Source organism: Amycolatopsis sp. TRM77291 (assembly GCF_054166285.1).
Genome location: NZ_JBSZHF010000001.1, coordinates 2,955,109 through 3,068,377 on the forward strand (window position 1 = coordinate 2,955,109; position 113,269 = coordinate 3,068,377).

General features: G+C 69.6%; 109 protein-coding genes, 1 tRNA gene and 1 pseudogene (2 of these 111 running past the window's edge). 63 read left to right on the top strand and 48 right to left on the bottom strand.

The features are described from left to right. The 5 genes from ACXIZN_RS13960 to ACXIZN_RS13980 form a co-directional block, all read left to right on the top strand. Positions 1-342: the 3' portion of a PPOX class F420-dependent oxidoreductase gene (locus ACXIZN_RS13960; RefSeq protein WP_457954835.1), read on the top strand. It extends 96 nt beyond the left edge of the window; 342 of the gene's 438 nt are visible here — the last part of the coding sequence; the start codon falls outside the window, past its left edge; it ends in the stop codon at positions 340-342. A 524-nt stretch (positions 343-866) separates the two neighbouring features. Next, positions 867-2,975, top strand: a complete 2,109-nt coding sequence (locus tag ACXIZN_RS13965) for an alpha-galactosidase (RefSeq protein WP_457954837.1) — start codon at positions 867-869, stop codon at positions 2,973-2,975. 126 nt (positions 2,976-3,101) lie between these two features. Continuing rightward, positions 3,102-4,373, top strand: coding sequence for an extracellular solute-binding protein (locus tag ACXIZN_RS13970; RefSeq protein WP_457954838.1), 1,272 nt, complete (start codon positions 3,102-3,104; stop codon positions 4,371-4,373). 7 nt (positions 4,374-4,380) lie between these two features. Continuing rightward, on the top strand, positions 4,381-5,268 hold the full coding sequence (locus ACXIZN_RS13975) for a carbohydrate ABC transporter permease (protein ID WP_457954840.1): 888 nt from the start codon (positions 4,381-4,383) through the stop codon (positions 5,266-5,268). Next, the gene (locus ACXIZN_RS13980) at positions 5,265-6,086 is read left to right on the top strand and encodes a carbohydrate ABC transporter permease (protein WP_457954841.1); all 822 of its coding nucleotides are present in this window, start codon (positions 5,265-5,267) and stop codon (positions 6,084-6,086) included. Before ACXIZN_RS13975 ends, ACXIZN_RS13980 begins: the two co-directional genes overlap by 4 nt. Before the next feature lie 172 nt (positions 6,087-6,258). Here ACXIZN_RS13980 and ACXIZN_RS13985 read toward each other — a convergent pair whose 3' ends face one another. Continuing rightward, complete coding sequence (locus ACXIZN_RS13985; RefSeq protein WP_457954842.1) at positions 6,259-7,896, bottom strand: ABC-F family ATP-binding cassette domain-containing protein; 1,638 nt, start codon at positions 7,894-7,896, stop codon at positions 6,259-6,261. Between the two features lie 146 nt (positions 7,897-8,042). Between ACXIZN_RS13985 and ACXIZN_RS13990 the strand changes: the two genes are divergently transcribed. Both ACXIZN_RS13990 and ACXIZN_RS13995 read left to right on the top strand, forming a co-directional pair. Continuing rightward, positions 8,043-8,933 (top strand): PaaX family transcriptional regulator, encoded by an 891-nt coding sequence (locus ACXIZN_RS13990; RefSeq protein WP_126732119.1) that lies wholly within the window; start codon positions 8,043-8,045, stop codon positions 8,931-8,933. 34 nt (positions 8,934-8,967) lie between these two features. Further along, positions 8,968-9,747: an enoyl-CoA hydratase/isomerase family protein gene (locus tag ACXIZN_RS13995; protein ID WP_257487115.1), complete on the top strand. Its 780-nt coding sequence runs from the start codon at positions 8,968-8,970 to the stop codon at positions 9,745-9,747. A 4-nt stretch (positions 9,748-9,751) separates the two neighbouring features. Here ACXIZN_RS13995 and ACXIZN_RS14000 read toward each other — a convergent pair whose 3' ends face one another. Together ACXIZN_RS14000 and ACXIZN_RS14005 are read right to left on the bottom strand one after the other, a co-directional pair. After that, a complete protein-coding gene (locus ACXIZN_RS14000; RefSeq protein WP_457954844.1) occupies positions 9,752-10,657 on the bottom strand; it encodes a CU044_5270 family protein in 906 nt (301 codons plus the stop codon). Next, the gene (locus ACXIZN_RS14005; protein WP_457954845.1) at positions 10,650-11,252 is read right to left on the bottom strand and encodes an RNA polymerase sigma factor; all 603 of its coding nucleotides are present in this window, start codon (positions 11,250-11,252) and stop codon (positions 10,650-10,652) included. The genes ACXIZN_RS14000 and ACXIZN_RS14005 overlap by 8 nt, the downstream gene beginning before the upstream one ends. Positions 11,253-11,471: 219 nt before the next feature. Here ACXIZN_RS14005 and ACXIZN_RS14010 point away from each other — a divergent pair, with 219 nt between their 5' ends. The 4 genes from ACXIZN_RS14010 to ACXIZN_RS14025 all read left to right on the top strand — a co-directional run bounded on the left by ACXIZN_RS14010 (position 11,472) and on the right by ACXIZN_RS14025 (position 16,303). Beyond that, entirely contained in the window at positions 11,472-13,688 is a 2,217-nt protein-coding gene (locus ACXIZN_RS14010; protein WP_457954847.1) for a glycosyl hydrolase family 18 protein, read from the top strand. Positions 13,689-13,761: 73 nt separating this feature from the next. Beyond that, entirely contained in the window at positions 13,762-14,787 is a 1,026-nt protein-coding gene (locus tag ACXIZN_RS14015) for a lactonase family protein (protein WP_457954848.1), read from the top strand. Positions 14,788-14,920: 133 nt separating this feature from the next. Next, positions 14,921-16,090, top strand: coding sequence for an alginate lyase family protein (locus tag ACXIZN_RS14020; protein ID WP_457954850.1), 1,170 nt, complete (start codon positions 14,921-14,923; stop codon positions 16,088-16,090). A gap of 139 nt (positions 16,091-16,229) precedes the next feature. Further along, positions 16,230-16,303, top strand: a tRNA-Pro gene (locus ACXIZN_RS14025). Positions 16,304-16,476: 173 nt separating this feature from the next. Here the strand turns inward: ACXIZN_RS14025 and ACXIZN_RS14030 are convergent. Further along, entirely contained in the window at positions 16,477-16,902 is a 426-nt protein-coding gene (locus ACXIZN_RS14030) for a VOC family protein (protein ID WP_457954851.1), read from the bottom strand. A 176-nt stretch (positions 16,903-17,078) separates the two neighbouring features. Between ACXIZN_RS14030 and ACXIZN_RS14035 the strand changes: the two genes are divergently transcribed. Then, positions 17,079-18,056: a hypothetical protein gene (locus tag ACXIZN_RS14035; RefSeq protein WP_457954852.1), complete on the top strand. Its 978-nt coding sequence runs from the start codon at positions 17,079-17,081 to the stop codon at positions 18,054-18,056. Positions 18,057-18,104: 48 nt separating this feature from the next. On the opposite strand, the gene ACXIZN_RS14040 is transcribed toward ACXIZN_RS14035, so the two are convergent. Further along, entirely contained in the window at positions 18,105-18,908 is an 804-nt protein-coding gene (locus tag ACXIZN_RS14040) for a S1 family peptidase (protein WP_457954854.1), read from the bottom strand. A 152-nt stretch (positions 18,909-19,060) separates the two neighbouring features. Between ACXIZN_RS14040 and ACXIZN_RS14045 the strand changes: the two are divergent. Next, a pseudogene (locus ACXIZN_RS14045) lies at positions 19,061-19,198 on the top strand (Rho termination factor N-terminal domain-containing protein); the annotation flags it as partial. A gap of 43 nt (positions 19,199-19,241) precedes the next feature. Here the strand turns inward: ACXIZN_RS14045 and ACXIZN_RS14050 are convergent. The 4 genes from ACXIZN_RS14050 to ACXIZN_RS14065 form a co-directional block, all read right to left on the bottom strand. After that, positions 19,242-19,373 carry a hypothetical protein gene (locus ACXIZN_RS14050; protein ID WP_457954856.1) on the bottom strand — a complete coding sequence of 44 codons (132 nt, stop codon included), beginning with the start codon at positions 19,371-19,373 and terminating at the stop codon, positions 19,242-19,244. A 135-nt stretch (positions 19,374-19,508) separates the two neighbouring features. After that, a complete protein-coding gene (locus ACXIZN_RS14055) occupies positions 19,509-20,657 on the bottom strand; it encodes a family 43 glycosylhydrolase (protein WP_457954858.1) in 1,149 nt (382 codons plus the stop codon). Beyond that, complete coding sequence (locus ACXIZN_RS14060; RefSeq protein WP_457954859.1) at positions 20,654-21,457, bottom strand: endonuclease/exonuclease/phosphatase family protein; 804 nt, start codon at positions 21,455-21,457, stop codon at positions 20,654-20,656. The genes ACXIZN_RS14055 and ACXIZN_RS14060 overlap by 4 nt, the downstream gene beginning before the upstream one ends. A 95-nt stretch (positions 21,458-21,552) precedes the next feature. After that, positions 21,553-21,906, bottom strand: a complete 354-nt coding sequence (locus ACXIZN_RS14065) for a VOC family protein (RefSeq protein ID WP_457954861.1) — start codon at positions 21,904-21,906, stop codon at positions 21,553-21,555. Between the two features lie 96 nt (positions 21,907-22,002). On the opposite strand from ACXIZN_RS14065, the gene ACXIZN_RS14070 reads away from it, so the two are divergent. Genes ACXIZN_RS14070 through ACXIZN_RS14080 form a run of 3 tightly spaced genes read left to right on the top strand, consistent with a single transcriptional unit; the run spans position 22,003 to position 23,682 of the window. Further along, positions 22,003-22,395 (top strand): hypothetical protein, encoded by a 393-nt coding sequence (locus ACXIZN_RS14070; protein ID WP_457954863.1) that lies wholly within the window; start codon positions 22,003-22,005, stop codon positions 22,393-22,395. Positions 22,396-22,450: 55 nt separating this feature from the next. Next, positions 22,451-23,119, top strand: a complete 669-nt coding sequence (locus ACXIZN_RS14075) for a DsbA family protein (protein ID WP_457954865.1) — start codon at positions 22,451-22,453, stop codon at positions 23,117-23,119. Next, complete coding sequence (locus tag ACXIZN_RS14080; RefSeq protein ID WP_457954867.1) at positions 23,116-23,682, top strand: vitamin K epoxide reductase family protein; 567 nt, start codon at positions 23,116-23,118, stop codon at positions 23,680-23,682. The genes ACXIZN_RS14075 and ACXIZN_RS14080 overlap by 4 nt, the downstream gene beginning before the upstream one ends. Here the strand turns inward: ACXIZN_RS14080 and ACXIZN_RS14085 are convergent. Together ACXIZN_RS14085 and ACXIZN_RS14090 are read right to left on the bottom strand one after the other, a co-directional pair. Then, positions 23,661-24,893, bottom strand: coding sequence for an MFS transporter (locus tag ACXIZN_RS14085; RefSeq protein WP_457954868.1), 1,233 nt, complete (start codon positions 24,891-24,893; stop codon positions 23,661-23,663). The genes ACXIZN_RS14080 and ACXIZN_RS14085 overlap by 22 nt on opposite strands. Further along, on the bottom strand, positions 24,890-25,939 hold the full coding sequence (locus tag ACXIZN_RS14090) for a PLP-dependent cysteine synthase family protein (RefSeq protein ID WP_457954870.1): 1,050 nt from the start codon (positions 25,937-25,939) through the stop codon (positions 24,890-24,892). Before ACXIZN_RS14090 ends, ACXIZN_RS14085 begins: the two co-directional genes overlap by 4 nt. 538 nt (positions 25,940-26,477) lie before the next feature. Here ACXIZN_RS14090 and ACXIZN_RS14095 point away from each other — a divergent pair. The 4 genes from ACXIZN_RS14095 (at position 26,478) to ACXIZN_RS14110 (ending at position 30,228) form a co-directional block, all read left to right on the top strand. Then, positions 26,478-27,512 carry an NlpC/P60 family protein gene (locus tag ACXIZN_RS14095; RefSeq protein ID WP_457954872.1) on the top strand — a complete coding sequence of 345 codons (1,035 nt, stop codon included), beginning with the start codon at positions 26,478-26,480 and terminating at the stop codon, positions 27,510-27,512. Between the two features lie 37 nt (positions 27,513-27,549). Beyond that, positions 27,550-27,912: a BlaI/MecI/CopY family transcriptional regulator gene (locus tag ACXIZN_RS14100; protein WP_192744547.1), complete on the top strand. Its 363-nt coding sequence runs from the start codon at positions 27,550-27,552 to the stop codon at positions 27,910-27,912. Next, entirely contained in the window at positions 27,909-28,814 is a 906-nt protein-coding gene (locus ACXIZN_RS14105) for a M56 family metallopeptidase (RefSeq protein ID WP_457954873.1), read from the top strand. The genes ACXIZN_RS14100 and ACXIZN_RS14105 overlap by 4 nt, the downstream gene beginning before the upstream one ends. A gap of 319 nt (positions 28,815-29,133) precedes the next feature. Continuing rightward, complete coding sequence (locus ACXIZN_RS14110) at positions 29,134-30,228, top strand: S1 family peptidase (protein ID WP_457954874.1); 1,095 nt, start codon at positions 29,134-29,136, stop codon at positions 30,226-30,228. Here ACXIZN_RS14110 and ACXIZN_RS14115 read toward each other — a convergent pair. The 5 genes from ACXIZN_RS14115 to ACXIZN_RS14135 form a co-directional block, all read right to left on the bottom strand. Further along, positions 30,201-30,629 carry a hypothetical protein gene (locus ACXIZN_RS14115; protein ID WP_457954876.1) on the bottom strand — a complete coding sequence of 143 codons (429 nt, stop codon included), beginning with the start codon at positions 30,627-30,629 and terminating at the stop codon, positions 30,201-30,203. The genes ACXIZN_RS14110 and ACXIZN_RS14115 overlap by 28 nt on opposite strands. A 260-nt stretch (positions 30,630-30,889) precedes the next feature. Then, positions 30,890-31,996: a VanZ family protein gene (locus ACXIZN_RS14120; RefSeq protein ID WP_457954877.1), complete on the bottom strand. Its 1,107-nt coding sequence runs from the start codon at positions 31,994-31,996 to the stop codon at positions 30,890-30,892. Next, positions 31,989-32,294, bottom strand: coding sequence for a hypothetical protein (locus ACXIZN_RS14125; protein ID WP_457954878.1), 306 nt, complete (start codon positions 32,292-32,294; stop codon positions 31,989-31,991). Before ACXIZN_RS14125 ends, ACXIZN_RS14120 begins: the two co-directional genes overlap by 8 nt. A 95-nt stretch (positions 32,295-32,389) precedes the next feature. Continuing rightward, the gene (locus ACXIZN_RS14130; RefSeq protein WP_457954880.1) at positions 32,390-32,554 is read right to left on the bottom strand and encodes a hypothetical protein; all 165 of its coding nucleotides are present in this window, start codon (positions 32,552-32,554) and stop codon (positions 32,390-32,392) included. An 80-nt stretch (positions 32,555-32,634) separates the two neighbouring features. Beyond that, positions 32,635-33,561 (bottom strand): MurR/RpiR family transcriptional regulator, encoded by a 927-nt coding sequence (locus ACXIZN_RS14135; RefSeq protein ID WP_125678451.1) that lies wholly within the window; start codon positions 33,559-33,561, stop codon positions 32,635-32,637. 144 nt (positions 33,562-33,705) lie between these two features. On the opposite strand from ACXIZN_RS14135, the gene ACXIZN_RS14140 reads away from it, so the two are divergent. Genes ACXIZN_RS14140 through ACXIZN_RS14150 form a run of 3 tightly spaced genes read left to right on the top strand, consistent with a single transcriptional unit; the run spans position 33,706 to position 36,745 of the window. Further along, a complete protein-coding gene (locus ACXIZN_RS14140; RefSeq protein ID WP_457954882.1) occupies positions 33,706-35,097 on the top strand; it encodes an MFS transporter in 1,392 nt (463 codons plus the stop codon). Beyond that, positions 35,094-35,534 (top strand): GAF domain-containing protein, encoded by a 441-nt coding sequence (locus ACXIZN_RS14145; RefSeq protein WP_457954884.1) that lies wholly within the window; start codon positions 35,094-35,096, stop codon positions 35,532-35,534. Before ACXIZN_RS14140 ends, ACXIZN_RS14145 begins: the two co-directional genes overlap by 4 nt. Then, the gene (locus ACXIZN_RS14150; RefSeq protein WP_457954885.1) at positions 35,531-36,745 is read left to right on the top strand and encodes an amidohydrolase family protein; all 1,215 of its coding nucleotides are present in this window, start codon (positions 35,531-35,533) and stop codon (positions 36,743-36,745) included. The genes ACXIZN_RS14145 and ACXIZN_RS14150 overlap by 4 nt, the downstream gene beginning before the upstream one ends. 187 nt (positions 36,746-36,932) lie before the next feature. On the opposite strand, the gene ACXIZN_RS14155 is transcribed toward ACXIZN_RS14150, so the two are convergent. The 8 genes from ACXIZN_RS14155 to ACXIZN_RS14190 all read right to left on the bottom strand — a co-directional run bounded on the left by ACXIZN_RS14155 (position 36,933) and on the right by ACXIZN_RS14190 (position 45,173). Further along, the gene (locus ACXIZN_RS14155) at positions 36,933-37,934 is read right to left on the bottom strand and encodes a proline racemase family protein (protein WP_457954886.1); all 1,002 of its coding nucleotides are present in this window, start codon (positions 37,932-37,934) and stop codon (positions 36,933-36,935) included. Next, on the bottom strand, positions 37,935-38,846 hold the full coding sequence (locus ACXIZN_RS14160; protein ID WP_457954888.1) for a dihydrodipicolinate synthase family protein: 912 nt from the start codon (positions 38,844-38,846) through the stop codon (positions 37,935-37,937). After that, positions 38,843-40,204, bottom strand: coding sequence for an FAD/NAD(P)-dependent oxidoreductase (locus ACXIZN_RS14165; protein ID WP_457954889.1), 1,362 nt, complete (start codon positions 40,202-40,204; stop codon positions 38,843-38,845). Before ACXIZN_RS14165 ends, ACXIZN_RS14160 begins: the two co-directional genes overlap by 4 nt. After that, positions 40,201-40,509, bottom strand: a complete 309-nt coding sequence (locus ACXIZN_RS14170) for a (2Fe-2S)-binding protein (protein ID WP_457954890.1) — start codon at positions 40,507-40,509, stop codon at positions 40,201-40,203. Before ACXIZN_RS14170 ends, ACXIZN_RS14165 begins: the two co-directional genes overlap by 4 nt. Continuing rightward, positions 40,506-41,678, bottom strand: a complete 1,173-nt coding sequence (locus tag ACXIZN_RS14175; RefSeq protein WP_457954892.1) for an NAD(P)/FAD-dependent oxidoreductase — start codon at positions 41,676-41,678, stop codon at positions 40,506-40,508. Before ACXIZN_RS14175 ends, ACXIZN_RS14170 begins: the two co-directional genes overlap by 4 nt. A gap of 77 nt (positions 41,679-41,755) precedes the next feature. After that, a complete protein-coding gene (locus tag ACXIZN_RS14180; RefSeq protein ID WP_185927041.1) occupies positions 41,756-42,355 on the bottom strand; it encodes a helix-turn-helix domain-containing protein in 600 nt (199 codons plus the stop codon). Positions 42,356-42,612: 257 nt separating this feature from the next. Then, positions 42,613-43,641, bottom strand: coding sequence for an IS30 family transposase (locus ACXIZN_RS14185; RefSeq protein WP_457960516.1), 1,029 nt, complete (start codon positions 43,639-43,641; stop codon positions 42,613-42,615). A gap of 116 nt (positions 43,642-43,757) precedes the next feature. Continuing rightward, positions 43,758-45,173 (bottom strand): aminopeptidase P family protein, encoded by a 1,416-nt coding sequence (locus ACXIZN_RS14190; RefSeq protein ID WP_457954893.1) that lies wholly within the window; start codon positions 45,171-45,173, stop codon positions 43,758-43,760. Between the two features lie 90 nt (positions 45,174-45,263). On the opposite strand from ACXIZN_RS14190, the gene ACXIZN_RS14195 reads away from it, so the two are divergent. Next, positions 45,264-46,244, top strand: a complete 981-nt coding sequence (locus tag ACXIZN_RS14195; protein WP_457954894.1) for a LysR substrate-binding domain-containing protein — start codon at positions 45,264-45,266, stop codon at positions 46,242-46,244. A 56-nt stretch (positions 46,245-46,300) separates the two neighbouring features. Beyond that, positions 46,301-46,510 (top strand): hypothetical protein, encoded by a 210-nt coding sequence (locus tag ACXIZN_RS14200; RefSeq protein WP_457954895.1) that lies wholly within the window; start codon positions 46,301-46,303, stop codon positions 46,508-46,510. Here the strand turns inward: ACXIZN_RS14200 and ACXIZN_RS14205 are convergent, their stop codons facing one another. Continuing rightward, on the bottom strand, positions 46,511-47,065 hold the full coding sequence (locus ACXIZN_RS14205) for a carboxymuconolactone decarboxylase family protein (RefSeq protein ID WP_457954896.1): 555 nt from the start codon (positions 47,063-47,065) through the stop codon (positions 46,511-46,513). It abuts the gene before it with no gap. Between the two features lie 68 nt (positions 47,066-47,133). Between ACXIZN_RS14205 and ACXIZN_RS14210 the strand changes: the two genes are divergently transcribed. Then, a complete protein-coding gene (locus tag ACXIZN_RS14210) occupies positions 47,134-47,472 on the top strand; it encodes a winged helix-turn-helix transcriptional regulator (protein ID WP_457954898.1) in 339 nt (112 codons plus the stop codon). Positions 47,473-47,700: 228 nt separating this feature from the next. Beyond that, complete coding sequence (locus ACXIZN_RS14215) at positions 47,701-48,141, top strand: STAS domain-containing protein (RefSeq protein WP_457954900.1); 441 nt, start codon at positions 47,701-47,703, stop codon at positions 48,139-48,141. Positions 48,142-48,153: 12 nt separating this feature from the next. Here the strand turns inward: ACXIZN_RS14215 and ACXIZN_RS14220 are convergent, their stop codons facing one another. After that, complete coding sequence (locus ACXIZN_RS14220; protein ID WP_457954901.1) at positions 48,154-48,504, bottom strand: STAS domain-containing protein; 351 nt, start codon at positions 48,502-48,504, stop codon at positions 48,154-48,156. A 154-nt stretch (positions 48,505-48,658) separates the two neighbouring features. Between ACXIZN_RS14220 and ACXIZN_RS14225 the strand changes: the two genes are divergently transcribed. Next, positions 48,659-49,072 (top strand): ATP-binding protein, encoded by a 414-nt coding sequence (locus ACXIZN_RS14225; protein ID WP_457954903.1) that lies wholly within the window; start codon positions 48,659-48,661, stop codon positions 49,070-49,072. A 27-nt stretch (positions 49,073-49,099) separates the two neighbouring features. Here ACXIZN_RS14225 and ACXIZN_RS14230 read toward each other — a convergent pair whose 3' ends face one another. From ACXIZN_RS14230 to ACXIZN_RS14245, 4 genes are all read right to left on the bottom strand, one after another. Further along, positions 49,100-49,933, bottom strand: coding sequence for an ABC transporter ATP-binding protein (locus tag ACXIZN_RS14230; protein WP_457954904.1), 834 nt, complete (start codon positions 49,931-49,933; stop codon positions 49,100-49,102). A 39-nt stretch (positions 49,934-49,972) separates the two neighbouring features. Next, positions 49,973-50,548 (bottom strand): dihydrofolate reductase family protein, encoded by a 576-nt coding sequence (locus ACXIZN_RS14235; protein ID WP_457954905.1) that lies wholly within the window; start codon positions 50,546-50,548, stop codon positions 49,973-49,975. Between the two features lie 85 nt (positions 50,549-50,633). Then, positions 50,634-51,305 (bottom strand): response regulator, encoded by a 672-nt coding sequence (locus tag ACXIZN_RS14240; RefSeq protein ID WP_457954907.1) that lies wholly within the window; start codon positions 51,303-51,305, stop codon positions 50,634-50,636. Then, positions 51,306-52,490, bottom strand: coding sequence for a sensor histidine kinase (locus tag ACXIZN_RS14245; protein WP_457954909.1), 1,185 nt, complete (start codon positions 52,488-52,490; stop codon positions 51,306-51,308). It lies immediately after the preceding gene. Positions 52,491-52,647: 157 nt separating this feature from the next. On the opposite strand from ACXIZN_RS14245, the gene ACXIZN_RS14250 reads away from it, so the two are divergent. Both ACXIZN_RS14250 and ACXIZN_RS14255 read left to right on the top strand, forming a co-directional pair. Then, positions 52,648-52,881 carry a hypothetical protein gene (locus tag ACXIZN_RS14250; RefSeq protein WP_192744574.1) on the top strand — a complete coding sequence of 78 codons (234 nt, stop codon included), beginning with the start codon at positions 52,648-52,650 and terminating at the stop codon, positions 52,879-52,881. A gap of 88 nt (positions 52,882-52,969) precedes the next feature. After that, the gene (locus ACXIZN_RS14255) at positions 52,970-55,282 is read left to right on the top strand and encodes an ATP-binding protein (protein ID WP_457954911.1); all 2,313 of its coding nucleotides are present in this window, start codon (positions 52,970-52,972) and stop codon (positions 55,280-55,282) included. Between the two features lie 4 nt (positions 55,283-55,286). On the opposite strand, the gene ACXIZN_RS14260 is transcribed toward ACXIZN_RS14255, so the two are convergent. Together ACXIZN_RS14260 and ilvD are read right to left on the bottom strand one after the other, a co-directional pair. After that, complete coding sequence (locus ACXIZN_RS14260; RefSeq protein ID WP_457954913.1) at positions 55,287-56,408, bottom strand: PucR family transcriptional regulator; 1,122 nt, start codon at positions 56,406-56,408, stop codon at positions 55,287-55,289. A 193-nt stretch (positions 56,409-56,601) separates the two neighbouring features. Further along, positions 56,602-58,281 (bottom strand): dihydroxy-acid dehydratase, encoded by a 1,680-nt coding sequence (ilvD, locus tag ACXIZN_RS14265; protein ID WP_457954915.1) that lies wholly within the window; start codon positions 58,279-58,281, stop codon positions 56,602-56,604. Between the two features lie 149 nt (positions 58,282-58,430). On the opposite strand from ilvD, the gene ACXIZN_RS14270 reads away from it, so the two are divergent. Next, the gene (locus ACXIZN_RS14270; RefSeq protein WP_457954916.1) at positions 58,431-59,756 is read left to right on the top strand and encodes a cytochrome P450; all 1,326 of its coding nucleotides are present in this window, start codon (positions 58,431-58,433) and stop codon (positions 59,754-59,756) included. Between the two features lie 56 nt (positions 59,757-59,812). Continuing rightward, complete coding sequence (locus ACXIZN_RS14275; RefSeq protein ID WP_457954918.1) at positions 59,813-60,781, top strand: LLM class flavin-dependent oxidoreductase; 969 nt, start codon at positions 59,813-59,815, stop codon at positions 60,779-60,781. Here the strand turns inward: ACXIZN_RS14275 and ACXIZN_RS14280 are convergent. Further along, positions 60,709-61,353, bottom strand: coding sequence for a TetR family transcriptional regulator (locus ACXIZN_RS14280; protein ID WP_457954920.1), 645 nt, complete (start codon positions 61,351-61,353; stop codon positions 60,709-60,711). The two genes, ACXIZN_RS14275 and ACXIZN_RS14280, sit on opposite strands and share 73 nt — an antisense overlap. A 39-nt stretch (positions 61,354-61,392) precedes the next feature. Between ACXIZN_RS14280 and ACXIZN_RS14285 the strand changes: the two genes are divergently transcribed. The 9 genes from ACXIZN_RS14285 (at position 61,393) to ACXIZN_RS14325 (ending at position 69,974) form a co-directional block, all read left to right on the top strand. Continuing rightward, complete coding sequence (locus ACXIZN_RS14285; RefSeq protein WP_457954921.1) at positions 61,393-62,499, top strand: abortive phage infection protein; 1,107 nt, start codon at positions 61,393-61,395, stop codon at positions 62,497-62,499. A 52-nt stretch (positions 62,500-62,551) separates the two neighbouring features. After that, positions 62,552-63,034, top strand: coding sequence for a hypothetical protein (locus ACXIZN_RS14290; RefSeq protein WP_457954923.1), 483 nt, complete (start codon positions 62,552-62,554; stop codon positions 63,032-63,034). 80 nt (positions 63,035-63,114) lie between these two features. After that, the gene (locus ACXIZN_RS14295) at positions 63,115-64,095 is read left to right on the top strand and encodes an AraC-like ligand-binding domain-containing protein (RefSeq protein ID WP_457954925.1); all 981 of its coding nucleotides are present in this window, start codon (positions 63,115-63,117) and stop codon (positions 64,093-64,095) included. A gap of 40 nt (positions 64,096-64,135) precedes the next feature. Beyond that, positions 64,136-64,903: a MoaF C-terminal domain-containing protein gene (locus ACXIZN_RS14300; RefSeq protein WP_457954927.1), complete on the top strand. Its 768-nt coding sequence runs from the start codon at positions 64,136-64,138 to the stop codon at positions 64,901-64,903. A 9-nt stretch (positions 64,904-64,912) separates the two neighbouring features. After that, positions 64,913-65,305, top strand: a complete 393-nt coding sequence (locus tag ACXIZN_RS14305; protein WP_457954928.1) for a nuclear transport factor 2 family protein — start codon at positions 64,913-64,915, stop codon at positions 65,303-65,305. Continuing rightward, entirely contained in the window at positions 65,302-66,480 is a 1,179-nt protein-coding gene (locus ACXIZN_RS14310; protein WP_192744585.1) for an ABC transporter substrate-binding protein, read from the top strand. The genes ACXIZN_RS14305 and ACXIZN_RS14310 overlap by 4 nt, the downstream gene beginning before the upstream one ends. 251 nt (positions 66,481-66,731) lie before the next feature. Then, positions 66,732-67,592: an ABC transporter permease subunit gene (locus ACXIZN_RS14315; protein WP_457954929.1), complete on the top strand. Its 861-nt coding sequence runs from the start codon at positions 66,732-66,734 to the stop codon at positions 67,590-67,592. Next, entirely contained in the window at positions 67,579-69,282 is a 1,704-nt protein-coding gene (locus ACXIZN_RS14320) for a branched-chain amino acid ABC transporter ATP-binding protein/permease (protein ID WP_457954930.1), read from the top strand. The genes ACXIZN_RS14315 and ACXIZN_RS14320 overlap by 14 nt, the downstream gene beginning before the upstream one ends. Next, on the top strand, positions 69,279-69,974 hold the full coding sequence (locus tag ACXIZN_RS14325; protein WP_457954932.1) for an ABC transporter ATP-binding protein: 696 nt from the start codon (positions 69,279-69,281) through the stop codon (positions 69,972-69,974). The genes ACXIZN_RS14320 and ACXIZN_RS14325 overlap by 4 nt, the downstream gene beginning before the upstream one ends. A gap of 119 nt (positions 69,975-70,093) precedes the next feature. Here ACXIZN_RS14325 and ACXIZN_RS14330 read toward each other — a convergent pair whose 3' ends face one another. After that, entirely contained in the window at positions 70,094-70,891 is a 798-nt protein-coding gene (locus ACXIZN_RS14330) for an SDR family NAD(P)-dependent oxidoreductase (RefSeq protein WP_457954933.1), read from the bottom strand. Between the two features lie 14 nt (positions 70,892-70,905). Then, positions 70,906-71,625: an SDR family NAD(P)-dependent oxidoreductase gene (locus tag ACXIZN_RS14335; RefSeq protein ID WP_457954934.1), complete on the bottom strand. Its 720-nt coding sequence runs from the start codon at positions 71,623-71,625 to the stop codon at positions 70,906-70,908. 114 nt (positions 71,626-71,739) lie between these two features. Between ACXIZN_RS14335 and ACXIZN_RS14340 the strand changes: the two genes are divergently transcribed. Genes ACXIZN_RS14340 through ACXIZN_RS14355 form a run of 4 tightly spaced genes read left to right on the top strand, consistent with a single transcriptional unit; the run spans position 71,740 to position 76,674 of the window. Beyond that, positions 71,740-73,605, top strand: a complete 1,866-nt coding sequence (locus tag ACXIZN_RS14340) for a primary-amine oxidase (RefSeq protein ID WP_457954936.1) — start codon at positions 71,740-71,742, stop codon at positions 73,603-73,605. A gap of 10 nt (positions 73,606-73,615) precedes the next feature. Beyond that, positions 73,616-74,407 (top strand): molybdenum cofactor biosynthesis F family protein, encoded by a 792-nt coding sequence (locus ACXIZN_RS14345; RefSeq protein ID WP_457954938.1) that lies wholly within the window; start codon positions 73,616-73,618, stop codon positions 74,405-74,407. A 3-nt stretch (positions 74,408-74,410) separates the two neighbouring features. Then, on the top strand, positions 74,411-76,045 hold the full coding sequence (locus ACXIZN_RS14350; protein ID WP_457954939.1) for an amidohydrolase: 1,635 nt from the start codon (positions 74,411-74,413) through the stop codon (positions 76,043-76,045). A 41-nt stretch (positions 76,046-76,086) separates the two neighbouring features. Next, entirely contained in the window at positions 76,087-76,674 is a 588-nt protein-coding gene (locus ACXIZN_RS14355) for a TetR/AcrR family transcriptional regulator (protein WP_126732189.1), read from the top strand. Between the two features lie 612 nt (positions 76,675-77,286). On the opposite strand, the gene ACXIZN_RS14360 is transcribed toward ACXIZN_RS14355, so the two are convergent. Then, positions 77,287-78,222: an alpha/beta hydrolase gene (locus ACXIZN_RS14360; RefSeq protein ID WP_457954941.1), complete on the bottom strand. Its 936-nt coding sequence runs from the start codon at positions 78,220-78,222 to the stop codon at positions 77,287-77,289. After that, positions 78,219-79,205 carry a methyltransferase family protein gene (locus ACXIZN_RS14365; protein ID WP_457954943.1) on the bottom strand — a complete coding sequence of 329 codons (987 nt, stop codon included), beginning with the start codon at positions 79,203-79,205 and terminating at the stop codon, positions 78,219-78,221. The genes ACXIZN_RS14360 and ACXIZN_RS14365 overlap by 4 nt, the downstream gene beginning before the upstream one ends. 233 nt (positions 79,206-79,438) lie before the next feature. On the opposite strand from ACXIZN_RS14365, the gene ACXIZN_RS14370 reads away from it, so the two are divergent. The 5 genes from ACXIZN_RS14370 to ACXIZN_RS14390 all read left to right on the top strand — a co-directional run bounded on the left by ACXIZN_RS14370 (position 79,439) and on the right by ACXIZN_RS14390 (position 85,345). Further along, positions 79,439-81,181, top strand: coding sequence for a dipeptide ABC transporter ATP-binding protein (locus ACXIZN_RS14370; protein WP_457954945.1), 1,743 nt, complete (start codon positions 79,439-79,441; stop codon positions 81,179-81,181). Further along, positions 81,178-82,758, top strand: a complete 1,581-nt coding sequence (locus ACXIZN_RS14375; RefSeq protein WP_457954946.1) for an ABC transporter substrate-binding protein — start codon at positions 81,178-81,180, stop codon at positions 82,756-82,758. Before ACXIZN_RS14370 ends, ACXIZN_RS14375 begins: the two co-directional genes overlap by 4 nt. Next, on the top strand, positions 82,755-83,699 hold the full coding sequence (locus tag ACXIZN_RS14380) for an ABC transporter permease (RefSeq protein WP_457954947.1): 945 nt from the start codon (positions 82,755-82,757) through the stop codon (positions 83,697-83,699). Before ACXIZN_RS14375 ends, ACXIZN_RS14380 begins: the two co-directional genes overlap by 4 nt. Beyond that, positions 83,696-84,616 carry an ABC transporter permease gene (locus ACXIZN_RS14385; RefSeq protein ID WP_457954948.1) on the top strand — a complete coding sequence of 307 codons (921 nt, stop codon included), beginning with the start codon at positions 83,696-83,698 and terminating at the stop codon, positions 84,614-84,616. Before ACXIZN_RS14380 ends, ACXIZN_RS14385 begins: the two co-directional genes overlap by 4 nt. 75 nt (positions 84,617-84,691) lie before the next feature. Continuing rightward, on the top strand, positions 84,692-85,345 hold the full coding sequence (locus tag ACXIZN_RS14390; RefSeq protein WP_457960517.1) for an alpha/beta fold hydrolase: 654 nt from the start codon (positions 84,692-84,694) through the stop codon (positions 85,343-85,345). 86 nt (positions 85,346-85,431) lie between these two features. On the opposite strand, the gene ACXIZN_RS14395 is transcribed toward ACXIZN_RS14390, so the two are convergent. After that, positions 85,432-86,373 (bottom strand): aldo/keto reductase, encoded by a 942-nt coding sequence (locus ACXIZN_RS14395; RefSeq protein WP_457954950.1) that lies wholly within the window; start codon positions 86,371-86,373, stop codon positions 85,432-85,434. Between the two features lie 69 nt (positions 86,374-86,442). On the opposite strand from ACXIZN_RS14395, the gene ACXIZN_RS14400 reads away from it, so the two are divergent. After that, positions 86,443-87,159 carry an SDR family NAD(P)-dependent oxidoreductase gene (locus ACXIZN_RS14400; protein WP_457960518.1) on the top strand — a complete coding sequence of 239 codons (717 nt, stop codon included), beginning with the start codon at positions 86,443-86,445 and terminating at the stop codon, positions 87,157-87,159. On the opposite strand, the gene ACXIZN_RS14405 is transcribed toward ACXIZN_RS14400, so the two are convergent. Then, positions 87,076-88,455, bottom strand: coding sequence for an amidohydrolase (locus ACXIZN_RS14405; RefSeq protein WP_457954951.1), 1,380 nt, complete (start codon positions 88,453-88,455; stop codon positions 87,076-87,078). The genes ACXIZN_RS14400 and ACXIZN_RS14405 overlap by 84 nt on opposite strands. 50 nt (positions 88,456-88,505) lie before the next feature. Here ACXIZN_RS14405 and ACXIZN_RS14410 point away from each other — a divergent pair, with 50 nt between their 5' ends. From ACXIZN_RS14410 to ACXIZN_RS14420, 3 genes are read left to right on the top strand one after another with little or no spacing between them, the layout of a single operon-like run. Next, positions 88,506-89,609 (top strand): zinc-binding dehydrogenase, encoded by a 1,104-nt coding sequence (locus ACXIZN_RS14410; RefSeq protein WP_457954952.1) that lies wholly within the window; start codon positions 88,506-88,508, stop codon positions 89,607-89,609. A gap of 8 nt (positions 89,610-89,617) precedes the next feature. Beyond that, positions 89,618-90,574 (top strand): aldo/keto reductase, encoded by a 957-nt coding sequence (locus ACXIZN_RS14415; RefSeq protein ID WP_457954954.1) that lies wholly within the window; start codon positions 89,618-89,620, stop codon positions 90,572-90,574. Beyond that, entirely contained in the window at positions 90,571-91,494 is a 924-nt protein-coding gene (locus tag ACXIZN_RS14420; protein ID WP_457954956.1) for an alpha/beta hydrolase, read from the top strand. The genes ACXIZN_RS14415 and ACXIZN_RS14420 overlap by 4 nt, the downstream gene beginning before the upstream one ends. On the opposite strand, the gene ACXIZN_RS14425 is transcribed toward ACXIZN_RS14420, so the two are convergent. Further along, the gene (locus ACXIZN_RS14425) at positions 91,478-92,923 is read right to left on the bottom strand and encodes a GMC family oxidoreductase (RefSeq protein WP_457954958.1); all 1,446 of its coding nucleotides are present in this window, start codon (positions 92,921-92,923) and stop codon (positions 91,478-91,480) included. The genes ACXIZN_RS14420 and ACXIZN_RS14425 overlap by 17 nt on opposite strands. A gap of 138 nt (positions 92,924-93,061) precedes the next feature. On the opposite strand from ACXIZN_RS14425, the gene ACXIZN_RS14430 reads away from it, so the two are divergent. From ACXIZN_RS14430 to ACXIZN_RS14440, 3 genes are read left to right on the top strand one after another with little or no spacing between them, the layout of a single operon-like run. Beyond that, positions 93,062-94,495, top strand: a complete 1,434-nt coding sequence (locus ACXIZN_RS14430; protein ID WP_457954959.1) for an aldehyde dehydrogenase family protein — start codon at positions 93,062-93,064, stop codon at positions 94,493-94,495. Beyond that, positions 94,492-95,169, top strand: a complete 678-nt coding sequence (locus tag ACXIZN_RS14435; RefSeq protein ID WP_457954960.1) for a GntR family transcriptional regulator — start codon at positions 94,492-94,494, stop codon at positions 95,167-95,169. Before ACXIZN_RS14430 ends, ACXIZN_RS14435 begins: the two co-directional genes overlap by 4 nt. A gap of 33 nt (positions 95,170-95,202) precedes the next feature. Then, on the top strand, positions 95,203-96,081 hold the full coding sequence (locus ACXIZN_RS14440; protein ID WP_457954961.1) for a DUF2268 domain-containing protein: 879 nt from the start codon (positions 95,203-95,205) through the stop codon (positions 96,079-96,081). Here ACXIZN_RS14440 and ACXIZN_RS14445 read toward each other — a convergent pair. Further along, positions 96,078-97,622: a choice-of-anchor A family protein gene (locus tag ACXIZN_RS14445; protein WP_457954963.1), complete on the bottom strand. Its 1,545-nt coding sequence runs from the start codon at positions 97,620-97,622 to the stop codon at positions 96,078-96,080. The genes ACXIZN_RS14440 and ACXIZN_RS14445 overlap by 4 nt on opposite strands. A 221-nt stretch (positions 97,623-97,843) precedes the next feature. On the opposite strand from ACXIZN_RS14445, the gene ACXIZN_RS14450 reads away from it, so the two are divergent. From ACXIZN_RS14450 to ACXIZN_RS14475, 6 genes are all read left to right on the top strand, one after another. Then, positions 97,844-98,944: a sensor histidine kinase gene (locus tag ACXIZN_RS14450; protein ID WP_457954964.1), complete on the top strand. Its 1,101-nt coding sequence runs from the start codon at positions 97,844-97,846 to the stop codon at positions 98,942-98,944. After that, a complete protein-coding gene (locus tag ACXIZN_RS14455; RefSeq protein ID WP_457954965.1) occupies positions 98,941-100,011 on the top strand; it encodes a histidine kinase in 1,071 nt (356 codons plus the stop codon). The genes ACXIZN_RS14450 and ACXIZN_RS14455 overlap by 4 nt, the downstream gene beginning before the upstream one ends. Beyond that, entirely contained in the window at positions 99,990-100,646 is a 657-nt protein-coding gene (locus ACXIZN_RS14460; RefSeq protein ID WP_457954966.1) for a response regulator, read from the top strand. Before ACXIZN_RS14455 ends, ACXIZN_RS14460 begins: the two co-directional genes overlap by 22 nt. A gap of 100 nt (positions 100,647-100,746) precedes the next feature. Beyond that, positions 100,747-101,292 (top strand): hypothetical protein, encoded by a 546-nt coding sequence (locus ACXIZN_RS14465; RefSeq protein WP_457954967.1) that lies wholly within the window; start codon positions 100,747-100,749, stop codon positions 101,290-101,292. A gap of 143 nt (positions 101,293-101,435) precedes the next feature. Continuing rightward, positions 101,436-102,059, top strand: a complete 624-nt coding sequence (locus ACXIZN_RS14470; protein ID WP_457954969.1) for a hypothetical protein — start codon at positions 101,436-101,438, stop codon at positions 102,057-102,059. Between the two features lie 76 nt (positions 102,060-102,135). Beyond that, the gene (locus ACXIZN_RS14475; RefSeq protein ID WP_457954971.1) at positions 102,136-102,387 is read left to right on the top strand and encodes a hypothetical protein; all 252 of its coding nucleotides are present in this window, start codon (positions 102,136-102,138) and stop codon (positions 102,385-102,387) included. 13 nt (positions 102,388-102,400) lie between these two features. Here the strand turns inward: ACXIZN_RS14475 and ACXIZN_RS14480 are convergent, their stop codons facing one another. From ACXIZN_RS14480 to ACXIZN_RS14510, 7 genes are all read right to left on the bottom strand, one after another. Beyond that, positions 102,401-103,192: an ESX secretion-associated protein EspG gene (locus ACXIZN_RS14480; RefSeq protein ID WP_457954972.1), complete on the bottom strand. Its 792-nt coding sequence runs from the start codon at positions 103,190-103,192 to the stop codon at positions 102,401-102,403. A gap of 35 nt (positions 103,193-103,227) precedes the next feature. After that, the gene (locus ACXIZN_RS14485) at positions 103,228-104,475 is read right to left on the bottom strand and encodes a WXG100 family type VII secretion target (RefSeq protein ID WP_457954973.1); all 1,248 of its coding nucleotides are present in this window, start codon (positions 104,473-104,475) and stop codon (positions 103,228-103,230) included. Between the two features lies 1 nt (position 104,476). Next, positions 104,477-105,112: a DUF3558 domain-containing protein gene (locus ACXIZN_RS14490; RefSeq protein ID WP_457954975.1), complete on the bottom strand. Its 636-nt coding sequence runs from the start codon at positions 105,110-105,112 to the stop codon at positions 104,477-104,479. Beyond that, entirely contained in the window at positions 105,112-105,579 is a 468-nt protein-coding gene (locus ACXIZN_RS14495; protein ID WP_457954976.1) for a hypothetical protein, read from the bottom strand. Before ACXIZN_RS14495 ends, ACXIZN_RS14490 begins: the two co-directional genes overlap by 1 nt. Positions 105,580-105,982: 403 nt before the next feature. Then, positions 105,983-106,999, bottom strand: coding sequence for a 3-deoxy-7-phosphoheptulonate synthase (locus ACXIZN_RS14500; RefSeq protein WP_457954977.1), 1,017 nt, complete (start codon positions 106,997-106,999; stop codon positions 105,983-105,985). Then, positions 106,986-108,392 carry a DHA2 family efflux MFS transporter permease subunit gene (locus ACXIZN_RS14505; RefSeq protein WP_457954979.1) on the bottom strand — a complete coding sequence of 469 codons (1,407 nt, stop codon included), beginning with the start codon at positions 108,390-108,392 and terminating at the stop codon, positions 106,986-106,988. The genes ACXIZN_RS14500 and ACXIZN_RS14505 overlap by 14 nt, the downstream gene beginning before the upstream one ends. Then, positions 108,389-113,269, bottom strand: partial view of an amino acid adenylation domain-containing protein gene (locus tag ACXIZN_RS14510; RefSeq protein WP_457954981.1) — the 3' end only. It continues 5,073 nt past the right edge of the window; only the last 4,881 of its 9,954 coding nucleotides appear in the window; the start codon falls outside the window, past its right edge; its stop codon occupies positions 108,389-108,391. The genes ACXIZN_RS14505 and ACXIZN_RS14510 overlap by 4 nt, the downstream gene beginning before the upstream one ends.

The following is a 113,269-nucleotide window of genomic DNA, read 5'->3' on the forward strand; positions in this document are numbered from 1 at the left end:
CACGCGGTCCCGATCTGGTTCGCCCTCGACGGGGACGACATCCTGGTCAACCTCGGCGAGGACTCCGTCAAAGGCAAGGCGCTCAAGGAGAATCCGCGCGTCTCGGTGGTCGCCGACGACCCGGCTCCGCCTTACTCCTTCGTGAGTGTCGAGGGGGTCGCGGAGATCGTCTCGGATCCGGACGGCGTCCGCGCGGGTTCGGAGTCGATCGCGCGGCGGTACCTCGGTGAAGCGGGGCAGGAGGCCATCGACGGCTGGCTCGCCTACGCGACTTCTCCGGGGAAGGTGATCGTGCGGGTGCGGCCTGAGCGTTTCGTGGCGATCGCGAAGGTCGGCGGCTGAGGTCGCTTCGTTCTCGACACCGCGCTTGCCGGGCCGAGTCCGTGAAGGCCTCCTTCCCTACCCTGAAGGTAGGCAAGGAGGCCTTCACGGACTCGGTGATCACCAAGGACTTCACCGGGGTCGCGGCCGAAGTGAACGACCGCATCGCTTCGTCGAGCAGGTACACGTTCGCCTTCCCGACGTCGAAGTACATCCCCGTCANTCCGTGAAGGCCTCCTTCCCTACCCTGAAGGTAGGCAAGGAGGCCTTCACGGACTCGGTGATCACCACGTGCGCCCCACAGGTACCAGCAGTCACAGCGACAGCGCGTGAAGGACCCCTTCCCGCGGCTCAGCCGAAGAAACTCGCCCTTCACACTTTGCCCCAGTACATGAAGGCCCCCTTCTTTGCGCCTATGTACAGGAAGGGGGCCTTCGTGTACTCCGGCGGACTCTCGTGATCGGACGGCCAACTCAGGAAACACCGGTGTACCGCCGAGCGGGAGCAAGCTGGCCGCCGCCACCGTCCGGCGCCAGGATGGCCCCGTGGCCGAGATCGTTTTCGACGAGAACACCCGTTCCTGGCTCATCAGCACGGTATCCACGAGCTACGCGCTAAGGCTGACCGAGGACGACACGCCCTCCCACGCCTACTGGGGCCCCGCGCTCACCGCCGGCCAGCTCGCCGACGTCCTCCCCCGCACGAAGGAACGCTGGGACGCCTTCAACGACCCCAACGAGGGACTCGACGAACTCGCCGCCGACGGCGGCACCCGGTACTGGACCCCCGCCCTCCAGGTCCGGTTCGCCGACGGGACCCGGGCCCTCGAATGGCGCTATCTCGGCCACGACATCGACGGCGGACAGCTGCGCGTCCGCTTCCGCGATCGCCACTACCCCCTCCGGATCACGCTCGGCTACCGCGTCCCGGAGGGCACCGACGTCATCGAGCGCTGGACCGAACTCGGCCACGACGGCACGGACGGCCCGATCGAGGTCATCCGGGCCGATTCGGCGACCTGGGTCGTGCCGGACCGGCCGGGCTACCGGATCAGCCACGTCACCGGCCGGTGGGCAGCCGAGAGCCAGCTGCTCCGCGAACCTGTCCCCCACGGCGAAACGACGTTCGGGAGCAGGCGCGGCATCACGAGTCATCACGCCAATCCGTGGGTGATGCTCGACGACGGCGAGACGACCGAGCGGCACGGCGAGGTCTACAGCGCCGTACTCGCGTGGAGCGGTTCGTGGCGCATCACCACCACCCGCTCGTCCACCGGCCGCCTCACGGTGACCGGCGGGTTCGGCCAAGACGGCGTCGACCCCCGGCTCGCACCCGGCGACACGCTCACCACACCGGTTTTCGCCGGCTTGTACACCGACGGCGGATTCGGCGCCGCGAGCCGCGCCTGGCACGCGTACACGATCGGCCACGTCCTCCCGCATCCCGGCGAACTCCGGCCGGTGCTCTACAACTCCTGGGAGGCAACGGGTTTCGACGTCACCGAGGCCGGGCAACGCGCACTGGCGCACAAGGCCGCGGCGCTCGGCGTGGAGTTGTTCGTGGTGGACGACGGCTGGTTCGGTGCCCGCAACGGCGACCACGCTGGCCTGGGCGACTGGCAGGTCAACCGGGACAAGTTCCCCGGCGGTCTCGAACCCCTCGTCCGGGAAGTTCACGAGCTCGGCATGAAGTTCGGGCTCTGGGTCGAACCGGAGATGGTCAATCCGGACAGTGATCTCCACCGAGCCCACCCCGACTGGGTCCTCCACCATCCACATCGGACACGGTCGGAACTCCGGCGGCAGCTGGTGCTCAACTTCGCGCGCCCGGACGTCGCCGAATGGGCCTTCGGCACACTCGACTCCCTCGTCGGCACGAACGGGATCGACTTCCTGAAATGGGACATGAACCGCCCGTTCAGCGAAGCGGGCTGGCCCGCCGACAGCGATCCGGACCGGCTGTGGGTGGAGCACACCCACTCGGTCTACGCGATCATGGACCGCCTGCGTGCCCGCCATCCCGGGCTGCGGATCGAGGCGTGCAGCGGCGGTGGCGGCCGGATCGACCTCGGGATCATGGCCAGGACGGATCAGGCCTGGACTTCCGACAACACCGACGCGCTCGACCGGCTCGTCATACAGCACGGCTACGGCCAGGTGTACCCGGCGCGCGCGATGTCGGCGTGGGTCACCGACGATCCCAACTTCGTCACCCGGCGGTCCACACCGCTGCGCTTCCGGTTCCACGTCGCGATGGCGGGGGTGCTCGGCATCGGCGGCGACATCGTGAAGTGGTCCGAGGAGGATCTGGACCACGCACGCGAACAGATCGCGCTGTACAAGGAGATCCGGCCCATCGTGCAGCACGGCAGGCTCTACCGTCTCTTGCCACCTGCCACCGACGGCGTCTCCGCGCTGCAGTACGTGGCGGCCGACGGTGGACGCGCGGTGGTGTTCGTGTTCCGGCAAGCGGCACATTTCCACACTCACGAACGACCGGTCCGGCTCGATGGTCTCGACCCCTCCGCCCGCTACCGCGACGAGGAGACCGGAAAGGTGTGGCACGGGGCCTCGCTCCTGGCACACGGCCTGTTCCCCGGTTTGCCGGAGGGAGATTTCGCCAGCGTCGTGATCCGGTTGACGAGGTTACGATAGATCAGATGTATCGCCCATTTTCGGCGCCATCGAGCCTCCGAAGCCGCTTGACATCCCCCTAGACATCCGATCGAATGCCGTCGTATATGAGACGCCGTGCATCGCCGCGAGAAGGGTGACTGGGGCATGAGAAGGTCCTTCGCGTTGGGAGCCGCGCTACTCCTCGCCGCGAGCCTCACCGGATGCACCGTCGGCGGCGGGACGAACGCCTCCGGCGACGAGATCACCTTCCTCACATTCGAGACGCCGAACCTGCCACCGTCCTATTGGGACTCCGCGATCAAACGCGTCACCGACCGCACTCCCGGCCTGAGCGTGAAGAAGCTGGTCGCCCCGTCGACCGACCGGACGGGCTACGCCAAGCAGCTGTTGCAGTCCGGCCAGTTCCCCGACGTCGCGATCGCCGTCGACTCCGCCGGGTTCGCCGAATCGGGCAACCTCTACGCGTGGACGCCCGAGGAGCTCAAGGACTTCCAGTTCCCCGCGGCCAACCCGATCAAGGGCGGCCACCACCAGCTGCCCGCCAACACCCAGACCATCCCGCCGATCTACTACAACAAAAAGCTCTTCACCGACGCCGGGATCACGTCGGCACCGAAGACGTGGAACGAACTCCTCGCCGCGTCCGAGAAACTGAAGACGAAGGGCATCACTCCGTTCACCATCGGCGGCGGCAAGGAGGGGTTCCCGTCCGCGATGCTGCTGGACGGCCTGGTCAGCGTCGATGTCTACGGCACGACACCGGACTGGCTTTCCCAGCGGCGGGCCGACAAGGTCAAGTTCACCGATCCGGCGTTCCAGCGGGCGTTCGGCAAGTTCGCCGACCTGGTGGCCAAGGGCTACCTCGACAAGACCCAGATTTCGCGGGACTACTCGGCTACCGAGGCGGCCTTCCTCAACGGCGAGGGCGCGATGTATCCGATGGGCAACTGGTTCGCCGCCAGCGCCGACACCAAGAAGCCGCCGTTCGAGATCGGCGTCTTCAACTTCCCTTCCGAAGACGGAAAACTCGTCGTTCCCGCGTACACCGGTGGTGGCATCGTCGTCAACGCCAAGTCGCGGAACCTCGACGCGGCAAGGAAGTTCGCGCTCGCGTTCCAGCTCGACAAGGAGCAGATCGACGCCTCGGTCCGGGCCGACGGCCTGTTCCCCGCGATCAAGGGCTACACGCCGCCCTCCGACGTCGGCCCGGTCTTCAAGGCGGGCTACGACCTTTATCAGGAAGCCGTCGCGAAGAACGCGGTCGTGAACGCCTTCAGCTGGGAAACCGCGGACGACGGACTCCTGCCGGGGATGAAGGACAAGGTCTACCAGGCCGCGCAGGACGTCATCACCGGCCGCAAGACGGTGGCCGACGCGTGCGCGTTCCTGGACACCGAATGGGCGAAGGCGCGCTGACACCACGATGGGACGGAAACCGATCCTGCCGCGCGTATGGCATTTCGCCTCGTTCGGCGCGCCCGGCGTCGTCATCTACCTCTGCTTCGTCATGGCGCCGATCCTCATCAGCTTCGGCTACAGCCTGACGAACCACAATCCGTTCAACCCGCCCGCGGAATTCGTCGGGCTCGAGAACTACCGGCTGCTGTTCCAGGACGAACAGTTCCTCACCGCGCTCCGGGTCACCACGATCCTGACCGTGATCGTCGTGATCGTGCCGAACGTGCTCGGCCTCGGCGTCGCGTTGCTGCTCGACCGGAAAGGCCGGCTGTACAACGCTCTGCGGAGCGTGTTCTTCACGCCCGTGATCCTCAGCTCGGTCGTGGTCAGCATCATCTGGACGAAACTGCTCGACGACCGGGGCCCGGTCAACGACGCGCTCCGCGCCCTCGGCGTCGAGCATCCGCCGGGCTGGCTTTCGGATCCGGATCTCGCGCTCTACTCGGTCGCGTCGATCGTGTGCTGGCAGATGCTGGGCTTCTGCGTGGTCGTGTATCTCGCGGGCCTGCAGGGTGTCCCAGCCGAACTGCTGGAGGCCGCGGAGATCGACGGCGCCGGACCGGTGCGCCGGTTCCGCGCGGTGACGTGGCCGCTGCTCGCGCCGTCGTTGACGATCAACACCGTCGTGCTGCTGATCTCGGCGTTCAAGACCTACGACCACGTCAAGGTGGTCACCAACGGCGGGCCGGGTTCGGGGACGACGGCCACCATCGCGTTCGGTGTCCTCGCCACCGGACTCGACGCGAACCACGTCGGCTACGCGTCCGCGATGGCCGTGGTGATGCTGGTGATCGTGGCGGTGCTGACCACGATCGTGCTGCGGTTCCTGCGGCGGCGGGAGGTGGACCTGTGACCACGAAGTGGCTTCGGCCTGCCGCGGCGATCCTGGCGAGCGCACTCTTCGCCGTGCCGCTGTACTACGTGCTCGTCAACGTCTTCAAACCCGGCGATCGGATCGCCCAGGAGCCGGCGTCGGTCCCGCTGCCACCGACGCTGTCCAACATCCACGCCGTACTCACGCGGCCCGATGGCCTGTTCTGGGTGAGCCTGGCGAACAGCGTGCTCGTCACGCTGCTGTCGATCATCGTGCTGACCGTGCTCTCGGCCATGCTCGGGCATTACCTCGCGCGCTCCGGCCGGCGATGGACCAAGGTGCTCGCACTGATCCTGTTGGCCGGCCTGATGATCCCGCCCCAGGTGATCCTGATCCCGGTCACCGAGGTGCTGCGGCTGACCGGGCTGATGGCGACGATCCAGGGTCTGGTGCTGTTCAACGTCGGCTACTACGTGCCGTTCGGTGTCTTCGTGTTCACCGGGTTCATCCGCGGGGTGCCGGTGGAACTCGAGGAGGCCGCGCTGCTCGACGGCGCGAGCCGGACGCAGGTGTTCTGGCGGATCGTGTTCCCGCTGCTGCGCCCGGCAACGGCGAGTGTGCTGATCTTCCTGGGGGTGTGGATCTGGAACGACTTCATCGATCCGCTGATCATCCTCGGGCCCGGCCAGGGCACGACGGTCACCACCGGGATCTACCGCTCGATCGGGCAGTACCAGGCGGATCTCGGCAGCGTGTTCGCGCTGATGTTCCTGGCGACGCTGCCGGTGCTGATCTTCTACCTGGCGTTGCAGAAGCAGTTCGTGAAGGGCCTGACCGGCGGCGCCACCAAGGGCTGACGCGTTTAGTCCTCTAAATGCTCAGCTGCGCCCCAGCGCCGATGCCGCGAAAGCCACTTTCGGGACACTAGACGTCGCGAAAGTGGCTTCCGCGACAGCCGGACGTCATCCGGCCCGCAGCCCCGCCGCATTTAGTCCTCTGAATGCGCCGCGCATTCAGAGGACTAAATGCTCACAGCTCCGTGACCTTGCCGTCGGCGACTTCCAGCCGCCGCGTCGTCGCCACCGCGTCCAGCATCCGGCGGTCGTGCGTCACCAGCAGCAGCGTCCCCGGATACTCCGCCAGCGCCGACTCCAATTGCTCGATCGCGGGCAGGTCGAGGTGGTTCGTCGGCTCGTCGAGCACGAGCAGGTTCACCCCGCGCGCCTGCAGCAGCGCCAGCGCGGACCGCGTCCGCTCCCCCGGCGACAGCGTGGCCGCGGACCGGAGGACGTGCGCGGCCTTGAGCCCGTACTTCGCCAGCAGCGTCCGCACATCGGCGTCGGCCAGTTCCGGGACCTCGCGGGCGAAGGCCTCGACCAGGGGCAGGTCGCCGAGGAACAGCTTCCGCGCCTGGTCGACCTCACCGACCACGACACCGGAGCCGAGTGACGCGGCGCCTTCGTCGACCGGGACGCGTCCGAGCAGCGCGGCGAGCAGCGTCGACTTCCCGGCGCCGTTGGCCCCGGTGATCGCGACCTTGTCCGCCCAGTCGATCTGCAGGTCCACCGGGCCGAGGGTGAACTCGCCCCGTCGCACCACCGCGCCGCGCAGCGTCGCCACGACCGCGCCCGCCCTGGGCGCGGCGGCGATCTCCATCCGCAGCTCCCATTCCTTGCGCGGTTCCTCGACGACTTCGAGCCGCTCGATCATGCGGTCGGTCTGCCGGGCCTTCGACGCCTGCTTCTCCGTCGCCTCGCTCCGGAACTTGCGGCCGACCTTGTCGTTGTCGGTGGCCTTGCGCCGGGCGTTCTTGACGCCCTTCTCCATCCACGAACGCTGCATCGCACCACGGGCTTCGAGCGAAGCCTTGGTGTTCGCGAACTCCTCGTACTCCTCCCGGGCGTGCCGTCGCGCGACGGCACGTTCCTCCAGGTACGACTCGTAGCCGCCGCCGTAGGTCCGCACCTGCTGCTGCGCGTAGTCGAGTTCGACGACGCGGTCCACGGTGCGGGCGAGGAATTCGCGGTCGTGGCTGACCAACACGGTCCCGGCGCGCAGCCCGGTCACGAACCGTTCGAGCCGTTCGAGCCCGTCGAGGTCGAGGTCGTTGGTCGGCTCGTCGAGCAGGAAGATGTCGTACCGGCTCAGCAGGAGCGACGCCATGCCCGCGCGGGCCGCCTGCCCGCCCGACAACGACAGCATCGGCTGGTCGAGGTTCACGGTGAGCCCGAGGTCCGCGACGACTTCGCCCGCCCGGTCGTCCAGGTCGGCCCCGCCGAGCGCGAGCCAGCGGTCGAGCGCCAGACCGTACGCGTCGTCCGCGCCGGGTTCGCCCGCGGTGAGCGCTTCGGTTGCGGCGTCGAGCGCGGCCTGTGCGGCGGTCACGCCGGTGCGCCGCGAGAGGAACGCGCGGACGGACTCACCCTCACGGCGTTCCGGCTCCTGCGGGAGGTGACCGACGGTGGCCGTCGGCGGGTTCAGCCGGACGCTGCCCTCTTCCGGCGGGACGAGGCCGCCGAGGGTCTTCAGCAGGGTCGACTTGCCCGCGCCGTTGACCCCGACGAGACCGATCACTTCGCCGGGCGCGACGACCAGGTCGAGACCGGAGAACAGCACGCGGTCGCCGTGGCCGGCGGCGAGATTCTTGGCAACGAGTGTGGCGCTCATGAGATCGGTAAGTCTACGGGGGCCGATTGAACACCTCGTGGTCCCTCGGAAGAGTGGCAAGTATCCAAGCGATCACGGAACGTGGGTAACCTGGTTGTTCTTCTGGACCCGAACGAACCCCCGAGCATTGAGGTCGGTGACAGCAAATGGCGGACTCCGCCACCCCGGTCCCCGTCGTCCACCAGCAGAAAGGCGGTACCCGTAGGCCGACGTTGAGCAGGCGGCGGGAAGTAGGTCATGCCAGCGCGCGGTCGCTGCTGATGACGATCCTCGGCGAGTACGTCCTGCCGCGTGACCAAGCGATCTGGACCTCGACGCTGGTCGAGGCGCTGCGCGTGCTCGACATCGAGGAGAAGTCCGCACGGCAGGCACTGGCCCGTTCCTCCGCCGAGGGCTGGGTCGTCTCCGAACGCGTCGGACGAAGAGTGCGCTGGTCGCTCACTCCACCAGGCAGGCGCCTCTTGACCGAAGGCGCGGAACGGATCTACGCCTTCGGCAACGAGGAGAAGACCTGGGACGATCGCTGGCTGATGCTGATCGTGTCGGTCCCCGAAGCGAAACGGGATCTCCGGCACCGGCTGCGCACCCGCCTGACGTGGGCAGGCTTCGGTTCGCCGGTGGCGGGCGTCTGGGTCAGCCCGGATCTCAGCCGCCAGCGGGAGGCCCAGCAGATCGTGCAGGAACTCGGCCTCGACGCGCAGGCGATGTCGTTCACCGCCGCCTACGGTGACGTCGGCGACCAGGAGACGATGGTCGCGCGCTCCTGGGACCTGAGTGAGCTCAAGGACCGCTACGAGGACTTCATCGACCGCTTCACCGGCTTGCGTCCTTCCGGCGAACGCGGCGTCCTGCGCGCGCAGACCGAACTCGTCCACGAATGGCGCAGCTTCCCCTTCCTCGATCCGCGGCTTCCGCTAAAACTCCTCCCCGACGGTTGGAGCGGCGTGCGCGCGGCGGACCTGTTCCACCGCAAGCACGTGGAATGGCGACCAGAAGCACAGGCGCAATGGGACGAACTCGTGGCGACGTCGGGCTAGGGTCACGGAAAACGACCCATCGGAGGGAACCGCCTTGGCCGCCTCGATCCGCCTCGACCGTGAAGACGACCTCGCCGTCCTGACCATCGCCTCGCCGCCGCTGAACCTCTACACGGCGGAACTGCAGGCCGAACTGGGCGAGGCGATCGGCGAACTGGAGACCACGCCGCCGCGCGCGGCGCTGATCCGCGCCGAGGGGAAGATCGTCAGCGGCGGCGTGGACGTCTCCCTCTTCGACGCCCAGTCGAGCGCGGCCGAGGCGAAGGTGCTCTTCGACGAGATGCTGGCGATCCCCGACCGGATCGCCGCACTCCCGTTCCCCACCGTGTTCGCCGCCCACGGGCTGTGCCTGACGTGGGCGTTCGAGGTCGCGGTCGCCTGCGATCTCATCCTCGCGAGCGAGAAGGCCAAGTTCGGCCTGGTCGAACGGGTCGTCGGCCTGACCCCGACCATGGGCGGCACGCAGCGCCTCGCCGCCCGCGCGGGTGTCGGCCGCGCCAAGGAGTTCGTGATGACGGGCGCGACCTACGACGCCGCGACCCTCGAACGCTGGAACGTGGTCAACCGGGTGCTCCCCGTGGACGGCTTCGACGAGGCCGCGCGTGCCTTCGCGACCGACCTCGCCCAGGGGCCGACGAAGGCGCACGCGGCCACCAAGAAGGTCCTCGAACACTACGAGCACGGCGGCGTCGCCGAGGCGAACGAACACATCACGACGATCGCCGCCGGACTCTTCGACACCGAGGACCTGCGCGGCGCGGTGAAGTCGTTCCTCGCCGACGGTCCGGGCAAGGCGACGTTCACCGGCCGCTGAGCCGTCAGGGCCGCTGACCGACCGCGTCCACCACGCCGGACGCGGTCACCGCGGTCGAATTCGTGCCCAGGAACTGGAACGTGTCCGCGGTGAAGACAATCACGATCGGCTCCGCGTCCGGACCGTCGCTGGGCTTCAACGGCCACGTGATCCCGACTCCAGGCCTTCCCGCGGCGTCGTGGGCGGGCTCCATGACCCGGAGCCGGGGCACCTTCGCCGCGGCTTCGAACAGGGCGGCGCGAGTCGCGGGCGAAAGGTAGTACCCACTCGCCAGCTCCTGGATGTCCTTGCCCATCGCGTTGTAGTCGCCGTCCTCACCGGAGTGGTGGGCGTTGAGGTAGGCGAACATCGCGTCGGCGCCGGTGGGGAGGTCGCGGCGATCGCGGACGGTCGGCTCGCACGGCTCCGTGCGTCCCTTCAGCGGCTCGCCGCCCTTGTACACCTGCGCTTTCCCGTCCCGGCAGCCCGGGAGCGGCAGGAGCGATCCGTCCGCCATCTTGATCACGCCGTCCCGGGTGCCGTCGGCCGAGAACCATGATTCCCGCTCACCCTCGGGATCCTTGGTCTTGGTGTAGAGGAATTGGTCGGGCCTCGGCGGTGTGGCGGAAGACTTCAGCGCGGCCGCGGCGGCGTTCCGGAGCACCGTCACGGGATCCGCGGCGGCCGCGGGAGGCTGGAGACCGACCTGCTCGACCGGTGCCAGCGCGACGACGGCGGTGATGGCCGCGGCGAGCCCGAGCGTCCCCGCCCCGGCCCACGCCCAGCGTCGCCGTTTCCTCAGCGGCGCGACGTTTTCCCGTCCCGCCTCGGCGATCTCGGCCATCAATCTCGCGCGTGCCTTGGCGAGCGCTCCGGATTCCGCGAGCGGGACCGAGCCGGTCCGCTCGGCGATCGACTGCAGCTCATCCATGGGTGGAGATCTCCTTCGAAGTCGTGGTGTCCGGGCGCCCCAGCGCCTCTCGGACCTTCCGGCGAGCGCGATTGAGCCGCGAGCGGACGGTGCCGAGCGGAATGCCCAGCGCCGAAGCCACCTCCTCGTAGCTCAGGCCTTCTCCGGCGAACAACGTGAGCGCGTCCCGGTCGCCGTCGCCGAGTTCCGCCAGCGCGGAGTCCAGCAGTTTCCCCATCGCCTCGGCGGTCACCTGCTCCGCGACGCGCTCGGCATGCCCTTCCTCGTGAGACGGCGGGCCGAGGGCTTCCCGCAACTTCAGCTCCTTGGCCTCCTCACGACGCCGCTGCGCCACGAGGTTGGTGGCGATCCCGTAGAGCCAGGGCCGGGCGTCGCGGCGCTCGGTGTCGTACCCCGCGCGTTTGCGGAAGGCCACCAGGAACGCCTCCCCCAGCGCGTCCTCCGCGGCGGTGGGTCCGATGCGCCTGACCAGGTAACGGTGGATATGCGCGGCATGCCGGTCGAAGATCGCGGAGAACCACTCCGGCCCGGTCACCGATCTCGCGATCAACTCCGCGTCGTCGAGATCGTCCGGATCCGCCCTAGGTGAGCTCATGAACCGCCCTTCGTCGTTCGCCGGTGTCACCCGTTGTCCGCATCCGGGGCCTATCGGGTTCACGACCGACGAATCGGTCTAGACCTTTTATGCGCTCCGCGCTACATTCAAGTGTGGTCTAGACCACACGCGCCATTTTCGAGCAGGTCAGTCTCGCCGCCTCTTTTGGAGAGAACCGCCATGAGACGCACCAGAAGAAGACTACTCAGCGCACTCACCGTGACACTCCTCGCCGCCGGGCTCCTGGTAGCCGCGGGCACTCCGGCGCTGGCGGCGGGCCGCCTCCGCGCCGCCTTCACCTTGACCGGGACCACCGGCGAGTACACCGTCACGAACCCCAGCAGCGAAACCGTCGCCGACTGGTCCATCACCTTCACCGTCCCCGCCGGCGTGACCGCCACCAGCGGCTCCAACGGCACGGTTTCCCAGACGGGCAACCAGGTCACCCTCACCCCGGCGTACTACATCAAGTCCCTCGCCCCGGGCCGTTCGACCTATCCCTACAGCCCGTCGTTCCGGCTCAGCTCCGCGGTCAACCCGACCACCTGCCGGATCGACGATGCCAACTGCGACGGTTCCGGCGACGCCCCGCCGTCGACCCCGGCCAACCTGCGACTCGTGGCGAAGACGACCACGACCGCCGCGCTGGCCTGGAACGCCGCCGCGCCGGGTTCCCTGCCCGTCGTCGGCTACGACGTCTACCAGGGCACCGCGCTGGCGGCCTCGGTCACCGGCACCGAAGCGCGGATCACCGGGCTGACGCCGAACACGGCGTACAGCTTCACCGTCGTCGCCAAGGACCGGAAGGACGCCAAGTCCCCGCCCACCCCGGCACTCGCGGTGACCACCAACAACCCGAGCGACGACACCCAGGCGCCGACCGCGCCGTCGAATATCCGCTCGACCGCGGTCACCTCGGGCTCGATCTCCCTGGCGTGGAACGCATCCACGGACAACACCGGCGTCGTCTCCTACGACGTCTACCGCGGCGCGACCCTCGCCACCACGGTGACCGGGACGACCGCGACGGTGACCGGGCTCTCACCGTCCACTTCGTACTCTTTCACGGTCAAAGCCAGGGACGGGTACGACAACGTCTCCGCGGCGAGCGCCGCCGTCAGCGCTCGCACCGGCGACATCGTGAACGGATACGCCCGGGTCGGCTACTTCGTCCAGTGGGGCATCTACGGCCGCCAGTTCTTCGTCAAGAACCTGGTGACCAACGGATCCGCCGCCAAGCTGACCCATCTGCTGTACGCCTTCGGGAACATCGACCCGGTCAACCACACCTGCCTTTCGGGCGTCACCAAGGGCACCACGCCGAACCCGCAGGACCCGAACCAGGGTGACGGCGCGGGCGACGCGGAAGCCGACTACTCGCGGCCGATGTCGGCGGCACAGTCGGTCGACGGGGTCGGCGACACCGGCTGGGAGACGCTGCGCGGCAACTTCAACCAGCTGAAGAAGCTCAAGGCCAAGTACCCCAACTTGAAGATCCTCATCTCCTTGGGCGGCTGGACCTACTCGAAGTACTTCTCCGACGTCGCGGCCACGCCCGCGTCCCGGCAGAAGTTCGTCGCGTCGTGCATCGACACGTACCTCAAGGGGAACGTGAAGCCGTACGGCGGCGCCGGTGGCCCGGGTACCGCCGCGGGCATCTTCGACGGCATCGACATCGACTGGGAATGGCCGGGCAGCCCCGACGGGCATCCCGGTAACCACTGGAGCGCCAACGACAAGACGAACCTGACCGCCCTGCTGGCCGAGTTCCGCACGCAGATGGACGCCTACGGCGCGACCACCGGCAAACGGTACGAACTGCAGGCGTTCACGCCCGCCGACCCGGCGAAGGTGAAGGGCGGCTGGGAGATCCCGAAGATCTTCGACTACCTCGACGTCGCGAACGTGCAGGGTTACGACTTCCACGGCTCCGGCAGCGACAACTCGTGGGAGCCGAACCGCACCGGCCACCAGGGGAACCTCTACGCCGACGCGGACGATCCGTACAACTTCAAGTTCAGCGTCGAATCGGCGATCAACGCCTACACCGAGGCCGGGGCCAATCCACGGAAGCTCACCCTCGGGCTCGCCTTCTACGGGAGAGGTTGGCAAGGGGTCGCCGACGGCGGCAAGAAGGGCGAATGGCAGAGCGCGACGGGAGCCGCGCCAGGCCAATTCGCCGAGGAAGCAGGTACTCGTGGCTACGCGAATCTCCTGGCCAGTGTCCCCAACTGCGCCGTCCAGCACGACACCGCGGCCGTGGCCACGTCGTGCTACACGGGCAACGGAGGGCAATGGTGGACCTTCGACGACGCCTGGTCCATCCAGCAGAAGGTCGCCTGGCTCAAGACCAGAGGACTGCTCGGGGTCATGGCCTGGGAGATGTCCGGTGACACCGGGGCCCTCATGACCACAGTGGACAACTCGCTGAAGTGACGGCCGCCCTCGCGCGTGGCGAGCCACGCGCGAGGGCTTCACCTCCACCTCGGCTTGCTGCACAGTGTGTTCCGTGACTTCTGCGAACGACGACCGGACTCTGCTCGTCGCCGGCTCCTACACGGCGGCGAGCGACGGCAATGGCGAGGGCATCGGCACGTTCTGGCGCGACGCGCGGACCGGGGAGCTGACTCCCGCGGGTTCCCTCGCGCTGGACTCGCCGAGCTGGCTGACGCCACATCCCGCGCTGCCTGTGCTCTACGCCGTGAACGAGACGGCCGAAGGCGCGATCACCGCGGTGGCCGTCGCCGAAGACGGCACGCTGTCGGCGCTGAACTCGCTGCCGACCGGCGGCGCGGATCCGTGCCACCTGGCGGTCACTCCCGATGGCCGGTACCTGTTGTGCGCCAACTACAGCGGCGGCAGCCTGGCCGCTTTCGCGCTGGGCCCCGACGGCGTGCCCACCGTGCGGACCGCGCTGGTCCAGCACGAAGGCAGCGGCCCGGACACCGAACGGCAGGAGTCCGCGCACGTCCACATGGCCGTCGTCGACGAAAGCGGGACACTGGTCAGCGCGGTCGATTTGGGCACGGACGAGATCCGCAGCTACCGCCTCGGCGAGGAGGGCGAGCTGATCCCCGTGTCGGTGTCGGCGCTGCCCGCCGGGACCGGCCCTCGGCAACTGGTCCGGCGTCCCGGCACAAACCACGCGTACGTCGTCGGTGAACTGGCCGCCTCGCTGGTGACGGTGCGCGAAGAGCCGCCGGGCACGTTCGCCGTCGAGAACTCCGTTCCCGCGACCCGCGAACCCGGTGGCCCGAACCTCCCGGCGCAGCTCGTCCTGCACGAAGACCGGCTGTTCCTGTCGAACCGGGGTCCCGAGAGGGTCACGGAATTCAAGTTCGACGGCGTGCTCCCGCAGGCCGTCGCCGACCATCCGACCGGCGCGTGGCCGCGGCACTTCTCAATTGCCGGAGAGCATTGTTATGTAGCGTCGCAGAACACCGACGCGATCCAGGCCTACGAACGCGCGACCTGGCGCCTGGTCGGCAGTTATCCGATCGGAAGCCCGGCCTTCATCGGCCTTTGGCCGCACTGATCCGTTCAGCCCGCTGAACGGGCGGACCTTCTTTATTTTCGAGGTGAACAAAGGCCTTGACGCAACTGGTTCAGACCACGACACTGAAGCGCGCGCCGCCGGTGACCTGGTTCACACCCACTCGAGGAGTCCCATGTCCCTACCGAGGAAACTGCTCGCCCTGACCACGCTCGTGCCGTTGGCACTAGGCCTGTTCAGCGCCCCCAGACAGGCCGCGCCCGCCACCTTCACCCATCCCGGCGTGCTGGTCAGCCGCCCGCAACTGGACTTCGTCCGCACCAAGGTGCAGGCCGGCGCGCAACCGTGGAAACAGGCGTACGACGCGATGATGTCGAGTTCGTACGCCTCGCTGTCCCGGTCACCGAAACCCCGCGCCGTCGTCGAATGCGGTTCCTATTCGAATCCGAACATCGGCTGTACCGATGAGCGGCAAGACGCGATCGCCGCGTATTCGCTTTCCCTGGCCTGGTACATCACGCGCGACGCGAAATACGCGACCAAGGCGATCGAGATCATGGACGCCTGGTCCGCGGTACTGAAGGACCACACGAACAGCAACGCTCCCCTGCAGTCGGCGTGGTCGGCCTCCTCGTGGCCGCGCGCGGCGGAGATCATCAAGCACACCTACCCGGGCTGGCCGAATTCCGGCCGCTTCGGCACCATGCTCCGGAACGTGTACCTGCCCGAGGTGATCAACGGCAGTCACAGCAACGGCAACTGGGAACTCAGCATGACCGAGGCCGCGCTCGGCATCGCCGTCTTCCTCGACGACAAAGTGACCTATGACAAGGCCGTCGCGAAGTTCCGCACCCGCGTCCCCGCCTACCTCTACCTGACCAGCGACGGCGCGCTCCCGAAGACCGCGCCCGGCAGCGGTCTCGACACCCGCGACAAGATCGTCAAGTACTGGCAAGGCCAGACGACGTTCGTCAACGGCCTCTCCCAGGAGACCTGCCGGGACTTCACCCACACCGGCTACGGCCTGGCCGCCATCGCGAACTTCGCCGAGACCACCCGCATCCAGGGCCAGGACCTCTACCCCGAGATCGCCGACCGGCTCCGTGAGGGCCTCGGCTTCCACGCGAAGTACCAGATGGGCGCCGCCGTCCCGTCGTGGCTGTGCGGCGGCAGCCTGAAACTCGGCCTCGGCCCGATCACCGAGGTCGGCTACAACCACCTTCACACCCGCCTCGGGCACACCATGAGCAACACCGAGGCCCTCACCCTGCGCCAGCGCCCGGCGGGTACCAACAACCTGTTCGTCGCCTGGCAGACCCTCACCCACGCCGGCAACCCCCAGTGACCCCGTGGGGGCCGCCCGAATGCGGCAGGGCGGCCCTCACGGACCGTTTTCCCAGCTCAGACACACAGTGACCCCTGGTTGCAAGCCCCCGTCCGGGACCCGCTAAAGTACTCACATCGCACTCCACGGAGCGCGGGTCCGGGCTGTGGCGCAGTTTGGTAGCGCACTTGACTGGGGGTCAAGGGGTCGCAGGTTCGAATCCTGTCAGCCCGACGGACAGAAAGCCGCTTGATCTGGGTAAACGCCCAGGCCAAGCGGCTTTTTTTTCGTGGTACCGAACAAAATCCTTTCGGCGAGCACCAGTAGCCGGCCGGGGAACTCCCGGGCCGGGGCGGCTCCACCGCAGCGGGAAAAGCCGCCCGGACAGCGGATCCGCCGATCCCGGACTACAGGTCGAACTCCCCCGGCGCGAGGCTGCGCGCCAGGCAGAACTCGTTTCCTTCCGGGTCGGCTAGTACCACCCAAGACCGGCCGTCCCCCTGTCCCACATCTGTTTCGGACGCGCCGAGCGCGAGCAACCGTTCCAGTTCGGTCCGCTGGTCGGTGTCGATCGGACAGATCTCGAAGTGCACCCGGTTCTTGACGCTGCTCTTGGCCTCGGGAACGCGGACGAAGACGATGCTCGGCACAGCCGGCCCCCCACGCAACGCGGCCAACCGCCGCACGTCCGGCTCCTCGGGATCGGGGCCGATCTCGACCGCGGCACCGTTCTTGTCCTCGTAAACGACGTAGCCCAGAACTCCGCACCAGAAATCCGCCAGCCGCCGAGGATCCACACTGTCGATGGTCGCCCATTCGAACCGACTCGTCATGCACAACGCCTTTCCCCACTGAATATCCCGGGTTCACACTATCCATGACCTCGGTCCGGCAGGGAGACGAGCTATGCCCTCGCCCATCGGTTCAGCGGCCCTATTCCGTCGGAACCGCGAGCACGTCCGGTGAGTCCCAGTTGAGAACTGGACGTACAACCACTACAAGGGGATGAATGAAGACCCTGCTCAAGAAGGCGACGATCACCGCCGCGGCGAGCGTGGTGATGCTCGGCCTCACCACGGTGGGCACAGCGTCCGCCGAGGCGGCGGCCATCACCTGCGACTCGAAGTCCAGTGGCAAGGACGGCCCCTTCTATCATGGGGAATCGGCTTCCTACGCCTACGACAAGCGGTTCAGCAAGAGCCACCCTGTCCCCGCGCTGTCGACCAACATCCCCCAGGGCACGGCGACCTGGTCGAACTGGGACGGGTCCAACGACCTGATCCTGGTCACCTCGTACGAGTCGGGCCACCGCAGCGCGATCATCATCGGGATCGACGCCAAGACCGGCAAGCAGGTCGGGCAGGCGCTGCTCGCGTACTCGCACGTCGGCGGGATCGCCGTCTTCGAGAAGCAGGGCTGGGCCTTCGTGTCGGGCAAGGGTGACACGGTCCGCAAGTACTCGCTGGCGAAGCTGAAGAACGCGATCAAGAAGTCGCTGCCCATCGAGCAGGAGGGCAAGGCGCAGACCGTCTACGCCTCGTCCTTCCTTACCAGCCACGGCCCGAGCAATACGCTGTGGGCGGGCAAGTTCGAAGACTCCAAGCGCGGATTGATGCACTCGTACACCGTCGGCTCCGACGGCAAGCTGAGCTACCGGCCGGGCTCGTGGGAGGTGCCGACGAAGACGCAGGGCCTCATCGTCACCAAGGACGTGTTCATCTACAGCACTTCGCACGGCAGGAACAACCGCAGCAACATCTACGTGGTCAGACGCGGCGCCGGCGACAAGGACCTGGACACGGCCAAGAAGCACTGCTTCCGCGCGCCGAGCATGTCCGAGGGGCTGACGGTGTACGGCAGCAACGTCTACCTGGCGTACGAGTCCGGCGCGCATTACTACAGCAAGGCCGCCGACAAGCCGAGGAACATCATCTCGAACCTGCACAAGGCGTCACTGTCCTCTTTGGAGGCCCTCGCGCCCCGGTGAAACACCGGCAGCGGGAGAGGACGAGTCCTCGCCCGCTGCCGGGGAACGTCAGCGGTGTCCGTGGATGGTGCGGTGGATCCAGCCGTCGTAGGCGGGAACGCTGGTGTAGAGGCCGGGTCCGTTGGCGCAGGGCACGTCGTCGTCACCGGGGCCGGAGGTGACGCCGATCAGCTCCCACCGGCCCCACTTCCCGCGCTGGACCTGCGGTCCGCCGGAGTCCCCCATGCACGCCATCGCATCGGGCTTGCGGCTGATCGTGCAGAGCCGGGTCGAGTCCGCGTAACCGGGCGAGCATTCCGACACCGCTCCCCGCCGCGTGTCGAGCTGCTGGAGTCGTTCGGGAAACACCACTTTGGTGATATCGGCGGTGTCGACCGTGGTGCCGAAGCCCATCAGGCGGGTCGGCGTGCCGGGGCGGCCGGGACGGTCGGCGATGCGGATGGGTCGCTCGGAAACCGGGCGGTCCAGGCGCACCAGCGCGATGTCGTTCTTGTTCGGCGCGCCCGGCTGGTAACCGGGGTGGCGAACCCAGTGGTCGATCTTGCGGACCGTGCCGCCGGTCGTCCGCCGGTCGCTGCCGATCCGCACGGTCCCCTCCGGCCTCGCCGGGTTGTTGTCCGGGTCGACACAGTGCGCCGCGGTCACCACCCACTGCGGGTGGACCAGCACGGCCCCGCAGACGCCCTTCGCGTTGTTCATGTCGGGCACGATCTCCGGGATCGAGGCCATGAACTCGTACCGCTCGGTGGAGTCCTTCCCGTTCACCACCGCTCCGGCGCTGCCCGGCACCGCGAGTGCGCAGGCGGCACCTGCCAGTGCGACCGCGGCGGCGCGAATCAGGTTGCGGCGCATGGAACCCACTCTCGACATACATTTCCTTCGTTCGGGTACTTCGGATCGATGGGTTCCAGCATCCCGGCCGGCCTCGTCCCGGACCATCGGGGCAGCTTGCTGATTCGTCGTCACGGCTGCTCTACGCCCTGAGGTAGGGCTCGCCCTACCGGGCCGCAAAGGCACATCTGTATCAGCGCGCCCGCGAACTCGGGATCCGCGGGCGTTCACGCATGTCGAAGAGCGAACTGGTCAAGGCGCTCGAGAAGGCCAGTCGCCGGGAGACCGCTCGTGCCCGGCGAAGCCACTAGCAGGCCGGCTCATGCGGCCATCACCGCCCGAGCCGGCAGTCCGTCACTCCCGGCCGAGGACGATCGTCGGTTCGAGTTCGATCGCCATTTCGTCCAAGGCGTCGGCCTCGCCGCGCGGTTCGGGCACGGTCACCCGTTCGGTCGACGACTGGGGCTCTTCGATCGCTTGTGTCATGGTCCTCAACTCCGTTCGGGTCGCGGCCGGCCGGTGGAAGCCGGCAGGAGGCGATTACCCGCTCCTCCGGAGATCAATCCTCAGGTGGCGTCCAGGACGGGTCTCCGCGGCGACTCGGCCGCGGAGACCCCTTGGTCACCAGCTCACGCTGAACTCGGCCGTCGCCCCGCTCCCCGTTTTCGTCAGTTTCCCGATCCGGCTCCGCCGTTCCGGAGACGGATCCTCATGCGGAAGCAAGCTCGCGTCGGTGATGTAGTTCCACGAAGCCCACCACGAACCATCAGGCGCTTGGAACGCGTTGAACGCACCAGGGCCCCGCTTGTTGCCCGGCAGGTTCTTCTTGCGGAACTTGTCCGGCAGACCCGGCCGGAACCGCGGCTCGCCGTCAGGGTCCGGCTGGTAGGAGAAATACGCGCGCTGCCCGGCCATCGGGGCGCACCGATTGTCGGTCAGCGTGGTGCCGCAGTAGGCGACGCCGGTCGAGTAGCGGTTCGCGTACCAGTTGTTCCCCGAGTAGAAGAGGTACCAGTCACCGTCGATGCGGACGGCGTTGGGATTCTCGATCGTGAGGACGTCGTCGGACGGACTGTTGTGGTGCGTCCACTCGAGATTCGCGTTGTCGATGAGCTTCTTCGCGTCGCCTTCGGCTATCCGCCGCACGTGCCGGGGCCGGTCGAACTCCAGTTTCGCCGCCCCCAGGGCGGTGACGCGGTCCTGTGTCCACGCGCCGTTGCGCAGAGTCAGCCAGACCTCGCCCTGTCCCCTGCTCACGTCGGCGTCGATCGCCCACCCGCGATCCGGGCAGAACAGCGGATCGGCGTTGGCGACAAAACCTCCCGTCGGCCGTAGCGAGGTGGCGTAGCCGATGCAGTGCTTCGCCTGGCCGGCGGGCTCGGGGCCGGGGAGCGCCGCGCTGTAGAAGACGTAGTAGACGACGCGGCCGTCCTCTTGGTGTGCGAACAGGGCAGGTGTCCACAGTGGAGAGTCCGGCCTGGCCCAATAGCCCGCGGGGAACGTGACGCCGTCCCAGGCGTCGCCGTCGACGGCGCCTCGGCGCTGGAACGATCCGCCGCTGAACTCGACCTTCGTGTACGGCAGCTTCTTGCCGGGGACGCTCGCCCCGACCGCGACGTAGGTGTTCGTCTCCGGCACTCGCATCAGATCCGCCGCCGGGAACCGGAAGTCCAGTGACTCGTCGCGCGGTCCGGTCTCGGCCGTCGCGGCCGGGACGGCCGTCAGCAGGCTGACACCGCATACGAAGGCGATCAGGGCGCGCCGCATCATCGGGTCACCGTCAACCGGGCGCGCACCGGACGGTGGTCGCTTCCGTAGCCGCCGAGGGCGTCGACCTCGGACCCTGTCGAGTCCTTCTTCGCCCACACGTGGTCGATGGACCTGGTTCCGTGGCTCGGAGCGCTGTAGGAGCCGGCCACGCGCCGCAGCCCCGCCATCAGATCCGAACCCGGCTCGGCGTTGAAGTCCCCCATGACGATCGGTTCCGCCGCGCGGGACGAGAACCAGTCCGCGGTGTTGCGGACCTGCAGGTTGTGCAGTTCGCGGTTGAGGTCGAAGCGCTGCGCGGACGGGGTCAGGTGCACCACGCCAACGACCCACTCGAAGCCCGCGCCGCCCACCCGCACCCAGTTGACGTACTTCGGCGGCACCCAGCAACCGCAGTCACCTGGTTCGGCGGGGCCGGTACCGGGGGTGGACGGGTCCACTTTGGCCGCGGGTGAGATCTCGCCGGCACCGTGGCCGGTGATGGTCATGTTGCCGCGCACCAGGATGGCGTTGTGCTTGACCGCGCGCCGGTCCGACTCGTAGATGGCGACGTACCCCGTCGCGGCCGCGGCCTCCTTCACCACGGCCTCGCGGTCGGCGACCTCCTGCAGTCCGATGACGGCGGGGCGTTCGGTCTCGATGAGACGGACGAGGTCGGCCTTGAGGCCGCCCGCGTCGCCCACGTTGTAGGTGACGACCTTGATCGTGCGTTCGGTCGCCGCCTCGGCGGCGGGCACCGTGACGAGCGTGGCGAACGGCACCAGCAGCGCCAGCGCGAGGGCCTTGCGTCTCGAATGCTTCATGGGATTCCCTCCAGTGTCGATGACGGAGGGAATCGGACCATCGGCGGCCCGCCGCGGGCAACGCTCCGCGCGATCCCGTCATCTCCCGGAAAGAACTACTCCGGCGAAGGGTTCTCCCAGACGAAGGTGACCTTGTTACCCGCCGGATCCACGATCTCGGTCAGTTTGACGAAACCGAAGTCCTGGATCGGGCCGCATTCCACCCCCCGCTCCGCGAGACTGCCGACGGTCTCCTCGATGTCCTCGACGACGAGGACCACGGTGGTCTTACCCGCGGTCTCCGGATCGTGCGCCACCTGGAGCCCGGCGTTGCCGGTGATCCGCCATTCCGCGACGCCTTCCATCGGTTCGGTGTCGGGCCGCCGCCCGATCCACCGCTCGTACCAGGTGACCGCGGCGGCGTGGTCGGAGACCGGCAGGACCGCGTAGACATCCTTGAAGGTCGGCAAGATCAGTCGTCCTCTCCCTCGGGGATCGCCGCCCACTGTATGCCGGTTCGTCCGGGTTCGCCCTGGCTTTACAAGGTCACCTTTACCCTGCACCGCGTGACCGGCAGACGGACTGTGAGGATGACGGCGCGGCTTTTCGCCGTGTTGGCCGTGCTCACCGCTGTCGCCCTCTTGCAGGGCGCGCTGTGCAGTGACGGCGCCGCGGCGGCCGGCTCGCCCTGCGCTCCCCTGTTCGCCGCCGAAGCCGCGCACACCACGATCCCGGCCGACGAATGCGCGCAGGCGGGGTCCCGGCTGCGCCCGGCGGAGCAGCCCCTTCCGGGCAACCACCTCGACGACGTCGCGGGGATCGGCATGGCACTGCTGGCCGCGCTCGTCCTGCTCGTCCGGCATCATCGCCCCGGCGGGACGGGTGTACCGCCGTCCTCCCAGCCGAAGCGGTCGACGACCACTCCACCGCTCGTCCAGCTCTGCGTTTCCCGTACCTGATCCGGCACGCCCATGCCGCTTTCAGTTGCCGGAACCGAGCCAAGGACACAACAGAATGACCAAGAACACCAAGGTTTCCCTGACGGTCGTTGCCGTCGTCGTCGCGGTCGTGGCCGCGTTGCTCGTCGTCACCGATCTGGGTGAGGACGCCCCGGCGGCGCAGGTGGACGCACCCCCGGTGGTGCCCGCGTCGATCCTCGTCCGGCCGGACAGCCATCGGCTCTCCGACCCGGCGGGCAGCAAGGTGACCGTCGTGGAGTTCCTCGACCTCGAATGCGAAGCGTGCGGCGCCGCGTTTCCCGGCGTCGAGCGCCTCCGCGCCGAGTACGGCGACCGGGTCACCTTCGTGATGCGCTACTTCCCCATCCCGAGCCATCAGAACGCCGAGCTCGCCGCGCGGGCCGTGGAGGCGGCGGGTAAGCAGGGCAAACTCGAGCCGATGTACCGCCTGATGTTCGAAAAGCAGCCGGAGTGGGGCGACCAGCAGGTCTCCCACCGCGAAACCTTCCTCCGGTTCGCCCGCGAACTGGGCCTCGACCTGCAGGCCTTCGAGACCGCGCTCGACGACCCGGTCACGCTCGGCCGGGTGCTCGCCGACCGCACCGACGGCGCGAACATCGGCGTCGAGGGAACACCGACGTTCTTCGTCAACGGCGTCAAGTTCTCCGGGTCACCGTCCTATCAGGGCCTCAAGGCCGTCATCGACCGGGAGCTCGCGAAATGACCCCGTTCGCCGTCCGGGCTACGCCGTGGGTGCTGCTGGCCGGCGGCGCGATCGGGCTGCTGGCTTCGTTCGTGCTCACGGTCGAGAAGATCGCGCTGCTCAAGGACTTCTCCTACATCCCCACCTGCAGTGTCAACCCGGTGCTCAGTTGCGGGTCGATCATGAAGACGCCGCAGGCCGAGCTTCTCGGGTTCCCCAATCCGCTGCTGGGGATCGCCGGGTTCAGCGTGGTCGTCACCACGGGGGCCGCCCTGCTCGGCGGAGCACGGCTCCCTCGCTGGTATTGGCTGGGCCTCCAGACCGGCTCGGCGCTCGGTGTCGTTTTCGTGCACTGGCTGATGTTGCAGAGCCTGTACGTCATCGGCGCCCTGTGCCCGTACTGCATGGTCGTCTGGGCGGTCACCATCGCCGTCTTCTGGTACACGACTCTGCACAACCTCCACAAAGGACCGGAGGTGAAGGCGGCGATCCGGTACCACAGCGTGGTTCTCGTGGTCTGGTACGCCGCCATCACCGTCGCGGTCCTGCAGGCGTTCTGGAGTTACTGGACGAAGCTCGTCTGAAGGCGGCTCCGGTCCAGTGCACGTAATCCCCAGGCACAGACGGCGCCGATCACCGTCAGGGCCAGCCATGGGATCTCCGGGAAGCCCGCCCGGCGTGCGAGGTCGAAGACGCTGCCGGTGAAAAGATTGCCGAGGAGGATGCCCACGCCGACGATCGTGTTGTAGAAGCCGTAGTGCGTGGCGACCAGCCGGTCGCCCGAAAGCCGCACGACGGTGTCCATTTCGAACGGGAAGACGACGACCGTGCCGACGGCCAGCAACGCGGCGGACAGCAGCAGTCCGGCGCCGGCCGCGGCCGGTCCAGCCCGGGCGACCGCCAGCGGCGCGACGAAGGCCACGGCCATGAAGACCAGCCCCGCGGCGAGGCACGTGCCGGGCGGCCACCGGTCCTTGAACCAGGCCGTGATCTTGAGCTGCCCGGCAATCGCGAGACCGCCCGAGACCACGAACAGCCCGGCGATGAGCACGGTCGCCGACGTCTCCGAGCCGGTGATCCGGCGTGCCTCCATCGGAAGGGCGAGGTAGGTCTGGAAGGACAGCACGTACGAGCCGATCATGACCAGCGCGAAGAGCAGAAAGGACCGGTTCGCCGCGACGACCCGCCAGTCCGACCAGATCGACGACGTGCCCCGTTCGCTTTCGTACGCGGGCAGCGCACGTATCTGCACCACGGTCAGGACGCCGAAGACCGCGGCGGCGGCCAGGCAGGTCAGCCGGAAGTCGACGGCCGTCAGTGCCAGCCCGACCACGGGCCCGGCGAGGATCCCGCCCTGGTAGAACACGTTGAACACGGAGAAGGCCTCCAGCCGTCGCTCTCCCGCGTCCGCCGCCAGGTACGCGCGGACCGCCGGGTTGAACAACGCTCCGGCGAAACCGGTGGCCGCGGACGCGACGATCAGCGACGGCAACGACGACGTCACGCTCAACAGCGCGAATCCCGCCGTCCGCAGCACACATCCGGCGACGATGAGCGGTTTGTAGCCGAACCGGTCGGCCAGCGTGCCACCGACGAGGAACATGCCCTGCTGCGAGAAGTTGCGGATCCCCAGCACCAGGCCGACCGCCCAGCCCGCCAGCCCCAGCGGCCCCGCCAGGTAGCCGGCGAGATAAGGCATCAGCATGTAGAAGCCGACGTTGATGGTGAACTGGTTGACCATCAACACCTTGCTGGGCCGGTCGAAGGAGCGGAACCGCTCGGCGAACGCGGTCACAGCGTGGGGTCCACGACCGTGCGGCACCGGGTCCAGCGTTCCACCACGCGTTCGCCGGGATGCGCGATGACGTCGGGATCCCGTGACGGGACGACGTCGAGGAGCCCGTGTCCCGCGCAGTATTCGTCGTTGTAGACGGTGTCGAAGTAGCGCTGGGGACCGTCCGGGAAGATCGCCGCGATCCGGACGTCCGGATCGTGCGTGCGGGCCAGCCAGGCGGCCACGAGGGCGACCGCGCCGACACTCCAGCCACCGGTCGCGTACTGGGCGGCGGCGAGACGGCGGCAGGTCCACACCGCCTCGGCGGGGGCGACCCAGTGGACCTCCTCGAACGCGTCGTAGTCGACGTTGCGCGGATGGATGCTCGACCCGAGCCCGCGCATCAGCCGCGAGGTGGCGGGCTGCCCGAAGATCGTCGACCCGACGGTGTCCACGCCCACCAGGCGCAGCCGCGGGAAGTACCGCCGCAGCGCGCGGAAGGTCCCGGCCGAATGCCCGCCGGTGCCGACCGAGCACACGAGCACGTCGATCCGGCCCAGTTGCGCGGCCAGTTCGTCGGCCAAGGTCGTGTACGCGGCCACGTTGTCCGGGTTGTGGTACTGGTCGGGGCACCAGGAGCCGGGCTGCTCCGCCAGCACCCGCTGGACCCTGTCCCGGCGCGCCTGCTGCCAGCCGCCCACCGGATGCGGCTCGGTGACGAGGTCGACGCGGGTGCCGTGCGCGGTGAGCATCCGCCGGACGATGGGCTCCATCCCGGGATCGGTGACCAGGGTGACCGGATGACCGTGGACGATCCCGGCCAGCGCGAGCCCGAGCCCGAGCGTCCCGCTGGTCGACTCGACGATCATCGCGCCGTCTGCCAGTTCACCGCGGGCCTTGGCCGCTCCCACCATGTGCAAGGCGGGGCGGTCCTTCATACCGCCGGGGTTGAAACCCTCCAGTTTGGCCCAGAAACCCTTACCGGAGCCGGTGAGTCGTTCGTCGATCCAGAGCACGGGCGTGTTGCCGACGGCCGGCGCCGTGTGCCGGGGCAGGACTGCGTTCATCGAGGATTCGTCTTTCTGTGCTGTACGGACAGGACGGGACGGCGCGAGGCCGGTCACGTCCGCGAAACGCACAGCTCGACGAGTATCCGGGGCCCGCTCCGGATCACCGGGAGCAGCCGGGTGTCCTCTTGCACCACAGGCGAAAAGCCGGGTTCCGAGTGAGGCGGGACAGCTGGGACGGGCGGCGTTTCCTCGCTTCGGACCGCGACGGCGTCGAGCGGACGGGCATGCACGTGGCCCTCCCGCGGCGGGCACGACGAATCATGAGAGGCCGACGTCACGGCGAGGGCATCGCTGTGGCCGTCGTCCAGGCAGCCGGCGGCACCGGAACCCGCCACGACCAGCAACACCAAGGCCACGACGAGTCGACGAAGAGTAGCCGGAAAGACACTCACGGTTCCCACCGTAGCAAAGATCGACCACGTCTCCCATGAGCCCTAGTACTAGCGGTCTTAGTAGGACTTCACGGGGCACTTACAACAGTCCCCGTACTACTAAGCGCGATAGTTGCCCCTGTGCGACAGGAGATTCGGCACCCGTGACCCCACACCGGCGCTCACTCGCCGCCACCGCCGCCCTCATGTTCCTCGGCTTCGGAACGCTCCCCGGGAACGCGCAGCCCGCGCCGGACGGCCAGGATCCGATGCGGCGCTACCAGGAACTCGGCGCCCAGGCGGCCAAGGCCGACGAGGATCTGCGGGAATCCCAGGACCGATTGAAGACCCGCGAGGGCGAACGCGACCAGGCCACCGCCGCCGTCGGCCGCGCCGACGGCGAGCTCACGCAGGCGCGGTCGGCGATCGATCGCTTCCGGCCGCAGGTCGAGGCGATCGCGCGGTCCGCGATGAGCGGCGAGCGGCTCGGCAACGCCGTCCTGCTGCTCGACAGCGGCAGCAGGCAGGAGTTCCTCGACCGCTCCTCCGCGCTGTCGGTCCTGGCCGAGGAGAAGGCCAAGGCGTTGAACGGCCTGCGCGACGCGCTCGCGAAGGCGCAGACAGCGCGCACGACCGCGGAGGACGCCCGGGAGATGGCCCAGCTCGCCGCCAACGACGCGACCTTGGCGCTGGACCAGGTCCGCACGCGCAAGAAGGACCTCGACGACCAGATCGCCAAGGTGCGGCAGGCGCTCGGCCAGCTGCCCGCCGCCGACAAGGCGAAACTCGGCAAGGTCCAGGACAAGGGCTCGTACCTCGGCCCGCCCGGCGCCGCGAACGACGCGCTGCAGGCGGCGCTGTCCAAACGGGGCTCGCAATACGAATGGGGCGCCACCGGGCCGAGCGAATTCGACTGCTCGGGCCTGACGTCCTGGGCGTACAAGCAGGCGGGGATCTCACTTCCCCGCACCAGCCGCCAGCAGTACACCGTGGGCAAGGCCGTCCCGCTGGACGCGCTCGTCCCAGGGGATCTCGTCTTCTACGACGACGGCACCGGCAATCCCGGAGCCATCCACCACGTCGGCATGTACGTCGGCGGCGGCAAGATGGTCGACGCGCCCACCGAAGGCCAGCTGGTCGACGTCCGTTCGGTCAAGGGCGACGGGCATCTGATGGGCGCGCGGCGCGTCGTCGGCTGAGCCGGAGCGGCACAGTATCCTTCCCGGCGGAGGTGTCATGCAACGGCTGGGCGAGCTCGAAGCGTCGGTGATGGACGTGCTCTGGGACGCGGCGGAACCCTTGCGGGTGCGCCAGGTCCTCGAGGCGATCAACCGGGACCGCGACCTCGCCTACACCACGGTGATGACGGTGCTGGACAATCTGCACCGCAAGGAATGGGTCGAGCGCGAAATGGAGAATCGCGCGTACCGCTACCGCGCCGTGGCGACCCGCGAGGAGGCCACCGCGCAAAGTCTGCGGGAAATCCTCGACGCCTCCGACGACCGGGAATCGGTGCTGTTGCATTTCGCGCGCTCGGTCACCGAAGAGGAGTCGGACATCCTGCGGCGTGCCTTGCGACGGAAGCCCGGCAAGCGATGATCCTGGCGGCGGTGCTCCTGTTCGGCGTGGTGGTGATCGGCTGGTGCTCACCCCGGTTGCTGGGCAGGCTGACCGCCGGTGGGATCAGCCCCGGCACGGCGCTCGCGTGGTGGCTGCTGACCGCGCTCGGCGTCCTCGTCGGCACCCTCGGCGCCGTCCTTCTCCTCGTCCTGCCCGACCACGGGCCCGCCGGGGCCATCACCCGGATCCTCCACGAGTGCTGGGCGGCCGTCGGCCACAGTGGCCTGCCCGGTCTCGATCCGCTCGCCGGCACTTTCGCGGGCACCGCCGTCGCGATCGCCGCGGCCCGGCTCGCCGTGTCCACCGCCCGCCGCCGGAAACGCAGCACGCTGCTGCACCGGCGCCATCTCGACGTGCTCCGGTTGTCGGGCGCCCGGCCGGGGCCGACGCTGTGGCTGCCCGACGACCGGCCGATCGCCTACAGCCTCGGCGGCCGCGACGGCCTGATCGTCGCGAGCCACGGCCTGGCGGGCAGGCTCTCGCCCCGCGAACTCGACGCGGTGCTGGCCCACGAACGCGCACATCTGCGCGGCAGGCACCACTTTCTTTCCGGATGCGCCGAAACACTCGGCCGCGTACTGCGGTTCGTCCCGCTGATGCGCGAACTCCCCGGCGCGGTCCGGCTGCTCGTCGAACTGGCCGCCGACCGGGCGGCCGCGGCGGGGCACGGGCCGGAGACCGTGCGTTCGGCGTTGTTGTCGATCCACGCGGCCGGCGGCGACACCGCGCTCCGGTTGCGCTGGCTCGCCCGGCACGCGGGCGGCCCGGCGCGCTTCCCGGAACGGGTGCGGGCCGTCGTGGGCGGGGCGCTGGCGTTGTTCGCCGCGCCCGTGCTGACCGTCGGCCTGATGTTCACGGCGGGGGTCGTTTCCTGCTGGTGAAGGAAACGCGTTCGTCACCGATGCGGACGAACGGGTTCAGCACGGACACCATCAGGTGACAATCGTTTTCCGGTCCGGAAAGGGCCATTTCCCGAACGGGCGTACGCACGTCGCTGACCGTCGTTCGCCGGTCGGCGGATCGGGGACGGTAAATCGCGCAGTCTCCACTCACACGAGTGAGGAGCCGCCATTCCGCTGAGCCGGAAAGGCGAATTCCCAGCGCTACTCAAATGGCGGCATTCGGCCGGTGCCACCCTGTCGTAACGTCGATCACCGTACTCACCTCGCAGCGAATTCCGTGCACCCCATGGAGGTTTTCGTGATCCGACGTCCTCTGCGCACCCTGACCGTCCTGCTCGGCGCCGCCACAGCCGTCACCGCCTTCGCGGCACCGGCTTCGGCGGCGCCATCGGTGCTGACCGAAGCGGCGGGCCTGGCCACGGTGGCCGCCGTCCAGCACGAACTCGGCACCTCGCTCGGCGCCGCGTTCGCCGGCTCCTGGCTGGACACCACGACCGGCGAGCTGATCGTCGGCACCACCGACGCGGGCCGGTCTTCCCGGATCCGCGCCGCGGGCGCGATCCCGAAGGTACTCCGGCACAGCGCCGCCGAGCTGAAGCAGATCCAGTCCACTTTGGACAACAGATCCGCGGGCCTGCCCGGTTCGGTCGCCGGCTGGTACGTGGACGTGCCGTCGAACGACGTCGTGGTCAGCGTGGTGGGCGGCGATCCCGCCGGAGTGGCGTGGGCCGCCTCCGCCGGGGTCCCGGTCCGGGTGGAACACGTGAAGAGCGCGCCGCGTCCGTTGTGGAGCGTGGTCGGCGGGCAAGGCCTGTACTTCGACGGCGGTGCTTGTTCGGTCGGGTTCAACGCCTACGACGACGATGACCATTACGTGATCACCGCGGGCCATTGCACCGAACTCGGCGGCACCGTGCGCGGCACCGGCGGCACGATCGGCAAGGTCGCGAGGTCTTCCTTCCCCGGCAACGACTACGGGACGGTCAAGGTGACGCACTCCGACGTCTCGACCCCGCCCCGGGTCGACCGGTACGAGGACGGGTCCGACGTGCGGATCGAAGGTGCCGACGTGGTCGGCGTCGGCGGCCGGATCTGCCGGTCCGGGATCACCACCCACTGGCACTGCGGACGGGTCGAAGCGCTGGACCAGACGGTGAACTACGGCAACGGGAACATCGTGCGGGGCCTCACCCAGACCGACGCGTGCGCCGAACCCGGCGACTCCGGCGGCTCGTTCGTCAGCCGTCCCTCGTCGGGCTCCGGCACGAAACTCGTGCAGGCGCAGGGCATGACCTCGGGCGGATCCGGTGACTGCGACGAGGGCGGCACCACGTTCTTCCAGCCCGTCAAGGAGGTCCTCGACCGCTACGACCTGACGCTCGAAAAGGACTGATCCCCCATGGCGAGGGGCGGCCGGCCCACCGGCCGCCCCCCGATCAGGCAGGCGAGCTCGACGGCCTCGGCGGCCAGCGTCTCGATCTCCGCCCAGCGGCGGCGGATCCGCTCGTGATCGGCCACCAGCGTGCCGGAAACCATGCCCAGCAACAGGTTCGCGTCCGTTCCGACCTCCGCCAGCCGCAGGAAGGGACGGCGGTCGTCTTCGGTTCCCGCCCCGTGCTCCGCGGCCCATTCCCGGGCTCGCATCCCGGCGTCGTGGCAGGCGTCGACGAGGAGGGTCCGGATCTCCCCCGGCCGGTCCCCGGGGCTCGCGGGAGGTTTCCCCATCAGCGGGAAGATGCTCCAGGCCACCGACAGCAGGCAGTCGGCCACTTCGTCCATCGACTCCACGTCCACCGGGCGAGTCTTCCGGCCCGCGCGTCCTGCCGGGCGCAATGACGCGCAGGACCCGCAGGGTCGACCCGATCGGGTGGCGCTCCCAGGCCGGGTCTCGTGAGTGGCACGGGCGAAGCGCGCGTGGCCCAGGAGCGCACTCGCGTGATCAGAGACGTAACTCGCGTGCTTGGAGGCGTAACTCGCGTGATCAGAGGCCGAACAACGAGTTACGTCTCCGATCACGCGAGTTACGCGTCTGATCACGCGAGTTACGGCTCTGATCACGCGTCCTTGCCGCTCACGAGGCTCGGCTCGGTCTGGTCGTCGAGGACCCGCGCGTCGGCCATCCGCAGCCCGGCGATCAGGCCGGACAGTCCCTGGTGACCTTCGGGCCGGAAAGCGAGGATCCCGCTGGCGAAGAACAGCAGGTTCGCCAGGGGCTCGAACCCGCCGTTGGCCACCGACGCCAAGGTGAGCAGCGTGAAATAGCCTCCGGAACCGGCGAGGAACCGTATGGCCATCCGCCACAGGGCGGGCTTTCCGCCGTCCGGCCCGGCGGGGCGCAGCAGCACGACCCGCTGGCCGAAGCTGGCGCCGTTGCCCGCGACGGGAACGACGAACAACAGGAGCAGCGCAGGCAGGAAAGTACCGATCAACGCGGTCACCACGGTGTTGGGTTCGCCGGCGACCAGGGTCGTCACGATGCCGACGGTGGTCCCGAGCAGCACGACCGAAACAACGTCGACGGCCATCCCGAGCAGGCGGCGGCGCGCGGTGACCGGCCGCGGCGCCCCCGGCGGCGCGGACGGTTCGTTCCCCGGCAGCAACCGCAACAGCGGGGCGAGGCCGAAACCGACCGCGGCGCCGAGGGTGTTGGTGAGCAGATCGTCGACGTCGGCCAGCCGGTACGGGCACTCGAACAGGAACCAGACCCCGGTCAGCTGCGTGCACTCGATGAACAGCGAGACGGCGAAGCCGATCGCGACGGTGGCCGCGAAACCGCGCCGGAAGAGGTGCCGCACGAACATCCCCAGCGGCACGAACAAGGCGACGTTGAACACCGCCTGCTGGACGGCGGGATTGCGCAGGAACGCCCGAAGGCCCGCGCCGATCTGTTCGCGGCGGATGTCGGCGACGAACTGGAACGGGCGCAGTTGCAGATGACCGGCCGCGTGCCCGGCGCACGTCGTCGTCTCCGGGATGGGAAGCAACGTGTAGGTCCACAGCGACATGGCGTAGACCAGGAACCCGAACACCAGCAGGACCCGCCAGAGCCCGAGCTCCCCGCGCCGCCGGTAACTCGCGGCGATGTACGGGACGGCCAGGAGGCCCGCGAGCACGCAGCCCGCGAACACCGCGATGACCGCGGAGATGGTCGGATCAGTCACTCGCGGAAGTTAACAACGCGCGCTCCGGCGCACCCGTCACACCACCTGGGCGGGTGACGGAGTCGGCCGGGGCGAGCGTTCGCTGATGCGCGAGCGCGGCGATGGCGAAGGTCAGGTGGACGACGACCCAGTTGCGGTCTTCGCGATGGACCCGCTGCAGCAGGTCGAGAGAAGCGTCGCCCGGCGTACGGCCCTGACGGCAGGCGTCGATGAACGCCTGGGTCAGTTCGTCGACGTTCCTCCGGAACTCCGCGAAGGTGTCGGAGGGCTGGGCGTTGGTGCAGAAATCCACGGTCACGTCACAGAGCGTTCCATAGCGCGACACAAAGTTACGAATTGGCGGAGCCCTAATCACTCACGTGAGGTAGTCCTCGAGCGAATCTGTGCTCTGCGTCACGCCGAAGCGAGCCCGGCGGGCATCCGGCGTTCCCGTTCGGCCGCCTTCGGGCGGCGGGTGACCGGGAAGCGCTGATCGAGTTCGACCAGCAGCGGGGTCACCGCCATCAGCGCCAGCAGAGCGAGCCCGGCGTACGCGCCCACGGTCTCGATGATCGTCATTTCGGCCTCCTCGGTCCCCGTGCCGCCTCTTCCGGCGGCCTGGAACCAGGATCGCCTCCCGGCCGGGGGTGGCGGATCGGTCATCCGGCGGAGACGCCTCGACCGGTCGGCCTTTTCGGCACTGTCCGATCGGCCGATCCCGGGCGGCGGTGCAGCAGGTCGAACCGCGACCACATGGCCTCGGCCGCCTCGATGGACTCGCCGGTGCGGACGGGATCGACGGCGGCGAGCTGCGCGACGATCGCCTGCACCAGGCTCATTCCCGCGGTCAGCGACGGGAAGAACGTCACGCCTTCGGCGGGCACCATCAGCACCTGTTCGACCGCGGCCGCCAGCGCGGGACTGGCCGCGTCGGTGATCGCGAAGGCCCGCGCTCCCCTGGCCTTGGCCTCGTTCGCGGCGAGCACCGTGCTTTCGTACAGCCGCCAGAAGCTGATCGCGATGAGCACGTCTTCGGACGTCAGTTTCGCCGTGGCGTTGGCGAGCTCGGCGTCTCCGGCCGTGATCGCGTGGACGTCGTATCCGGCGAGCCGGGCGTTGTGCGCGAACGCGATCCCGACCGCGGCGTAGCTGCCGTCGGCGATCACGACCGTGCGGCGCGCCCCGGCGACGGCCTCCGCGACATTGCGGATCTCGTCCTCGGCGACGCGCCGGTTGAGCAGAGCGAGGCTGTCGAGGTCGCGGCGCAGTGACGCCGACCCGGGCGAGTCGACGTCCCGGTGTTCCTCGGCCACCTGCGGCGCGCTCAGCGACGACATGTACCGCGCCCGCAGCTCCTGTTGCAGTGCCGGCCATCCGGCGAACCCCAGCGCCTGCGCCGTCCGGGTGACGGTGGCGACGTTGACCCCGGCCAGCTGGGCGAGCTCGGCCGTCGAGCCGAACGACGCCCGCCGCGGTTGCGAGACCAGCACTTCGAGCACGGCGGCCGCCTTCGGCCGCAGGCCGCGCTCCGGTGTGCGATCCCGAAGCCACGCCTCGAAACCGTCGTCGGTTCCCGTCCCTGTCACGCGCACCCTCCCTCGACGACGTCACGGTAACGCATCGTGCCCGGCGAACCACTTGCAACAACCATTGCAGTTTTGCCGAAACGCAGTATACGTTGTCCGCACTCTCGTGACTCCTCGTCGCCCGAACCACGGAAGGCGTTCCCCATGACGCTTCTGGCACGACTGGACCGGCTCCCGCTGAGCCGTCCCCATTACAAACTCCTGCTGATCGGCGGGCTCGGTTACACCTTCGACGGGATGGATTCCGCCGTCGTCGCGTTCCTGCTGCCGAGCGCGAAAGCCGCCTGGGGCCTCGACAACGGCCAGCTCGGGCTGATCGGTTCGGCGACGCCGTTCGGCTTCCTCTTCGGCGCGATCGCCGCCGGGCTGCTGGGCGACCGCATCGGCCGCAAGAAGGTCATGATGTACGCGCTGGCCTTCTACGCGGTGTTCTCGGTGGTCGCCGCCTTCTCCCCCAACTACGAGGTCTTCCTGGGCGCGCGGGTGCTGGCCGGGGCAGGCGCGGGAGCCGAAAGCGCCATCATCGCGCCGTTCCTGTCGGAGTTCGTCCCCGCCAAACGGCGCGGCTGGTTCGTCGGCGCGCTGGCCGGATTCTTCTCGTTCGGGTTCGTCATGGCCGCGCTGATCGGCCGGTTCGTCGTCCCGACGGTGCCGGAGGGCTGGCGGGTCGCGCAACTGATCACCGCGCTTCCGATCGTCATGCTGCTGTGGTGGCGCCGCTCGCTGCCCGAATCACCGCGGTTCCTGGTCGCGAACGGACGTCATGCCGAAGCGGAGAAGATCGTCTCGAAGCTGGAGCGGGACGTCGAAAAGGCGACGGGGCAAGCACTTCCCGCTGTCGCGGCGGCCGACACCCAGCCCGCGACGGAAACTCCCAAGGTCAATCTCCTCAGCGCCCTGAAGTTCTTGTGGAGCCCGGCGATGGCACGCCGCACCGCGGTGATCTGGACCGTGTGGTTCGTGATCACGTTCTCCTACTACGGCTTCTTCTCCTGGATCCCGACGCTGCTCGTCGACCGCGGTATCACGGTGACCAAGAGCTTCGAGTTCTCCATCATCATCTACCTGGCGCAGATCCCCGGATACTTCTCCGCCGCGTGGCTGTCGGAGCGGCTCGACCGCAAGCACACCATCGCGCTGTACCTCGCCGGGTCCGCGGTGAGCGCGTTCTGGCTGAGCCAGATGGACGCGCCGTGGTCGATCACCCTCGCCGGGGCGGTGCTGTCGTTCTTCCTCAACGGCACCTACGCCGGTGTGTACTCCTACACCCCCGAGGTGTTCCCGACCTGGATCCGCGCCAGCGGGACCGGGCTGTCGAGCGCGTTCGGCCGGGTCGGCAGCATCCTCGCCCCGACGATCATCGGCCTGTCCGCGGCGAGCCTCGGCTTCGCCGGCGTCTTCGGCATGACCACCGCCGTCCTGGTGGCCGGGGTGGTGGTCGTGGTCGTGTTCGGCCTGTCCACCGCCGGCCGGTCCCTGGAAGAACTGACCGAACACGGCGCGCCCGTGAAAACCGCGAAGGAGATGACGAAGTGACCGTGTCGCTGTCCACTGTGGAGGACAAGACCCGAGCCACGATCGGCGTACGGCTGTTCACCGTCCTGGCCTGGGTGCCCGAACGGCGGGCGCTGCGGCGCGTGTACAGCAGCCACCCCGTCGAATACCCGATCGGCGGCGAGAAGACCGTCGAGGTGGCCGCCGGCTGGCTCGAGCGGTGCATCACCGGCCAGGAGCCCTACTTCGGCCCGGACCGCGCGGCGGTGCGGGAGATCTTCGCCGACCACGAACTCATCGACAGCCTCGGCTGCGGCGCGGTGATCAACGTGCCGGTGGTGGACGACGGCCGCACGCTCGGCGTCCTCAACCTCCTCGACGCGGAGGGCAACTACGACGACGAGTCCGTCGCGACCGCCCGATCCCTGGCATCGTTGGCCGTCCCGGCCCTGCGCGAGCTCCTGGAGGAGACCCGATGAACGGATCGCTGCTGCTGCGTAACGCCCGCCTGCTCGACCCCGTCAGCGGCGAGTACACCGAGGGAGACCTCCGGTGCGCCGACGGCCGGATCGTCGAGATCGGCGACGGGCTCACCGCGGACGACGCGCGGACCGAGGACCTGCGCGGCGCGTTCGTGCTGCCCGGACTCGTCGACGCCCACGTGCACGTCACCGCGTCGACCGCGGATCTCGGGTCGCTGCCCGTGTCGTCACCGTCCTACGTGGCCGCGCACAGCGCCCGCACCATGAGCCGGATGCTGGACCGGGGCTTCACGACGGTCCGTGACGCCTCCGGCGCCGACTACGGCCTCGCCGACGCCCAAGCCGAGGGCTTGTTCCGCGGTCCGCGCCTGTTGTTCTGCGGCCGCGCGCTGAGCCAGACCGGCGGGCACGGCGACAGCCGGACCCGGGGCGCCAACGCCAGCGACGACCACCCGTGCTGCGCAGGCCTCGGCCGGGTCGCCGACGGGGTCGACGCGGTCCGCGCCGCGGCGCGCGACGAACTGCGCAAGGGAGCGCACCACATCAAGGTGATGGCCTCCGGCGGCGTCGCCTCCCCCACCGACCGGATCGACTCGACGCAGTACTCCGCCGAGGAGTTGCGCGCCATCGTCGAGGAGGCGGAGTCGGCCAACCGTTACGTCGCCGCGCACGCTTACACCGCCCGGGCGGTGAACCGCGCGCTGGAGCTGGGCGTGCGGTCGATCGAGCACGGCAACCTGATCGACGACCTCAGCGTCGAACTGTTCCTCCGGCACGACGCGTACCTCGTGCCCACCCTGGTCACGTACTGGGCGCTGAAAGAGGAAGGGCGTGAGCACGGGCTGCCGGAATCCAGCTGGCGCAAGGTCGACGAGGTGCTCGGCGCGGGCATGACCGCCCTCGAGAAGGCCGCCAGGGGCGGCGTGAAGGTCGTGTACGGCAGCGATCTGCTCGGCGGGATGCACCGGCACCAGAACCACGAGTTCCGGCTGCGCGGCGAGGTCCAGTCCGCGCTGGAGGTGGTCCGCTCCGCGACGTCGACGGCGGCGGACCTGCTGAACCTGACCGGCGAGATCGGCACGCTGGCGCCGGGCGCGCACGCGGACCTGGTCGTCGTCGACCGGGATCCGCTGGAGGACATCGGTGTCCTTGCCGAGCCGGAGAAGTTCCGGTACGTCGTGCAGGGCGGGACCGTGGTCTCCCCCTGACGCGTTCGTCCTCTGCTTGCGGTACTTGCGCGTGCAAGTACCGCATTCAGAGGACGAAACGCAGGTCAGGAGAAGCACTGCGGTTCCCTTCCTGGATCGAAGCCGAGCCCGCGATTGCTCCCTGGTGGACAGTGCGCCGCCGTGTCGCGAAAGTGGCTTTCGCGGCACAGCCGTCACTGGGGAGCCGTCAGAGCACGAAGCCCGCGGGGAACGGGTCGTCCGGGTCGAGCAGATAGGTGGCGTTGCCGGTGATCCACGCGCGTCCGGAGAACTCCGGCACCACCGCGGGAACACCGCCGACGGTGGTCTCGGCGACGAGCTCGCCGGTGAAGGTGGTGCCGATGAACGAGCTGTTCTCGAACGTCGTGTGCAGCGGCAGCTCGCCTCGGGCGTGGAGCTGGGCCATCCGCGCCGAAGTGCCGGTGCCGCACGGCGACCGGTCGAACCAGCCGGGATGGATCGCCATCGCGTTCCGCGAGGACCGCGCGTCCGAACCCGGCGCGAGGAACTGGACGTGCTTGCAGCCGCCGATCAGCGGATCGGCGGGATGCTCCGGCGGCCGCTGGTCGTTGATGGCCGCCATGATGTCCAGCCCCGCGGCGAGGATCCGGTCCTTCTCCGCCCGGTCGAACGGGATGTCCACTTGGGACAGTCCGAGGATGGCGTAGAAATTTCCACCGTAGGCCAGGTCGTAACGCACCTCGCCCAGGCCGGGCACCTCGACGACGGCGTCTCGCTCGGCGAGGAACGACGCGACGTTGCGAAGCTTGACGCGGACCGCGCGGCCGTCCCGGACCTCGACCTCGGCGTGCACGAGTCCGGCCGGGGTGTCCAGCCGTACGACGGTCTTCGGTTCGGTCACTTCGACCATGCCGGTCTCCACCAGCACGGTCGCCACGCCGATCGTGCCGTGCCCGCACATCGGCAGGCAGCCGGACACCTCGATGTACACCACGCCCCAGTCGGCGTCCGGCCGGGCGGGCGGCTGCAGGATCGCGCCGCTCATCGCCGGATGGCCACGCGGCTCGTTCATCAGGAACTGCCGCAGGTGGTCCATGTTCTCCATGAAGTACCGGCGGCGTTCGGCCATCGTGCCGCCGGGGATGACGCCGACCCCGCCGGTCACCACCCGGGTCGGCATGCCCTCGGTATGCGAGTCGACAGCGGTGATCGACCGGATCGACCGCACCTACGCCACCCCCAGCGAGGCGAGCGCACGGCGCATGTCGGCGGTGACCTGCTCGCGTTGCTCGCCGGTCAGCGGTCCCCGCGGCGGACGGCACGGCCCGCCGTAGCGGCCGACGAGGTCCATCCCGAGTTTGATCGCCTGGACGAATTCGGTGCGCGAGTCCCATCGGAACGCGGCGACCAGCGGTTCGTAGAGCGCCCTGGTCTCGTCGAGCTTGCCGGCCCGCGCCAGGTCGAACAGGCGCACCGACTCGGCGGGGAACACGTTGGGGAATCCGGCGAACCAGCCGGTCGCGCCCATCAGCAGGCTTTCCAGCACGACGTCGTCCGCGCCGCTGATCACGTCCAGGCCGGGCGCCTGCTCGCGGATCTCCAGCACCCGCCGGACGTCGCCGGAGAACTCCTTGACCGCGACCACGTTGTCGATCTGCGCGATCTCGGCGAGCAGGGCCGGCGTGAGGTCGACCTTGGTGTCGATGGGGTTGTTGTAGACCATCACCGGCAGCCCGACCGAGGCCACCGCTTCGAAATGCGCGAGCACCTCGCCGCGGTTCGCGCGGTACATCGTGGGCGGCAGGCACAGCAGGCCGTCGGCACCGTCCTCGGCCGCGACCTCGGCCCAGTATCTGGCCTGATGCGAGCCGGGCCCGTGCACGCCGACGACGACGATCCCGTCGTCACCGACGGTTTCGATCGCGGTGCGGGCGACGCGACGGCGTTCCTCGTCGGTCAGCGACGAGTATTCGCCGAGCGAGCCGTTCGGGCCGACGCCCCGGCAGCCGTTGTCGACCAGCCACCGGCAGTGCGCGGCGTAGGCGTCGTAGTCCACGGCCAGCCCGGCGGGGGACGACGCGTCCGCCCGGTACGGGAGGGCGGTCGCGACGACGACGCCACCGAGGTCGGGGGTGCTCATCCAGGTTCTCCTTCGGTTCGGGCGGCGAGTTCGCCCAGCCGGATCGGCTGGACGATCGGGCGGTGATGCCGTTCGGTACCACCGCAGAGTTCGGACACCGTCGGACCGCAGACGCGGCCTTGGCACGGGCCGAGGCCGGCGCGGGTGCCGAGTTTCAGGGCGTGCGGGCCGGGACGGACCGCGTCCTCGGCCGCACGCGTCAGTTCGCCGTACGTGGTTTCCTCACAGCGGCAGACGATCGTGTCTTCGCGCAGCCAGCCTCTCCAGGACGCGCCGATGGGGTGGGCCGTGGCGAGGCGTTCGGCGAAGGCCAGCGCCCGGTCGCGGGCGCGGATCAGCCCCGGCGACGGCTCGACCCCCGCCGCGACGCAGCCGGCCACGGCTCCCTCGGCCGCGGCCGTGACCGCGCCACCGATCCCGGTGATCTCACCCGCGGCGAAGACACCGTCCACTGTGGTCCGTTGCGCGGCGTCGACCCGCACGAAACCCTCGTCCAGCGCGCAACCCGCGGCGACAGCCAGTTCCGGCTGCGGAACGAAACCGTGCCCGACGCAGACCGCGTCGACCTCGTGGGTCCGCTCGGTGCCCGGAACGACCGACCAGTCGGCGCGTACCTCCGCGGTCACGACCTCGCGGACGCGGTCCGCGCCGCGCGCCTCGATCACCGCCCGGCCCATCCGGTACGGGACCCGATGCCGGGCCAGCGTCCCGGCGTAGCGCGCCAATTCGGCGGCCTTTCCGGCGTGGGAGGCCAGGCGCCACGGGCGGGACGACCATCCTTTTCGGACGGTCGAGACCGGGTTCGCCTCCAGTACCGCGACCACCTCGGCCCCGACACCCAGCAACGATTCCGCGACCGGCAGGAGGAACGGCCCGGCCCCGGCGACGAGGACCCGCTCGCCGATCGCGACCCGCTCCCCCTTCGCCAGCGCCTGAGCCGCGCCCGCGGTGTACACGCCGGGCAGTTCCCAGCCGGGGAACGGCAGGGTGCGGTCGTGCGCGCCGGTCGCCAGGATCAGCGCGTCCGGGACCAGGGTCAGCCGCTCCCGTCCGGAACCATCGGACGGTCCCCGCAGGAGGTGCACCGCCTTCTCCGCGCGATCGAACGCCCAGACGGTGGAGCCGGGCCACCAGCGGCATCGTGGATGCGAAAGCACCCGGCGCCGCCGGTCGAACTCCGCCCATCCGTGCTGGACCCGTTCCGGACGCCGCGCCGCGTACGCCCCGGGAAGCATCCGGTGGTATTGGCCGCCGGGGGTGCCGGCCTGGTCAAGCACCGTGACCCGGGCACCGGCCCGCAGCGCGTGTTCGGCCGCCGCGAGCCCGGCGGGCCCGGCGCCGACGATCACCACGTTCACGCGGTCTCCTCCCGGGACTGGGTGCGGATCTCGTCCCCGTCCGCGGCCGGGCGGCGGCAGGCGCGGACGTCGGGCACGTCGTTCACCGTGAGCAGGCAGTCGAAGCACGCGCCGATACCGCAGAACACACCGCGCGGTGCCCCCGACCGGGTGGTGCGCCAGGAGGTCCGGCCCGCGGCGAGCAACACGCCGGCCACGCTCTGCCCGGCGATCCCGGTCAAGGGCTCGCCGTCGACGGTGATCCGGATCGGCCGGTCGGTGCGGCCCACCGGGTCGCGATCGCGCGGCAGCAGACATCCGCTCACGCCGCCACCTCCGCCAGTACGGCCGGACGGTCCGCAGTGAACTCTTCGACGGGCATCGACGACTCCGAACCGATGAGCAGTTCGCGCAGCAGGCGGGCGGTGCCGACGCTCAGCCCGATCCCGGCGCCCTCGTGCCCGGTGGCGTGCCAGAGATTCCCCAGCCGCGGATCCTCGCCGAGCACCGGGAGGTGATCGTCGACGTAGGGCCGGAAGCCGCCGTACGCGCGCATGATCGCGACGTCGGCGAGCGCCGGGAACAGGCGCAGCGCCTTGACCGCGATGGCGCTCAGCACGTCCGGGCGGATCGCGTCGTCGAACCCCACCCGGCGGCGGGACGAGCCGATCAGCACGGTGCCGCCCCAGGTCGACTCGACGACGGCGGAGGTCTGCAGGTCACCCGAATCGGCACCGACCGCGCCGACGTAATCGGCGTCGTACACCTTGTGCCGGACGACAGCGGGCATCGGCGTGGTCACCAGTACCTCGCCGCGGCGGGGCCGGACCGCGATCGCGGCGCCGAGAAGCGCCGACACCTGGCCCGCCCACGGGCCCGCGGCGTTCACGACGACGTCGGCCTCGATCACTTCACCGGGCACCCGGACGCCGGTGATCCGTCCGTTGTGGACGGTCGCGCCGACGGCTTCGGTGCCGGAGCGCAGCCGGGCGCCGTGACGCAGCGCGGAGCCCAGCAGGGCCAGCGCCGCGCCCGCGGGCTGGACCTGCGCGTCCTCCGGGTAGTGGAACGCGGTGGTCACCTCGCGGGTCAGCGCGGGCTCCGCGTCGGCGAGTTCCTTGGGGGACAACGGTTCCGCGCGAACACCGGTCTGCGACGCGGCGAAGGCGGTGAGAGCGCGGGCTCCGTCGTCCGTGGTGGCGACGACGATGCCGCCCTTGGGGTCGTATTCGATCGCCGCGGCGGCGCGGGCGTCTTCGTCGGCGATCTCGGCGACGACCTGTGGCCACAACGCGGTCGACAGCTTGGCGAGTTCGAGTTCGGCGCCGGGTCCCTTGTCGGAGACGAGGATGTTGCCCTCGCCGTGCGAAGTGGTTCCCCCGGCGGGACGTCCGCGGTCCACGACCACGACGTCGAAGCCCGCCACGCTCAGCTCACGGGCGCACGCGGCGCCGACGATACCCGCGCCCAGGACGACCACGCGCGTTCGGTTCATCGACCCTCCAGCGTTCGGTAAAGCGAACGATCGGAGCGTAGGTTCCGCCCCGGAGGGGTGTCAATACCCGGGGCCGGTCAGCCCTTCAGCACCGGATGCGGCCTGCCGTCGAGCCGTTCGTCGGCGCGGTACTGCAGCAGCAGGACCGAGTGCACCGGGCCGTCCGAAGCGGTGTAGCAGTGCGGCTCACGGGCGTCGAAGGCGACGTAATCCCCAGGCCCGACCTCGACGGTCTTCCCCGCCACCTCGACCAGCAGCGATCCGGTCTGCACGATGGTGTGCTCGACTCCGACGTGCCCCTGCGAACGCTGCGGCGCGTCCCCGCGGACCACCTGGTCGTACACCTCGAAGACGCCGTCACCGGCCTCGATGCGCCGCAGCGGCCGGAGATCCACTCCCTCGCCGCTGAGCACCTCGACGTCGGCGCCGCGCACCACGGTGAGCGCGCCGCCCGCCCGGTGGTCGAGCAGGTCGGAGATCGCCACCTCAAGCACCCTGGACAGGCTGAACACGGTCTCGATGGTCGGATTGCCGCCGCCGGACTCCAGCTGCGACAGCGTCGCCTTGCCGATACCCGAGCGCCGCGAGAGCTCCGACAGCGAGATGCCCCGCGCCGCCCTGGCCGCGCGCAGGTTGACCGCCAGCATGTCCCGGATCGAGGGCGTCTCGTCCTGCACCGCTTCTCCCCTGCCGTTCGTCGAACCGTACGACCTCGTTCGCTTTGCCGATCGAGTTCGCGGCCATCATGACACGCCTCCCGACGCCAGCGCACAGCCGCGGCGGATGGGGCGGAGCGATGGTGGACCGCGCGGAAACTCCATCACCAACCGGTGTGTCACCGGCGAGGCAGGTCACCCGCACCGCCGTTTCCTTCCAGCGAGGAGATTCCCGGGCACACCATTTGGTACTGACGTGGGCTGAAGGGGAGGCGGGTTCAACTGGTTGTTGCAAGTAGTGCTTTGTCGAGTGCTTGTGCTGGTGTGAGGAGGCCGAGTGTAGGGCGTGGTCGGGTGTTGAGGCGTAGGGCGATGGTGTCGCAGTGGGTTTGGGTGAGGTGGCGTAGGTCTGAGCCTTTGGGCCAGTAGTGGCGTAGCAGGCCGTTGGTGTTTTCGTTGCTGCCGCGTTCCCAGGGGCTGTGGGGGTGGCAGAAGTAGACCTGCAGGCCGGTGTCGAGGGTGAATTGGGCGTGCTGGGCCATTTCGTTGCCTTGGTCCCAGGTCAGCGATCGTTTCAGTTCGGTGGGCAGGGTAGCGATCATGCTGGTGAGCAGTTCCCGGACTTCGACGGCTTTGTGGGTGTCGGGCAGGGGGGCCAGCAGCACGAATCGGGAGTGGCGTTCGACCAGGGTGATGACCGCGCCCTGGCCGACTGCCCCGAGGAGCAGGTCGCCTTCCCAGTGTCCGGGCACGGCCCGGTCGGCGGCCTCGGCGGGGCGTTCGCTGATCGGGGTCATCCCGGCGATCCGGCCCTTGCGGCGGCTGGAGGTGCTGGTGCGTGACCGGCGCTGGTCACGGCCTGACCGCAGGTGCTCGGTGAGTTCGTTGCGTAGTTCACCACGAGTCTGGATGAACAGTGACTGGTAGATCGTCTCGTGACTCACCCGCATAGCCTGATCGTCGGGGAACAACCTCGGCAACATCAGGGAGATCAGCCGGGGTGACCAGTCCGCTTGCAGCAGACCGGTCACCACCGCCGCCAACCTACCGGCCAGCAGGTGGGTTTTCGGGCGCCGGCCGCGGTCGACGGCCAGGCGCTGGGCTCGGTCGGCCCGGTAGCGGCGAGGCCGGCCCGTGACCTTGGTGCCGGGCCGCGAGCACCGCGGTCCACCACCGCGGCGTACTTCTCGTGAAATCGTCGAGGGTGACTTACCCAGCACCTTCGCCACCGCCTCCTGGGTAAGACCTTGATCCAGACCGTTCTGGATCTTCTCCCGCTCCTCGCGCGTCAACCGGGCTCCTGGCATGACGACCTCCCTATCAGCCGCCACCACTTGCAACAACCAGTTGAAACCGCCGGACTTTCCCCGCATCACATGCGAGGAAAGTCCCCTTCACCGCGTGAGACCTGGGGAAGCGTCCTTCAGCTCCCGGCCGCCTGGACCCAGGCGGTGATCTCGTCGGCGGTCGAGGGGAAACCGCCGGAGAGCAGGTTGTACCCCGATCCGGTGACCACGACGTCGTCCTCGATCCGGACGCCGAGTCCGCGCAGCTCCGGCGGCACGGTGCGGTCGCCGGCGTGGAAGTACAGACCGGGTTCCACCGCCAGCGCCATCCCCTCGGCGAGCGTGCCCTCGCGGTACGCCGATGGATGGGCGGCGGCGCAGTCGTGGACGTCGAGCCCGAGGAAATGGCCGGTACCGCAGACGATGTACCGGCGGTGCTGCTGCCCGTCCGGCGACAGCGCTTCGTCCACCGACACCGGGAGCAGTCCCCAATCGTGCAGACCCTCCGCGAGCACGCGCAGCGCCGTCGCCTGGAACGCGCCGTAGTCCTGGCCGGGACGGACCTCGCCCAGCGCCGCGACGTGCGCCTTGTGAACGAGGTCGTAGACGTCGCGCTGCGCCTTCGTGAACTCACCGCCGACCGGGAAGGTGCGGGTGATGTCGGCCGTGTACAAGGAATCCACCTCGACGCCGGCGTCCAGCAGCAGGAGGCTGTCCTCCGTCACCCGCCCGTCGCAGCGCGTCCAGTGCAGGATCGGCGCGTGCGGCCCGGCCGCCACGATGGAGGTGTAGCCCGGTCCGGTCCCCTCGGTGCGGGCACGGCGGTCGAAGGTGCCCTGAAGCCAGCGTTCCCCGCCACCGCGGACCGCCTCCGGGAGCGCGGCCAGCACGTCGGCGAACCCGAGGGCCGTGGCGTCGACGGCGGCGCGCAACTGGCCGATCTCCCAGTCGTCCTTGATCCGGCGCAGCTCCGCGAGGACGGTCCGGAGCCGTTCACTGTGGCCGAAGCGGTACGCGTCGAGCGCGGGGTCGACCCCCGCGCCGACCAGGAAGCCCGGATTCCGTCCGCGCAAACCGTGCGGGAGGTCCTCCAGCGGACGGCATTCGATGCCGAGCGCGCTCTCGTACGCGGCCGGCCCGGCGGCGGAACCCACCCACAGCGGGCTGGTGTCGGCGTCGCCGACGAAGTCGGGCTCGTGCGCCTCGGCGGGCCGCGGGACGTACAGCGTGGCGTGGTGGCCGTCCCCCGCCGGGGTCATCACGAGGATCGCGCCCTCACGCTGACAGCCGGTGAGCCAGACGAAGTCGCTGTCGGCGCGGAAGCCGTGGAAGGTGTCGTTGGACCGCACCACGGCCCGGCCCGCCGCGAGCGCGATCCGCTGACCGGGCAGTTCCACCGACAGCCTGCCGCGATGGGCGGCGGCCGCCTCCGCGGTGCCCGCCGGCACGTCGACGATGTCGTCGGCGGGCTCCCAGCCGTCGCGGATCCAGTTCCGGAATCCCTTGGCGGCCAGCAGCGCGCGCAGATCCGGCCGGGTTCGGTCGCCGGTCATCGGCTCCCCTTTCAGGTAGTCACGGTTCTGGCCGCACCTTCGCACCGCGAACGGCCGGGCCGTAATGACCGGCGGCGATAGACTCCGCCTATGGCCCTGGAGATCCGGCACCTGCGGGCGATCTGCGCCATCGCCGAAGCGGGCAGCCTCTCGCAGGCGGCCGCCGCGCTGGGCATGTCCCAGCCGTCGCTGACCTCGCTGCTCCAGCGGCTCGAACGGCAGATCGGCGCGCCGCTGTTCGTCCGCAGCCATACCGGCGTGACCCCGACCCCGGTCGGCGAGCAGACGTTGCGCCGGGCGCTGACCCTGCTCGTGGAGTTCGACCGGTTCGAAAGCGACCTCCTCGGCGCGCTCGGCGACGGACCGGTCCGGCTCGGATCGTCCCAAATGGACTGTCTGCCCACCTTCGTCGAACGGCTGGACGACGCGCTGCCGGGGCTGGACGTGACCGTCCACGTCGAACCCTCCAGCACGGTGCTGGCGCAGGCGCTGGCCCGCGCGACGCTCGACATCGCCGTCATCGCCATGTCCGACGACCAGGAAGTGCCGCTGGCGAAGCATCTCGGGCACCGGGTGCTGTTCTCGTGGGTGCCCGTGTTCGTCGGCCTCCCCGCGAAGCACCCGCTCGCCGGCGGGTTCGAAGTCGACCTGGCGGACCTTGCCGGCGAAGCGTGGATCGGGCCGCCCGGCCCCGAGGACGGCTCGCTGACGTCGCTGCGCGCGGCGACACATCGCGCCGGGTTCACGCCGCGGATCCGGTTCGAATACCCGAACGGCGGTGGACGGCACCTGATCGCAGCCGGGCAGGCGGTGCAGCTCGTCGAACCCACCGCACCCGAACTGCCCGGCATGGTCGTCCGGCCGTTGAAGGGCGACCCCATGCGGATGCGGCTGGTGCTGGCCTGGCGCAAGGAACGGCTGACATGGGACCAGGCGGAGAACGTGTACCGCGCGGTGATGACGTCGTACACGCGGCACGCGATGGCGTCGGCCCCGTTCCGGACGTGGTGGGAGCGGCGGCGGAGCACCCGGTCGTGGGACGGGCTCGTGGACTTCTTCCGAAGTCTGTAACCCGATCCCGCCTCGCCGCGATTGACCCCGTACCGGGCGAACGGAGACGGGAGAAGATGACGCAACGGCTGTGGCTGGGACTGGCGGTCGTCTACGCGTGCACCGCGGTGATCCAGCTCTACCTCCTCGCCAGCACCGGTGCCGTCTGGGCCGGGACCCTCACCGCGGTCGGCTTCGCGGCGGCGCTCCTGTGCGTTCTCGCCGCCTGGAAGTCCTCCGACCGAAAACGGGGCGATACCAGGGAAATCGACTCACCCCGGTCCTAGCTACCCGGGATACGGGACGGCCCACGGCTCCTCTTCGAGCGCGACCGCGTTGGCGACGTTGGCGATCGTCCGGTACCAGCCGGCCAGCACGAGGAGTTCCAAGAGCAGCGGCGCCGGGAAGTGTTCGGTGAGCGCGGCCCACGTGTCGCCGGAAACCGTTGCGGTGTCGTGGAGTTCGTCGACGGCGCGGATCAACGCACTATGCCGCTCCGACCAGACGGGATGCCCGGAGTCACCCGACACGGTCGCTTCGAGCTGCTCCGGCGTCAAACCGACCACCGGCGCGAAAACCGCGGCGTGGACACCCCATTCGTAGCGGCATCCGGACCGGGCGGTCACCCGCGCGATGACGATTTCCCGGTCCAGCGCGGGTAATCCGCCGTGCGCGAGCAGACCGGCGCCCAGGACGCGCATCCGCGATGCCAGCTCGGGATGTAGCTGCAGCAGGCGGAAGAGCGCCAGCGGCTCCCGCGCCACCCCGGGCGGCATCCATTTACGGAGAGCCTGTTCGACGTCCGCCTCGTACGGCGGGGTGAGTGGCGCGATCCGGGCCATGACCACCTCCCATGCTTCGATTTCAGAACCACTATGCTGCTTCGAAAGTCGAAGCACAAGGGGGTGTCATGCCCGGCGAACCGATCCCGCGGCCCGGGCGGCCGGTCCGCGGCTCCGAAACCGGCCGTCCGCTCATGGCCGCGCTCGACCTCCTGGGACGCCGGTGGACCCTGCGGGTGATCTGGGAACTGCGCCAGGGTGAGGTCGGCTTCCGCGAGCTCCGGCGCCGTTGTGAACTCATGTCTTCGAGCGTGCTCGCCACCCGCCTCGCCGAGCTCACCGAAGCCCGCATCGTCGAGACCGGCGGGGAGGGCTATCGCCTGACACCATTGGGCGAACGACTCCTCGACGCGTTGCACCCGCTCGAAAAATGGGGCCTCGCCTGGGAAAAGGTGTTACGCGAGTGACCATGCACGATCAGGTATCCCACTGTTCACCGCATCCGGTCTTGCCACCTGCGGTGAGCGGCGTACGGTGAGAAGTACGTGAGGTTGAGTCCACCAGCCCGCGCGAACGACCCGCATGTCCGCGGCCCAGCACCTTCACAGGGCGACGCGGCGGCGAGTTGACTTGTGCAGCAGCTGTGCAGGCTTTCCCGTTGTCCGTCTCGTCCCGGCTATCCGGGAGACAGCATCATGACCGAACGCATTCCGTACACGCGGAGCAGCCGCGACGGCCCCTCCTTTCGCGCCGGCCTCCACCTGACCATTCCGCGCCCGCGCCCCACGGCCGAGAACCTGTTGCGGGTTCGGCGGATCCGCTGGAACGAGGACCTGCTCGTCGTCGCCGCGGCCGGGGAGATCGACCTCGCCACCGCGGGACGCCTGGAACGCGCGCTTTCGGGCCGCCTGCCCGCCGCCACGGTGCTCGACCTCAGCGAAGTCGGCTTCCTCGGTGTCGCCGGGCTACGGGTCATCGAATCCGCCGCGGCCCGCGCTCGCTCCGAACACCGCACGACCGGGGTGGTCACGGACGCCCGGCCGGTACTGCGCCTGCTGCAGCTGTTCGGCGTCGACAGCCATATCCCCGTGTACCGGCACCTCGACCACGCGATCCTCGAAGTGCCGAACCGCTGAGCCGCCGCCCGGTCAGGATCCGGCGAGCGGCAGGAGCGTGGACAATCCCGTCTTCGAAGCCAGCCGCCGGATCGTGGGCGACGGCAGGAAACTCAGGTCGACCCCCTGCGTGCTGCACCGGTCGTTGATCCTGACCAGGGTCGCCAAACCCGTGGAATCGCAGAACTCCACGCCTTCGAGGTCGACCACGAGCTTGCCCGGCGCGGGCTCCAGCGCCTCCTCGAAGGTCTCCTTGAGATCCTCGGAGGTCGTCAGATCGATCTCCCCCGCCACCGCGATGACGACCTCGGCGCCATCGGGCCTGGCGACGGTCACCGAGAACGGGACCTCCCGGATTTCGCCGTGTCCGCTCGTCACCGTCATCCACCCCTCACGATCGGTACGCGACAGTCTCGAACATATCCGATGGAGCCGCCCGCTCGCGCGGCACTCATGTCCCGATGCCCGGCGGTGCCTTAGCCTTGTCGGTGGATCCGGCGGTCGTGGACCGCGGCGGACGACGAGGAGAAGCTTCGTGATGCCGATCGACGAGCCGGTGCGCGACGGCACCGACGAGCTGGTCCTCGAGGTCGCCGCGGTCGCCGCGCAGGCCGCCGCGCTGCGGGACGTCCTGGCGGAATGGGCCCTCGGACGGGGCCTTCCCCGCGAGCTGGCCGAAGATCTCAAGCTCACCGCCTACGAAGCGATGACCAACGTCGTCAAGCACGCGTACCCCGACGGCACCGAGGGCAACGTCATGAAGGTGACCGCCGCCCACGACGACGGTCACCTCAGCATCAGCGTCGCCGACGAGGGCCGCTGGCGCGACGGACGTCGCCCGGACGGCGGGCGCGGCCTGCCGATCATCCGCGCCTTCGCGCCGGAGGCGACGGTGACGAGCACGCCGACCGGGACCGTCGTCCGGCTCGCCTGGCCCTGCCCTTCCGCCTGACCGGGCTCGGCCCGGGCCGGCGGGTCTTCACGAACGTCGCACCGCGTGCGCGGCCCAGCGCCCGTTGATGCGATGGACCTCGACGTCCCGTTCGTAACAGGCGGAAAGCCCCTCCCCGGTGAGGACCTCATCGATCGGGCCCGCGCCGGTGACCTTGCCGCGACGCACCATCAGGGCGTGCGTGGCCGTCGCCGGGATCTCCTCCAGATGATGCGTCACGGTGACCGTCGCCAGCTCCGGTTGCGCCAGCGTCAGGTTCTCCAGCGCCATCAGCAGATCCTCGCGGCCGGGCAGGTCGAGACCGGCGAACGGCTCGTCCAGCAGGAGCAGCAGCGGGTCGGCCATGAGCGCCCTGGCGAGCCGGACCCGGGCACGCTCGCCCTGCGAGCAGACGCGCACGGGCCGGTCGCGCAGTTCGGTGCAGCCGACCAGTTCGAGCAGTTTCGCCGCCCGGTCCCGGACCGCGTCGTCGTAGCGGTCCCACAGCGGCAGCACGCTTCCGCTGAACCCGGTCATCACCACCGTGTGCGCGTCGTGGTTCTCCGCGTCCGGCAGCCGCTGGTTCGCCCCGACGAAGCCGATATGCGTCCGCACGTCACGCAGGTCGACCGCGCCCATCCGGTGGCCGAGCACGACGGCCGTCCCCGCGCTGGGGAACCGCTGGGTCGAGGCCACCGAAAGGATCGTGGACTTCCCGGCCCCGTTGCGGCCGAGGACCACCCACCGCTGGCCGTAGTCCACCCGCCAGCAGACGTCCGACACCAGTGGCACGCGGCCGACATGGACCTCGACCCCGGACAGTTCCACCGCCGGTCCGTCGAGGTTCGGCTGCACGAAGACGGGTTTGGTCACGCGGTTCATGATCGCAGGACGGGGGCCCGGGGCCCGGCCGGGGTCCGATCATCGGACGACGTCGTAGACCAGCTTCTGGATCCCGTTGCCGTAGGCCTCGCTCTCGACGAGCTTGAGGTTCTGCTTGTCCTTGTCGGTGTCGCCGAACAGCTTCTTGCCCGCGCCGAGCAGGACCGGGAACAGCAGCAGGTGGTAGCGGTCGATCAGCCCGGCGTCGGCGAGGTTCCGGTTCAGTTCCGCGCTGCCGTGGATGATGATCGGCCCGCCCTCGGTCTCCTTCAGCTTCGCGACGTCGTCGAGCGAACGCAGGATGGTGGTCTCACCCCAGTTGCCGACGAGGTCCTCCTCCCGCAGCGTGGTCGAGACGACGTACTTCGGCATCGCGTTGTACTCGGCGAACTCCTCCGTCATACCGGGCCACACCGGCGAGAACGCCTGGTAGCTGACCCGGCCCATCATCATCGCGGTGGCCTCGCCCTGCTCACGCCCCTTGAGCTCGTAGGCCGCTTCGTCGAACTCGATACCGTCGAAGGTCCAGCCGGAGTTGCGGTAGCCCGGCTCTCCGCCGGGCCCTTCGACGACGCCGTCGAGCGAGACGAACGCGGTGGCGATCAGGGTGCGCATCTGGTTCTCCTTGGTCGTTCTCAACTGCTTTCGACACTGCGTCGTCCGGGGAACGACGGATTCGACACCGCGCCGGAGAAAAGTTTCAGCCTTCGGCGTCGCGGACGAGCAGGGCGATCTGCACCCGGTTCTCGACGCCGAGTTTCGCGAGCATGCTGCTCGTATGCGCCTTCACCGTAGCGACGGTGATGTCCAGCCTCCGCGCGACGTCGGTGTTGGACATGCCCTCCGCGATGGCGTTCGCGGTCTCGCGTTCGCGATCGGTCAGAGTGGCCAGCAGGTCGCGGGCGGTCTCCCGGGACGCCCGGCGCGCATCGGACGAGTGCGGCCCGGTGGCCGCGGCGATCAGCCGGGACGTCGCGGCGGGCGAGAGCGCGGGTTCGCCGGTCGCGACCGTCCGGATGGCCGCGAGGAGCCGGGGCGGCGGCGTGTCCTTGAGGAGGAACCCGAGCGCCCCGACGCGCAGCGCGCCTAGCACCATCTCGTCCGAGTCGAACGTCGTGAGCACCAGGATCCGGGGCGGTTCCGGCAGCCGGAGGATCTCCTCGGTCGCGCTCAGCCCGTCGCGCCCGGGCATCCGCACGTCCATCAGGACGACGTCGGGGCGCTGCTCCCCCACCACGGTCACCGCCGCGTCGCCGTCGGCGGCCTCGCCGACCACGACCAGGTCGGGTTCACCGTCGACGATGAGCCGCAGCGCCATCCGAACCAGGTGCTCGTCGTCGACGAGGACGACCCGCACCCGCTCGTTGTCCATTCACTCGCTCCCTTCGCGGATCGGCCACGGCAACCGCGCGGTGAGGACGAATCCGCCACCCGGTTCCGTGTGGTGGCCCAGTTCGCCGCCTGCCAGCCCGACCCGCTCAGAGAGGCCGAGCAGCCCGAAACCCGAGGCGGGCGGCCCCGCGACCGCCCGCGCCGCGCCGGAATCCCGGATCGTCGCCCGCACGCCGTCCCCGGCTTCCCCCTCGACGGTGACGGCCACTCTCGCACCCGGCGCGTGTTTGCCCGCGTTCGTCAGGCCTTCCTGAACGACCCGGTAGACGGTTCTCGCGATCGCGTCGGGTGGCTCACCCGGGATCGAGGCCGTCAAAGTGACGTCCAGCCCCAGTGCGCGCGCGTCCGCGACCAGTGCCGGCAGATCCGCGAGCGAAGGCTGCGGTGGCTCCAGCTCTTCGGGGCTCGCTCTCAGCACGCCGAGGACGTCCCGCAGCTCCTCCAGCGCCTGATGGGAGCCGTCGGCGATCCCGCGGGCCAGCTCCGCGACCTGGTCGGCGGGCAGATCCGGACGGTGCCCCAGCACTCCCGCCTGCATCGCGACCAGCGAGACCCGGTGCGCGAGGACGTCGTGCATCTCGCGGGCGATCCGGTGCCGCTCCATGATCCGTGCCTCGGCCGCCCTCGCGGCCTGCTCCCGTTCGGCGCTTTCGACCTGTTGCCGCAGGGAGCGCACCTCTTCCCGGCGCGCCCCGATCGCGGCGCCGACCGCCACCACGATGCCCACCAGCAAGGTGGGGAGGCTGATCACCAGCCACAACGGCCCCGGCGCCTCGCGTTGCGGGTAGAGGCCGGCGGTCAGCACTGCGGTAAGCACCGACAACGCCGCCACGACCGCCGTTTCGGCGGGCCGCCGACGGGTGGCGAGCGAACAGAGCGACAGCAACGCCGCGCCGGCCGCCAGCACCGAAGCCATCGAGGCGAGGGCGACCGCGGTCGTGATCACGACCGGGAAGCGACGGCGCCACAGCAGCGCGACCAGGCAGGCGAGGGCGATCAGCGGATCGCCGGTGATCAGCCAGTCGACCCTCGGCCCCGCCGCGCCCACCGGCAGCTGCGACGCCGTGACGAGCCAGAGCAGCACGCCGAGTCCGGCCGCGGCGAGCAGGCGCCAGGCCTCTCCCCACAGCCGGAGGGGCGGCCGCGCGACGGCGTCGGTGATCACCGGCCCATCATGGTCGACCCGCTCGCGGCGGCGCAGCCGGACACAGGACGACCCGGGGCTCGACTTTGGTCGGAGGCCACGCGCGACGCGCTGCCGATGTGCTCCCCGATCGCGCGGGCGAAGCTGGGAGCCGACCGAGGACCAGGAGGTAGGAAGCATGACCAAGGGCGGCTATCTGGGGCTGCAGATCGTCGGGATGGTGGCCATCGCCGTCTTCGCGCAGGCCGCCATCCGCAGCCTTTTCGATCATTCCGCGACCCAGTTGTGGGGCGCGTTCGACTGGGTACCCGGTGACTGGGGCGGCAGGTTGCTTGTGTTCCTGCTGCTCGTGGCCGCGGGAACGGTACTGGCGGGCTGGGCTCATGATCGCGGCAAGCAAGCGCCCCGCTAGGAGGACGCCGGTCCGCTAGTATCCGCAGCCGGGCGTTTTCCGTCTACATCGGACGGAACGCGGGGTCTGGTCGACGGCGGGAGAACGCATGGCGGACGGAGTTGGCTCGCTTGCGGGGTGGTCCGCCGATCCCACCGAAGTGACCAGCTACGTGGGCCGCGACGCCGAGACCGGTGAAGCGCGGCGCCTGCTGAACGCGTCGTCGCTGGTCACGCTGACCGGGCCGGGTGGTGTGGGCAAGACGCGGCTGGCGTGGCGCGTCGCCGCGGCCCACCACGAGGCGACCGGCGACGAGGTCGCGTTCGTGTCGCTGGCCGAGCTGAGGGAACCGGCGTTGCTCGTACCGACCGTGGCGAACGTCCTCGGCTTCGGTGACCGCTCGGCGAAACCGGCCATCGAGGTGGTCGTCGAGGCGCTTCAGGCGAGCCGGTTGCTGCTGGTGCTGGACAACTGTGAGCATCTGGTCGACAGCTGCGCCTGGTTCGCCGACACCGTCGTCAGGGCCTGCCCTCAGGTGACCGTGCTGGCCACGAGCAGGCAGTCGCTCGGGGTGGCGGGTGAACGCGTCCTGCCGGTGCCGCCGCTGGCGATCCCGGAGCAGGGCGACTCGTTCGAACGCGTGACGAACGACGAGTCCGTGCGGCTGTTCGTGGACCGCGCGACCGCGGTCGCGCCGTCGTTCCGGCTCACCGAGTCCGACACCGAACCGCTGATCCGGCTGTGCCGCAGGCTCGACGGGCTGCCGCTGGCCATCGAGCTGGCGGCCGTCCGCGCGCGGGCGTTGTCCCTGCGCCAGCTTGCCGACCGCCTCGACCGGCAGTTCTCCGTGCTCACGAAGGACCGGCGGGGACGGCCGGAGCGGCACGAGACCATGCGGGCCCTCATCGACTGGAGCCACGACCTGTGCACGGGGCCCGAACGGCTGCTGTGGGCACGCGCGTCCGTGTTCTCCGGCAGCTTCGACCTCGACGCCGCCGAACAGGTCTGTTCCGGCGGCGAACTGCCGCGCGAACGGGTACTCGAAGTCGTCGACGGGCTGCTCGACAAGTCCATCCTGCTGCGCGAGGAATACCCCGGCGGCGTGCGGTACCGCATGCTGGAATCGGTGCGCGAGTACGGCGTCGACCGGCTCAGCGAGACGGGCGGGACGGCGGAGTTCCGCAAACGGCACCGGGACTGGTTCGCCGAACTCGCCTGCCGGTACGCCACCGAATGGCTGGAGACCGATCAGCTCGGCTGGATCGGACGGCTGCGCCGCGAGCACGCGAACCTCCGGGTCGCCCTCGACTACTGCACCGGCGCTCCCGAGGACGCGATCATCGGGCTGCGGATGCTGCGCGACGTCAAGGAGTTCTGGATCTTCCGCGGGCTGAACACCGAGGGCCGGATGTGGGTCCGCCGTCTCGACGAGGCCGCGCCGCCGGGTGTTCCCGAGCGGGCACACGTGCTGTGGCTTTCCGGTTTCCTGGCCCTGGTGCAAGGAGACCTGCCCGCCCACCGCTCCATGCTGGAGAGGGCGTCCGCCGAAGCCGAGACCAGCGGCGACGAACTCGCCGCCGCGTACGTGCTCCACGTCCGTGCCTACGCCGCGCTGATCGGCAACGACATGGCCGAGGCGTCGCGCCTGTTCGGCACGGCCATCGACCTGTTCCGCACCCACGGCGACGAAGGCGCGGACCTCTGGGCGAGCTACAACCACGGGCTGGCCATCTGGCTCAACGGCGACATCGACCGCGGCCGGGCGGTACTCGCGGAAGCCGTCGAGCGCTGCGAGCGCCGGGGTGAGGTCTTCTGGCGGGGCTGGGCACTGTGGTCGCGCGCGGCCGCCGAGTACCTCCAAGGTGATCTCGCGGTGGCGAGCCGCTGTTGCGAGCAGGTCCTCCGCCTGCACGCCCGGGTGGACGACCGGGTCGTCGTCGGGTTCACGCTCACCGTGCTGGCCGGCTGCGCCGCCCGCACGGGACGGCCCAACCGGGCCGCGATCCTGCAGGGCGCCTCGATGAACGTCTGGCGCACGGTGGGCGCCTGGCCGACGCGGTACGAGGCGTTCACCGAACCGCTGCTCGCCGACACCGAGACCGTGACCGCCGCGCTGGGCTGGGAGGTCGCGGTCAAGGAGTTCACCGACGGCGCCGCGATGCCCACCCGGGACGCCATCGCGTACGCCCTCGAAGAACGGTCGCCCGAACCGCGGAACCAGGCCGCGCAGGTGCTCACCAAACGCGAGACCGAGATCGCGCACGTGGTCGCCGAGGGGCTGACGAACCAGGAGATCGCCGACCGGCTCGGCATCGCCCGGCGGACGGTGGACACCCATATCGACCACATCCTCACCAAACTCGGCTACTCCAACCGCGTCCAGGTCGCCACGTGGGTGACCCGGGCCGCGGAATCCGCCTGACGCCTCACGCCACCTTCATCGGGGCCGCCTGCCGTCCCGGTTCGGGCGTGAGCAGCTCCGCGCGCAAGGCGATCCTCAGGTCCAGCCGCGCCTGCGGATCGTCGAGCCGAGCGCCGAACAGGACCCGGAGACGGCGCAGGCGGTTGCGCACCGTCTGCGGGTGGACGCCGAGGTTGTCCGCGATCTCGGGCGCCCCGCCGCGGGCGGAGAGCATGGCGTCGAGGGTTTCGGCGAGTTTGGCGCGCTCGTTCGCGGGCAGGCCGTCGATCGGGGCGAGGCTGCGCTCGACGAGCGCGGTCGTCAGCACCTCGTCGGCGAAGAGCCAGTGTGTGGTCAGGTGGTCCGACCAGCGCACGAGCGGGCCGTCCTCGATCACCTCACGCCGGACCAGCTCCAGGGTCCGGCGTGCCCACCGCAGGGACACGGCGGCCTCGGCGGGCGCCACCGCCGGCCCGACCGCCGCCCGCGTCCCCGCCAGGACGCCGCCGATCTCGATGTCGTCCGGCACGAGCAGATGCGGGTACTCGCCGGTGAGGTCGGCCAGCACCTCCGGGCCGAACGAGGCGCGGACCGCGCCGGGCTCCGCGGCGACGGCCACCACCCGGGCGGGCGGCACCCAGCCCGCCTCCGCCGCGAGCCCCGCCCACTTCGACGGCGGGCGCCCGCTCAAGATCTCCCTCAGCAGGTCTTGCCGCACTTCGGCGACCGACGGCGTGTGCGCCGCGCGGTAGGCGGCGGTGGACAGCCGGATCAGGACGTCCGCGCAGCGGAGCAGGGCCTCCACCCCGGTGTCCATCAGCGCCGATCCGGCCCCGGGCTGACGGGACAGCGAGGCCAGCGCGGGCAGGGCGGCCCGGCCCGCCGAGTGGTAGGCGCGAGTGAGCCGCTCCAGTTCCTTGCCCGCCGCGTATTCGGCGACGCCGACCCGGCGGAAGGCGTCCGCCCCCGCCGCGATGCCCAGGTTCGTCCCGTCATGCTCCAGTACCGAGGCGACGAACTCCGTGGCTCGCGCGTCGAACAGTGGCGCGTGCTCCGGCAGCGAGTGCCGGATCCCGTCGACGACCACGCGGGCGATCACGAGGGCGGCGGTACGGGCGGGGGCGTGGGACGCGGTCAGGGTCATCATCGACCTCCGGAGCAGCGGGAATCGTCGGGCCGCCGAGTCTGCTACTCCGGAGTAGCGGGGCACATCGGGTGAATTACGTACTCGCCCCTCTTAGCCCTACGCATCACCCGTTCGTGACGCCCCTACCGAAGTACATGAAGGCCCCCTTCCTGTACCTAGGCGCAAGGAAGGGGGCCTTCATGTACTTCAGCCGCTACTCGCAAACAGCGCCGTGCGCGGCGCTGCGGACGACCTTGGCGTACTTGCCGAGCACTCCGCGCGTGTACGCCGGGGGCTTGGGAGTCCAGCCCTCCTTGCGCGCCTCGATGTCGTCGATCTCGACCTCCAGTGTCCGGTTCGCGACGTCGAGGGTGATCGGGTCGCCGTCGCGCACGAACGCGATCGGCCCGGCGTCGACGGCCTCCGGGGCGATGTGGCCGACGCAGAGCCCGGTCGTGCCGCCGCTGAACCGGCCGTCGGTGATGAGCAGGACGTCCTTCCCGAGTCCGGCGCCCTTGATCGCGCCGGTGATGGCGAGCATCTCCCGCATCCCCGGCCCGCCCTTGGGGCCTTCGTAGCGGATGACGACGACGTCCCCGGCGACGATCCGGCCCTGGGCGAGCGCGTCGAGGGCGGCCCGCTCGCCGTCGAACACCCGCGCGGTGCCGGTGAACGTCGATTCGTCGAAGCCGGCCGACTTCACCACCGCGCCTTCGGGCGCCAGCGATCCCTTGAGGATGGTCAGCCCGCCGGTCTTGTGGATCGGGCGGTCGAGCGGGCGGATGATCTCGCCGTCGACCTCGGCGGGGGCGATGCCTTCGAGGTTCTCCGCCATGGTCTTGCCGGTCACGGTGAGCACGTCGCCGTGCATGAGCCCGGCGTCGAGCAGCGCCTTCATCACCACGGGGATGCCGCCGACCTTGTCGACGTCGTTCATCACGTACTTCCCGAACGGCTTCAGGTCGCCGAGGTGCGGGACCTTGTCCCCGATCCGGTTGAAGTCGTCGATGCGCAGATCGACCTCCGCCTCGCGCGCGATCGCGAGCAGGTGGAGGACGGCGTTGGTCGAACCGCCCAGCGCCATCACGACGGCGATGGCGTTCTCGAACGCCTCCATGGTCATGATCTGCCGCGCGGTGATGCCCTGGCGGAGCATCCCGACGACGGCTTCCCCCGACCGGTGGGCGAACCCGTCACGGCGCCTGTCGACGGCGGGCGGAGCGGCCGACCCGGGCAGCGACATGCCGAGCGCCTCGGCGACCGACGCCATCGTGTTGGCGGTGTACATCCCGCCGCAGGCGCCTTCGCCGGGACAGATCGCGCGTTCGATCCTGTCCACTTCGGCGCGGCTGATCTTCCCCGCCAGGCAGGCGCCGACGGCTTCGAAGGCGTCGATGATCGTGACGTCCCGGCCGTCCACCTGACCGGGCATGATCGAGCCCGCGTAAAGGAAGACCGAAGCGAGATCGAGCCGCGCCGCCGCCATCAGCATGCCCGGCAGGGATTTGTCGCAGCCCGCCAGCAGCACGGAGCCGTCCAGCCGCTCGGCCATCATCACCGTCTCGACCGAATCGGCGATCACCTCGCGGGACACCAGCGAGAAGTGCATTCCCTCGTGGCCCATGGAAATGCCGTCGGACACCGAGATCGTGCCGAACTCCAGCGGGTAGCCGCCGCCCGCGTGCACGCCGTTCTTGACCGCCTTGGCCAGCCGGTCGAGCGACAGGTTGCACGGCGTGATCTCGTTCCACGAGGACGCCACCCCGATCTGCGGTTTGGCGAAGTCGTCGTCGCCCATCCCGACCGCGCGGAGCATGCCGCGGGCCGCCGCGCGCTCCAGGCCGTCGGTCACGTCGCGCGAACGAGGCTTCAAATCCGGCTGGTCTTGCGGCATCGGGGCACCTTCCTTCGTGGCGGGACACCGGGCACGCTGCCAACCCGGCGCGCCCGGCGCAACTCACCGCTCCGCGGAGATCGGAGCCGCTGGCTACTGACACGTCGTTCCGATACCTTCGACGGGGAACCCGCACGGACGGAGTCCTGATGTTCGCACTCAAGACCGCTCCCTTCCGGTACAAGGCGGAGGCGATCGCCAAACCGGTCACCCGCTGGAGCATCGGCCACGCCATCCCCCGCGTCGCCCTGCGGGTCGCGGCGCGCCGGGGCGATCTCCAGGGCAGGCTGTCGGTCGAAGCGAGCGGCGGGGCGGACCTGAGCGGACTGTTCGACGAGATCCGCTCGCACGGCGCCATCGCCACCACCCGGGTCGGGCACGTCAGCACCCGGCATTCGGCGTGCAAGGAGGTACTGACCAGCGACGCGTTCAAGACCGTGCGGTTCGTCCCCGACAACCCGCTGCTCAACCGGCTGGTCGCATGGTCGTCGTCCGGGCTGATCCACCCGATCGAGCCGCCGTCGCTGCTCGCCAGCGAACCGCCCGACCACACGCGCTACCGGAAGCTGGTCACCCGCGTCTTCACCGCCCGCGCCGTCGAGCAACTGCGGGAGCGCACGCAGGCGATCACCGACGAACTGCTCGACGGCCTCGACCCGGCGGATCCCGTCGACCTCATCGAGCGGTACTGCGGGCTCCTGCCGGTCACCGTGATCAGCCAGATCCTCGGCGTCCCGCCGGAAGAACGCGACAAGGTGCTCGCGCTGGGCGGCGCCGCGGCCCCGAGCCTCGACCTCGGCCTGCCGTGGCGGACCTTCCGGACGGTGGAGGCGACGCTCGCCGAGTTCGACTCGTGGCTCACGCTGCACCTGGAGAAACTGCGGAAGAAGCCGGGCGACAACCTGCTCAGCAAGCTGATCGCCGCCCGCGAGGACGGCGTCGGCCTGACCGAGCGGGAACTCAAGGCGACCGCTGGACTCGTGCTGGCGGCCGGCTTCGAGACGACCGTCAACCTCCTCGGCAACGGCATCGCCCTGCTCACCCGGCACCCGGGCGAACTCGCGAAACTGCGGGCGAACCCGGACCTGTGGAGCAACGCCGTCGACGAGATCCTCCGCTACGACCCGCCGGTGCTGCTCACCGGCAGGCTTTCCGCGCGGGACACCGAGATCGGCGGGGCGCGGATCGAGCGCGGCGCGATCGTCACCACCGTGCTCGCGGGTGCCAACCGGGACCCGGAGATCTTCGACGACCCCGCCACTTTCGACGTCGAACGGGCGAACGCGCGGGATCACGTGTCGTTCGGCGCGGGGCGGCACTATTGTCTCGGCGCTTCGCTGGCGAGGATGGAAGGCGAGATCGGGCTGCGGTCGATCTTCGAGCGCTTCCCCGGCCTGCGGCTGCTCGACGGTGCGCGCCGGCGCGAGACCCGGATCCTGCGCGGCTTCGAGACCCTTCCCGCCTCGCCCGGCTGACTCGTGAGTGGTAAAGACGGTTCTAACCGTCCTTACCACTCACGAGAGGCGACGGAATGGCTTCAGCGGTGCTTTCGGTGCTGGACACCTCCCCCATCGTCGAAGGCTCGACACCGCGCGAAGCCCTGCTCAACACCGTCGATCTCGCGCGGCTCGCCGAAGACCTCGGCTACCACCGTTACTGGGTTCCCGAGCATCACGGCATGCGTGGCGTCGCCAGTTCCGCGCCCGCGGTCCTCATCTCCCACCTCGCGAACGCCACGAAACGCCTCAGGGTCGGCGCGGGCGGTGTCCTGCTGCCGAACCACCCGCCGCTCGTCGTGGCGGAACAGTTCGGGACGCTGGCCGCCTTGCATCCGGGACGGATCGACCTCGGGATCGGCCGCGCGCCGGGCGGTTCGAAGGCGGCCTCCGCGGCGGTCCGTCCACAAAGGACGAAGGACTTCGGCGAGCAACTGACCGAACTCCAGTACCACCTGAACCCGCCCGAGGACGCCGAGGTGAAGGCGATCCCCGTCCTCGGCGGCAACGTGCCGGCGCTCTGGTTGCTCGGCCGCTCTCCCGAAAGCGCCGCGCTGGCGGCGGAACACGGGCTGAAGTACGCCTTCGCGCACCATCTGGCGCCGGACGCGCCGGTCGAGGCCGATCTGGTCAGCGTCTCCGTCATCGCGGCCGAGGACGACGAACGCGCCGAGTGGCTCGCGGGTTCGACCCGGCTGAAGGTGCTCAGCCGGATCCGCGGCCACCGCATCCGCCTGCCCAGCCCCGAGGACGCGGCGGCTTTCCCTTACACCGCGGACGATCGCGCGGAGATCGCGAAACGCTCCGGCGCCGTGCTCACCGGCAGCCCGGAGACGCTCATCCCGAAACTGCGGCGGATCCTCGACGAGACGAGGTCCGGCGAACTCATGGTGACCACGCCGCTCTACCACCACGCCGACCGCCGCCGTTCCTACGAACTGGTCGCCTCGCTGGCCGGACGCCTCATGGCGTGTTCGAACAGGTCCGCCAGCTCGCGCGCGTAGACCGCCACCCCGGTGTCCGGCCGGGCCATCAGCTCGGCGGGGGTGGCCTCCATCGCGGCGAGCACCGACACGGCCATGACCCGCGGCGAGAACTCCCGCAGCTCCCCCTCCCGCTGCCCTTCCCGGAACATGTCCTCCAGTTCCGCCAGCGTCTTCGCGTTCTGCTCTTCGAACCAGCTCCGCGCGGCCTCGGCATCCCTTGACGCCGCGGCGATCTGGCCGATCGCGATCATTTCCTTCGGCCGCTCGGCGGAATAGAACACGAACCCCTCGATCAGGGCGCGCAGCGCGGCGGCGTAGCTCTCGGCGCCCTCGGCCCGCGCGCCGAGTGCCTGGTCGATCGAGGTGTGCACGGTCAGCATGACCTGCTTCATCAGCTCTTCGCGTTTGACGAAGTGGTACGTGATCAGCCCGGGGCTGATCCCCGCCCGCCGCGCGATCTGCACGAACGACGCCTTCGCGTAACCGATCTCGGCGATGGTCTCGATGGTCGCCGAGACGATCTGCGCGCGCCGCGCCTCCTCGATGAACGAACGCCGCTCCTGGCCGCCCGGCTCATTTTCTGGTTGCATGAACAGTAGCCTAGTTGAGCAACTAGCGAGGGGACAGTCATGATCAGTCGCAAGACGTTCTTGAAATCCGTCGCGGGAGCGGTGGCGGTCACGAGTCTCGGCGGGGGCATGGCCGAGGCGGCGGGCAAACCTCGACGGCTGCGAGGTGGGGTCGCCTACGACGCCGGCGTCCTGCACGCCGCGGGCGAACCACTGAGCCGGGTGCGCTGGAGTAGAGGCCAGCTGGAGCGAGAGATCGCGGTGATCGCCGACGAGCTGCGCTGCCCGTCGATCACCGCGTTCGGCACCGACGTCGGCAGGCTCGCCGAGACGGCGTCCACCGCGCTACGCCGCGGGTTGGAGGTCTACGTCCAGCCCCGCCTCTACGACCACCCCCAGGATCAGGTCCTCGACCATCTGGCCGAAGCCGCCAGGCAGGCGGAGCGGCTTCGCCACGGTGACGACGTCAAGTTCGTGACCGGATGCGAACATCTCCTCTTCACCCCCGGCATCGTGCCCGGGGAGACCTACCTGGAGCGGATCGCGAACATGGCCACGATCCCGCCGGAGGAATGGCCGAAGATCATGGACCGGCTCGCCGATTTCCTCGCACGGGCGGCCGACGTCGCACGCCGGAACTTCCGCGGCCGGATCACCTACGCCTCGATCGGCGGCGCGGAGCCGGTCGACTGGACCCTGTTCGACATCGTCGGAATCGACTACTACCCGTACTTCGCCACGGATGCCGAGTACACAAAGGACCTCGCCCAGTACCGGCGGTGGAACAAACCGGTGATGGTGCTGGAGTTCGGTTCGTGCACCTTCACCGGCGCCGCCCAGGCCGGCGGGATGGGCTGGGACATCATCGACTACGAACAGCTCCCGCCCCGGATCAAACCCGGCCATGTGCGGGACGAACGCGAACAGGCCGACCACCTCGCCCGCCTGCTGCACGTGTTCACCGAGGCGGGCCTGCGGGGCGCGCACGTGTACACCTTCATCGCGCCGGACCTGCCGCATCGTCCCGACCGGCCGGAGTTCGATCTCGACATGGCCTCGTACAGCCTGGTGAAAACCTTGCGCGCACGGCAGGACGACGACAATTCGCCGTACCGGTTCGAGCGCAAGCTGTCCTTCGGCGCGCTCGCCCGGCACAACCGCGGGTAAGCGGGCATTTTTACCGGACCAGCGACGGAAACCGGCCAGTAACCTCACGGCCGTGACGACGGATCGCGAAGGCAAGGAAGCCCCGGAGCTGCCCGCCTTCACGGTCATCGGCGGCCTTCTGGGCTTCTTCATGACCGTCCTGGTCCTGATCGGCCCGGCCCTGCTCTGGATCAGCACCCGCTTCGCGCCCGGCGATGACGACCGCCTGGTCGTCATCGCCATGGGCGCCGTGTTCACGCTCGGCGGGCTGGGCACCGTCGGATCGCATCTCCGGCAGAACGCCAAGGCCCGCGAGGCCCACCGCGGGCTCGACCGGTCCGGGGTCCGCGCCAACGCCGAAGTCGTGTCCAGCAAACGGATCTGGGTCGGCGAAGTGAGCACGCCCGCGGACGACGTCGACCTCGTCGTCACCGGGCCGGGGGTGACGCCGTTCAGCGCGCGTGTGCTCACCGAAGACGTCGGCCGCTACGAAACGGGCACGGTGGTACCCGTCGACGTCGACCCGAGGACCCTCCTGTTCCGCCTCGCCGACTGACCTCGTCGCGATCATTGCCCGGTAGCATCGTATCGCTTATCGTATATGAAATTCACCCCCGATGCTGCGAGGTGACCCCCGTGACCACCGCCACCGCCGACCCGACCACCACCACGGTCGCGCGAGATTTCACCGATTTCCGCACGGTGGTGTCGCAATCCTTCGTGCCGCTGCACGTGACGAGCGAGCACCGGGACCACTTCCGCGGCCGCATCCGCTCGTGCGGCGCGGACGACGTCCAGCTGACCGAGGTGACCGCGTCGGCGCACGTGGTCGAACGGACGCCCGAGCTCATCGCCAGGGCGGACAGGCACTACTACAAGCTGAGTTTGATCCTGTCCGGGACCGGGCTCCTGGTGCAGGACAACCGCGAGGCGATGCTGCGCCCCGGAGACGTGGCGTTGTACGACACGCACCGTCCGTACACCTTGGCGTTCGAAGAGGATTTCCGCACGCTCGTGGTGATGTTCCCGCAGCGGCTCATCGATCTCCCCCGCGACCTGGTCGGCCAGCTGACCGCGGTGCCCATGTCGGGCAAGCGGGGCATGGGCAACGTGGTGGTGCCCTTCCTCGCGCAACTCGGCAGCAACCTCGACCAGCTCGGCGGGCCGGCGGGCGTCCGGCTCGCGCATACGGCGGTCGATCTGCTCGCCACGCTCTTCGCCAGCGAACTGGACCTCGCCCGCGCGACCGCCGGGCCACACCACGAGCTGATGCGCCGCGTGCTCGCCTACATCGACGCGAACCTCTCCTCCACCGATCTCGGCCCCGCGCAGATCGCCGCCGAGCACTACATCTCCACCCGGCATCTGCACGGTCTCTTCCACGAACAGGGCACGACCGTCTCGGGCTGGATCCGCACCCGGCGGCTCGAACACTGCCGCCGCGAACTGCTCGACCCCGTGCACGGTTCCCGGCCCGTCGCGGCCATCGCGGCGAAGTGGGGTTTCGTCGACGCGCCGCATTTCAGCCGGGTGTTCAAGACGGAATTCGGCTGCTCGCCGAGCGAACTGCGCCGCGGCTTGACCGTGAGCGACCGGTTGTTGCCGCCCAGCGCGTGACGGCTTCCCCTTCGCGGGCGGTCGCCCCGACGATGACCGCATGCCCGAAGCACCCGAGGAACAGTGGCGCACCTATGACGAGTTCGCCGCCGGAATAGCCACCTACCGCCTGCCGAACGCGGACCTGTCGGGGCGCGAACTCACCGTCACCCTCGACGACGGGAAGACGCTCGCGCTGCGGTTCGAAGACGCTGAAACCGTCACCTGCAACGGCATCAAGGATCCGTACGACGCGGTCGCCGTCCGGGAAGACGTCATCTTCGTCAATCTCCCACACACCAGCGTCGAAGGGGAAGCCCTCACCGTCGTCTTCTCCACGACGACACATCGCGCGCTCGCCGTGCGTTCGGTGATCGGCGCCGAAGACATCGAGGGCGTTCCCCGTGTCTCCCAGACGTTCTGGTCCGGCACGACCGACGCGGGCACGCCGGCCGGCGAGGTCCCCGGCCCGTCGCGCGACCTGATCGGCAAGCGCAACATCTACCGCTACAGCCCCGAACACCTCTACGAGCACGTGTACGTGTCCTCGCAGCGTTATGCCTGGCAATGCCTCGAAGGCGTGCAGCGCGGCCACGGGGACATGGACCTGTCGACGGTGTGGAAGTTCCAGGACGGGCTCTACCTGTTCTGTTTCCGCGAATTCCGCATCGCCGTGGCCAGCGTCTGGCTGCACGACCTCGGCTACGCGCTGAAGACCACCGGCGTCTTCCTCGGCCTGACCGGCGACGGCCGGTCGGAACATTCCCGCGCGGGCGGGCACATCTACCCACTCGGCGCCGTCGCCTATCCCGACGCGCAACCGGTTTAAGGAGCCCCAGTGTCCAATCTAGACATCATCGCCGCGCACTACGCCGCGAGCGACCGGGGAGATCTGGCGGGCATGCTGGCCCCGCTCGGTCCAGCGACGACCTGGACGGAGGCGGCCGGTTTCCCTTACGCCGGCACGTACACCGGTCCGGAAGAGGTGCGCGACAACGTCTTCGACGCGATCGCCAAGGATTGGGACGGCTACACCTTCACCCTCGGTGACCTTCATGACGCCGGTGACACGGTGATCGGCATCGGTACCTACCAGGGCAAGCACCGCGAGACCGGCCGCTCGTTCACCGCCCGCGTCGCGCATGTGTGGAAGTTCGACGGCGGCAAGGTCACGTCGTTCGAGCAGATCGTCGACTCCGTGCCCGTCGCCGAAGCCATGGGGAACCGGTGAAACCCGCGCGGCGCCTCGTCGCCCTCGCCTCGGCCGTCCTGCTCGCCACGGCGGGCTGCGCCGGCTCCGAAAGCGGTTCGAGCGGGCCGATCGTGGTCGGCTCGGTCAACGCGCTGAGCGGCGCGGCGACGTTCCCCGAGGCCTCCCAGGCGGCCAAGGCCGTTTTCGACGCGGCCAACGCGAGCGGCGGCGTGAACGGCAGGCAGATCCAGTACAAGGCCCTCGACGACAAGGGTGACCCGGCGGCCGCGGCCGCCGCGGCCCGCGAGGTCGTCGGCCGTGACGAGGCGGTGGCGCTCGTAGGCTCGTCCAGCCTCATCGAGTGCGAGATCAACAACAAGTACTACGAGCAGCAGAAGATCCTGTCCATGCAGGGTATCGGCGTCGACCCGGCCTGTTTCTCCAGCCCGAACATCGCCCCGGTCAACGTCGGGCCGTACCACGACATGACGCTGACCCTGCTCTACGGCTCGGAAACGTTGAAGCTGAACGACATCTGCGCGCTGCTGGAGATCGCGGGCAACACGCTGCCGTCGTACCAGGCGGCGATCGACGAATGGTCGGCCATCACCGGCAAGAAGCTCAAGTACCTCGACGCGACCGTGCCCTACGGCGGTTCCGACTACACCTCCTACATCGTCAAGGCGCGTAACGCGGGCTGCAAGGCGATCACGGTCAACCCGGTCGAGCCGGATTCCATCGGACAGCTCAAGGCCGCCGCCGCGCAGGGCTGGAACGACGTCACGTGGCTGCTGCTCACCAGCGTCTACAGCGAGAACTACGCGAAGGCCATCACGAACGCCGGCGCCGGGGTGTACGTGCCCGCCGAGTTCTACCCGTTCACCGACGCGACCAGCCCGCAGAACAAGGACTGGCGCGAGCTGATGACCAAGAACAACATCCCGCTGACCTCGTTCAGCCAGGGCGGTTATCTGGCGGCGAAGTACTTCCTCGACGTCATCCGCGGGATCCAGGGCGACATCACCCGCGAGTCGGTGACCAAGGCACTGCGCGAGATGAAGCCGATCACCGATCCGATGGTCGGGACGCCGTACGTCTTCGGCCCCGGTCAGACGCACCACGACAACACCGCGGGCTGGCCCATCAAGCTCGCCTCCGGCACCAACAAATGGGAGCTCGTCGCGAACGACTGGCTGCGGATTCCCAAGAAGTAACGGGAGCCTGGTGCGTGCTGGGTCACGTGGGTCGTGAGTGGCGTTTCGGGTTAGAACCCGAAACGCCACTCACGCCCCACAGGAAACCTCACACACAGGCATCAAGCGGACACCAGGCCGCCAAAATCGTCCCTTGTGGACATTTGGGGAAAGGCGCGGACTCGCAGGGCNTTCGGGTTAGAACCCGAAACGCCACTCACGACCACCGCGCCCCACCACGCACCGCTCCCTCCCTTCACACAGGAGGAAACATGCTGCAGGGAGCGCTGGCAGGCTTGGCCGCCGGCGGACTGTACGCGGTGTTGGCGGTGTGCCTGACGCTGATGTCGCGACTGGTGCGGGTGGTGAACTTCGCCCAGTCGGCCACCGGGATGTTCGGCTGCTACGTGGCGGTGTTCCTGTCCGTCCACGCGGGACTGCCGACGTGGCTGGCCACGGTGGCGGGAATCCTGCTCGGCGGGCTGCTCAGCGCGCTGCTCGGCTGGATCGTGTCCACCTGGCTCGCCGAGGCGGACACCGGCACGCGATCGGCGGTGACCGTGGCGGTGCTGCTCCTGCTGATCTCGTTGTCGTTCATCCTGTTCGGCAACAAGCCGCAGCCGTTCCACCCGATCCTGGACGGTCCGGCCGTCACCGTCGGCGGCGTGGTGATCAGCCAGGTCACCGTGGTCACGGTCGCGCTGGCCGTCCTCGTGGCGCTGGCCAGCCGGATCGTGCTGAGCCGGACCCCGGCGGGCGTCCAGCTCAGGGCGCTGTCGGAACGCCCGACGACGGCGGAGCTGCTGGGCATCCCGGCGAAACGGCTCAGCGTGGCGGTCTGGGCGGTCACCGGGGTGGTCAGCACGCTGGTGGTCTCGATCGTGGCGCCGTCGCAGTCCAACGACGCGACGTCCCTGGCGATGCTGGTGGTCCCCGCGGCCGCGGCCGCCCTGCTCGGCGGATTCCGCCGTCTCGACCTCGCGGTCGCGGGCGGGCTGGGCCTCGGCCTGATCCAGGGCGCGGCCGCACAGGTCGACGGCCTTTCGGTGGTGCGGTACTTCCTGCCGTTCGCAGTGATCGTCGCGCTGCTGCTCTGGTCGCAGCGCAAGGAGGTGTGGGATGCGGCTCGCTGAACGCGGGATCCCGTTCGCGGTCGCCATCGTGGCGATCGCCGCGGGTTACGGCCTGAGCGTCGGACTCGACGGGTATTTCGTCTACCTCGGCATGAGCGCCGTCGTCGCCGGGATCTCCCTGCTCGGGCTCGGCGTGGTGACCGGCAGCGCGGGCATGATCTCCCTGTGCCAGCTGACTTTCGGCGCCGTCGGCGCCTGGACCGTGTCGGCGCTGAACGAGGCGCAGGCACCCGGCGGGTTCCTCACCTGGCTGGTGCTCGGCGGGCTCGCCGCCGGGGTGGTGGGGGTGCTCGTCGGGCTTCCGGCGTTGCGGCTGCGCGGGATCAACCTCGCCGTCGTCACGCTGGGGCTCGCCGCGGCGGCCGATCTCGCACTGGTCCAGCTCCAGTTCCCCGGCGTCTCGAGCGGGATCTCGGTCGAACGGCCGGACGCCTTCTCCGACGACCGGTCCTATTTCCAGCTCGCCGTCGTGGTACTGGTGCTGTGCTGCCTCGCCGTGTACTTCCTGCGCCGCGGGCGCTGGGGCAGCGCCTGGCAGGCGGTGGCGTTCTCCGAACGCGGCACGGCGGCCGCGGGCACGAGCGTGCGGATGTCGAAGCTGACCGCGTTCGCGGTCAGCGCCACCCTCGGCGGGATCAGCGGCGGCCTGCTCACCGGGCAGGTCGGGCTCGCCTTCCCGGCGAGTTTCACCGCGATCCAGTCGCTGGCGCTGTACGTACTGGCGATCATGTCGGGCGCGCACCTGATCGACATGGCCGTGTTCGGCGCGGTGCTGTGGGTCGGCGTCCCGGAACTGCTCAAACGCTGGGGAATCCCGCAGGACTGGGGTTTCGTGGTGTTCGGCGTGCTCGGCGTCCAGGCGCTGGCCAGTGGCGGGAACCTGGGCACCACGGTGCGCCAGGTGTGGTACCGGCGGGCCAAGAAGGAACCGGCGAAACTCGATCTCGCGTCCGGTACCGCGGCCATCGAATCCAAGGCGCCCGGTCCACCGGTACTCACCGTCCGCGGGCTGAGCGTGAACTTCGGCCACATGGCCGCACTGTCCTCTGTGGACATATCGGTCCCGGAACACGGAGTGCTCGGGGTCATCGGGCCGAACGGCGCGGGCAAGTCGACGCTGGTCGACGCGATCAGCGGCTTCCTGCCGAACGCCGAGGGCACCGTCGAACTCGGGGGCGCCCCGCTCACCGGGTCACCGTCGAACCGGGCCCGCGCCGGGCTGCGCCGGACGTTCCAGCAGGACCGCGTCCCGCCGGGGCTGACGGTCGGGGCGTACCTCAAGTTCCTCGCCAGGCGGCGGCTCACCGCCGACGAGATCGCCGACGCCCTGGACTTCTTCGGCTGCCCCGCCGCCCGCACGCCACTGTCGCAAGTGGACGTCGGCGCGCGCAGGCTGGTCGAGGTCGTCGGGCATCTGCTGGCGCGGCCGCGCGTCCTGCTGCTCGACGAGCCTGCCGCGGGACTTCCGCACGAAGAACACGTCGCGTTCGGGGAACGGCTGCGGCAGGTTCCCGCCCGGTTCGGGGTTTCGGTGCTGCTCATCGAGCACGACCTCGACCTGGTGCGCTCGGTCTGCGACACGATCACCGTCCTCGACTTCGGCCGCGTGCTGGCGTCCGGCCCCCAGGCCGAAGTGCTCGCCGACCCCGCCGTGCTCAAGGCGTACATGGGTGAAACGGAGATGTTGTGAACGCGTTGCGGATTGCGGGGCTGACGGTCACCCGCGGTGCCGGACCGGTGATCTCCGGGGTCGACCTGACCCTGGAACCGGGCCGGATCACCGCGCTCGTCGGCCCGAACGGCGCCGGGAAGACCAGCCTGCTGGAGGCCGTCTCGGGCGTGGTGCCCGCGTCGGCCGGCACTGTCCACATCGGATCCGACGAGATCACGAAGCACTCGCGGGTCGCCCGCGCGCGGCGGGGTCTGGCGCATATCGAGCAGGGCCGCGCGGTGTTCGGCGGCCTGACCGTGCTGGAGAACCTGATGCTGACCGCGCGCACCCGCGCCCGGGCCGACGAGCTGTTCGAGCTTTTCCCGGAACTGGAGAAGCGCCGCGATTCACCGGCGGCGCTGCTCAGCGGGGGCGAACAGCAGATGGTGGTGCTGGCCCGCGCGTTCGCCGCGCGGCCGTCGTTCCTGCTGATCGACGAGATGTCGCTCGGCCTCGCGCCCGTGGTGTTCACGCGGCTGCTGCCGATGGTGACGCGGTTCGCCGAGGAGGGCGCGGCGATCCTGCTGGTCGAGCAGTTCACGCAGCTCGCGCTCGGCGTGGCGAGCGACGCGCTGGTGGTGTCTTCGGGACGGGTGACCTATGCGGGTTCCGCGCAGGGATTGCTGGACTCGCCCGGCACGCTGCACGCGGCCTACCTCGGGGAATCCTGACGCGCTGGGCCATGTCTCGAAGGTGCCCTTCAGGACACGCGGCTGAGCCGACCGGAGCATGACGCGAAAGCCACTTCCGCAACGCTGAAGGTCGCGAAAGTGGCTTTCGCGTCACCGCCCTAAGAACCCATCCCCGCCCGTTCGAACGCCAACGTCGGGAGATCGACCGCGTGCGCGCCGCCGTCCGCCACGATCACCGCACCGGTGATGTACGAAGACTCCGAAGATCCCAGGAACCGCACGATCGACGCGATCTCCTCCGGTTCGGCGGGACGGCGCAGCGGGACCTCCGCGGTCACGCGCCGGTACCCCTCGTCGTGGCCGCCGTCGAAACCGGCCGCCTCGGCGAACTGGTCCATCTCGCCGTCCGCCATCGGCGTGCGCACCCAGCCGGGGCAGACCGCGTTCGCGCGCACACCCTTCGGCCCGTAATCGCGCGCGATCGAGCGCGTCAGCCCGATCAGCGCGTGCTTCGCGACGGTGTAGCCGGCGACGTTCGGCCCGGCGAACAGTCCGGCCAGCGACGACACGATGACCACCTGGCCGCCGGTTTCGACCAGCGAGGGCAGCGTTGCCCGGCAGAACACGAAGGCGCTGGACAGGTTCGAGCGCAGCGCCAGTTCCCATTCCTCGTCACCGGTGTCGGTCACCGACGACAACCCGTGCCCGCCGGCGTTGGCCACCACGACGTCGATCCGGCCGAATTTGCCGACGATCTCCGCCGCGGCGTTCTCGGCGGCTTCGCGGTCGCTGGCGTCGCAGGCGACGACGTGCGCGCCGGTTTCGGCGGCCACCTTCTCCAGCGGTTCGAGCCGCCGTCCGAGCACCACCACCTGGGCGCCTTCGTCTGCGTACCGGCGGGCGACCGCGGCGCCGATACCGGTACCGCCTCCCGTGATCGCGACAACCTTCTTCACTTGCGGAGTCCTTTCTAAGCGGGAAAACCGGAACGGGCCGACACGCCGAAATCGGCGAGCACGGCCTGGCCGTTGACCGCCCGCGAACGCGCGGACGCGAGGTGGAGCACCTGCCAGGCGACCTCTCCGGGAGCCTGCACCGGGAAGGCGGGATCGTCGAGCACGTCGCCGAGATCGCCGCGCGCCATCGGGGTGTCGACCACCGACGGGCAGACGCAGTTCACCCGGACGCCGGGCAGATCGACGGCGAGTGCCCTGGTCATCGCGACCACAGCGCCCTTCGAAGCGCAGTACGGGACCATGCCGGGCGCGCTGGTGAACGCCGAGTCGCTGGCCAGCAGGACGACCGAGCCACCCGACGCGGTGAGCCAGGGCGCGGCGTGTTTGACCAGCAGGAACTGGCCGGTGACGTTGACGGCCATGAGCGCGGCGAAATCCGCCGCCGAGGTTTCGGTGACCGGTGTGCCCACCGGCCCGGAGATCCCCGCGCAGCCGACCACCACGTCGAGCCCGCCGAACCGGCCGGCCACGGCGTCGACGGCGGACGCCACCGACGGCTCGTCGGTCACGTCGGCGTGGATCGCCAGCAGGCCGTCGGCCAGGGTGGGCACGGGTGCCCGGTCGAGGGCGCCGACCCGAGCGCCCTCGGCGAGGAAGGCCTGGACGCAGGCAAGGCCGATACCGGACGCCGCGCCGGTCACCAGCACGGCCTTGCCCGCGAGATCCAGTCCCATGACGTCATCCTCCGGTCCGGACCTTTCACGGAGGTTGGCCGTCAGTGCACCCTTCTTGTCGGCAGCCGCATGACGGACTTTCCAGTCCCGGCCGGACCGGCAAGACTGCGAACCATGACCAGGCCGCATCCACTCGACCCGCTGACCGCCGACGAACTCACCTCAGGCCGCGAGATCCTGGCCGCCGAAGGCCTGCTCGCCGCGACCACCCGGTTCCCGGCCGTCCTGCCGGTCGAGCCCGAGAAAGGCGACGCCGCCCCCGACCGCCGTGTCCAGTACACGTTGCTGGACACCGCGACCGGCCGAGCGCGTGATGTGGTCGTCTCGCTGGCGAAGCGCGAAGTGGTCTCCAGCGAGGACTGCGGCCCAGGTCAGCCCGCGTACCTGTTCGAGGAGTACGACCTCGCGGCGTCGATCACCAAGGCGTCACCCGAGTGGCAGGCCGCGATGGAGCGGCGCGGGCTCGGCGACCGGATCGGGCACGCCTTCTGCGCTCCCCTGGCCCCCGGTTTCTTCGGCAGGCCCGACGAGACCGGCCGGGTCATCCGCTCGCTGACGTTCCTGCGCGACGACGCGTCCGACAGCCCGTGGGCGCATCCGGTCGAGGGCCTGATCGTCCACATCGACCTGACCGAGCAGCGCGTCATCCGGGTGGAGGACGAGGGCGACGTCCCCGTGCCGCCGGAGCACGGCCGCTACGACGGTGTCCCGGCCCGCACCACCCTCAAGCCGATCGAGATCACCCAGCCGGAGGGCCCGAGCTTCACCGTCGACGGCAACGAGGTCACCTGGGAGGGCTGGAAACTCCGCGTCGGTTTCAACGCCCGCGAGGGTTTGACGCTGCACCGGATCTCGTTCCAGGACCGGTCGGTGCTCCACCGGGCCTCGGTACCGGAGATGGTGGTGCCCTACGGCGACACCGCGCCCGGGCGGTTCTGGATCAGCTACTTCGACGCGGGCGAGTACCTGCTCGGCAAGAACGGCAACGACCTGCGGCTGGGCTGCGATTGCCTCGGCGTCATCCACTACTTCCCCGCGTTCGTCGCCGACGATCACGGCCACCCGGTCGAGATCCCGCGCGCGATCTGCATGCACGAGGAGGACTACGGGATCCTCTGGAAGCACACGGATCTCGACGGCCGCGCCGAGGTCCGCCGCTCCCGCCGGCTGGTGATCTCGTCGATCTCCACCATCGGCAACTACGACTACGGCTTCTTCTGGTACCTGTACCTCGACGGCACCGTGGAACTGGAGGCGAAGGCCACCGGCGTCGTGTTCGCCGGCGCCGCGCACCCCGGCACGGAACACCCGCACGCCAACGAGATCGCCCCCGGCCTGTTCGCGCCGGTGCACCAGCACCTGTTCTGCGCGCGGCTGGACGTCGCGATCGATGGAGAGCGCAACTCGCTGGTCGAGGTCGACGTCGAGCGGATCCCTGTTGGCGAGCAGAACCCGTACGGGAACGCGTTCACCTGGAAGGAAACCCCGCTGCGGACCGAGCAGGAGGCGCGGCGGTTCGCGGATCCGGCCAAGGCGCGTGTCTGGGAGATCCGCAGCGCGGAGCGGACCAACCGGCTCGGCAAACCCACGGCGTACCAGCTCGTGCCCCGGCCGTCCGCGACCCTGATGGCACAGCCGGAATCGACCGTCCACCAGCGGGCGACGTTCGCCACCCGGCACCTGTGGGCGACGCCGTACCGCGCGGGCGAACGGTTCCCGGCGGGCGACCGCCCGAACGCGCATCCGGGCGGCGCGGGTCTGCCCGCCTGGACCGCCGCCGACCGCGACCTCACCGACACCGATCTCGTGCTGTGGCACGTGTTCGGGCCGACCCACGTCCCACGTCCGGAGGACTGGCCGGTCATGCCGGTCGACTATTCCGGTTTCTCCTTGCGCCCCTACGGCTTCCTGGACCGCAACCCGGCCCTCGACCTGCCTTCCGGCGCCGCCGCCGATCACTGTTCCGCCCACGAGCACTAGGACCGCACCGATGCCCGAACTGACCCTGTCCGACACGTCCACCTGGCTGCCGCTGGACGGTCTCGCCCCCGGTTTCGACGCGAACAAGGCGCCCACGGTCGGCGACCTGCACGGCCGCGCCTTCGAACTCGCCTGCGAAGACGGCACCACGTTCACCGCGGCCTTCTCCGGCACCCGGCTCGAGTGGACCTACCACGGCACGGGCACCGACCGCTGCGAGACGTTCCTGGTCGACGACGACCTCTACTACGTCCAGTTCCATCCGCAGGCCCGGCAGGACGAGGCGTTCACCCTGCTGCTGGACCTGCGCCGCGGCCGCGCCCTTTTGGTGCTGAGCAAGATCGGTGACACCTCGCCCCGCGTCACGCAGTCCTTCGTGGCCGCCACGATCGGCGGTATCGAGCCGACCGGGGAATCGCTCGCCCCGACCACGTCGCTGGTCGGACGCCGGGTGCTGTGGGTGTACAGCACGGAGCACGCCTACGAGCACGTGTATCTCAGCCCGCACTGGTACACGTGGCAGTGCCTGGCCGGCCCGGAGCGGGGGCTCGCGGACACCGACGAGAACTCGGTCTACGAGCTGCGGCCGGGGATCTACGTCTTCGCCTGGCGGGAGAAGGTGATCCCGTGCGCCTCGGTGACCGTCGCCGACCACCGTGACGCGAAACGGCTGCGCTCACACGGTGTTCTTTTCGGACTGGACGCCACCGGGAGCACTCCGACCCACTTCACCTTCGGCGCGCACGGCAGGCTGCTCAGCACCACCGTGCACCCCGAGGCCTACGACCCGGCCGGGAGCTGAGCGTTGACCGCCGACATCGTCCTCACCAACGCCACGGTGTACACAGTGGACGGCCACCGGCCCTGGGCGTCGTCACTGGCGATCAAGGACGGGAAGGTGCTGTCGCTGGAGGACATCGAACGCGGCCCGAGCACCGAGGTCGTCGACCTCGAAGGCGCGTTCGTGATGCCCGGTCTGGTCGACGTGCACAACCACCACGCCCTGGCCGGACGCGCGGCACTGTTCGAGCTGAACTTCGGCGCCGACGCCGGGCTGGACGACATCCTGGCTGCCGTCCGCTCGAGGGCCGCGGGGCTCGGACCGGACGAATGGGTCGTGGGTGGCGCTTGGGCGTCCACTTTGGTCGGCACCCTTTCGCGGGCCGCGGCAAGGTACGCGCTCGACGAGGCCGCCGGCGGACGCCCCGTCATGCTTTCCGACGACAGCAGGCACAACCGCTGGGTGAGCAGCCGGGCCTTGGAACTGGCGGGCGTCACCGCCTCCACGCCCGATCCGGCCGGCGGGGAGATCGTCCGCGACCCCTCGACCCGGGAGCCGGTCGGCGTTCTGCTCGAAGCGGCGGGCGTCGCCGTCGAGCGGGCGCTCAGCGAAACACGGACGCTCACCGCGGAGCAGCACGTCGCGGCGTCGAGGCACGGGATTGGCACGCTGCACTCGTACGGCGTCACCGCGTTCCAGGACGCCGGTGTCTCCGCGGACATCCTGCGGGCGTTGAAATCGCTCGACGACACGGGCGAGCTACACGCCTGGGTCGTTTCGTCACTGCTGATCAACGACCCTATCTTCGGTTTCGACCCAATCGGGGCGCCGCTGCTGGAGGTCGCCGGGCAGTACCGGAGCGAGCATCACCGGCCGGACTTCGTGAAGATCTTCCTCGACGGTGTCCCGCCGACGCGGACCGCCGCCTTCCTGGAGCCGTACCTGCCGGACGCCGCGCACGGGGCCTGTCACCACGGCGCGACCACCATGCCGGGCGAGGAACTCGTGGACTGGTTGCGCACGGCGGCCGCGGCGGGGCTCTCGGCCAAGGTGCACTGCACCGGGGACGCGTCGGTGCGCGCGACGCTCGACGCCGTCGAGAAAGTGCGCGCCGAGGGTTTCGCCGAAGCACGGTTCCAGGTCGCGCACGGCCAGTTCGTCCACCCCGACGACCTCCCCCGCTTCGCCGCGCTGGGTGTCGCCGCGGACATCTCGCCGTTCCTGTGGGTGCCCGGCGTCATCCCGGCGGCCATCGCCGAAGTCCTGCCCGGCGAGCGGGCCGGGCGGATGCAGCCGAACCGGTCGCTGCTGGACGAAGGCGCACTGGTCGCGGGTGGTTCGGACTGGCCGGTCAGCGAGTCCCCGAACGCGTGGGAAGGCATCCACGGCCTGGTCACGCGCCAAGATCCGACCGGCACGTTCCCCGGCGCGCTGTGGCCGGAGCAGGCGATCACCCTGGCCGAGGCGATCGAGGTCTTCACCTTGGCCGCCGCGCGCGCGATGGGGCTGGGAGACGTCACCGGCTCGCTGACCCCCGGGAAGTCGGCGGATTTCGTCGTCCTGGACCGCGATCCGTTCAAAACCGACCCGTCGGCTCTCGTCAAGACAAAGGTGACGCAAACGTGGTTCGCCGGGCACCGCGTGTATCAGCGCGTCTGATCTCCTACACTGGTAGAAGAACCAGTGCGGGAGGTCTGCCGATGCCGAAGATCATCGACCACGACGAGCGGCGCAGCCATATCGTCGACGTCACCTGGGATTTGATCACCCAGGGCGGGATCGAGGCCGCCACCATGCGCGAGATCGCGGCGGCCGCCGGCTTCGCCAACGGCGCGCTCAAGCTGTACTTCCCGAGCAAGGAAGACATCATCCAGGCCACCTACGAACGCGCGCTCGGCATGATGCGCGAGTACGTGGAGCTGGACGAGTTACGCGGGCTGACCGCGCTCCGCGAGCTGTGCGTGTCGTCGATGCCGATCGACGAGGACCGCATCGCCGCGGGGCGCGTCCTGCTCACCTTCTGGCAGCTTTCGCTGACCAACCCGAAACTGCAGGACAAGTACCTCGAGCACATCCGCTCGTGGCGGGGCCTGCTGCACCGGTACCTCACCGAGGGCCGGGAAGACGGCGACATCGTCACCGAGACCCCCGACGAGCAGCTGGTCGACGAGGTCGTGCTGATCAACGCCGGGGCGAACGTGATGAGCCTGGTCGCCGGGGAGTTCTCGACGGTCGCCTTGCAGCGGCAGCACCTCGAATCCTTCTTCGAGCGCCTGACCCGCCCCTGACACTACGTACTACCGCGTTTCGTCCCCTGAATGCGGTAGTACGTAGTGCGAACGGCCGCATCCAGAGGACTAAACGCGGCGGTCGCCGCACCCACAGACGCGACTCGCGTGATTGGAGGCGTAACTCGCGTGATCGGGCACCGATCTCGCGTGATTCAGGGCGTATCTCACGTGATCAGGCCACACGCGCGAGTCGCGCCTCCCAACACGCGAGTCGCGCCTCCAAGCACGCGAGTTTCGCCCCTAAGCACGCGAGTCACGCCCCTAAGCACGCGAGTTACGCCTCCAAGCACGCGAGTTCCGGTTCTATTGGGGGCAAGGCAGTCTGGCGTGTCGCGAAAGCCACTTTCGCGACGTCCTGTGTCCCGAAAGTGGCTTTCGCGACACGAGCCGGCCAGGTGGAAGCCTTCACGAACTCCCGGGGCAGTGGTCTGGCGTCACGGCGGTCCCGGTGTCACGAGGGCCACGCCGGCCGGTGGTGAAGGCCTCCTTCACCACCCTCAGGGTAGGCAAGGAGGCCTTCACGGACCGAGGGCACGGCGCCCAGGACGCCTGGTTTGGCCGATGGCACGCGAGATCGGCATCTGGACACCGCTGGCCGCATCCGGAGGACTAAACGCTGCGGTCGAAGGTCCGGGTCAGGAAGCTCGCCACGTGCCGGTGTGAGCGCGGCGAGGCCGGGAGATCCGTGTACAGGCCGTAGAAGCCATGGATCTGGCCCGAGTAGCGCGTCAGCTCGACCTGGGTCCCGGCGTCGGTCAGCCGCCGCGCGAACTCCTCCCCCTCGTCGCGCAGGACGTCGTACTCGGCCGTGAGCACCAGCGCCGGCGGGAGCCCGGTCAGGTCGGTCGCCCGCAGCGGCAGCAGGTACGGATCGTTCAGGCGCGCCGGATCCGGCACGTACTGCTCGAAGAAGAACCGCATCGCCCCGGCGGTCATGCCGAAACCCTCCGCGTAGTCCACATAGGACCGGAACCCGTCGTCCGGGTGACCGAAGACCGGGCAGATCAGCACCTGCGCGGCGATCGGCGGGCCACCGCGGTCACGGGACATCATCGAGACCACCGTCGACAGGTTGCCGCCCGCGCTTTCCCCGCCGACCGCGATCCGCGTCCCGTCCACCGAAGGCCCCGCGCCGCCCGCGGCGAGCCAGTCGACGACGGCGTAGCAGTCGTCCGGGGCCGCCGGGTACGGATGCTCGGGCGCGAGCCGGTAGTCGACCGCGACGACGGCGACCTTCGCCGCGTTGCACACCGCGCGCGACGCGACCTCGTTCTCGTCGATCGAGCCGATCGTCCACCCGCCCCCGTGGATCCAGACGAACGCGGGCACCGGCTCCACGGCCTCGGGCAGATAGATCCGCACCCGCACCCCGGAGGGCAGGACGTGGTCGGTCACCGAGGCGACCTCTTCGACCGACTCGGGGCGTCGCCACGAAGCGGCGAAAGCGGCTCGCAGCTCGGGAGCGGTCAGAGGTCCGGCAGGAGCCTCGGCGGGAGCGCTGCGGGCCAGGAGTTCCTTGACCGCGGGATCGAGGGTCACGGTCACACCGCTTCCGCGACCAGCACCCGCGGGCTGCCCGGCAGCGCGAGCCGGTCGGTGACCCGCCAGCCCGCCCCACTCAGCCACTCGCGAACCTCGGCCTCCGGGTAGACGACCGTCCCGTCGATCACCAGGTACTCCCCCGCGTGCAGCGCGTCGATCGGCCGCTGCACCGCGTCGTCGTCGAGGAAGAAGTCGAGCAGCAGCAGTGTCGCTCCCGGCGCGGCGGCGGCGCGGGCGTTGCGCAGGATCTCCGCGTTCTGCTTCGCGTCGAAACGGTGGACGACGTGGTTGACCATCACCAGGTCGAACTCGCCGTCGGGTCGCGCGGTGGGCGTCTCCGCGCCGACGACGGTCGCCCGATCCGCGAGCCCCGCCTCGGCCGCCGCGGTGGTGACCGACTCGGTGAAACCCGGGTCGAAGACGAACGTGGTGCGCAGTTCACCGTTGGCCTTCATGGCTTCGACCGCGAACGCGCTCGACAGACCGCCCAGGTCCAGCAGCTTTCGATAGGAGCCGAAGTCGAACGCGCCGGCCAGCATCTTGGCGTGCAGGGCGTTGTACGTCATGACTCCCGACATGAACGTGCCCCAGCGCGCGTCGTCCATCTCCAGCTTGCCCGGTTCGCCGCTGTCGGCCGTGTGGCCGAACTGAAGCCAGTGCGGGTAGCTGATCGTGTCGAGGAACGTCAGGAACGGTGCCAGATCGAGGTCTCCGCCGCCGAGGTACTCCGCGGCGTCCGGGGCCAGCTCGTACCGTTCGTCCACACGGGACAGAAGACCTAGCGATGACATGGCGTCACCGAGAATGCGGGTGATCTTCTCCGGTTTGCCGGTAGTTCCCGCCAGTTCCGCCGCCGTCAGCGGTCCGCCGGCGAGCGCGGTGAACAGACCGATCCGGCTCGCCGCGAAGAGTTGTTTGGCCGCCATGTAGCCCACGGCGATGTCCACGATCCGCTCGGGACCGGCAGTCTTGGTCGACCCGCTCACGGGTGCCTCCTCAGCTCGTTTCGGTCGAGAGTCTACAGGTGTAGACAAAAGAATCCAGTGCGAATTTTCGCCCACTACCAGGGAAAACCCGCCGGATATCAACTTCCTACATTCGTAGAATATACCCATTGACAGCGCACTCCCCCAGTGTCAACATGCGTAGAACTACCCCCGCCGGAGGTCCGTTCCCCGGCAGTGCGGCCCGCTCCGGGCGGGCTCGGGAAAGGGGATTCATGACCCTGCTCGAATTACGAGAACTCACCGTCGGCGTCATCGCCGACGAGACCGAACGCGAGCTGGTACGCGAACTTTCGTTCGATCTCGACCAAGGCCGGACACTCTGCGTGGTCGGCGAATCCGGCAGCGGTAAAACGGTGACGGCCTTGTCGATCATCCGGTTGCTGGAGTTCGTCGCGCCCGTGTTCACGCGCGGCGAGGTCGCCGTCGACGGCGTGGACGTCACGCGGCTTTCCGCCGACGAGATGCGGGCGTACCGCGGCCCGCGGATCGGCATGATCTTCCAGGAGGCCTTGGATTCACTGAACCCGAGCCAGCGGGTCGGGAAACAGCTGATCGAGGCCTACCGGAAGCCCGGTTCCCTGCCGCGCCAGGCCGCGCGCAAGGGCACGCCGTTGCACCGCGAGGCCGAGGCGAAGGCGCGCGGCCTGCTGAAGGAGGTCGGCCTCACCGACACTGACCGCGTGCTTTCCCTTTATCCCCACCAGATGTCGGGCGGGATGCAGCAGCGCGTGATGATCGCGCTGGCGTTGATGGCCGATCCGAGCCTGCTGATCGCCGACGAGCCGACCACCGCACTGGACGTGACCACGCAGGCGGAGATCCTCAGCCTGTTCGACCGGGTCCGCCGCGACCACGGCACCGCGTGCGTCTTCATCACGCACGACATGGGCGTGGCCGCGCAGGTGGCGGACCGGATCGCGGTGATGTACCGCGGCGAACTCGTCGAGCTCGGGTCCACAGAGGACATTCTGTACACGCCGAAGCATCCCTACACCAAGGCTTTGCTCGACTGCGTTCCCCAGCTCGGGGTCAGCAGGCGCGACGGTTTCCCCACCATCTCCGAGGCACTGCTGGAAGCCGCGATGAACGGTGAATCGGCGGTCGCCACCGAGACGAGGTCGTTGAGCCGCGCGAAGACCGGAGACACCGGTGAGGGCACCGCGCTCGTCATCGATTCCGTGTCCAAAGTATACGGACGTCGTGGCCGCTTCTCACTGAGCCGTGAGCCCGAGGTGCACGCGGTCAAGGACGTCTCGCTGGAGATCGCTCCCGGCGAGTTCTTCGGCCTGGTCGGGGAATCCGGTTCGGGCAAGACCACGCTCGGCCGGCTGGTGAGCGCACTGGAGCCGCCCACCTCCGGCACCATCTCCTTCGGTGGGCACCGGTGCACGCCGTCCGGGCTCGACGGCGACGAGCGCGCGTTCCGCCGCCGCGCGCAGCTCATCTTCCAGGACCCGCAGAGCTCGCTCGATCCACGCCACACCGCCGCCCGGATCATCGCCGAACCGTTGCGGGAACTCACCGGCCTCCGCGGCGCCGAACTCGACCGCCGCGTCACCGAACTCATCGACGAGGTCGGCCTCCCCTCCGACACCGCGAAGAAGCTGCCTTCACAGCTCTCCGGCGGGCAACGGCAGCGCGTCTCGATCGCCCGCGCCATCGCCGCCGAGCCGGACCTCATCGTCGCCGACGAGCCCACCTCCGCGCTCGACGTCTCGGTGCAGGGCCAGGTGATGAACCTGCTGCTGGACCTGCGGCGCACCCGGGCGCTCAGCTTCCTGTTCATCACGCACAACCTCAGCCTGGTGCTCTCGGTCGCCGACCGCGTCGGCGTCATGTACCGGGGCGAACTGATCGAGATCGGCGAGCCGGACGAGATCCGGCTCCGCGCCCGGCACGAGTACACCCGCCGTCTCCTCGCGGCGAACCCCGAAATTGGAGTGCGGAACCCATGAGACGAACCATGACCAAGGCCGCGCTCGGCCTGGCGACCGTCCTGCTGCTCGGCTCGTGCATGGGAGTGCAGGCCGGTGGTGGGGCCGCCGACGGACCGCCGGTCCGGGGCGGCAACCTGAAGGTCGCCGTGCCCACCGATCCGCAGTCGCTCGACATGGTCGCCAACCCCGGCCAGGTGACCGCGCATATCGGCAACATGATGTACGAGAAGCTGTTCGAAGTGGACCGCGGTTTCACCGCCCGCCCCATGCTGGTCGAGGACTACACCACCAGCCCGGACCGGCTCACCTACACCTTCAAGCTGCGCCAGGGCGTCACGTTCCACGACGGCAATCCGCTGACGTCCGAGGATGTCGTGGCGAGCCTGAAGCGGTGGCAGCAGGTGCATCGCACCGGCCAGCTGGTCACCCCCGACATCGAGGCGATCACGCCGGCCGACCCGGCGACCGTGACCATCAAGCTCAAGAAGCCGCGCTACCCGCTGATCAACGAACTCGCCGGCGCGGGCACGGAGATCTACGAGGCGAAGAACCTCACCGGTGTCGCGCCTACCGGGTTCGCCCAGGACAAGGCGATCGGGACCGGGCCGTACAAGCTCAAGAGCTGGGACATCGGCCGTGAACTGGTGCTGGAGCGGTACGACGGCTACAAGTCCCGGTCCGAAGAGGACTGGGGCGGGCAGGCGGGCGCCAAGCACGCGTACTTGGACACCGTGACCTACAAGGTGGTCTCCGACCAGGACGCGCTGATCAACGGCCTCCAGACCGGCCAGTGGGACCACATCATGCCCACGAACGACCAATACGAGCCGCTTCGCAACAACCCGGCCGTGGTCGTGCACAATCTCCCCGGCGGCAACGACAACGTGGTGATCCCGAACTTCAACACCGGGTCGAAGTTCGCCGACCCCCGGGCCCGCGAGGCGCTGAACCTGCTGCTCGACAAGCCCGCGATCAACGCGGCCACCGGTGGCAGCAAGGACCTCACCATCGAGACCGGCGCCTTCGCGTCGCCGGACAACAAGCAGTTCTATTCGACCGCGGGCGAAGAGGTCTACAAGGCACACGACCCCGAGAAGGCCAAGCGACTGCTGGCCGAGGTCGGGATCACCACCGGTGCCACGATCCGTATCGTCACCACGAACTCGTACCCGGAGTTCGGCAAGTGGGCGGTGCTGATCCAGGACAGCCTGTCGAAGATCGGCATCAACACCAAGATCGACACCTTCGACTTCGCCACCATGCTCGGCACGCTGACCAAGGAACCCGGCGGCTGGGACATCACCACGCTGTTCTTCGACTCGGCGCTGACTTCGCCGGCGCAGATGCCCGCGCTCACCCTGGGCACGCTGAACGGTTCGTCGTCGCCCGAACTCGACGCGCTCATGGCCGAGTTCAACGCCTCGACCACGCCCGAGCAGGCGAAAGCGGTGGTGGACAAGCTCCAGGCGTTCACCTGGAAGCAGTTGTCGGTGATCACGCTGAGCCAGTCGAAGCTGTATGCGGCCTACTCCCCCAAGCTCAAGGGCTACGGCGACTTCTACCGCGTCTTCTGGAACACCTGGCTGGCGTCATGACCGGTCTGTTGCTGCGGAGGCTGCGCGACCTGGTGATCATCCTGGTGATCGTCGGGACGATGATGTTCTTCGTCATCCGGCTGATCCCCGGCGACCCGGCGCAGGCGATCCTCGGCCCGACCGCGCGGCCGTCCGATGTGGACGCCCTGCGGGAGAGCATGGGACTGAACGGGACGATCTGGGAGCAGTACTTCAGCTGGGCTGGAAACGTTCTGCAAGGCGACTTCGGTACGTCGATCACCTATCACGCGCCGGTGCTCGGCGTGGTCGCCGACCACATCCTGCCGACGCTGACCCTGGCCGTGCTCTCGACGGTGATCAGTTTCTTCCTCTCGGTCGCGATCACCTCGTGGCAGGCGGTGTCGCCGCGCAATCCGGTGGCGCGGGCGCTGGACCGGCTCTCCGCGCTCGGCATGGCGATGCCGGACTTCTGGATCTCCCTGATGCTCGTGCTGGTGTTCTCGGTGACCCTGCGCTGGTTCCCCTCCAGCGGCTACGAGAACCTGTTCACCGACCCGGCGACGGCGGTGCCCGCCCTGGTGCTGCCGCTGACCGTGCTGGTCATCGGGCAGACCGCGTTGTTCGTGCTCACCCTGCGGGAAAGCCTGCTCGGTGAGCTGCCCCTGGCGTATCTGCGCACCGCGCGGGTCAAGGGGCTGTCGGAACGGCAGGTCATGACCAAGCACGTCCTGCCGAACGCGCTCATGCCGCTGATCACCCAGCTGGGCAGCAACTTCGCCATGCTGGTCGGCGGGATCGTGATCATCGAGTCCATCTTCGTCGTGCCAGGGCTCGGCCATCTGCTGATGGGCGCGGTGTCCACTCGCGACTTCCCGCTGATCCAGGGTGTGACGCTGTTCGTCGCGGTGCTGTTCGTGCTGGTCAACCTGCTGGTGGACCTCTCGTACGCGCTGCTCGACCCGAAGGTGCGTGTCTCGTGAGCGTGGCTCTCGTGGAAAAGACGTCGCCGGTGCGCGAAAAGCCGTCGTCCGGCCGTGCGGCCCGGGTGTTCCGGCGGAACCGGATGCTGGTGATCACCACGGCGGTGCTGGCGATGATCGTACTGACCGTGATCGTGCTGCCGTTCTTCCTGCCGAGCGTCAGCGCGACCGACCCGGTGAACCGGCTGCTCCCGCCGTCGGCCGCGCATCCGCTCGGCACGGACTCGTTCGGCCGGGACGTGCTCGCCCGGCTGGTCTCCGGCGGCCGCGCGTCGCTCGGGCTGTCCGCCCTGATCACCCTGTGCGCGGCGTTCACCGGCCTGGTGATCGGGCTGATCAGCGGGTTCTTCCGCGCCGCCGACGCGGTGCTGATGCGGGTGATGGACGCCTGGATGTCGTTCCCGGCGATCATCCTCGCGATGGCGCTGGCGATCTCGCTCGGCGCGAGTATCTGGACCGAGCTGATCGCGCTGACCGTGATCTTCACGCCGTTCACCGCCCGCGTCATCCGCAGCCGGGTGCTCGGCATCGCCGGCCGCGCCTACATCGGAGCCGCCAGGGTCTCGGGGATGAGCCGGTGGAAGATCCTCGTCGTGCACGTGTTCCCGAACGTGCTGCCGCTCGCGCTGGTGCAGGTGGTGATCCTGTCCGCGGCCGCGATGCTCGTGGACGGGGCGATGAGCTTCCTCGGTCTCGGTATCGCTCCCCCGACCCCGACCTGGGGCAACATGATCGCCGAAGGCCGCTCGTATCTGGTGCAGGCGCCCTGGCTGGTGATCGCGCCCGGCGTGACGATCATGGTGTGCGTGTTCCTGCTGAACCTCATCGGATCGTCGCTGCGGATCGCCGTCGACGCCCGCGCGCGGACGCTGAGCGAGATGCAGCGCCTGCGCACCCGCCGCCCCTCCGGCAGCTGAGAAAGGATCCCGTTGTCTGCCACTACTTCCCTGGCCGTGCGCCGGTTCGCTCCCGAAACCGTCGTGGGACCGCCTGTGCTGCTGGTGCACGGATTCGCTTCCGACGGACATACCGACTGGATCACCACGGGGTGGCCGGCCGCGCTCACCGCCGCGGGCCGCGAGGTGCTCATACCGGACCTTCCCGCGCACGGCTCCAGCCCGGCCCCGTCGGGATCGCTGGGTGCCGTCGCGATCACCTCCGAACTGACCCGGCTGGTCTCGGGTCTGTCCGAAGTGGATGTCGTCGGCTACTCGCTGGGAGCACGGCTGGCTTGGGAGCTGCCCGCGCGGGCGCCGGTCCGGCGGCTGGTGCTCGCCGGTGTGAGCCCCTTCGAACCGTTCGGTGCTGTCGACGTCACGGCCGCGCTGGCCTTCGCCGGTGGCGGCAAGGCGCCGTCGGATCCGCTGACGGGGATGATCGCGCATATGATCACCGCGCCGGGGCGGAACCCGGCCGCGCTCGCGCGGTGCATCGAAGACCTGCGGGCGGAGCCTTTCGCCCCGGTTTCCGGTGCCGTCTCCGTGCCGACCCGCTTCGTGGCGGGTGTGGAGGATCCGGTGAGCCAGGGCATCGAGACGTTGGTGGAGCTGGTGCCGGGATCCTCGCTGGTGCGGGTACCCGGGGACCACGGCGGGGCGCTGCGGAGCCCGGAGTTCAAGGCCGCGGTGCTGGAGTTCCTCGGTTAGGTGACCACGGCTTCGGTGGCGTCGCGAAAGCCACTTTCGGGACACCAGAGGTCCCGAAAGTGGCTTTCGCGACACGCCACCCGGGATCAGAAGGTTCCGTCCGCGGCCACGTGCCGGTCCAGCCACAGATCCTCCAGCGCCGCCCGCACCTCCGCACCCCGTGAAGCGGCCAGCGCGACGGCGCCCAAGTTGTCCTCCAGCTGCGCAAGACGGCTCACGCCGAACAGCACGTTCGCCACCGGCTCGTACGCGAGACAGAACGCGAGCGCCAACTGCGACGGGCTCACCCCGAAGTCCCCGGCGACAGCGGCGACGCGCGTGGCGCCTGCGCGGATCGAGTCCCGGATGCCGCCCGGGTCCGCACCGATCTTCCGCGAAGGAGTCTTGCCCAGCAATACACCGCCCTCGAACACGTCCGACGCCTGCAAGGCCAGCCGCCCGGCCTCGAAATGCCTGCCGTAGAAGGAGCCCTCGGCCATCGAACGGCGAACGACGCTGTACTTCAGCTGCGCGAAACGGGGAGCCGGAAGGCCTTCGCGCGTGGCGAATTCCAGCGCCAGGTTGAGGTCGGCGGCCTGCCAGTTGTTCACCCCCCAGACGTCGAAGCGGCCGAGCCGGATCTGTTCCGCCACTTCGGTGACGATGCGCGGGATGTCCGGGCGCTCGAAGTAGTCACCGACCACGACGGCTTCCGCGTGCTCGACGCCGACACGGTCGAACGAGGTCGCGAGCTGCTCGGCGAACCCGGTGTTCGGGTGGTCCCAGAGCCAGAGCTTCCCGCACAGCTGGTACTCGTCGCGTTCGATTCCGGCGGCGCGCACTGCTTCCCCGAAGAGGAGGTCCGTCCGCGACTGCTCGGAATGCGGCCCCATGTCGTAGTGGGCCACGTCGAAAAGCGTGATGCCGGAATCGATCGCGGACCGGAGCAGGCGCACCGCGTCCTCGAAGTCCATGCGGTCCCAGGTGTTCCAGGATCCCAGGCTCAGCGCCGAAGTGGCGAAGCCCAGGCCGTTCTGCTTCTCGTCCACGAGTTTTCCTTTCGCTGGCAACGGAAACCAGTTTTAGTCTACGATCGTAGAATGAACAAGAGACTTGTCGTGGTGACCGGCGGTGCCAGTGGCATCGGGCGCGGAGTCGCCGAAGCCTTCCAGTCCGCGGGTGATCGCGTGGTCATCGCCGACGTCGACGTCCGCGCGGCGCACGAACTCGCCGGAGAACTCGGCGCGGAGCACGTCGAGCTCGACATCTCCGACCCCGGTTCGGTCGACGCGGCGCTGGCGCTGGTCACCGATCGGTTCGGCCCGGTGGAGGTCCTGGTCAACAACGCGGGTCTCGCCGGGGGCGGCGGGCCGTTGGTGGGCCTGGACATCGGCGTCTTCGACCTGTGCATGCGGGTGAACTTCCGCGGCACCTTCCTGATGACCCGCGCGGTCGGCGCGCACATGCTGGAAGCCGGCACCAGAGGCGCCATCGTGAACATCACCTCCATCGGCGCCCGCCAGCCGACACCCGGCCTCGGCCACTACGAAGCCACCAAGGCGGCCGTCGAAGCCCTCACCCGCTCGGCCGCGCTCGAACTGGCGCCGCACGGCATCCGCGTCAACGCCGTCGCGCCGGGCCCGGTGCTCACCCCGATGACCGCCGGTTTCGCCTCGGACACCGCCGCCCGCGCGGCGTGGGAAGCGAGGATCCCCTTGGGCACCATCGCTTCCGTCGCCGACGTGGTGCCGTCAGTCCTGTTCCTCGCCTCCGCCGACGCCGGCCATCTCACCGGGGTGAGCCTCCAGGTCGACGGTGGGCAGCTGCTCACCTGAGTACACGACGCGGCCGCCGGACACGGTGAGTTCGACACCGATGTCCGGCAGGTCCGTGAACGCGACCTCGAGCGGGTTCGAAGCCAGCACGCAGAAGTCCGCGACGCGGCCCACGGTCAACGATCCCTTCCAAGCCGCCCCGCCGTCTTGCTCGGCGGCCGCGGTCGTGTAGCAGCGCAGCAACCGGGCCATCAGCTCGGCGTCCACTTCGGACGCATCCAGCATCGCGGCCGCCGCCGCGATGTGCACCCGCCAATCAGGAGTCACCACCGGCGCGTCACTGCTCAGGGTCAGCGGAACCCCCGAGTCCAGCATTTCCGCCAGCGGCCAGGCGCGAGCACCGACCTCGGCACCGAGCGCGTCCGCCAGCATTCCCCGCATCGCCACGGCGATCGCGGGCTGCGTGGTCAGGCCGACGCCCGCCGAAGCCATGCGCGCGAGCTGATCCGCCGTCACCAGGTCGCCGTGCACCAGGTGGTCTCCACGGCGAAGCGCGCCGAGCGCGGCCTCGATACTGCGATCTCCCGTGGCGTGCACGGCCACCGCCATCCCGGCGCCGTGGGCGAGACGGATCATCGCGGCGAGGTTGCCCGCGCGATCCGGGTCGTCGGCACCGTCGACAAGCAACGCACCATGCGAGCCGTCGGCGTAGCAATGGTGCGTCCACGCGGACCGCATCGGCGGGATGCCATCGGCGAAGATCTTCACACCGGGCACGGTGAGCCACAACGGATTCGCGGCCGGCGTCGGAGTCAACAGCCCACGCCGGAAGTCCTTGAGCGAACTCGCGCCGTCGAGCAGACCGAACAGCCGCAACGCGGTCACCCTTGCTCGCAAAAGGCCTTCCGAAGCCAGCGTCGCGTACTCCTCCAGGACCTCGGCACTGAAACAGCCTGTCTCGCCAGGGCCCAGACCAGGTTCGGTGTAACTCGTGATGCCCAGTGACGCGCACAGCTCGCCCGCACGCAGGATGGCGGCCCGCCGTTCGGCCGCGGTGCGCACGGTTTTCTCTTCTCCCCCGGTGAATCCGGTGCCGCCGATGAGCGTGTCCGGCCACCGCGCGCCGAGCCAGGTCGCGTGGAGATGCGAATCGTTGATCCCGGGCAGGACGGTTCTCCCCGCCAGGTCGATCACCTCGGTCTCCGGGCCGATGTGGTCCAGGGCGACATCGCCGAGGGCGGCGATCCGGTCGTCACGTACGGCCATCGCCCGTACGACGGTGCCCGCCGGGTCGAAGGTGAGCACGGGACCGCCGCGAACCACGAGTGAAGCGGGGCGAATATGGTGCGACGGCATGGTTTCCTCCAGGATCTGGACTTTTTCTCCTACGACTGTAGACTAAAACGATGGTCGACAGAACCGAAGCGGCGGTGCTCACCGAACACGGCTCCGCGCTCACCTTGCGGGAACTTCCGCTGCCCGAGGAGCCGGAACCGGGCGCCGCGCTGGTCCGGATCACCTGCACCACCCTGTGCGGCACCGACGTGCACCTCTGGTCCGGCCGGATGACCTTCCCCGGCATGCTCCCGATGGTGCTGGGCCACGAAATGGTCGGCGAGGTGGTGGCCGTCGGCCCGGGCACCACCGACACGCTCGGCCGCGAGATCGCCGAGGGCGACCGCATCGGCTGGTCCGAGTCGACCTGCGGAAAGTGTTACGGCTGCACGATTCTGCGTGAGCCGGTCGCCTGCGAGAGGCGTGGATACGGTTTCCTTCAGCGTTCCGACGTCTTCCCGTACGCCACCGGCGGGCTCGTGCGCTACTGCTACGTGACTCCTGGCGCGGCGAAGCTGCTCCTGCCCGACGACGTCAAGGACACCTGGTCCTCGATGTCGGGCTGCGCGGGCAAAACCGTGCTGCGAGCCGTCTCGCGCTCGGGCGGGATCCGTCCCGGCGCGACCGTCGTGATCCAGGGCGCGGGCGCGCTGGGCGTGTTCGCCACCGCGGTCGCGCGGATCTCCGGCGCGGGCGACGTGATCACCATCGGCGGTCCCGCAGACCGGTTGAAGACAGCCGAACGTTTCGGTTCCACGGCGACGATCCCGGTCGACGGCACCGTCGAAGAGCGCGTCGAGCGGGTCAAGGAACTCACCGGCGGCCGGGGCGCCGACCACGTCTTCGACTTCGCCGGCGGGCCGACCATCGGCGAGGAGGCCGTCGCCTTCGCCGCCCAGCGCGGGACGATCGCGATCGTCGGTTCCACCGGTCCCGCGCCTTCCCCCGTGGCACTGGGTACCGTGATGGGCAAGGAACTCACGGTCGCCGGATCCCTCAACGGCGACATCGCCGACTACCACCGCTCGGTGGACTTCTTCCGCACGTTCGCCGACCGGCTGCCGTGGGACGAACTCTTCAGCCCGCCCGTCGGTCTTTCCCGAGCTTCGCGAAGCGTCGAGTCGATGGCCCGGCTCGGCGAACTCAAAGCCGTCATCGATCCCCGTCTTCCCTAGGAGAATCCGTGACCATCCCCCAGCGCCGGATCGGCCGCGACGGCCCGCTCACCGGCGTGCTCTCGCTCGGCTCCTGGCACACCTACGACCGGATGGACTTCCGTGAGGCGGTGGACCTCGTCCGCACGGCGGTCGATTCCGGTATCACGCTCTTCGACGTCGGCGTCTACGGTTTCCCCGGCGCCACACCGGTCTTCACCGATGTGCTGTTCTCCGCGATGGTCCGCGCGGCGGGGCTGCGCCGGGAGGACTACCTGTTCTCGGCCAAGCTCTGGCTGGAGGGGTATCCGGAGCACGATCTCCGCGGCCAGCTGGACAACGCGCTCTTCCGCGCGGGCGTCGACCACGCCGATCTGGTGGTGCTGGGCGATCTCCGGAACGACGGCACCGACCTGCACCGGCTGGTGCTCGATCTGAACGAACTCCGCGAAGCAGGGCTCATCCGGCAGTGGGGTGTCAACAACTGGTCCGCGACCACGATCCGGGCACTGCACGATTTCGCCGCGGCCGAGACCGTTCCCGGGCCCTCGATCGCGCAGCTGAAATACAGCGTCGCGCGACGCTCCATTCCGGACGGTGAACCCTTCGGGAAGGTCTTCGGCGAGCTCGGGGTGACGCTCCAGTCGTCGGACGTCTTCGAAGGCGGGATCCTGCTGGGCAAGAACAGCGGCGCGCGCCAGGTCGGCCGCGACACCGGCGACATCCGGGAGCGTATCGCCGCCTCCGCCCCGGAACTGGCGAAGACCGCGGCCGGGCTGGACGCGACACCGGCGCAGCTGTGTCTCGCGTTCACCCTCACCCACCCGGCCAACACGACCACCCTCTTCGGCGCGACGAGCACCCGGCAGCTCAAGGACAACCTGGGCGCCGTCGACCTCGTCGAGCGGGTGGGCGCGGAACAGCTCCGCGAGCTCGTCGAGCCGTACTGGGCCGACCGGGACGTCGTCGATCCGGAGGGGCCGTGACGGCCTTCGACCCCGAACTCGCCGAAGCCCTGGCAGGGCTGCCTTCCGGGCCGCCGCTGGACGCCGGATCGCTGGCGGAGATCCGGCGGGCGCTGGCCGACGGGAACCTGAGTTGCGCCGAGGCGATCGGCGACCGGGATCTCGTCTGGGAAGATCACGAAGTCCCCGGCACCGACGTGGTCGTCACGGTCGTCAAGCCGAGGGACGCCGAGGACGCGCCGGGGTTCTACAACATCCACGGCGGCGGGATGGTGCTGGACGACCGGTTCGCCGACCTGCCCAGAATGGTCGCCCTCGTCGAGGAGTTCGGCTTCGTCGCGGTGACCGTGGACTACCGGCTCGCCCCAGAGCATCCGCATCCGGCGCCGGTCGAAGACTGCTACGCGGGCTTGACCTGGATGGTCGAGCACGCGAGCGAACTCGGTTTCGACCCGACGCGGCTGATCGTGGGCGGCGGCAGCGCGGGAGGCGGGCTCAGCGCGGGGATCGCCTTGCTGGCCAGGGATCGCGGCGGTCCGACGCTGGCCGGTCAGCTCCTGCTGTGCCCGATGATCGACAGCCGCAACGACTCCGCGTCCACAGTGGAATTCGCCGAACACGGGGTATGGGGCCGGGCCGCCAACGATTTCGGCTGGCGATCCCTCCTGAATGGACAGACCTCGCCGTACGCCGTTCCGGCGACCGCGGCCGATCTCGCCGGGCTCCCGCCCGCCTTCATCGAGGTCGGCGCGGCCGAGATCTTCCGCGACGAGGACGTCGACTACGCACGGCGGCTCTGGCGGGCGGGTGTGCCCACGGAACTGCACGTCTGGGCGGGCGCGTACCACGGTTTCGACCGGATCGCCCCGGACAGCGAGGTGACCCGGGCCGCGCTCGCCGCCCGGGCCTCCTGGCTGCGCCGCATCATCGGCCGAGCATGAACCGGGCGGCCTGCTCGCCGACCAGCACCGCCGGCGCGTTGGTGTTGCCCGTGGTCACCCGCGGCAGCACCGACGCGTCGGCGATCCGGAGCCCGCTGATCCCGTGCACGGCGAGTTCCGGATCGACCACGGAGTCGGCGTCCGTGCCCATCCGGCAGGTCCCGACCTGGTGGTGGTAGGTGATCGCGGTCCGCCGGACGTACTCGCGGACGTCGGCGTCCGGCCCCGGATACAGCTCACGGGCACCCCAGTCGTCGGCCAGCGCCGACGCGCGGCCGATCTCCCGGCACTGCTCCACCGACGCGACCAGGCTCTCGAAATCGGCCGGATCCTCCAGCGCGGCGAGGTCGATCAGCGGTTCGTCGAGCGGGCTCGGCCCCGAAAGCCGCAGGGTGCCCCGGCTGCGCGGCGTGACCATGCCCGCCATCAGCGAGAACCCGGTCTCCGGACCGGTCATCCACGACTCGTACATCGGCACACTGAAGTGGATCGGCTGGGTGTCGGGCACCGCCAGGCCGGGGCGGCTGCGCCAGAACAGATGGGTCTGCGTGACCGAGCGGCCGGGCGCGGGTGGATCGACCTGACGGCGATCGGTCGCGAAGATGACCGGCGACAGCAGATGGTCGTGCAGGTTCTTCCCGACGCCCGGCAGTTCCGCGACGACGTCGATGCCGTGCACTTCCAGCTCGTCGACCGGGCCGACCCCGCTGCGCAGCAGGATCGCCGGGGACGCCAGCGCGCCGGCGGCGAGCACGACCTCGTCCGCGAAGACCTTGCGCAGTTCACCGTCGACCTCGGCCAGCACGCCGGTCACCTTGTCGCCCTCGAAGAGCAACCGGTGGACCAGCGCTCCCGTGTGGACGGTCATCCGTTCGGCGACGGGCTGCCCGTAGGCGAGCCAGGTATTGAGCCGCTTGCCGTCGCGGGTGGTGACGCGCTGCACGGACACGCCGTCGAGCTCGTCGCCGTTGTAGTCCGGATTGAACGGCAGGCCGATCTGCACAGCGGCGTCCACAATGGACTGCTGGATCGGATGCAACGGCTCGTTCGGCACGACGTCGAGCAGATCCTTTTCGATCCGTTCGTACACCGGCCGCACGTCGTCCCACCGCCAGCCGGGCAGGTCCCAGCCGTCGTAGTCGGCAGGCGCCCCACGCACCCAGATCATCGCGTTGAGCGAATGCGACCCGCCGAGGACCTTGCCGCGCGGCAGGTGCAGCCGCCGGTTCGCCGCGTGCGGCTGCGGCACGGTGTAGTAGTCCCAGTCCTCCGGACCGTGCCACAGCTCCCCGGACCGCGAAGGGTCGTGAATGGCCGGATTGGTGTCCGGCCCGCCCGCTTCGAGCAGCGTGACCCACGCCCCGGAGTCGGCCAGTCTCCTGGCGACCACCGAACCGGCCGAACCCGCTCCCACCACGATGACGTCCATGTCCCCCACCCTCGCAAGGCGCGACGGCGTCCGGCGGATTCGGTTCGCTGGCCGACAATCGGCGTGCCCTGGCGGGCAAGACCGGGGACCTCGTGGCGCCCGATACTCGATCACACACCGGTCGAGGAGGAGCTAGCCATGGCCACACGCCTGTTCATCGACGGACAGTGGACCGCCGCGGGAGGCGGGTCATTGCCGACGTACGATCCGGCCACCGGCCAGGTGATCGAGGAGGTCGGCACCGCGTCGGCCGCCGACGTCGACGCCGCCGTCGGTGCCGCGCGAAAGGCGCTGAACGACCCCTCCTGGGCGGGGCTGCTGCCGGTCCAGCGGGCCGCGCTGCTGTTCAAGCTGGCGTCGCTGGTCGACGAGCGTCACGAGGAACTGGCCGCGCTGGAGACACGTGACCAGGGTCAGCCGATCGGCGTCTCGCGCCAGGTCAGCGTCACCGGCGCGGCCGAGCACCTCCGGTACTTCGCGGGCTGGGTGACCAAGATCCAGGGCACCACCAACCCCGTGTCCTTCCCGGACACGCTGCACTACACCCGCCGCGAGCCGGTCGGGGTGAACGCGCTGATAACGCCGTGGAACTTCCCGCTGATGATCCTGGTGTGGAAGCTCGCGCCAGCGCTGGCCACCGGCAACACCGTGGTGATCAAGCCCAGCGAGGTGACGCCGCTGACCAGCATCCGCCTGGTGGAGCTCGTGCAGGAGGCCGGGTTCCCGCCGGGCGTGGTCAACCTGGTCACCGGCGACGGCGCCGTGGGCGCGCTCCTGAGCGGGCACGACGACGTCGACCACCTGTCCTACACCGGGTCCACCGCGGTCGGGAAGCTGATCACGGCGGCCAGCGCGGAGTCGAACCTCAAACGCCTCACCCTCGAACTCGGCGGCAAGGCGCCCAGCATCATCGCCGGCGACGCGGACATCGACGCCGCCGTCGCGGGCAACCTCGCGGGCGCGACCCTGAACAGCGGGCAGGTCTGTGCCGCGTACACCCGGTTCTTCGTGGATCGCAAGCGTGAACAGGAGTTCGTCGCGAAACTGGCGGCCGAGCTCGAAGGCCTCAAGATCGGGCCGGGGCTGGACGAATCCACCCAGCTCGGCCCCCTCGTGTCCGCGAAGCACCGCGAGCACGTGGACTTCCTCGTCTCGACCGGCAACGAGCAGGGCGCGGAACTGGTCACCGGCGGCAAGCCCGTCGACCGCGAGGGCTACTTCTACTCCCCGACGTTGTTCGCCGGTGTCGCCGACGACATGACGATCATGCGCGAGGAGATCTTCGGCCCGGTCCTCGCCGTCACCGCCTACGACGACCCGGACGAACTGCTCGCCCGCGCGAACGACACCGAATACGGGCTCGCGGCCACCGTGTGGACGCGCGATCTTGGTGTGGCGCAAAGGTTCGCCAACGGCATCCGGGCGGGCGCGGTGTTCGTCAACATGCCGCCGATCCCCGACATGGCCGCGCCTTGGGGCGGCTACAAGGCTTCCGGCTGGGGCCGGGAGATGGGGCCGTGGGCGATCGACGCCTACACCGAGATCAAATCCGTCTGGCTGCACTACTCGTGACCACGGGCGACGCGGTGAACGGGACCGCGAAGAGCAAGTCGCAGATCGCCTACCACTGGATCAAGGCGAGGATCGACGACGGCACCTTCTCCCCCGGCTACCGCCTCGTGTTCGGGCAGATCGCCCAGGAACTCGGCGTCAGCACCGTACCCGTGCGCGAGGCGGTCCGGCGGCTGGAGGCCGAGGGCCTGGTGACCTACGAGCACAACATCGGCGCGCAGGTCGCGATGGCGGACGAGAGCGATTACCAGCACACCATGCAGACGCTCGCGCTGGTCGAGGGCTACGCCGCCGCGCTGGCGGCGCCGTCCTTGCCCGGCGAGGCGCTCGACCAGGCCAAGGGGCTCAACGCGGAACTGACGGCGTGTCTCGACAACTTCGAGCCGTCGCGGTTCACCGCGCTGAACCGCGACTTCCACCGCGTCCTGTTCGGCACCTGCCCCAATCCGCAGGTGCTCGATCTGGTCAACCGCGGCTGGAACCGGCTGGCCGGCCTGCGCACGTCGACGTTCAGCTTCGTCCCCGGCCGCGCGCACGAATCCGTGCGGGAGCACCAGAAGATCCTCGACCTGTTCGACCGGAACGCGCCCGCCGGGGAGATCGAACTGGCCGTGCGGGAGCATCGGCTGACCACTTTGGAGACGTTCCTGGCCTGGCGGCACCCTTGGACTTGAGTCTCCACCCACTGGAGCCTTTACCGTCGCCCCATGACGATCACCGTTCTCGACACCTACCCCGCCATGCGAGCGATCCTGCGCGCGCCGCGGGCGGACCGCGCCGCGATGCTCAAGGCGATGGCCGAACCCGCCGCCGGGATGTACCGCTACTTCCCCGGCGAGGTGGACCTCGTCGCGATGCACGCGATGAGTTCCGGGTTCCCGCTCGACCGCGACGAGGAACGCTGCCTGGAGGCACTCGAAACCCTCCACGAAGCAGACGCCTGGAACCGGATCCAGCGGGCGCTCGACGACGCCGTCACCGCGCAGCTCGCCGCGACGCCCAGGCTGACGGTCCCGGACATCACCGTTCTCACCGTGCTCGGTGATCCCGGCGACGCGCACTTCATGGGCCCGAATCTGGGGATGACGGCGAACGGCAGCGTGTCCGGTTACATCCACCTCGGCTTCTGGCCGTATCCGGAGAACCTGGCGCGGCTGGAGGCCACGGCGGTCCACGAGCTGAACCACAACCTCCGCTACAGCCCCGGTGGCGTGATCTGGGATCCGGCGACGGTCACCGTCGGCGAGCAGATCGTGTCCGAGGGCCTGGCCGACGCGTTCGCCCGCCAGTTGTACGGCGACGAACTCGGTTACGCCCGTATCGGCGTGCCGCATCTGCACGACGACGCCGTGTTCGCGAAGGTCGTCTCCGGGCTGGAGATCACAGGCATGCACAACTTCACGGCGTGGGTGCACGGTGACGAGACCGCCGCCCGCTACGGCGGCACACCCGTCGGCCTGCCGACCGGCGCCGGGTACGCGGCCGGCAACCGGCTCGTCGACGCCTATCTGGCCGCGACGGGCCGGACGGCCGCGGAGGCCCTGCTGGCGGACCGCCGCGACGTCATCGACACCGCCCTCGGCTAGGACTCGCGGCGCCTCGACCGGATCGTGAGCGCCACCAGCGCGCCACCGGCGAGCAGCAGGAACAGACCGGAGACCAGCAGGCCCCGGACCTCGCTGCCGGTCGAGGCCAGCGGACCGCTGTCGGACGGCCCGCCGCCCGGCGCGGGAGCGACCGGCCGGCCGGTCGTGGTGGTCACCGTGACGCCGGCTCCCGGGGTCGTGGTCGACGTACTGCCGGCGGTGGTGGTCGAGGTCGACGACGACGTGGCGCTGCTGCTCGTCGGCCTCGACGACGTCGCGCTGCTGGAGCTGCCGCTCGTCTGGCTGGAGGACGTGGGCGCCGTCGAGGTGGAGGTGACCGACGTGGTGGTGGTCGAAGTCGGGCTTGTCGACGTGGAGCTGCTCGTCGTGGTGCTGCTGCTCGAGGTAGTCGAACTGCTGCTCGTCGGCGAACTGCTCGTCGTGGCCGAGCTCGACGAAGACGACGAAGACGACGTGGAGCTGCTCGGCGTGCTGCCGCATTCGGGCAGGTCGCCGTTGAACGGGTAGGCGTGGAACTCCTGGCCCCCACCGCCGGTCGCCTCGGAGGTGTGCACCAGCGTGCCCGTGGTGAAGAAGCGGCCGTTCATCCCGGACGCGGTCACGGTCGCGGTGCTTCCCGGCTCACCGATCAGCACACTCCCCTGGAACTGGGCCCCACCGGCGATCTTCACGCTGGTGGCGTCCGGGAAGTTCCACAGCAGCCGCTCGCGCAGCTTGTTCAGCGGATCCTGGTCGTTGAGGTCGCCGGTGTAGGTGTTGATCGTCCGGGCGGCTCCCACCATGTTGACCAGGATCGTCGCCCCGGCCGGAATACCCGCGAATTCGATCCCCTGCATTCCCCCGGTGGCGCCGGTCAGGTCGAAGTCCACAGTGAACACCTGGAGCGCGGATTTCCCGTCCCCGGTGAACAGGGTGCGGTATCCCTGGTTGACCGCCGTGCCCGTGGCCGGACGCGGCGTGGTGCCTTCGCGTGCGTAGCACTTGCTGGCCACCCGGAGATCCTCGCGCAGGCCCACATAGGGTTTCGCCGCGTCGGGATCCTTTTCGAGCTTGCCGGTCACCGTCCCGGTGACGGTTCCCGCGTGCCGCACGACCCCGCCGTCCGCGAGCAGCCGCTGGCCCGCCGCGACACCGACGTTCCCGCCGGTGGTCAGGAAGTCGGCGCCGTCCGGTGGCGGGACCCGCGATCCGACACCGGCGATGCCCACGTTGTAGATGGAGGACGCGCCCGCTCGTTTCGCCATGTCGAAATCACCGAGGACGACGATGCGCCCTTCGGCTTCCGCGGCGGCTTCCCGTACCTGGAATTCGCCGCCGACATAGACGTTGATGCCGTTGTCCCGGCCCGCGTAGTCCTTGTTGTTCACCGGTGGATACACATCGGGACAGGCCGGGCCGACGCACGGCCCGAGGCCACCCGGTAGAGGGGCGGCGATCGCGCCGTCGGTGACCACGAGCGCCGCCACGCACACCGCGGCGGCGGCACCGGCCGATAGGGACGCGAATCGCCTTGCACGCATGCGGCGATTCTTGTGCCCATCGACCGTCCGAACACAATCGGAATCCGGAATTACCCCCGACCGGGCGAGGCCGGTAACCCACCCCGGTTCTCGGGATTCCAGTGTCGCCCGGACATGTGAATTCCAGTCGGGCCGCGGAATCTCATGGGGTGCTGTGACGAATCCCCGGCCTGGCGGGTACTGGACCTGCGCACGCTCAAGGCATCTGCTTGACTGCTGCCGTGCCATCCGATCGTGAGACCTCCGTCGAAGCGGAGTTCTCACGGGTGGTCGGCCGGTTCGCCGGTCCGGCCAGGGGCGCCGGGCTGCTGGTGATCAGTGTTTTCGGGGTGCTCGCCACGCCGTCCGGAGCGCTGCCGCTCGCGTTCGGACTGCTCGCGCTGGCCCTGGTCACCGCCGTGGCCGAGTACCTCGTGGGAAAGACCGGCCGGGGCAGGCCGGTGGCGTTCGCGCTGACGCTGATCCGCGCGGCGGCGATCTGCGGCACCCAGTTCCTGACCGCGCCCGAACCGGCCGAGCTGAACCAGTGGGCGCTCAACGTCCTCACCATCACCGCGATCACCCTCCAATGGGAATGGCCGCCTAATGTCACCGTGCCCGCCATTGCCTGCCTGCTGGCGATCGAGGTGATCCCTCTCGGTCTCGAGGACGGTTCGTGGGTGGTGGTGCGCGTGCTGATCGAGGCCACCCTCGCCCGGGTCGCCTTCCTCCTGCTGTCGCGGACGACCCGCCGGATCGACGATCTGCGCGAGCGCCAGGCCCGGCTGACCCGCGAGGAATCCCTTGCCGTGCAACGACGGCTGCAGGAACGCGAGTATCTGGCCGTCCTGCACGACACGGCCGCGGCCACCTTTCTCACGGTGGCCCAGCGCGGCGAAACGACCGAACCGTCCGAGGTCGCCGGATACGCTCGCCGCGATCTCGCGATCCTCACCGGCGAATCCGGTCCCGGCAGCGTGGTCGACCTCGAGACGTCGTTGCGTGGCGTGCTCGCGCAGAGCCCGGTGAAGGTCGAGGCGCGCTGGTCTCCGATCGCGCCGATCCCGGCGTCCGCGGCGCTCGCGATGGTCCGTGCCGTGCGCGAGGCGCTGGTGAACGTCGATCGCCACGCCGGTGTCGGCGAGGCCGCCCTGACGGTGGAAGACGGGGTCCGCGTGACCGTCCGGGACGAAGGCCGCGGATTCGACCCGGCGAAGACCCCGGCCCAGCGGCGAGGTGTCCGTGGTTCGCTCGTCGAACGCATGGCCGCGGCGGGCGGCCGGGCCGAGGTGACGTCCGCGCCCGGCGCGGGGACCACGGTCGAACTGGTGTGGCCGGCATGAACGAGACCTCGGACCGGGTGCTCGGCGGCTGCCGGATCGCGGTACTGCTCGCGACGGCGGCGATCCAGCTCGGGCTCAGCCTGACCCGGCTGGACGACACCCCCGCCAGGATCGCGTTCGCCGCGCTCGCCGGCGTGCTCGTCGTCGCGGCGTGGTGGGTGCTGCGGTGGAAGCCGGTCCCCTGGCCGGTCGCGCTCGCGGGGTCGTTCGTGGTGCTCGCCGCGTCCGCGGTCGCGATCTGGACCCTGCCCCCGGACCATCTCCTCGGCGACGCGGACTGGGCGTCCGGTCTCGCGGGCTGGCATCTGCTGGTGCTGCTGCTGGACCGTCCGGCGGTCGCGATGGCCGCGCTGGTCCTCCAGATGACGCTCACCTTCGTCCGGCAGTTCGGCGCCGTGCCCACCGATCGCGGCGAGATCGGCAGCGTGGTGATCGCCGGGCTCAGCGTGCTCACCTTCCAGGCCGCGACACTGGCGCTGATCAGGGTCGTCAACCGGCGGGCGGGCGAAGCCGCCGAGGCCTCGGCCGAACGCGACCGGCAGGCGCACCGCAAAGCGCTCGCCCAGCAGCGGGAGGCCGACCAGCGGAACCGGTTCGCCGGGCAGCTCGGCGCCACCCTGCCGCTGCTGGCCGGACTCGCCGACCGCACCCTGGACCCGCGGGACGACGCCGTCCGGCAGCGCTGCGCACTCGCCGCCACCCAGCTACGGCGGCTGTTCGCGGAAAACGACGACGTCCCCGACCCGCTGCTGCACGAGGTCTCGGCCTGCGTCGATCTCGCCGAGCGGCGGGGCTTGACGGTGACGCTGGCGGTCAGCGGCGAGGCGGCGCCCGTCCCCACCTCCGTCCGCCGCGAACTGACCGGTCCGCTGATGACCGCGCTGGCCGCCGCGCGGACTCAGGCCAGGGTCAGCGTGCTGCGCGCCGACGAGGAGATCCGCGTCGCGGCGATCACGGACGGTGAACCCGGGCGGACGGCGAACGGATCGGGCTCCGTCGACGTCGAATGGCACGCACTGGGAGAACGATCGTGGATGGAGGCGAAATGGCGTTCGCGACCGGATTGACCGCGGTGGTCGTCGACGACCATCCGGCCGTACGGGCCGGGGTCGTGCACTGGCTGTCGTCGGGCACACCGCCGGTGACCGTCGTGGCCGAGGGCGAGGACGTGCGGGCCGCGTGGATCGGCGAGGGCGCCCTGGCGGACGTCGTCATCCTCGATCTGCACCTGAACAGCACCACCCCGGCGATGGGTGATCTGCGACGGCTCACCGAAGCCGGCCGTCGCGTCGTCGTCTACTCGATGCGGGCCGACGACGAGATAGTCCTGCAGTGTCTCGAACTCGGCGCGCTCAGCTACATCACCAAATCCGAAGGCGCGGAACACATCCTCGAAGCCGTGCGCGCGGCGGCGGCCGACCGGTCGTACACGCCGCCGTCGCTGGCGGGCGCGATGGCCGGGGACCGCTCCGAGCGGCGTCCCGCCCTCTCCGCGCGCGAGACCGAGGTGCTCATCGAGTGGTTCCAGTCCGAGTCGAAGGACTTCGTCGCGCACCGGCTGGGGATCTCGCCGAACACGGTCAACTCGCATCTCGAGCGGATCCGGGTCAAGTACGCCCAGATGGGCAGGGACGCGCCGACCAAGGCCGCGCTCGTCGCGCGGGCGATCCAAGACGGGCTGATCGGCGTAAGCGATTTGTGATCGGTTGTGGTGCGAACGGACCACTCCGGCCTCCACCGGTTGCGACTACGTTGCGTGACGAACACGCCGGAGTTCGTCCGGCGGGAGTCCGAGGAGATCCATGAAGCCCGCCCGTACCGTCCTGCTCGCCACCGCCTGCGCCGCCGCGCTGCTGCTTTCCGCCTGTGGCGAGGAGGGCGGGAAGACCGTCAGGGCCGACGGCACCATGTCTCCCGGCAGCGAACTCAAGGTCGGTGAACGCGCCGTCGTCCCGTTCAGCGACGCGGGCAAGTCGGGCACGATCGCGATCACCGTCAAGTCGATCGAGGTCGGCCCCAAGGAGGATCTCGCCGAGTTCAAGGACAAAGGCGAAGGCAGCCTTCCGGTCTACGTCCGGATGGTCGTCGAGAACGTCGGCGGCACGGACCTCGCCGACACTTCGGTGTCGGTGCGCGCGGTCGGCGCGGACGGCAAGGGCACCAAGGTGATCATGGCCAGTGGCACCGCGGCCTGCAAGGGCGAGCCGGCGCCGGCGGATTTCAGCAAGCCGGGCGCGACCTACGAGACCTGCGACACCGAAGGCGTCAAGGAAGGTGGCGAAGTCGGCGGCGTGTCGTTCAGTGACGGCGACGGGTACAAGGACGACCCGATCACCTGGAAGAAGTAACCACTCTCCACGTTGGGCCGAATAGCGTAATACATTCGTGACCTCTCGTGGTGCGAATGGCCCACACAGCTCTAGGCCGGCATCGACTACGGTGCGTGGCGAGAACGCCGGAGCACGATTCGGCGGGGAGTCCGAGGAGATTCATGAAGTTCGACCGCATCGCCCTGTCCGCCACCGGCTGCGCCGCCGTGCTGCTCCTTTCCGCCTGCGGCGGCAAGGAAGAGGGCGGCAGTCCCGCTCCCGCGCCGTCGCCCGCACCGACGTCGGCTCCCGCGTCCTCGCCGGCGACCAGCGGAACCGTCCCGGTCTCGAACGCGGACGCCACCGCGCCCGGTACCGAACTCAAGGTCGGCGAACGCGCCGTCGTCCCGTTCAAATACGGCAACGACAAGTCCGGCACCATCGCGATCACCGTCAAGGCGATCGAGCTCGGCCCGAAGGAAGACCTCGCCTCCTACGGCGAGAAGGCCAAGGGCATGACTCCGGTGTACATCCGGATGACGGTGGAGAACGTCGGCGGCACGGACCTCACCTACAGCACGGTGCGGATGCGCGCGGTCGGGCCGAACAACAAGAGCACCGGCGTGATCATCACCGGCGAGACCCCGAACTGCCAGTCCGAGTCGGCGAAGAAGGACTTCAAGACCGCCGGCGCGACCTACGAGACCTGCGAACTGCAGGCCATCAGGGACGGTGGCGAGGTCGGCGGCGCGGAATTCAACGACGGTGACGGGTACAAGGACGACCCGATCATCTGGAAGAAGTAGCCAGTAGCGCGTGAAGGCCCCCTTCCCCCGGGATGGGGGCCTTCGCGCGCTTCAGCTCACGCTGCGGGGGGGGCAGGTGAGCGTGCGTACCGTCGTCCACCCGCACCGGCAGCGGGGCCGGATCGTCTTCGTCGGCGGCAACAAGACCGCCACGTCCACCGACGACCTGACGATCTCCGAAGAAGGCGGCACGACGACCATCGGCTACCACGCCACCATCGAGTTCCACGGACTGGCGAAACACGCGGATCCGTTCCTGAACCGGCAGTTCGAGAAGATGGGCGACGAGCTCGTGCCGGCGATGAAGGCGGCTCTCGAAGCGCTTTGAGGCCCGGGCTGCGTCAGAGGGTGCGGCTGGTGTTCTCCAGCAGCCGCACCAGCCCGCCGCCCCCCGTGAGGTGGATGTGCTCGGTGCCCTCTTCGTCGGTGTTGGTGTAAGTGACCAGCCGCCCGTACTCGGTCAGGTCGACTGCCGTGATCGGCACACTCCGCGAGCGCCCTCGCGCGTCCGCGACCGCCGTATAGAGCTGGTGGGTAGCGTCTCGTGGGGAGTGCATGAGATCGGTGATCAAGTCCCGGTCCGGGTCGCCGGGCTCGGGGGCGGGATGAGCGAGCGGGCTACGGCCTTCCGTGACCGCCACGGGCCGCGCCGGAGGCGTGCGGGGCACGGATAGATCCCGCACCTCTGCCGCCTCGACCGGCGGCAGCGTCTCCACCAGATCGGCCGCCAGGCAGCGATGATCGGGCAGCGGCTGCAGGATCACCGCGTCGTCGTCGACCAGTACGCGCACCGCGTCGCGGTCACGGACACCGGTGAAGAACCCGCCCCCGTCTCCGGCGCGGTCGCTGGAGCGGGGATAGGCGGTCCAGCCGTAGAACTCCCGGTCGGCCGCACCCAATATCCGTAACGTGTCGAGCAGAAGCGGGCTCACTCGCTCCCCGCGCGCCAGCCGATGCTCGGACAGGAGTTCCCAGGTGCCCGACTCGATCCGCGCCACCGCCTCTTCGGGCAGGTAGAACGTGCCGTTGGTGCCCAGCACGGGATGCGGGTCTCCCAGGTCGCTCGCGTGCCACTCCCACACGGTCAGGAGCGCGAGTTTCGGCAACACCAGCGGCGCGTCGAGGATAGCCATAGCGCGTTTTCCTTGCTATCAACGGAAAGTGGTGGTCACGTGCCGATGGTCGGCGGAACCACCGTGAACCCGGTTTCAGGATCGATGTCGGTGATCTCGACCGGATGTTCTTCCGGCCCGTACTTACGGGTGTGCTCGTCGTCCTCGTTCTTGCCCCCGCGCGCGCCGGGGGCCATAGCGCCACCGAGTGCGCCCGACGCCGCACCGGCACCGGTCGACCGAGCATTCACTCGGCCGGTCTCGGCCGCGAGCGGGCCACCGAGGACACCCGCGCCGCCGCCACGCCCCGCGGTCGGAACACCACCCGTGCGCCCACCAGGCCCTCCGGGCGCGAACCCACTACCAAAGCCCGAGCCGGTGTCGGCCCGACCTCCTGCGCTCGGACCGGTTGAAGGAGCGGGAACGACCGGGGTCGACGCCCCATCGCGCGTGGAGGGGCCGTAACCCGAGGTGGTGGTGTGATCAGCGCCCATCCCCGTGCCGCCGTGGGGGCCACCGCCGGGAGTGAAGGACGCGGGGGTGTGATCGGGTGCCGGGGACGGAGTGAACCCGGAACCGTCGTCGAGGTCGGCGCGGTCCAGCGTGTCGTCCGGAGGTGCGGGGTGGTCCGGCGCCGGGGCTGGGCCCCTCTTGACCGGCGGCGTCAGTGCGATGTCCGCGCCGTCGTAGAAGCCGAGCTGCCCGTAATCGCCTTGCAACCCGCTTTGCGTCTGCCTGATCTGGTTTTCGTAGCCCTTGTAGACCGTCAGGTTGAATTTCGCTTTTTCGTTGTAGTCGGCGATCGCCTTTTCGGTATCGGTGTCCCACGGCGAAATCACGTCACCGAAACTCTTGTCGGGGCGCGGGGGCATCGGCTTGAGGGTTGCTTTGGTGTGCTCGAAACCCGACGCCGCCGTGAGGACCGATTGCTGGTTACGCGCCATCGACCGGTCCGCCGAATCGGCGACCGTGTAGAGCTTGTGGATACGTTCGCGTGCGGCGTCCGCGCCCGTGCCGGACCAGGAGGACTCCAGGCCACCGATGATCTCCCGGAGGACGGCGGCGTGCTCGCCCTGGCTTTTCGCGGCCTGCCCGGCCTGCCTGGCGGCTTCGTGCCAGGGGCTGGAGTTGCCCGCGCGCACCTTCTCGACGAATTCCGGAACAGGAACGGGCTGCGTGCCGACATCACCCGTGAACAAATCCCGGGTCCACTTGAAGACCCCTTTCAGCGCATCCCCGACTGCCTTGCCCAGCCCGGAGAACAGCCCCCCGACACCGTCGGCGAGGTTGGACAGCCAGCTCATCTCACACCCCCGCCTTCGCCCGGAGACTCGTCATGACGAGATCCGCCACCACCTCGGCCGACTCGCACGGATCCTTCTTGCCCTGGGAGTCGAGACTGAGGAACACCGATACCTCGATGGTGGTGCTGTCGGTCGCCCCGATGCTGATTTGGCAGAACTTGTCCGGCGACCCGCCGGAAGGCGACACGTAGGCGACCGCGGGGAACCCTTGCAAGGAAGCGATGGGCTTCCATACCTCGGCCTTCGGCTTCACGTTCTCGTAGATCGCACTCAGGCCATTCGGCAACTTCGTCGCGTACGCCATGATGACCTGGCCGGTGGTGACCGTGTTGAACCACTGGCAGCCCGGCCCGATGGAGTCCGCGTCCTTGCGCTTGGTTTCCGAGGGCTTGCCGACGGCCTGCAGAATCTGCTCGGCACTGAGGGAATCAGCGCACGGGTCACCCGCGAAGACGGACTCCGGAAACGGTGCCGGCACTTTCGGCGCACCCGCATACGGCAAAGTCCGCTCCGGCGCGGTTTCCGGCGCCGTCGGATTCGACGCTGTCACACCGGGACCGGAGCCACTCCCCGAACAGCCCGCGATCACGGACAGGGAAGCCACCGACAGCCCGATCACCCAGGTCCGCGCCCGCATCACACTGCTCCCGTTTCGACGCTGTTCTTGATCGCCCTGCCGGAATCCTGGTCGTTGCCCGCCGTCCGGCCGAGCGCCTTGTTGAGTCGTCCGACCAGTTCTTCCAAGTACAGGATCTCGAGGCGAACATGTCCCGCGCCATACGCGAACGCCCCCGGCCGGTCCGCGTTCCACGTGGCCGCTTTCGCGAATCCGACGCTCACCGGATCCTCGGCGGCTGATTTCATGCGTTCCAGTGACTGGGTTATCCGCTGATCGTCCCGCAGCCGTTCCAAGATGGTCGTTGCTTTTCGAACCATTCTTTCGGCGTGGTCACGGTCGAGTCGGAACCCTGGGCCGTGCGCGCCTTGTTGCACTTGGGCGTTGGCCGCGGATTCCGCCGCCTTGGCCCGTTCGACGTTGTCGCCGATCGGGTCGGTGACCCACATGTCCAGCCCGGCCAGCCATGGCCTGCTCGTATCCGTCACTTGTCCACCCCTCGAACCCTCACCCTGGCGCGTTGTGGTGCCGATCGGCGCGGCCGGACGCGGTCGCGGCGATCAGAGTAGCGGATCGCTCACAGCGCGTGTGCTGTTACAAAGCCAGGCCACTTGGCTACCCACAAGTACTTTCACCAGCGGTGACGCGGTGTGACGCCGGCCGGGGCCGCGTTAGCGCGAGGGTTCATCCCGCTCATCACGACGGGCGAACGCCGGGCTGGCCCGCTTACCGGCAGTCGGATTTTCCCGTGGCCCACTGCCACCCTGTCGATAGGTGGACCCGTCTCGGGGATTCGGCATCGACACGAACGTGACGACGCACCCGTCCGCCCGTGGGCTCAGGCGGTGTGACCGGGACGTGCGGTGCTTCAGGTTGTTTTCGCCTCACCAGTCACGAGGCGATGCGCCGCACGGCGTTCGCGCAGGCGAGGGATTCCAGCAGCGGCACGGTCCGCTCCCAGCCAAGGCAGGCGTCGGTGATGCTCAAGTCGGGCCTGGGCCGTACGGAGCCGACGTCCTGCCTTCCGTCGGAGAGGTACGACTCGATCATCACCCCGGCCAGTGCGTCGTTGCCCGCCGAGATCTGGTCCGCCAGGTCGGCGACGATCACGGGCTGCCGGTTGTGGTCCTTGCCGCTGTTGCCGTGCGAGGCGTCGACGACGAGCCGGTGCGGCAGGCCGGCGGCGGTCAGCGCGTCGAGGGCGTCCGCGACGGCGTGCGCGTGATGGTTGGGTTTCGGGCCACCGCGCAGGACGAGGTGCGCGTCCGGGTTCCCGGCGCTGCGCTGGATCCGGGGGCGTCCGTCGGCGGCGGCGCCCGGGAACACGTGCGGCAGCGCGGCCGCCCGGACCGCGGCGACGGCGGTGTCCAGCCGTCCGGACACGCAGTTCTTCATGCCCACCGGCATCGGCAGCCACGACGCCAGCTGCCGGTGCGGCTGGCTGGCGACGGTCCGCGCGCCGATCGCGCCCCAGCTGATGGTGTCCGCGAAGTAGGGCGCGAGGAACGGGTCGACGAACTCGTACGCGAGCGGCAGCCCGGTCGCGGCGGCGTCGTCCAGGAACCGCCGTCCGACGCGGACACCGGACGCGAGATCGCCCTTACCGTCCAAGGTGGGGTCGGGCACCAGCCCGGTCCAGCCGGCGATCGTCCGCGGTTTCTCCAGGTAGGCGCGCAGGACCACGACGAGGTCGTCGGCGAACCGGCGCGACGCCTCCGCGAGCCGATTCGCGTACTCGAGCGCTCCGTCGGTGTCGTGCACGGAACACGGGCCCACGACGACGAGCAGCCGGGAGTCCCGGCGGGAGAGGACGTCGGCGACGGTTTGCCGGTGCCGGGTGATCTCCTCCGGGACGAACCCGGTCGTGACCACCTCGGCCGGGCTGGGCAGCTGGTCAAGCATCCGCATGACCTTTCTCCTTGTCGGGGGCGGCCGTCCCGGCCCGGGGCAGCCGCGTCGCACCGGCCACCGCCACGACGGCGAGGCCGAGAACACACCAGAAGGCGTCGGCGAAGGCCGCGGCGACGTCCGGGCCGCGGGCGGCCAGCCGGGCCTGCAGCACCACGGCCAGCACCGCGGTGCCGATCGAGCCGCCGAGCGTGTTGAGCAGGTTCAGCGCCCCGGCGGCGCGGGGCAGCCGGGCGGGTTCGACCCGGCGGTAGACGATCGTCATCACCGGTGCGCCGATCATCGCCGCGCCGAAACCGCGCAGCAGCAGGGAGACCACGATGACCCAATCCGGAAGGCCATGGCCGAGCTGGGTGAACGGCGCGGTGCCGAGGGCGACCAGCCCGATCCCGCTCAGCACCAGGGTGCGCGGCGAGATCCGGTCGACAAGGCGGTTCACCAGTACGGAACCGGCCGCCGCGCCGATCCCTTGGGGCACCAGCAGCAAGCCGGTGTCCCAAGTGGACAGTCCGGGGCCGCGCTGGAGGTAGAGCGGGAGCAGGAACATCGTGCCGAACACCGACGCGCCGAGCAGGACCAGAGCCAGCGCGGCGACCCCGAACGGCGGCCGCGTGAACAGGCGTGGATCCAGCAAGGGCGCTTCGGCGCGCAGACCATGCCGGACGAACGCCGCGAGCATCACGACGCCGAGCGCGACGGCGATCCCGGCGACCATCGGGGTGCCCTGCTCGAACCAGGTGAGCCCGAAGACCAGGACGGCGAGCCCCGGCGAAAGCAGCAGCGCGCCCCGGAAATCGAAACGTTCCCCCTTGCCACCGGTTTCGCTCACCGGAACCCAGCGCCGGGCCAGGATCACCGCCACCACGCCGACCGGGAGGTTGACGTAGAACAACCACGGCCAGTCCGCGACCGCGAGGATCGTGCCGCTCGCCATCGGGCCGAGCACGGGCGACAGCAGCGGTACGAGACCGACGACGCTGATCACGCGCCCGATCCGGTCCGGTCCCGCCGCCCGCGCCAGGAGCGCCTGGCCGGTCGGCGGGAGCAGACCGCCCGCGAGCCCTTGCAAGACGCGGAAAGCGATGAGCGCGGGCAGCGTCGGCGCCAGCGCGCACAGCAGGGACGCCAGCAGGAACACGACGACGGCGGTGAGCCAGACGCGCCGTCCGCCGAAACGGTCGGCGAGCCAGCCGGACGCCGGCACCGCCGTGACCACGGCCAGCAGGTACGCCGTCGTCACCCATTGGACGCCGGTGACCGGCGCGCCGAACTCGTCGGCGAGGGTGTCGACGCCGACCGACACGATCGTGCTGTCCAGGGTCGCCATGAACGTGCCGAGCACCAGCACGGCGGCCGTGCGCCACAGGGCGGCGTCGATCGGGCGCGCAGTCACCGCTCCCCCACGAACCCGGCGGCGTCGCCGTCGAGCCAGGACGGCAGCTTCCGGAGATACCCGGCCAGCTCCTCGGCCAGCGACCGGGCGTCGGCCTCCCTCGCGTACAGAACGCCTTCCCACCCGTGCTCGCCCGGGACGACGGTGACGCTCACCGGGTGATGCGTGCGTTCACGGAACCTCGTCCCGGTGACGGTCAGGCCGGGCGCGGGTTCGCGCAGCTTCGCCGGGTCCACCGGGTAGTTCTCGAACACGAGCAGACTGTCGAACAGGCGCTCGCGCCCGGCCAGCGACGCGAGTTCCGGCAGGCCCATCCGGTGGTGTGCGGTCATCGCCTGCTGCCGCGTTTGCAGGTCGGCGAGCGCCTCGGCGACCGTTCCGGTGAACCTGGCGCGGACCGGGACGCTGTTCGCCAGCAGGCCGATGATGTCCTCGACACCGTCCACATCGGACGTCCGGTTCGAGGTCATCACCCCGAAGCTGACGTCGTGGCGTCCGGCGTGGCTCGCGAGAACGGCCGCCCACGCACCCTGCAGCAGGGTGTTGACGGTGAGCCCGCGTGCCGCGCCCAGCCTGGTCAGTTCCGCGACCAGCGCACTGTCCACAGTGAACAGTGCGGGTTCGGCCGAGCCGCCGGTACGCGGCAGGTGGTCACCTTCGGGCAGGCCGTCGAGTTCCCTGCGCCAGGCCCGGACGTCGGCCGAGTGATCGGCCGACGTCAGGAGGCGGGTGTACCGGGTCGGCGGCACCGGCTCCGGCAACGGCTTCCCCGCGTACAGCGCGAACAGCTCGCCGAGGATGCGCGGCGCCGACCAGCCGTCGGACAGCAGATGGTGACTGGTCAGCGCGAGCGTCTGCCTGCCGGGCCCATGACGCAGCACGGTGACCCTCCACAGCGGACCGTGGGCCAGGTCGAACGGCTCCGCGAGTTCCTCGTCCAGCGCCGCGTCCAAATGGGACACTTCGCGGACGCGGAACCCGGCCCGCGGTTCGGCGGGGATCACCTGGACCTCGTGCGACGCTGGGAACACCGCGCCGAGGTTCAGCTGCCGTCGCACCAGCGCGTCCGCCGCCGTCCGCAGTGCCTCGACGTCCAGGTCACCGGACAGCGTGAACGCGGCCTGCACCGGATACGGGTCTTCGTCCGCGGCCCGGGACTCGCGCAGGATCACCTCCTGCAACGGGGTCAGCGGCATGATCTCGCCGGGTCCCGGCACGTCGGCGGCGAGTGCGTCCAGCTCACGCCGGAAGTGCTCGCCCAGCACGACGATCTCGTCTTCGGTGAACAGCGCGGACGGCCAGGTGAAGCGGACGCCGAGCGTGCCACCGTCGGGGACCATCGCGTTCACCGTCAGCGCGTACGGCAGCGGCATCTCCGCGCCGCCACCCGAACCGAGCGGATCGGCGTCCGGCGGGCGCTGCCACAGGGGCTCCTCGACCGAGGCCTCGGGGAACCGGCCGAGATAGTTCCAGGCGATCTCGGGCCGCGGGCCCTCGACCTCGAGAATCCCGTGGCCCAGGCCATCGCCCGCCGCGCGCAGGTGATCGCGGACCGCCCGTAGCGCGTCCGGCAGCGGTCCGGCCGGCGGGGCGATCCGCGCCGGATGCACGGCGGTGAACCATCCGGCGGTCTGCGCCAGATCGACCTTGCCCGTGAAGTCCGGCGTGTGTCCCGGACGTCCGTGGCTCTCGACGGCGACGAGCAGATCGGCGCCGGTCCCGCGCCAGGCGGCGACGGCGCGGGCGAGTGCGGTCAGCAGCACGGTGTCCGGGCCGGTGCGATACGCCGTGGGCAGCGCGGTGAGCACGGCGTGGGTGGTGCGCTCGCCGATGTCGAGCCGGTGATGCCGCGCGGTCGCCACGGTGTCGCGCGCCGGATCGAGCCGGGTGCGGCCGAGTGTGCTCTCCGGCGCGGCGGCGATCCCGTGCCAATACCGCGTTTCGTCCTCTCGATGCGGTGCGGCGGCGCGCAGCGATCGCGCCCAGCCCAGGAACGACTGCCCGCGCCGGTGCAGGGTCTTGCCGTGGAAGGCCTGTTCGACATCGTCGAGCAGGACGCGCCAGGTCACCGCATCGGCGACGAGGTGGTGCGCCACCAGCAGCAAGCGTCCGGGACGGTCGCCGGCGTCGGCCAGCACCGCCCGCACCAGCGGGCCGGTGCGCGGGTCCATCCGCGCGACGATCTGCTCGACGTGGGTGTCCAGCGCCGCGCGCGGATCATCGGTCACACGGACGGCGGTGAGCACGTCGGCACCGGTCACGGCACCGACGTCCGGAACGCGCAGCGCGTCTTCGACCAGATGCGCGCGCAGGACGTCGTGGCGGGCGAGAACGGCGTCGAGCACCGAGCGCCAGCGAGGGACGTCGTCCGCCGAAGGCACGCAGATCTCGACCCACTGGCAGAACCCGTCGGCCGTCTTTCCCGCGCGTCGCAACAGATCACGCATGATCGGCGTGAGCGGGGCGTCGCCGACGGCGTGGGCTTCCTCCGCCTGTTCAGGCTCACCGCAGCGCGCGGCGATCCCGGCGACCGTGCCGCCTTCGAGGACGTCGCGCGCGGTCAGGTGCAGCCCTTCGCGACGGGCACGGGAGACGACCCGCAGTGAGGCGATGCTGTCGCCGCCCGCGTCCAGGAAGCCGTCGTCCAGGCCGACATCGGGACCGAGCAGCTCGCGGACCACCCGTAACAGCACGGCTTCCGCCGGGGTGGCGGGTTCCCGTCCGCCGTCGGAGCGGGCTTCCGGCGCGGGCAGCGCGGCGCGGTCCAGCTTGCCGCTCGGTCCGAGCGGAAGCCGGTCCAACGGCACGAACGCGGTCGGCACCATGTACGCGGGCAGTTCCGCGGCGAGATACTCGCGCAGCGCGGCCGGGTCCGGTTCGGCGCCGTCGACGGGAACGACGTAGGCGACCAGCCGGTCCTCGCGGACGATCACCGCGGCGGCACGCACTTCGTCGTGCGCGGTCAGCGCGGTCTCGATCTCGCCGAGTTCGATCCGGAACCCGCGCAGTTTGACCTGGTGGTCGGCGCGGCCGAGGAACACGATCTGCCCGTCCGGGCGCCACCGGACCAGATCCCCGGTGCGGTACATCCGCTCCCCCGGCGGCCCGAACGGGTCGGCGACGAACCGTTCCGCGGTCAGCGCGGCGCGGCCGACGTACCCCTGGGCGAGTTTCGGCCCGGCCAGGTAAAGCTCGCCGGTGACGTTCGTCCCGACCGGGAGCAGCCCGCCGTCGAGCACGTACGCGCGGACCTCCGGGTCCGGTCGGCCGATCGGGAGCGGCCCGGGGTCGGCCGGGTCGTAATGCCAGGTCACCGAGTTGATGGTGACCTCGGTCGGCCCGTAGGCGTTGAACAGCGCCCGCCGGTTCCCCCAGCGCCGCGCCAGTTCCGGGTCGAGCCGTTCGGCGCCGACGACGAAGAACACGTCCGGGTCGACGGTCGCGTCGTCGGGCATCGCGGAGAGGAACGAGGGCAGCAGATTGAGCCCGGTGACGCGGTGTTCGGCGGCGTAGGCCAGCAGGTCGTCGCCGGAGGTCCGCACCTCCTCGGGCGCGATCACCGACGTGCCACCGGACAGCAGCGGCAGCATGAACTGCCAGAACGCGACGTCGAAACTCGTCGAGGCGAAATGCAGGTACCGTTCGGCGGTCCCGATCCCGACGATGTCCTCCTGCAGCGCGATCAGGCTCGGGACGCCGCGATGCGGCACCGCCACGCCCTTCGGCTTGCCCGTCGTGCCGGAGGTGTAGATGACGTACGCGATCGCGTCCGCACACAAGGACACGCCCGGATCGGTGTCCTCAGTGGACAATGAAGCCGGGTCGATCACCGGGAGGCCGTCGACGTCCGAAGTGGACACGACGGCGGCGGGCGCGATGTCGTCCAGCATGTACGCGAGCCGGTCGGCCGGGTAGTCCGGGTCCATCGGCACGTGCACGGCGCCCGTCTTGATGACGCCGAACAACGCGACGACGAGGTCGACGTCGCGGCGCAGCAGGACCGCGACCGGGTCCTGCGGCTTTACCCCGGCGTCGATCAGGGTGTTCGCGAGCCGGTTGGCGCGGCGGTCCAGTTCGGCGTAGGTCAGGCGACGGTCCCGGCACACAACGGCTTCGGCGTCCGGGGTCTCCCGGACCCAGCGGCCGAACTCCTCCAGCAAGCCGCCGCGTTCGCGCTTCGGTTCCGGTCCTTCGCCGAGGCGCAGCATCGCGCGTTCTTCCTCGGCGTCGAGCGCGCGCAGCCGGGAGACCGGCCGCGCCGGATCGGTCACGATCTCGTACAGCACCGCGCGCAGCCAGCGGCCGTAAGCCTCGGCCTCCTCGCGGGTGAACGCGTGGGGCTGGTAGCCGAGACCGACGGTGAACTCGTCGCCGGGCAGCACGATCACCGTGAGCGGGTAGTGCGTGGCGTCGGTGATGTCGACGCCGACGAGGTCGAGGCCGGGGGCCAGCGTGGTGCGCGCGCGGCTGGAGAGCGGGAAGTTCTCCATCACCAGCATCGTGTCGAACAGGTCGCCGACGCCTGCCGCGCGCTGGATGTCGGGCAGCCCGGCGTGGTGGTGATCGGTGAGCCGGACGCTTTCGGTGTGCACACGTTCGAGCACGGTGGCCGCCGTGTCGGCGGCGTCGAAGCGCACGCGCACCGGGATCGTGCTGCCGAGCTGGCCGACCATGCGCTCGACGCCGGGGACGTCGGCCGGCCGTCCGGAGACCGGGCAGCCGAAGACGACGTCGCGGCGACCGGTCAGCCTGGCGAGCAGCACTCCCCAGGCGGTCTGGAACACCGTCGTCGGGGTGATCCCGCGTTCGCGGGCGAAGGCGCGCAGCCGTTCGCTGAACTCCTCGCCCAGTTCCACGGTGACGCGTTCCGGGCGGTC

Excerpts from the sequence above, each read along its gene's own strand:
- ACXIZN_RS13970 (WP_457954838.1), top strand. The coding sequence starts at position 3,102 with ATGAGAAGGTCCTTCGCGTTGGGAGCCGCGCTACTCCTCGCCGCGAGC.
- ACXIZN_RS13975 (WP_457954840.1), top strand. The coding sequence starts at position 4,381 with ATGGGACGGAAACCGATCCTGCCGCGCGTATGGCATTTCGCCTCGTTC.
- ACXIZN_RS13985 (WP_457954842.1), bottom strand. The coding sequence starts at position 7,896 with ATGAGCGCCACACTCGTTGCCAAGAATCTCGCCGCCGGCCACGGCGAC.
- ACXIZN_RS13990 (WP_126732119.1), top strand. The coding sequence starts at position 8,043 with ATGGCGGACTCCGCCACCCCGGTCCCCGTCGTCCACCAGCAGAAAGGC.
- ACXIZN_RS14000 (WP_457954844.1), bottom strand. The coding sequence starts at position 10,657 with ATGGATGAGCTGCAGTCGATCGCCGAGCGGACCGGCTCGGTCCCGCTC.
- ACXIZN_RS14005 (WP_457954845.1), bottom strand. The coding sequence starts at position 11,252 with ATGAGCTCACCTAGGGCGGATCCGGACGATCTCGACGACGCGGAGTTG.
- ACXIZN_RS14020 (WP_457954850.1), top strand. The coding sequence starts at position 14,921 with ATGTCCCTACCGAGGAAACTGCTCGCCCTGACCACGCTCGTGCCGTTG.
- ACXIZN_RS14030 (WP_457954851.1), bottom strand. The coding sequence starts at position 16,902 with ATGACGAGTCGGTTCGAATGGGCGACCATCGACAGTGTGGATCCTCGG.
- ACXIZN_RS14035 (WP_457954852.1), top strand. The coding sequence starts at position 17,079 with ATGAAGACCCTGCTCAAGAAGGCGACGATCACCGCCGCGGCGAGCGTG.
- ACXIZN_RS14040 (WP_457954854.1), bottom strand. The coding sequence starts at position 18,908 with ATGCGCCGCAACCTGATTCGCGCCGCCGCGGTCGCACTGGCAGGTGCC.
- ACXIZN_RS14050 (WP_457954856.1), bottom strand. The coding sequence starts at position 19,373 with ATGACACAAGCGATCGAAGAGCCCCAGTCGTCGACCGAACGGGTGACC.
- ACXIZN_RS14055 (WP_457954858.1), bottom strand. The coding sequence starts at position 20,657 with ATGATGCGGCGCGCCCTGATCGCCTTCGTATGCGGTGTCAGCCTGCTG.
- ACXIZN_RS14060 (WP_457954859.1), bottom strand. The coding sequence starts at position 21,457 with ATGAAGCATTCGAGACGCAAGGCCCTCGCGCTGGCGCTGCTGGTGCCG.
- ACXIZN_RS14075 (WP_457954865.1), top strand. The coding sequence starts at position 22,451 with ATGACCAAGAACACCAAGGTTTCCCTGACGGTCGTTGCCGTCGTCGTC.
- ACXIZN_RS14080 (WP_457954867.1), top strand. The coding sequence starts at position 23,116 with ATGACCCCGTTCGCCGTCCGGGCTACGCCGTGGGTGCTGCTGGCCGGC.
- ACXIZN_RS14090 (WP_457954870.1), bottom strand. The coding sequence starts at position 25,939 with ATGAACGCAGTCCTGCCCCGGCACACGGCGCCGGCCGTCGGCAACACG.
- ACXIZN_RS14100 (WP_192744547.1), top strand. The coding sequence starts at position 27,550 with ATGCAACGGCTGGGCGAGCTCGAAGCGTCGGTGATGGACGTGCTCTGG.
- ACXIZN_RS14105 (WP_457954873.1), top strand. The coding sequence starts at position 27,909 with ATGATCCTGGCGGCGGTGCTCCTGTTCGGCGTGGTGGTGATCGGCTGG.
- ACXIZN_RS14130 (WP_457954880.1), bottom strand. The coding sequence starts at position 32,554 with ATGACGATCATCGAGACCGTGGGCGCGTACGCCGGGCTCGCTCTGCTG.
- ACXIZN_RS14140 (WP_457954882.1), top strand. The coding sequence starts at position 33,706 with ATGACGCTTCTGGCACGACTGGACCGGCTCCCGCTGAGCCGTCCCCAT.
- ACXIZN_RS14150 (WP_457954885.1), top strand. The coding sequence starts at position 35,531 with ATGAACGGATCGCTGCTGCTGCGTAACGCCCGCCTGCTCGACCCCGTC.
- ACXIZN_RS14160 (WP_457954888.1), bottom strand. The coding sequence starts at position 38,846 with ATGAGCACCCCCGACCTCGGTGGCGTCGTCGTCGCGACCGCCCTCCCG.
- ACXIZN_RS14175 (WP_457954892.1), bottom strand. The coding sequence starts at position 41,678 with ATGAACCGAACGCGCGTGGTCGTCCTGGGCGCGGGTATCGTCGGCGCC.
- ACXIZN_RS14185 (WP_457960516.1), bottom strand. The coding sequence starts at position 43,641 with ATGCCAGGAGCCCGGTTGACGCGCGAGGAGCGGGAGAAGATCCAGAAC.
- ACXIZN_RS14190 (WP_457954893.1), bottom strand. The coding sequence starts at position 45,173 with ATGACCGGCGACCGAACCCGGCCGGATCTGCGCGCGCTGCTGGCCGCC.
- ACXIZN_RS14195 (WP_457954894.1), top strand. The coding sequence starts at position 45,264 with ATGGCCCTGGAGATCCGGCACCTGCGGGCGATCTGCGCCATCGCCGAA.
- ACXIZN_RS14200 (WP_457954895.1), top strand. The coding sequence starts at position 46,301 with ATGACGCAACGGCTGTGGCTGGGACTGGCGGTCGTCTACGCGTGCACC.
- ACXIZN_RS14205 (WP_457954896.1), bottom strand. The coding sequence starts at position 47,065 with ATGGCCCGGATCGCGCCACTCACCCCGCCGTACGAGGCGGACGTCGAA.
- ACXIZN_RS14210 (WP_457954898.1), top strand. The coding sequence starts at position 47,134 with ATGCCCGGCGAACCGATCCCGCGGCCCGGGCGGCCGGTCCGCGGCTCC.
- ACXIZN_RS14215 (WP_457954900.1), top strand. The coding sequence starts at position 47,701 with ATGACCGAACGCATTCCGTACACGCGGAGCAGCCGCGACGGCCCCTCC.
- ACXIZN_RS14220 (WP_457954901.1), bottom strand. The coding sequence starts at position 48,504 with ATGACGGTGACGAGCGGACACGGCGAAATCCGGGAGGTCCCGTTCTCG.
- ACXIZN_RS14225 (WP_457954903.1), top strand. The coding sequence starts at position 48,659 with ATGCCGATCGACGAGCCGGTGCGCGACGGCACCGACGAGCTGGTCCTC.
- ACXIZN_RS14230 (WP_457954904.1), bottom strand. The coding sequence starts at position 49,933 with ATGAACCGCGTGACCAAACCCGTCTTCGTGCAGCCGAACCTCGACGGA.
- ACXIZN_RS14235 (WP_457954905.1), bottom strand. The coding sequence starts at position 50,548 with ATGCGCACCCTGATCGCCACCGCGTTCGTCTCGCTCGACGGCGTCGTC.
- ACXIZN_RS14240 (WP_457954907.1), bottom strand. The coding sequence starts at position 51,305 with ATGGACAACGAGCGGGTGCGGGTCGTCCTCGTCGACGACGAGCACCTG.
- ACXIZN_RS14250 (WP_192744574.1), top strand. The coding sequence starts at position 52,648 with ATGACCAAGGGCGGCTATCTGGGGCTGCAGATCGTCGGGATGGTGGCC.
- ACXIZN_RS14255 (WP_457954911.1), top strand. The coding sequence starts at position 52,970 with ATGGCGGACGGAGTTGGCTCGCTTGCGGGGTGGTCCGCCGATCCCACC.
- ACXIZN_RS14260 (WP_457954913.1), bottom strand. The coding sequence starts at position 56,408 with ATGATGACCCTGACCGCGTCCCACGCCCCCGCCCGTACCGCCGCCCTC.
- ilvD (WP_457954915.1), bottom strand. The coding sequence starts at position 58,281 with ATGCCGCAAGACCAGCCGGATTTGAAGCCTCGTTCGCGCGACGTGACC.
- ACXIZN_RS14270 (WP_457954916.1), top strand. The coding sequence starts at position 58,431 with ATGTTCGCACTCAAGACCGCTCCCTTCCGGTACAAGGCGGAGGCGATC.
- ACXIZN_RS14275 (WP_457954918.1), top strand. The coding sequence starts at position 59,813 with ATGGCTTCAGCGGTGCTTTCGGTGCTGGACACCTCCCCCATCGTCGAA.
- ACXIZN_RS14280 (WP_457954920.1), bottom strand. The coding sequence starts at position 61,353 with ATGCAACCAGAAAATGAGCCGGGCGGCCAGGAGCGGCGTTCGTTCATC.
- ACXIZN_RS14285 (WP_457954921.1), top strand. The coding sequence starts at position 61,393 with ATGATCAGTCGCAAGACGTTCTTGAAATCCGTCGCGGGAGCGGTGGCG.
- ACXIZN_RS14300 (WP_457954927.1), top strand. The coding sequence starts at position 64,136 with ATGCCCGAAGCACCCGAGGAACAGTGGCGCACCTATGACGAGTTCGCC.
- ACXIZN_RS14315 (WP_457954929.1), top strand. The coding sequence starts at position 66,732 with ATGCTGCAGGGAGCGCTGGCAGGCTTGGCCGCCGGCGGACTGTACGCG.
- ACXIZN_RS14320 (WP_457954930.1), top strand. The coding sequence starts at position 67,579 with ATGCGGCTCGCTGAACGCGGGATCCCGTTCGCGGTCGCCATCGTGGCG.
- ACXIZN_RS14335 (WP_457954934.1), bottom strand. The coding sequence starts at position 71,625 with ATGGGACTGGATCTCGCGGGCAAGGCCGTGCTGGTGACCGGCGCGGCG.
- ACXIZN_RS14340 (WP_457954936.1), top strand. The coding sequence starts at position 71,740 with ATGACCAGGCCGCATCCACTCGACCCGCTGACCGCCGACGAACTCACC.
- ACXIZN_RS14345 (WP_457954938.1), top strand. The coding sequence starts at position 73,616 with ATGCCCGAACTGACCCTGTCCGACACGTCCACCTGGCTGCCGCTGGAC.
- ACXIZN_RS14355 (WP_126732189.1), top strand. The coding sequence starts at position 76,087 with ATGCCGAAGATCATCGACCACGACGAGCGGCGCAGCCATATCGTCGAC.
- ACXIZN_RS14370 (WP_457954945.1), top strand. The coding sequence starts at position 79,439 with ATGACCCTGCTCGAATTACGAGAACTCACCGTCGGCGTCATCGCCGAC.
- ACXIZN_RS14375 (WP_457954946.1), top strand. The coding sequence starts at position 81,178 with ATGAGACGAACCATGACCAAGGCCGCGCTCGGCCTGGCGACCGTCCTG.
- ACXIZN_RS14380 (WP_457954947.1), top strand. The coding sequence starts at position 82,755 with ATGACCGGTCTGTTGCTGCGGAGGCTGCGCGACCTGGTGATCATCCTG.
- ACXIZN_RS14405 (WP_457954951.1), bottom strand. The coding sequence starts at position 88,455 with ATGCCGTCGCACCATATTCGCCCCGCTTCACTCGTGGTTCGCGGCGGT.
- ACXIZN_RS14410 (WP_457954952.1), top strand. The coding sequence starts at position 88,506 with ATGGTCGACAGAACCGAAGCGGCGGTGCTCACCGAACACGGCTCCGCG.
- ACXIZN_RS14425 (WP_457954958.1), bottom strand. The coding sequence starts at position 92,923 with ATGGACGTCATCGTGGTGGGAGCGGGTTCGGCCGGTTCGGTGGTCGCC.
- ACXIZN_RS14430 (WP_457954959.1), top strand. The coding sequence starts at position 93,062 with ATGGCCACACGCCTGTTCATCGACGGACAGTGGACCGCCGCGGGAGGC.
- ACXIZN_RS14440 (WP_457954961.1), top strand. The coding sequence starts at position 95,203 with ATGACGATCACCGTTCTCGACACCTACCCCGCCATGCGAGCGATCCTG.
- ACXIZN_RS14445 (WP_457954963.1), bottom strand. The coding sequence starts at position 97,622 with ATGCGTGCAAGGCGATTCGCGTCCCTATCGGCCGGTGCCGCCGCCGCG.
- ACXIZN_RS14455 (WP_457954965.1), top strand. The coding sequence starts at position 98,941 with ATGAACGAGACCTCGGACCGGGTGCTCGGCGGCTGCCGGATCGCGGTA.
- ACXIZN_RS14460 (WP_457954966.1), top strand. The coding sequence starts at position 99,990 with ATGGCGTTCGCGACCGGATTGACCGCGGTGGTCGTCGACGACCATCCG.
- ACXIZN_RS14465 (WP_457954967.1), top strand. The coding sequence starts at position 100,747 with ATGAAGCCCGCCCGTACCGTCCTGCTCGCCACCGCCTGCGCCGCCGCG.
- ACXIZN_RS14470 (WP_457954969.1), top strand. The coding sequence starts at position 101,436 with ATGAAGTTCGACCGCATCGCCCTGTCCGCCACCGGCTGCGCCGCCGTG.
- ACXIZN_RS14480 (WP_457954972.1), bottom strand. The coding sequence starts at position 103,192 with ATGGCTATCCTCGACGCGCCGCTGGTGTTGCCGAAACTCGCGCTCCTG.
- ACXIZN_RS14485 (WP_457954973.1), bottom strand. The coding sequence starts at position 104,475 with ATGAGCTGGCTGTCCAACCTCGCCGACGGTGTCGGGGGGCTGTTCTCC.
- ACXIZN_RS14490 (WP_457954975.1), bottom strand. The coding sequence starts at position 105,112 with ATGCGGGCGCGGACCTGGGTGATCGGGCTGTCGGTGGCTTCCCTGTCC.
- ACXIZN_RS14500 (WP_457954977.1), bottom strand. The coding sequence starts at position 106,999 with ATGCGGATGCTTGACCAGCTGCCCAGCCCGGCCGAGGTGGTCACGACC.